Origin of the sequence: Dokdonella sp., from assembly GCF_019634815.1 — a bacterium.
Classification (GTDB): domain Bacteria; phylum Pseudomonadota; class Gammaproteobacteria; order Xanthomonadales; family Rhodanobacteraceae; genus Dokdonella_A.
Genome location: NZ_JAHCAP010000015.1, coordinates 1 through 82,472 on the forward strand (window position 1 = coordinate 1; position 82,472 = coordinate 82,472).

Annotated in this window: 68 protein-coding genes; 31 read left to right on the forward strand and 37 right to left on the reverse strand. The window is 66.2% G+C overall.

The features are described 5' to 3' along the window. Nucleotides 1–335: 335 nt before the first annotated feature. The 8 genes from KF759_RS08805 (at nt 336) to KF759_RS08840 (ending at nt 11,222) form a co-directional block, all read left to right on the forward strand. Complete coding sequence (locus tag KF759_RS08805; protein WP_291224621.1) at nt 336–1,970, forward strand: TldD/PmbA family protein; 1,635 nt, start codon at nt 336–338, stop codon at nt 1,968–1,970. A gap of 17 nt (nt 1,971–1,987) precedes the next feature. Next, nucleotides 1,988–3,322: a TldD/PmbA family protein gene (locus KF759_RS08810; RefSeq protein ID WP_291224623.1), complete on the forward strand. Its 1,335-nt coding sequence runs from the start codon at nt 1,988–1,990 to the stop codon at nt 3,320–3,322. 218 nt (nt 3,323–3,540) lie between these two features. Next, the gene (locus tag KF759_RS08815) at nt 3,541–4,128 is read left to right on the forward strand and encodes a DUF4159 domain-containing protein (RefSeq protein ID WP_291224742.1); all 588 of its coding nucleotides are present in this window, start codon (nt 3,541–3,543) and stop codon (nt 4,126–4,128) included. A gap of 82 nt (nt 4,129–4,210) precedes the next feature. Next, a complete protein-coding gene (locus tag KF759_RS08820) occupies nt 4,211–5,209 on the forward strand; it encodes a MoxR family ATPase (RefSeq protein WP_291224625.1) in 999 nt (332 codons plus the stop codon). A gap of 70 nt (nt 5,210–5,279) precedes the next feature. Next, a complete protein-coding gene (locus KF759_RS08825; protein ID WP_291224627.1) occupies nt 5,280–6,170 on the forward strand; it encodes a DUF58 domain-containing protein in 891 nt (296 codons plus the stop codon). Then, on the forward strand, nt 6,167–7,345 hold the full coding sequence (locus KF759_RS08830; RefSeq protein ID WP_291224629.1) for a BatA domain-containing protein: 1,179 nt from the start codon (nt 6,167–6,169) through the stop codon (nt 7,343–7,345). Before KF759_RS08825 ends, KF759_RS08830 begins: the two co-directional genes overlap by 4 nt. After that, nucleotides 7,342–9,507 (forward strand): DUF4175 family protein, encoded by a 2,166-nt coding sequence (locus KF759_RS08835; RefSeq protein ID WP_291224631.1) that lies wholly within the window; start codon nt 7,342–7,344, stop codon nt 9,505–9,507. The genes KF759_RS08830 and KF759_RS08835 overlap by 4 nt, the downstream gene beginning before the upstream one ends. Continuing rightward, a complete protein-coding gene (locus KF759_RS08840) occupies nt 9,504–11,222 on the forward strand; it encodes a hypothetical protein (RefSeq protein WP_291224633.1) in 1,719 nt (572 codons plus the stop codon). Before KF759_RS08835 ends, KF759_RS08840 begins: the two co-directional genes overlap by 4 nt. 30 nt (nt 11,223–11,252) lie before the next feature. On the opposite strand, the gene KF759_RS08845 is transcribed toward KF759_RS08840, so the two are convergent. Continuing rightward, nucleotides 11,253–11,690 (reverse strand): hypothetical protein, encoded by a 438-nt coding sequence (locus KF759_RS08845; RefSeq protein ID WP_291224634.1) that lies wholly within the window; start codon nt 11,688–11,690, stop codon nt 11,253–11,255. A gap of 283 nt (nt 11,691–11,973) precedes the next feature. Here KF759_RS08845 and KF759_RS08850 point away from each other — a divergent pair, with 283 nt between their 5' ends. Continuing rightward, nucleotides 11,974–13,668, forward strand: a complete 1,695-nt coding sequence (locus KF759_RS08850; RefSeq protein ID WP_291224636.1) for a diguanylate cyclase — start codon at nt 11,974–11,976, stop codon at nt 13,666–13,668. 12 nt (nt 13,669–13,680) lie between these two features. Here the strand turns inward: KF759_RS08850 and KF759_RS08855 are convergent, their stop codons facing one another. Continuing rightward, nucleotides 13,681–16,101, reverse strand: coding sequence for an acyl-CoA dehydrogenase (locus KF759_RS08855; RefSeq protein ID WP_291224638.1), 2,421 nt, complete (start codon nt 16,099–16,101; stop codon nt 13,681–13,683). 151 nt (nt 16,102–16,252) lie between these two features. Here KF759_RS08855 and KF759_RS08860 point away from each other — a divergent pair, with 151 nt between their 5' ends. After that, entirely contained in the window at nt 16,253–17,041 is a 789-nt protein-coding gene (locus tag KF759_RS08860; RefSeq protein WP_291224640.1) for an AMP nucleosidase, read from the forward strand. 355 nt (nt 17,042–17,396) lie between these two features. Here KF759_RS08860 and KF759_RS08865 read toward each other — a convergent pair whose 3' ends face one another. The 7 genes from KF759_RS08865 to KF759_RS08895 form a co-directional block, all read right to left on the reverse strand. Further along, nucleotides 17,397–18,077: a hypothetical protein gene (locus KF759_RS08865; protein WP_291224642.1), complete on the reverse strand. Its 681-nt coding sequence runs from the start codon at nt 18,075–18,077 to the stop codon at nt 17,397–17,399. An 876-nt stretch (nt 18,078–18,953) separates the two neighbouring features. Then, on the reverse strand, nt 18,954–20,537 hold the full coding sequence (locus KF759_RS08870) for an FAD-dependent oxidoreductase (protein WP_291224644.1): 1,584 nt from the start codon (nt 20,535–20,537) through the stop codon (nt 18,954–18,956). 333 nt (nt 20,538–20,870) lie between these two features. Then, on the reverse strand, nt 20,871–21,992 hold the full coding sequence (rodA, locus tag KF759_RS08875; RefSeq protein ID WP_291224645.1) for a rod shape-determining protein RodA: 1,122 nt from the start codon (nt 21,990–21,992) through the stop codon (nt 20,871–20,873). Next, the gene (gene mrdA, locus KF759_RS08880) at nt 21,989–23,911 is read right to left on the reverse strand and encodes a penicillin-binding protein 2 (RefSeq protein ID WP_291224647.1); all 1,923 of its coding nucleotides are present in this window, start codon (nt 23,909–23,911) and stop codon (nt 21,989–21,991) included. Before mrdA ends, rodA begins: the two co-directional genes overlap by 4 nt. 2 nt (nt 23,912–23,913) lie before the next feature. Beyond that, nucleotides 23,914–24,402, reverse strand: coding sequence for a rod shape-determining protein MreD (gene mreD, locus KF759_RS08885; protein ID WP_291224649.1), 489 nt, complete (start codon nt 24,400–24,402; stop codon nt 23,914–23,916). Next, the gene (mreC, locus tag KF759_RS08890) at nt 24,399–25,397 is read right to left on the reverse strand and encodes a rod shape-determining protein MreC (protein ID WP_291224651.1); all 999 of its coding nucleotides are present in this window, start codon (nt 25,395–25,397) and stop codon (nt 24,399–24,401) included. The genes mreD and mreC overlap by 4 nt, the downstream gene beginning before the upstream one ends. 75 nt (nt 25,398–25,472) lie before the next feature. Continuing rightward, complete coding sequence (locus tag KF759_RS08895; RefSeq protein ID WP_291224653.1) at nt 25,473–26,519, reverse strand: rod shape-determining protein; 1,047 nt, start codon at nt 26,517–26,519, stop codon at nt 25,473–25,475. Nucleotides 26,520–26,797: 278 nt separating this feature from the next. Between KF759_RS08895 and KF759_RS08900 the strand changes: the two genes are divergently transcribed. Both KF759_RS08900 and KF759_RS08905 read left to right on the forward strand, forming a co-directional pair. Continuing rightward, the gene (locus KF759_RS08900; protein ID WP_291224655.1) at nt 26,798–27,739 is read left to right on the forward strand and encodes a carbohydrate kinase family protein; all 942 of its coding nucleotides are present in this window, start codon (nt 26,798–26,800) and stop codon (nt 27,737–27,739) included. A gap of 34 nt (nt 27,740–27,773) precedes the next feature. Then, nucleotides 27,774–28,199: a DUF192 domain-containing protein gene (locus KF759_RS08905; protein WP_291224657.1), complete on the forward strand. Its 426-nt coding sequence runs from the start codon at nt 27,774–27,776 to the stop codon at nt 28,197–28,199. Between the two features lie 233 nt (nt 28,200–28,432). On the opposite strand, the gene KF759_RS08910 is transcribed toward KF759_RS08905, so the two are convergent. From KF759_RS08910 to KF759_RS08920, 3 genes are all read right to left on the reverse strand, one after another. Further along, nucleotides 28,433–28,636, reverse strand: a complete 204-nt coding sequence (locus tag KF759_RS08910; RefSeq protein WP_291224659.1) for a rubredoxin — start codon at nt 28,634–28,636, stop codon at nt 28,433–28,435. Between the two features lie 251 nt (nt 28,637–28,887). Further along, the gene (locus KF759_RS08915) at nt 28,888–30,414 is read right to left on the reverse strand and encodes a hypothetical protein (RefSeq protein ID WP_291224661.1); all 1,527 of its coding nucleotides are present in this window, start codon (nt 30,412–30,414) and stop codon (nt 28,888–28,890) included. Nucleotides 30,415–30,513: 99 nt separating this feature from the next. Beyond that, nucleotides 30,514–31,941, reverse strand: a complete 1,428-nt coding sequence (locus KF759_RS08920) for a hypothetical protein (protein ID WP_291224663.1) — start codon at nt 31,939–31,941, stop codon at nt 30,514–30,516. Between the two features lie 260 nt (nt 31,942–32,201). On the opposite strand from KF759_RS08920, the gene KF759_RS08925 reads away from it, so the two are divergent. After that, complete coding sequence (locus tag KF759_RS08925; protein ID WP_291224665.1) at nt 32,202–33,146, forward strand: hypothetical protein; 945 nt, start codon at nt 32,202–32,204, stop codon at nt 33,144–33,146. A gap of 27 nt (nt 33,147–33,173) precedes the next feature. Here KF759_RS08925 and KF759_RS08930 read toward each other — a convergent pair whose 3' ends face one another. Further along, on the reverse strand, nt 33,174–34,763 hold the full coding sequence (locus KF759_RS08930) for a VCBS repeat-containing protein (protein WP_291224667.1): 1,590 nt from the start codon (nt 34,761–34,763) through the stop codon (nt 33,174–33,176). 204 nt (nt 34,764–34,967) lie between these two features. On the opposite strand from KF759_RS08930, the gene hemL reads away from it, so the two are divergent. Beyond that, a complete protein-coding gene (gene hemL, locus KF759_RS08935; protein WP_291224669.1) occupies nt 34,968–36,254 on the forward strand; it encodes a glutamate-1-semialdehyde 2,1-aminomutase in 1,287 nt (428 codons plus the stop codon). 141 nt (nt 36,255–36,395) lie between these two features. Then, the gene (locus KF759_RS08940; RefSeq protein ID WP_291224671.1) at nt 36,396–37,067 is read left to right on the forward strand and encodes a hypothetical protein; all 672 of its coding nucleotides are present in this window, start codon (nt 36,396–36,398) and stop codon (nt 37,065–37,067) included. A gap of 65 nt (nt 37,068–37,132) precedes the next feature. Here the strand turns inward: KF759_RS08940 and KF759_RS08945 are convergent, their stop codons facing one another. From KF759_RS08945 to KF759_RS08970, 5 genes are all read right to left on the reverse strand, one after another. Next, complete coding sequence (locus tag KF759_RS08945; RefSeq protein ID WP_291224673.1) at nt 37,133–37,966, reverse strand: NAD(P)-dependent oxidoreductase; 834 nt, start codon at nt 37,964–37,966, stop codon at nt 37,133–37,135. Between the two features lie 76 nt (nt 37,967–38,042). Further along, nucleotides 38,043–39,278 (reverse strand): acetylornithine/succinylornithine family transaminase, encoded by a 1,236-nt coding sequence (locus KF759_RS08950; RefSeq protein WP_291224675.1) that lies wholly within the window; start codon nt 39,276–39,278, stop codon nt 38,043–38,045. A gap of 261 nt (nt 39,279–39,539) precedes the next feature. Continuing rightward, nucleotides 39,540–41,336 (reverse strand): leucine-rich repeat domain-containing protein, encoded by a 1,797-nt coding sequence (locus tag KF759_RS08955; RefSeq protein WP_291224677.1) that lies wholly within the window; start codon nt 41,334–41,336, stop codon nt 39,540–39,542. Between the two features lie 330 nt (nt 41,337–41,666). Next, entirely contained in the window at nt 41,667–42,089 is a 423-nt protein-coding gene (locus KF759_RS08960; protein ID WP_291224744.1) for a VOC family protein, read from the reverse strand. A 324-nt stretch (nt 42,090–42,413) separates the two neighbouring features. Continuing rightward, entirely contained in the window at nt 42,414–42,701 is a 288-nt protein-coding gene (locus KF759_RS08970; protein ID WP_291224679.1) for a hypothetical protein, read from the reverse strand. 124 nt (nt 42,702–42,825) lie between these two features. On the opposite strand from KF759_RS08970, the gene KF759_RS08975 reads away from it, so the two are divergent. Continuing rightward, nucleotides 42,826–43,038: a hypothetical protein gene (locus tag KF759_RS08975; RefSeq protein ID WP_291224681.1), complete on the forward strand. Its 213-nt coding sequence runs from the start codon at nt 42,826–42,828 to the stop codon at nt 43,036–43,038. Between the two features lie 9 nt (nt 43,039–43,047). Here KF759_RS08975 and KF759_RS08980 read toward each other — a convergent pair whose 3' ends face one another. The 4 genes from KF759_RS08980 to KF759_RS08995 are packed head-to-tail and all read right to left on the reverse strand — an operon-like array spanning nt 43,048 to nt 46,285. Further along, nucleotides 43,048–43,638, reverse strand: a complete 591-nt coding sequence (locus KF759_RS08980; RefSeq protein WP_291224683.1) for an LON peptidase substrate-binding domain-containing protein — start codon at nt 43,636–43,638, stop codon at nt 43,048–43,050. A 40-nt stretch (nt 43,639–43,678) separates the two neighbouring features. Further along, nucleotides 43,679–45,121, reverse strand: coding sequence for a UDP-N-acetylmuramate:L-alanyl-gamma-D-glutamyl-meso-diaminopimelate ligase (gene mpl / locus KF759_RS08985; RefSeq protein ID WP_291224685.1), 1,443 nt, complete (start codon nt 45,119–45,121; stop codon nt 43,679–43,681). Between the two features lie 15 nt (nt 45,122–45,136). Continuing rightward, nucleotides 45,137–45,679 (reverse strand): hypothetical protein, encoded by a 543-nt coding sequence (locus tag KF759_RS08990; RefSeq protein ID WP_291224687.1) that lies wholly within the window; start codon nt 45,677–45,679, stop codon nt 45,137–45,139. A gap of 30 nt (nt 45,680–45,709) precedes the next feature. After that, entirely contained in the window at nt 45,710–46,285 is a 576-nt protein-coding gene (locus tag KF759_RS08995; protein ID WP_291224689.1) for an adenylate kinase, read from the reverse strand. Nucleotides 46,286–46,420: 135 nt separating this feature from the next. On the opposite strand from KF759_RS08995, the gene KF759_RS09000 reads away from it, so the two are divergent. Next, nucleotides 46,421–47,680: a 6-phosphofructokinase gene (locus KF759_RS09000; RefSeq protein WP_291224691.1), complete on the forward strand. Its 1,260-nt coding sequence runs from the start codon at nt 46,421–46,423 to the stop codon at nt 47,678–47,680. Nucleotides 47,681–47,714: 34 nt separating this feature from the next. Here KF759_RS09000 and KF759_RS09005 read toward each other — a convergent pair whose 3' ends face one another. The 3 genes from KF759_RS09005 to KF759_RS09015 all read right to left on the reverse strand — a co-directional run bounded on the left by KF759_RS09005 (nt 47,715) and on the right by KF759_RS09015 (nt 50,297). Beyond that, the gene (locus tag KF759_RS09005; RefSeq protein WP_291224693.1) at nt 47,715–48,344 is read right to left on the reverse strand and encodes a glutathione S-transferase family protein; all 630 of its coding nucleotides are present in this window, start codon (nt 48,342–48,344) and stop codon (nt 47,715–47,717) included. 144 nt (nt 48,345–48,488) lie between these two features. Further along, nucleotides 48,489–48,995, reverse strand: a complete 507-nt coding sequence (locus KF759_RS09010) for a DUF2165 domain-containing protein (RefSeq protein WP_291224695.1) — start codon at nt 48,993–48,995, stop codon at nt 48,489–48,491. Between the two features lie 60 nt (nt 48,996–49,055). Further along, entirely contained in the window at nt 49,056–50,297 is a 1,242-nt protein-coding gene (locus KF759_RS09015; protein WP_291224697.1) for a M23 family metallopeptidase, read from the reverse strand. Nucleotides 50,298–50,494: 197 nt separating this feature from the next. Here KF759_RS09015 and KF759_RS09020 point away from each other — a divergent pair, with 197 nt between their 5' ends. From KF759_RS09020 to KF759_RS09030, 3 genes are all read left to right on the forward strand, one after another. Next, entirely contained in the window at nt 50,495–52,546 is a 2,052-nt protein-coding gene (locus KF759_RS09020) for a sodium-translocating pyrophosphatase (RefSeq protein ID WP_291224699.1), read from the forward strand. A gap of 161 nt (nt 52,547–52,707) precedes the next feature. Further along, a complete protein-coding gene (locus tag KF759_RS09025) occupies nt 52,708–53,565 on the forward strand; it encodes a DUF4097 family beta strand repeat-containing protein (RefSeq protein WP_291224701.1) in 858 nt (285 codons plus the stop codon). A gap of 147 nt (nt 53,566–53,712) precedes the next feature. Then, the gene (locus tag KF759_RS09030) at nt 53,713–53,937 is read left to right on the forward strand and encodes a hypothetical protein (protein ID WP_291224703.1); all 225 of its coding nucleotides are present in this window, start codon (nt 53,713–53,715) and stop codon (nt 53,935–53,937) included. Here KF759_RS09030 and KF759_RS09035 read toward each other — a convergent pair. Further along, the gene (locus KF759_RS09035; RefSeq protein ID WP_291224705.1) at nt 53,919–55,667 is read right to left on the reverse strand and encodes a hypothetical protein; all 1,749 of its coding nucleotides are present in this window, start codon (nt 55,665–55,667) and stop codon (nt 53,919–53,921) included. The genes KF759_RS09030 and KF759_RS09035 overlap by 19 nt on opposite strands. Nucleotides 55,668–55,793: 126 nt before the next feature. Further along, the gene (locus tag KF759_RS09040; RefSeq protein ID WP_291224706.1) at nt 55,794–58,358 is read right to left on the reverse strand and encodes a TonB-dependent receptor; all 2,565 of its coding nucleotides are present in this window, start codon (nt 58,356–58,358) and stop codon (nt 55,794–55,796) included. A gap of 521 nt (nt 58,359–58,879) precedes the next feature. Between KF759_RS09040 and KF759_RS09045 the strand changes: the two genes are divergently transcribed. Next, nucleotides 58,880–59,206, forward strand: coding sequence for a hypothetical protein (locus tag KF759_RS09045; protein WP_291224707.1), 327 nt, complete (start codon nt 58,880–58,882; stop codon nt 59,204–59,206). Nucleotides 59,207–59,258: 52 nt separating this feature from the next. On the opposite strand, the gene KF759_RS09050 is transcribed toward KF759_RS09045, so the two are convergent. Further along, nucleotides 59,259–59,726 (reverse strand): OsmC family protein, encoded by a 468-nt coding sequence (locus KF759_RS09050; RefSeq protein WP_291224708.1) that lies wholly within the window; start codon nt 59,724–59,726, stop codon nt 59,259–59,261. Between the two features lie 121 nt (nt 59,727–59,847). Between KF759_RS09050 and KF759_RS09055 the strand changes: the two genes are divergently transcribed. After that, a complete protein-coding gene (locus KF759_RS09055) occupies nt 59,848–61,035 on the forward strand; it encodes a phosphoglycerate kinase (RefSeq protein ID WP_291224709.1) in 1,188 nt (395 codons plus the stop codon). Nucleotides 61,036–61,040: 5 nt separating this feature from the next. Then, nucleotides 61,041–61,673: an HAD hydrolase-like protein gene (locus KF759_RS09060; protein ID WP_345777430.1), complete on the forward strand. Its 633-nt coding sequence runs from the start codon at nt 61,041–61,043 to the stop codon at nt 61,671–61,673. 28 nt (nt 61,674–61,701) lie between these two features. Here KF759_RS09060 and KF759_RS09065 read toward each other — a convergent pair whose 3' ends face one another. The 3 genes from KF759_RS09065 to KF759_RS09075 all read right to left on the reverse strand — a co-directional run bounded on the left by KF759_RS09065 (nt 61,702) and on the right by KF759_RS09075 (nt 63,993). Beyond that, nucleotides 61,702–62,967: a carbohydrate-binding protein gene (locus KF759_RS09065; RefSeq protein ID WP_291224711.1), complete on the reverse strand. Its 1,266-nt coding sequence runs from the start codon at nt 62,965–62,967 to the stop codon at nt 61,702–61,704. Nucleotides 62,968–63,091: 124 nt separating this feature from the next. Further along, nucleotides 63,092–63,523, reverse strand: coding sequence for an organic hydroperoxide resistance protein (locus tag KF759_RS09070; RefSeq protein ID WP_291224712.1), 432 nt, complete (start codon nt 63,521–63,523; stop codon nt 63,092–63,094). Beyond that, complete coding sequence (locus KF759_RS09075; RefSeq protein WP_291224713.1) at nt 63,520–63,993, reverse strand: MarR family transcriptional regulator; 474 nt, start codon at nt 63,991–63,993, stop codon at nt 63,520–63,522. The genes KF759_RS09070 and KF759_RS09075 overlap by 4 nt, the downstream gene beginning before the upstream one ends. Nucleotides 63,994–64,276: 283 nt before the next feature. Between KF759_RS09075 and KF759_RS09080 the strand changes: the two genes are divergently transcribed. The 6 genes from KF759_RS09080 to KF759_RS09105 all read left to right on the forward strand — a co-directional run bounded on the left by KF759_RS09080 (nt 64,277) and on the right by KF759_RS09105 (nt 73,121). Then, on the forward strand, nt 64,277–66,106 hold the full coding sequence (locus KF759_RS09080; RefSeq protein WP_291224714.1) for an EAL domain-containing protein: 1,830 nt from the start codon (nt 64,277–64,279) through the stop codon (nt 66,104–66,106). A 72-nt stretch (nt 66,107–66,178) separates the two neighbouring features. Then, entirely contained in the window at nt 66,179–67,645 is a 1,467-nt protein-coding gene (gene pyk, locus KF759_RS09085; RefSeq protein WP_291224716.1) for a pyruvate kinase, read from the forward strand. Nucleotides 67,646–67,870: 225 nt separating this feature from the next. Beyond that, on the forward strand, nt 67,871–68,311 hold the full coding sequence (locus KF759_RS09090; RefSeq protein WP_291224718.1) for an energy transducer TonB: 441 nt from the start codon (nt 67,871–67,873) through the stop codon (nt 68,309–68,311). Between the two features lie 77 nt (nt 68,312–68,388). Beyond that, nucleotides 68,389–71,496: a serine/threonine-protein kinase gene (locus tag KF759_RS09095; protein WP_291224720.1), complete on the forward strand. Its 3,108-nt coding sequence runs from the start codon at nt 68,389–68,391 to the stop codon at nt 71,494–71,496. Nucleotides 71,497–71,637: 141 nt separating this feature from the next. Continuing rightward, the gene (locus KF759_RS09100) at nt 71,638–72,648 is read left to right on the forward strand and encodes a class I fructose-bisphosphate aldolase (RefSeq protein WP_291224722.1); all 1,011 of its coding nucleotides are present in this window, start codon (nt 71,638–71,640) and stop codon (nt 72,646–72,648) included. Between the two features lie 140 nt (nt 72,649–72,788). After that, nucleotides 72,789–73,121 carry a hypothetical protein gene (locus tag KF759_RS09105; RefSeq protein ID WP_291224724.1) on the forward strand — a complete coding sequence of 111 codons (333 nt, stop codon included), beginning with the start codon at nt 72,789–72,791 and terminating at the stop codon, nt 73,119–73,121. 90 nt (nt 73,122–73,211) lie between these two features. Here KF759_RS09105 and cysK read toward each other — a convergent pair whose 3' ends face one another. Beyond that, a complete protein-coding gene (cysK, locus tag KF759_RS09110; protein WP_291224726.1) occupies nt 73,212–74,189 on the reverse strand; it encodes a cysteine synthase A in 978 nt (325 codons plus the stop codon). A gap of 63 nt (nt 74,190–74,252) precedes the next feature. Then, entirely contained in the window at nt 74,253–75,746 is a 1,494-nt protein-coding gene (cysG, locus tag KF759_RS09115) for a siroheme synthase CysG (RefSeq protein ID WP_291224728.1), read from the reverse strand. 286 nt (nt 75,747–76,032) lie between these two features. On the opposite strand from cysG, the gene KF759_RS09120 reads away from it, so the two are divergent. Beyond that, a complete protein-coding gene (locus KF759_RS09120; RefSeq protein ID WP_291224730.1) occupies nt 76,033–77,037 on the forward strand; it encodes a LysR substrate-binding domain-containing protein in 1,005 nt (334 codons plus the stop codon). Between the two features lie 47 nt (nt 77,038–77,084). On the opposite strand, the gene KF759_RS09125 is transcribed toward KF759_RS09120, so the two are convergent. The 4 genes from KF759_RS09125 to KF759_RS09140 all read right to left on the reverse strand — a co-directional run bounded on the left by KF759_RS09125 (nt 77,085) and on the right by KF759_RS09140 (nt 81,967). Then, nucleotides 77,085–77,810 carry a phosphoadenylyl-sulfate reductase gene (locus KF759_RS09125; protein ID WP_291224732.1) on the reverse strand — a complete coding sequence of 242 codons (726 nt, stop codon included), beginning with the start codon at nt 77,808–77,810 and terminating at the stop codon, nt 77,085–77,087. Then, nucleotides 77,807–79,501 carry an assimilatory sulfite reductase (NADPH) hemoprotein subunit gene (gene cysI / locus KF759_RS09130; RefSeq protein ID WP_291224734.1) on the reverse strand — a complete coding sequence of 565 codons (1,695 nt, stop codon included), beginning with the start codon at nt 79,499–79,501 and terminating at the stop codon, nt 77,807–77,809. The genes KF759_RS09125 and cysI overlap by 4 nt, the downstream gene beginning before the upstream one ends. 1 nt (nt 79,502) lies before the next feature. Further along, nucleotides 79,503–81,314, reverse strand: coding sequence for an assimilatory sulfite reductase (NADPH) flavoprotein subunit (locus KF759_RS09135; protein WP_291224736.1), 1,812 nt, complete (start codon nt 81,312–81,314; stop codon nt 79,503–79,505). Between the two features lie 104 nt (nt 81,315–81,418). Further along, a complete protein-coding gene (locus tag KF759_RS09140; protein ID WP_291224738.1) occupies nt 81,419–81,967 on the reverse strand; it encodes an O-acetyl-ADP-ribose deacetylase in 549 nt (182 codons plus the stop codon). Between the two features lie 238 nt (nt 81,968–82,205). Between KF759_RS09140 and KF759_RS09145 the strand changes: the two genes are divergently transcribed. Continuing rightward, on the forward strand, nt 82,206–82,472 hold a 267-nt coding region (locus KF759_RS09145; protein ID WP_291224740.1), incomplete at its 3' end, for a MarR family transcriptional regulator.

Here is an 82,472-nt window from a genome sequence, read left to right on the forward strand (position 1 = left end):
GGGTCGGGATTCATCCCGACGCCTTGGGCGTTCGCTGTCGTGGGTCGGGATTCATCCCGACGCCTTGGGCGTTCGCTGTCGTGGGTCGGGATTCATCCCGACACCTCTTGTGCGGGAAGTGGAGTGTCGGGCTCAAGCCCGACCCACGGCTCACGTGCGTGGGTTTGGCGCGAGCAACCGTCCATGGTGCGCAGCCGCTCGGCATCCTGCCTCGCCCTCGCGCGCCCGGAGGGGCGCGCTCGACCATGTCCTTTGACACGTGTCAGGCCTTTGCGACTTGGCACAGGATGGTCCGCTGTTGAACCCCTCCCTCGCAGCCGACCCGGAGCAGACCGATGGACAGAAGAGATTTCCTCAAATTGACAGGTGCGGGCCTTGGCGGCCTCATGCTGCCGACCTTCGTCGGCCGCGCAATCGCAGCCGAAGAATTGCTCAGCACGCTGGATGTCGCCACCAAGAAGAAGCTGGCCGACGTCGCCCTGCAGGCGGCCAAGGCGGCGGGCGCCAAGTATTGCGATGTGCGTATTGGCCGCTACTTGCGCCAGTTCGTGATCACGCGCGAAGACAAGGTGCAGAACGTCGTCAATACCGAATCCACCGGTGTCGGCATTCGCGTCATCTCCAACGGCACCTGGGGTTTTGCCGCGACCAGTGAACTCAATGCCGACGCCGTGGCCAAAGCCGCGCGCCAGGCGGTGGCGATCGCCAAGGCGAATTCCAAGGTGCAACTCAAGCCGGTCGAACTGGCGCCGCTCAAGGGCGTTGGTGAGGTGAGCTGGGCCACGCCGATCGTCAAGAACGCGATGGCGGTACCGATCAAGGACAAGGTCGAACTGCTGCTCGGTGCCAATGCCGCCGCGGTCAAGGCCGGCGCCAACTTCGCCAGCTCGATGATGTTCGCGGTCAACGAGCAGAAATACTTCGCCTCGACCGATGGCTCCTACATCGACCAGGACGTGCATCGCATCTGGGCGCCGATGTCGGTCACCGCGATCGACAAGGAGAGCGGCAAGTTCCGTTCGCGCGACGGACTGTCCTCGCCTTGCGGCATGGGTTATGAGTACCTCGACGGCAAGCTCGAGGATCGCGTCACCCTGCCGTGTGGTGCCGTTGTGTACGGCAAGTCCTATGACATGCTCGGTGATGCCGAGCAGGCAGCCCGGCAGGCGCGCGAGAAACTCGTCGCGACGTCGGTCAAGCCGGGCAAGTACGATCTCGTGCTCGATCCGTCGAACATGTGGCTCACCATCCACGAATCGGTCGGCCACCCGACCGAGCTCGACCGCGTGCTCGGTTACGAAGCCAACTATGCCGGCACCAGTTTTGCCACGCTCGACAAGTGGAAGGAACATTTCCAGTACGGCAGCGACAAGGTCACCATCGTCGCCGACAAGACCCAGCCCGGATCGCTCGGCGCGGTGGGTTACGACGACGAGGGCGTCAAGACCGGCAAGTGGGACATCATCAAGGATGGCAAGCTGGTCAACTATCAGGTGATTCGCGATCAGGCGCACATCCTCGGCCTCAAGGCTTCGCAGGGCTGTTGCTACGCCGATTCGTGGTCGAGCGTGCAGTTCCAGCGCATGGCCAACATCTCGCTGCAGCCGGGCAAGGACAAGCTCAGCCCCGCGGAGATGGTCAAGAACGTCGAAAACGGCATCTACATCGTCGGCGCGGGTTCGTTCTCGATCGACCAGCAGCGCTACAACGCGCAGTTCGGCGGCCAGCTCTTCTACGAGATCAAGGACGGCAAGGTGACGCGCCCGATCGAGGACGTGGCTTACCAGATCCGCACGCCCGAATTCTGGAACTCCTGCGCTGCCGTGTGCGACCAGAGCGACTACCGCGTCGGTGGTTCGTTCTTCGACGGCAAGGGTCAGCCGAGTCAGGTTTCGGCAGTGTCGCATGGTTCGGCCACGGCGCGATTCAACGGCGTCAACGTCATCAACACCGCACGCAGCCTCGGCTGATCATCTGGAGATTTCACATGACCATCTACTCAGAACAGGAAGCCAAGGCAATTCTCGACAAGGCCATCAAGGCGTCCAAGGCCGATGGCTGCTCGGCAACCTTGTCCGGCTCCAATGCCGGCAACATCCGGTACGCGCTCAACGGCGTGTCCACCAGTGGTTCCGTGAGCGACTGCGACCTCGGTGTCGAGGTGTCGTTCGGCAAGCGTACCGGCACGGCCACGATCAACCACTTCGACGACGCCTCGATCGAGGCCGTGGTGCGTCGCGCCGAGGAGCTGGCCAGGCTCGCGCCGGAAAATCCCGAGTTCATGCCGCAAATCGACAAGCAGACCTACAAGGCCAGCAACACCTATTTCGAGAAAACCGCGGCGGTCACGCCCGAATATCGGGCCCGGGTTGCTGCTGCCTGCATCGAGCCATGCCGCAAGGACAAGCTGGTCGCAGCCGGCTATTTCGTCGACACCGCGAGTTTCGTCGCCACAGCCAACAGCAAGGGCAACTTCGGTTACCAGAAATCAACAGACATGGATTTCACCTGCACCGTGCGCACCGAAGACGGCAAGGGCTCGGGCTGGGTCGCACGCAATCTTTCCGATGTTTCGGCATTCGATCCCAAGAGCGACATCCAGACCGCGATCGACAAGGCCAAGGGCTCGGTCGATGCCAAGGCGCTCGAGCCCGGCAAGTACACCGTGATCATGGAGCCGGCCGCGACCGCGGGCCTGATCAGTTTCATGATGTTCGGCTTCGACGCGCGTCATGCCGACGAGGGCCGCAGCTTCCTGTCGAAGAAGGGGGGTGGCAACAAGCTCGGCGAGAAGCTGTTCGACGAACGCGTGACGATGTACGCCGATCCGTGGGATGCAAACGCCGCAGTGCTGCCGTGGGATCAGGAGGGCCTCGCCCGCGCGCGCACTTCGATCATCGACAAGGGCAAGGTCGAGTACCTGCACTATTCGCGCTATTGGGCACAAAAGCAGGGCAAGAAGGCGGTTGGCCAGCCCGGCAACCTGATCATGCTCGGCGGTGACAAATCGACGATGGACCTGGTCAAGGGCACCAAGAAGGGTGTGCTCGTCACCCGCACTTGGTACATCCGCATGGTCGATCCGCAGACGGTGCTGCTCACCGGCCTGACCCGCGATGGCACCTTCTACATCGAAGATGGCCAGATCAAGTATCCGATCAAGAATTTCCGCTTCAACGAATCACCCGCGATCATGCTCAACAACATCGAGGAGATGGGCAAGTCGGTGCGCGTGCAAGGCGATGAGTCACCCTTCATCATGATGGTTCCGCCGATGAAGATCCGCGACTTCACCTTCAGCTCGCTCTCCGACGCTGTCTAGCGGGAATCGGCAAGCGGGAATCGGGAAATCCGATTCCCGCATCCTGCCGTCTGCATCACTGCCCCTGACCTGGCATGACACGTTCGGAATTCCTTCGGCTGATGCTTGCCGGTACCGCCGGCGCGCTGCTTGCGCCGGCTGCGCGGGCGCAAACCGCGACCGCCATTGCGCAGTCCCATCCGGCTCCAGACTCTTTCGATTTCTGGTTCACCCGCCTGATGTACGAGTCGGGCGACTGGGATGTCGACCAGCGCATGCCGTCCAATCTCGTCGATGCCTTGATCCAGTACACGAACTTGCGTGTCGATCCCGTCGAGCGGGTGGTTCCGTTGGCCGATCCGCGCATGTTCGGCGCGCCCTTTTGTTACCTCGCCGGCCACAAGCTGGTCGAGTTCAATGCCGACGAACGACGCAACTTCGAAACCTATGTGCGCAGCGGGGGTTTCGTGTTCGTCGATGACTGCAATCACGACATTGACGGCTTGTTCGCCAAGTCTTTCGAGCGCGAGATGGCGGCGATATTCGGTGCCGCAGCGCTGCAGAAGTTGCCGGCCAAACATCCGCTGTACTCGAGCTTCTTTGAATTCGACGGTCCCCCCGCCACCGGCTTCGAGCTCAATGGCTGGGGCGACGATCTGGTTCACGACTACCTCAAGGGCATCAGCATCGACGGTCGTCTGGGTGTGCTCTACAGCAACAAGGACTACGGTTGCGAGTGGGACTACGACTGGCGCAACAAGCGCTTCCTCGCCCAGGACAACACGAAGTTCGCAGTCAACATCGTCATCTATGCGCTGACTGCCTGAGTACGCCGCGCAGCGTGACATCCTGCACGTGCCGGCGTGGCGGCCACGGCCGACAATCGGTGCTCCTGAACGGAGCTTGCGCATGAATGAGACCGCGATCACTTCCGAGCATGAGCTTGGCCAGAGCCTTGCCCGGCTGGGCGCGCTGCGCGAGGCGGTCGCACGCGCGGTCGTCGGCCAGCAGCAGGTTGTCGAGCAATTGCTCATCGGTCTGCTCGCTGGCGGCCACTGCCTGATCGAGGGTGTGCCGGGACTGGGCAAGACCTTGCTGGTGCGCTCGCTCGGTCAGGCGCTGGCGCTCGATTTCCGTCGCATCCAGTTCACGCCCGACCTCATGCCCAGCGACATCATCGGTACCGAGCTGCTGGAAGAGGATCACGGCACCGGCAAGCGCTATTTCAAGTTCCAGCAGGGCCCGGTGTTCACCCACCTGCTGCTTGCCGACGAACTCAATCGCACGCCGCCCAAGACGCAATCGGCCCTGCTCGAGGCCATGCAGGAGCGCACGGTGAGCTACGCCGGCACCACCCATGCGCTGCCGCGGCCGTTTTTCGTTCTGGCCACGCAGAATCCGCTGGAGCAGGCCGGCACCTATCCGCTGCCCGAGGCGCAGCTCGATCGCTTCCTGCTGCACGTCAAGGTCGACTATCCAGCCGAAGACGAGGAACGCGCGATCCTCGTGCAGACCACCGGTGCCGCGACCGCGCAAGTCGAGGCGGTGATGACGGGCGAGGAACTGCTCGCCCTGCAGGCGCTGGTACGCGAGGTGCATGTGAGCGAGGGTTTGCTCGGCTGGATCGTGCAGCTGGTGCGCGCGACGCGGCCCCGGGACAGCAACATCACCGCGGTGCGTGAATGGGTGCGTTGGGGCGCGGGTCCGCGTGCGGGTCAGTCCTTGATTCTCGCCGCCAAGGCGCGCGCCTTGCTGCATGGTCGGCTGGCGGCAACGCGGGAAGATATTTGCGCACTCGCCGCGCCGGTGTTGCGACATCGCCTGTTGCTCAGTTTCAGCGCCGAAGCCGAGCAAAAGAGCGGCGACGATGTGGTCGCGGCCCTGCTCACGGCCTTGCCTGCGCCGTGATCCGCCGCGTCGCCCGCAGGCGCATGCCCATGCCATCCGCACGCTGCGTGCAGCGCACGCCCGGGACGCCATGAGCGGCGGCTTCATCGAGCCGGAGCTGCGCGCGCGCCTGCGAGATCTGCGCATAGCCCCGCGGCGCGCTGCGGGGGGCGATGGCCTGGGCCAGCACAGCAGCCGCAGCCGCGGCGCCGGACTCGAGTTTGCCCAGTACCGCGCCTATGAGCCGGGTGACGAACCGCGCCGCATCGATTGGAAACTCTATGCGCGCTCGGATCGCTTTTTCGTGCGCGAAGCCGAACGTGACAGCCCGCTCGATCTGTGGCTCCTGCTCGACGCCACCGCCTCGATGCAGCAAGCCGATCAGGCACGCCCCGCCCTGCGCAAGTTCGATCGCGCCTGCACCTTCGCCGCGTGTCTGATTGAAATCGCCTTGCGGCAAGGCGATCGTTTTGCGCTCGCCACGCTGGGCCGGCAATCGCCGCTGTTGCTCCCTCCCGGGCGCGGCGCGCGCCAGCGCGACCGCATTGTGCTGGAGCTGTCGCGCTGCACCGCCGCTGGTGATTGGCCTGGTGCCGTTGCCGAAAACCTGATCGGTGCGCGCATCGCCGCACACGCACTGGTCATCGTGATCTCGGATTTCTTCGACCCGGCCGCGCTCGACCTGATGCGGCGCCTGGCTGGCGCCGGCCGCGAAGTGCGTGCACTGCAACTGCTTGCAGCCGACGAGCGTGATTTTCCGTTCAGCGGCGGACATCGCTTCATCGACCCGGAAGGCGGCCTTCAGCGTCGCGTCGATGCGGGCGCGGTCCGCAAGGACTACCTTGCGCGTTTCGCGGCCGCCCGCGCCGAACTTGCAACCGACTGCGCGGCGCTCGGCATCGTGTTCGCCACGCATGTGCTCGATGAAGCGCCCGAGCGCGCCCTGCGCAGCCTGCTCGTCGACGCCGGTGCGTCGCGATGATGCCGCTCTTGCTCGCGCCGCTCGGGCTGTTGGCGCTGCTGGCACTGGCGATTCCGCTGCTGCTGCATCTGGTGCGCCGCCTGCAGCTCACCGATACGCCGTTCGCCGCGCTGCGCTGGGTCAGCGAACGCCATCAACCGCAGCGGCGACTGCGGCTGGAGCGACCCTGGCTGCTGTTGCTGCGCGTGTTGTTGTTCGCGGCGCTGGCCTTGTTGCTGGCGCAGCCCGTGCTCGAGTCGCGGCAGGGCGATGCGGGCGCAGATTGGGTCGTGGTGGCGCCCGGCGCCGATCTCGGCGCGGCGCGCGCGCACGTCGGCGACGGCGCGCAGTGGCATTGGCTTGCGCCGGGATTCCCCGCGCTCACGGACACGCCGACATCGTTGGTGACGCCGACGTCGAGTCTGCTGCGTGAACTCGATGCGCGCGCGCCGGCTTCGGCACGCCTGCGCATCGTCGTGCCGGCACGGCTCGGCGGACTCGATGGCGAGCGCCTGCGCCTGCGCCATGCGTTTGATTGGATCGTGGTGCCCGGACAGTCGCCAGCGGTGGCACCCGCCAATCCAGTCAGCCACGACTTGGTGGTGCGCCATGATCGAGCGCATGACGGCGCAGTCGACTATCTGCGCGCGGCGGTCGCCGCATGGAACGTGCGCGCACCCGGATGCTGCACGCTCGACGTGCAGCCACTGACACAGCCCTTGCCTGCGGATGCCCGTTGGCTGATCTGGCTTGCGCCCGAGCTGCCGACGGCGATTCGTGCCTGGGTCGAGCGCGGCGGTGTCGCGCTGGTCACGCAGGGCGTGCAGGACGATGTCGCGGCGCAGGTGCTTTGGCGTGACGCCGATGGCGCAGCGCTTGCGCGCGAACGCAGTGTCGGCAGCGGACGCCTGATCCTCGTGCCCACGGTGTTCGACCCCGCGCACCTGCCGCTGTTGCTCGATGGCGACTTTCCCGAGCGCCTGTATTCGACCCTGCGTGGTCCGCAACCTGCGCCGACCCACGCCGCGGCTACCGCTGTCGAAGCCGTGGCCGACAGCACGCCTGCGCCGACGGGCGCGCGCGCCTTCGGTCAGTCGTTGCGCGCGCTTGATCCGTGGCTGGCGCTGCTGATCAGTGCCTTGCTGCTTGCCGAACGCTGGCTGGCAACACGCCGCCGCGGTGCGGGGGACCCATGAAGCCCGCGGCCGATCGGTTGGGATTCTGGATTGCGGCGGCGCGCCGACGCGAGATCGCCAGCCTCTTGCTGGTCATCCTGCCACCCATGCTCGCCGCGCTCGTGGTGATCTGGCGCATCGTCGGCCCGCGTGCGGCCGTGATCGCAGCCGCGCTTTCATTTGCGCTGCTGGTTTGCTTGCTCTGGCGCGCCGTTCGCCGTGACCTGCGGACGGCGATCACGCGCCGGCTCGATGCACAGGCGCCGCAACTGGAGGACAGCTCCGGGCTGCTGTGGCGAGCGCAAACCGAACCGGGAACGCTGGCCGACCTGCAACGCGCACGCCTGCTGGCGCGGCTCGATGGGCTCGCGGTCGAAGTGCGTGCGCCGTGGCCGCGCGCGCGCATGCTTGCGAGTGCGGCGGTGTCTCTGGCCCTGTTCGCGCTGGCAGCGGTTTGGCCGCAAGCAGTCGGTCAGCGCGAGGCACGTGTGGCCGGCGTGATCGCGGGCAGCACGACATCGACACGCATCGAAGCGGCGCGGGTGGAGATCGAGCCGCCGGCCTACACGAAGTTGCCTGCGCGCAGCGAGGCTGCGCTTGACTTCGAGGTGGCGCAGGATTCACGTCTGGTTTGGGACCTGCGTCTGACGCCGGTGCCTGGGTCGGTGCGGTTGGCTTTCCACGATGGCAGTCACCTGCAATTGCGGCGGCAAGCCGATCACTGGCAGGGCGCGCGCACACTCGCCGCATCGAGTCTGTACCGGATCGAAGTCGAGGGTGCGCCGCCGCTCGCCGATGAACTCCATCGCATCGACGTGCGCGCAGATCGCGCGCCTTCGATCCGCGTGATCGCACCCGGGCATACCTTGACGGTGCACGCCGACCAGCAGAAGGATTGGCCATTGGAATTTGCAGTCGACGACGACTTCGGCATCGCCAAGGCCGAGCTGTTTCTGACCCGTGCGAGCGGCAGCGGCGAGGCGATCGCCTTCGATGAAAGCAGCCTCGTGCTGCAAGCCGAAGCGGGACCGACGGTGACGGCTGCCGACGCCGGGCAGGGGCGCGGCGCAAGCCTGCGCTACCGTCATCTCGTGGATTTGTCCGCGCTGGGTTTTGCCAGCGACAGCGAACTCATTGCCCGACTCGTCGTCAGCGACAACCGCGAGCCGAGTCCCAATGTTGCACGCAGCGCGAGCCTGATCCTGCGCTGGCCGGCACCTGCGGCGACCGCGGGTGCGGGCGTCGAGGGCATCGCCCAGCAGACCTTGCCCGCGTATTTCCGCAGCCAGCGCCAGATCATCATCGACACGCAGGCGTTGATCGCGCAAAAGCCGGACTTGGCTGCGCAAGCCTTCCTGCAGCGTTCGGATGCAATCGGCGTCGATCAGAAGATCCTGCGCCTGCGCTATGGCCAGTTTCTCGGCGAGGAATCGGAAGGTCACGCCGAAGCTGCCGTCGAGGGCGGCCAGGCAGCGCCCGACTCGCAGCTCGGCGCGTTGGCTGGCTTGCATGGCGCCGAAGAACACGCGCCGGCGGGCAGCGGGCGTGCCGGTGCTGCCGCTGCGGTCGAAGCCGAGTTTGGACATGTTCACGACATCGCCGAGGCGTCGACCCTGCTCGACCCGCAAACGCGTGCCACGCTCAAGGCTGCGCTCGACCAGATGTGGCAAGCGGAACTGCATCTGCGCCAAGGCGAGCCGGCGCAGGCACTGCCGTTCGAGGAACGTGCGCTCGAGTTCATCAAGCAGGCGCAGCAAGCCACGCGCATCTATCTCGCGCGCGTCGGTCTGGAATTGCCCGTGCCTGACGAAAAACGGCGCCTCTCCGGCGAGCGCGGCGATCTGTCCGATCGCAGCGCGGTGCAGCCCGTCCGCGATGGCGGCGGGGATGCACTGGCTGCGCTGTGGCGCGCGCTCGGCAACGGCGATGCGCCTGACTGGGCGGCCGCGCGCACTGCCTTGCGGGCACGCACGGATGCCGGCCCGCGACAGCTCGATGCGCTGGCCGCGCTCGATCGCGCAGAGCGTGATGCGAGCTGCAGTCCCTGCAGGACGCGTCTGCGTGCAGCGCTGTGGGCTCTGCTGCCACAACCGGCCGCGCACGTGCTGCCGCGTGTTGCTCCGGCGGCCGAGGCTGCGGCGTATCTCGATGCCGTGCAGGCCGCGCGCGGAGAGCGGCGATGAGTGCGCACGGCCTGAGCATCCTCCTGCTTGCGCTCGCCGGTGTGCTCGGCTGCCTGCGCGTCTGGCGCGCAGGCACGGCGCATCGATCTTGGCTGTGTGCCTTGCAGCTTGCGCTCGCGGCTGCGCTCTATTTCTGCCTGTGGCCGCCGAGCGGCAGCGAGCAGTTCACGCAGGGTGAACTGGTGGTGCTTGCACCCGGCGCGAGCGCGCAGCAGATTGCCGCGGCACGTGGCACGCTCGTCGCCTTGCCCGGTGTGGAGGCGCCCCGTGCGATCGAGCGCGTCCCGGATCTGGCCGCCGCATTGCGCGAACACGCAGATGCGCAGCGCCTGCGCGTAATCGGTGGTGGCCTGCCCGCGCGCGACCTCGATGCCGCACGCGGCCGGCTCGTCGCTTTCGATGCGGCGCCCTTGCCCCCCGGCATCGTCGAACTCGATGTGCCGCCGCGGATTGCCGCCGGCACGCAGTGGCAGTTGCAGGGGCGTGCCGAGGGTCTTGCCGCGGGACGCGTGGAGCTGCGCGATCCGGCGGGACAGGTGAGCGCGGCGGTCGAGCCTGATGCGCAGGGTCGCTTCACGCTCGGTGCCACGGCCAAGGATGCCGGCGCGGCGGTGTACGAACTGCGCGCGCTCGATGCAAAGGGCGCGCTGGTCGAGCGGCTCGACCTGCCGATCGTGGCCGAAGCCGGTAGCGCGCTGCGCATCCTGCTGCTGGCGGGCGCGCCGGATGCGCAGCTCAAGTATCTGCGTCGATGGGCGCAGGATGCGGGATTGGTCCTCGCCAGCCGAATCGGCCTGAGCACGGGCGTGGTGATGCGCGAAGGCACGCCGCAGATCGATGCCGCGACCCTGGCCGCGACCGATCTGGTGGTGATCGACGAGCGCGCCTGGTGGACGCTCGATGCGTCGCACAAGCAGGCGCTGCGCAGTGCAGTGGACGCTGGCCTGGGACTGCTGTTGCGTGTGACCGGCGAACTGCCGGACGCCGTCGCCCGGGATTGGCGCGCGCTTGGCTTCAGCCTGGAGGCGCAGCCCGCGGCTGGCCCGGTGTCGCTCGATCAGGCTGCGGGCTTGCACGATTCGCGTCTTGAATTCACGCCGCTGCCGCTGACACTCGCCGGCGCAGACACCGCGCCCTTGCTGCGTGCCGACGACGGCACCGTGCTGGCAGTGTGGCGCGGCGAGGGTCGCGGTCGTGTCGGCGTGATGCGCGTGGTCGATGACTGGCGCCTCGCACTGGCCGGTCATCGTCTCGCCCACGCAAGCCTGTGGAGCCGGATCGTCGCCCGGCTTGCCCGCGCGCGCGCCGCCGCCGATCCCCAATTGCCGCGCTCGGCTCGCGTCGGCGAGCGGGCCGTGATCTGCGCCGCACAGGCGGGCGATGTCATCGCACCGGAACCTGCAGGCATGGCGCGGATCGCCCTCGATGTCTCGACCAGCGATGGCTGTGCCGGATGGTGGCCGGCACAGGCGGGTTGGCATGCCTTGCTGCGCGGTTCACGGCGTTGGCCTGTTCATGTGCAGGCCGCCGATGCCGCGCCAGCGCTTGCGCAGGCGCAGCGCACACGGGCAACCCGCGCCTTGCTCGGCGTGGCTGCAGATGCGGGCGCGCTGGCAACACGTGCGCAGCCTTGGCCGCGCTGGCCCTTCCTGTTCCTGGTCATCGGCCTTGCGAGCCTGCTGTGGTGGTTGGAGCGACGCCTGCGCGAGGCTTGAGGCGATGTTGCCTGGATGATCCGTGCTGCCTCAGCCGCAACCGCGCATTTGATCACGCAGCCCCGTGCGTTCGGCCTGGGCGTCGGCATCATCGCGGCGCTGGCGCAGACGCGCATCGACCCCGTCCAGTTGCTCGCGCAGGAACGCGCAGGCCTCTTGTGGCGTGGCCTGATGACACGGATCGCTGACCTGCACGTAGTAGCCCGCACCGGCGACGCTGGATGCGGGTCGATGTGGAATGTTGGCTGCGCCCGGGCCGCGTGAGGCGAGACCATCGCGACCCCCGTAGACCTCGGCGAGGCTGCGGTTGTAGTCACTGGCGACCGTGTAGGGCACCCAGTTGACGCGGCCGACCCCATTGGCGCCGAGGTAGCGACTGCCATCGCCAGCGCGGCAAATTGTCAATTTTGGTGTCGGCGCTGGCGGCGGTGGTGGCGCCTGCGCCACGCCCGCTTGGGTGTTGGTCACGACAGGAATGTCAGGTTTGGCCGCTGCATCAGCCACGCTCGGGACAGATGCACGTTCGGTTGGCAGATGCAGACGGGTTTGTCGTTGTCGTGGCGGACAGGGGCTGTCCTGAAATGCCAGACCCGCGGCACTTTCGCATCGAAAGACCTCGCCTGCGTGCGCGCCGGTGGCGAAAACCAGCACGGCAAGGAACAAGGCGGTGCGGTTTGGTGCCTTCATGCTGCGAACCTGCTGGCATGGGACTTGCTCAACCAGTCGCAAGTATCCGTCGGGAATCAAGTCCTTGTACACGCTTCATGATTTCGCGTTCAGCAACGGCCAGCGCAAGATCCGGTCGGCCGTGCTTGCCGCGGTCGCTCTGCTGCTGGTGCTGGGCCTGCTGGTGACAAGCTGGGTGCGGGCTGCCGCGGTACCCATTCTGGTCGAGCGCTACACCGCCGACATCGATCCCGATCAGCTGGCGAGTCTGCTGCACGGTGATTTCGACACTACGCTCAAGATCGAGCCCGATGCGGCGATGGTGAGTTCGCAGCGCGGCACCAGTTGGTACCGCGTGCGTTTGGTCAATGACTGGGTCTCGCCGCGCCAACCCGCACTGATGATTTCGGCAGCCAACGCGATCACCGTGCATGCCTACTCGCCGCCCGACTACATCGGCGCGGAGTACGGTCTGCACGACAGTAAGAGCGCGTGGCGACGCATCCGCCATGCGCTGGTGGTGCCTCTGGGCCTGGGCTGGCGCGCGACGACGCCGGTCTATCTGCGAGTGGATTCCTCGGTGTCGGCCGTGCACGCATTCAGCGTCAACGACCTGCATCACGCGCAGGAGCTCGAACTCGATCAGGCGCACTTCGACGTGATCTGGCCGGTCGCCCAGTTCACGCTGCTGCTGGCCGCACTGCTGACCCTGCGACCGCTCGGTGATCGACTTCTGTGGCCCTATCTCGGCCAGACCCTGGGATTGACCGTGCTGCTTGCGCTGCAGGCTGGCATCGGATTCGCCTATTGGCCCACCAGCCTGCTCGATCCATTGGGCGTGCGCGCAAACGGGTTCATGGCTTCACTCGTGATGGTGTTCGCGATCGTGTTCGCGCGCACCTTCCTCGACCTGCCGCGACGGGCGCCGCGACTGGCACAGGCGGGAAGCGTTGCCATCGGCCTGCTGCTGGTCTTTGCCTTGTTGTGCGCGCTGCCGCCGATCTTTCCCGACGGTTTGCTGCTGCGCTGTCTCGGTGCGCTGGCGCTGGTCATCAGCCTGCTGGTGTGGGGAAGTGGCTGGTTCGCCGGCTGGCGCGGCCAGCGCGGGGCGGGCGGCTTCATCATCGCCTGGGCGCCGACCTTCCTGGTGATGCTGTTCAATGCCGCGCACCTGATCCTGGAAGCGCCGCGCCCGGCGCAGCTGATCGCGGCCCAGCCGGTGGTGCTGACGATTGCGTCGTTGGGATTGCTGTACGTACTGGCGACGCGCATGACGCGCTGCCGTTTCGATCCGCAATGCGCGGTGGAAATGCGGGAGCGCGATTTGCTCACCGGGGCCCTCAATCGCAGTGCCACGGTGGCCGCCCTGCGTGGCGCTTTCGTGGGCGCGCGCTACGCCAAGCGATCGCTGTCGGTGATCGTGGTCGAGCCTGATTCCCGCCTGCTGACGCTCGCGGCGGCGCAGGGGCGCAGTGCCACGGACATGTGCCTGCATTCGCTGATGGGATGCCTGGGCGAGGAACTGCGCGATGCCGACAGTGTTGGTCGTGTCGGCGACGAACGCCTGCTCGCGGTGCTGCCGGGCGCGAGCGAGGCCCAGGCGCGCGCGCTGGCCGCGCGCGTGGCCGCGCGTGCGACCAGCTGCAGCCTGCATTGGGGCGGAATGCAGCAGCGCTTGGCCGCGGTGTTCGGCGTGGCCACGCTCGCCCAGGAGATGCTCACGCCTGATGAGCTGCTCGCGCACGCCGATACGGCGCTGCAGGCGGCGCAAACCGCCTGAGACCGGGCCGCCTCAATGCAGGCTCTTGTAGACCTGCGGATCAAAGGCATCGACGGCGATCACCTCGTCGCGCGCATCGCGCGCCTCGTTCAGCAGATCGTATTCCTCGCCGCTGATCACGCCGGCCTCGACGCCGAGGTCGTCGAGCATGTAACCGGGCGCGCGATCAAGCACGCCGGCGCGTACCGCATCGCGCAGTTTGGTTTCAATCGGCAGCGCGCGCACCGCCTTGGCGAGCGCCGCTTCAAGCGCACCCAGGCCCGGTTCCTCGGGTGGCGGCACGAACACGTCGGCGGTGAGCGCCTGGCGTGCTTCGCGGTCTTCGAGGATGTCGCGGGCAACCGCGCTGCCGAGCCGGTCCGAGGGCGGGCGGAAGCGCGCGCCGAGCGGGAAGATCACCAGCCTGAGCAAGGCCGCAACCCAGCGCACCGGCAGGTTGTCGATCACGCCCACCAAGGCTTCCTGCACACGGTACAGCGCCAGTTCGGTCGACCAGCGCACCAGCACGAAATTGGAGTGGGTCTTGCCCTCATCGTGATAGCGCTTGAGAGTGCAGCTGGCCAGATACAGCCAGGCCAGCGCATCGGCGAGGCGGCCCGAGAGTTTTTCGCGCCGCTTGAGCGAGCCGCCGAGCGTGCCCATCGCGGTGTCGGAGAGGATCGTGAAGGCAGCGCAAAAGCGCGACAGATGCTGGTAGTAGCGGCCGGTATCCTCGGCATCCGGCTTGCCGGCCAGTCGTGAACCACTCCATGCCAACAATTTGGCGCGCACGATGCGCGTGCAGTAGAGATTGACGTGGCCGAAGATCGCGCGGTCGAAGGCGGCGAGGTCATTGTGCGCGACCGCATCGATTTCCTTCTGCACGAAGGGGTGGCAGCGGATCGCGCCCTGACCGTAGATCATCATGCTGCGAGTGAGGATGTTCGCGCCTTCCACGGTGATGCCGATCGGCACCGCGTCCCAGGCACGCGCGAGCGTATTGCGCGGACCGCGCTGGATCGCCGAACCGGCGCGGATGTCCATCGCGTCGCTGACCACCTGACGCATCGAGTCGGTGAGATAGGCCTTGCAGATGTTGCCGAGCACCGCGGGCTTTTCGCCCGCATCGAGCGCGCCGCAGGTGAGCGTGCGCGCGGCGGTCATCAGATAGGTGAGCCCGGCGATCCGCGCGAGCGGTTCCTCGATGCCCTCGAAACGGCCGATCGGCGTGTCGAACTGTTCGCGCACCGTGGCATACGCACCGCAGATGCGAGTGCACATCTGCGCCGCACCGATCGACAGCGCCGGCAGCGAGATCGATCGGCCCGCGGCGAGCGATTCCATCAGCATGCGCCAGCCGTTGCCGATTTGCGCGCGGCCACCGATCACCGCCTCGTCGAGCGGCACGAACACGTCCTTGCCGACGATCGGACCGTTCATGAAGGGCACGCCCATCGGGTCGTGGCGCAGACCGATCTCGACGCCCCGCGTCATGCGCGGGATCAAGGCGCAGGTAATGCCGCGATCCTCGACTTCGCCAATCAGCTTGTTCGGATCCTTGAGCCGGAACGCGAGACCGATCAGGCTCGCCACCGGAGCCAGCGTGATGTAGCGCTTCTTCCAGTTCAGACGCAGGCCGAGTACTTCGACACCATCGACCATGCGTTTTTCGACGATGCCTTCCGACTGCGTTGCCGCCGCATCCGAGCCTGCCTCGGGGCCGGTCAGCGCGAAGCAAGGGACTTCTTCGCCACGCGCAAGCCGCGGCAGCAGGCGTTGCTTCTGCTCGTCGGTGCCGTAATGCACCAGCAGTTCACCCGGGCCGAGCGAATTGGGCACCATCACGGTGACGGCCGCGGTGATCGAGCGCGTCGACAGGCAGGTGACCACGCGCGAGTGGCCGATCGCGGAAAAACCCAGGCCGCCGTATTCCTTGGGAATCACCATGCCCAGGAAGCGTTGTTCCTTGATGTACTGCCAGATCGCCGTTGGCAGGTCGCGTTGCTGGTAGACCTCCCAATCATCCAGGCGCCGACACAGTTCCTGCGTCGGGCCATCGAGGAACGCCTGCTCGTCCTCGCGCAGCGGCGCGGGCTTGAAGGCGAGCAGTTTGTTCCAGTCGGGCATGCCGCTGAACAAGTCGCCATCCCACCACACGCTGCCTGCCTCGAGTGCGATGCGCTCGGTCGCACCCAGCCGCGGCAGCACCTTGCCGAACACCGGCATGATGAAGCGCGACAGCAGGTGACGCCTCAGCGGCGGCAAGCCGAACAGCGCCGCCAGCACGATCGCGGCGATCAGGCAGGCGGAATACAGGCTCGGGTGGGTGATGCCGTCCAGGCGCCAGCCGATCAGCACGATGCCGATGGCGCACACCCAGGCAAGGAAGCCGAGGCCGCGAAAGGCGAGGATGCAAAACGCGACGAGGGCAAGGAGCAGGACGATCCAGATCATGTCGCCACCTCCGATGGATGCGGTGATTATGCCTGCAGCATTGCGGCCTGAGGGTGAATGCGAGCGCACTCGCGATTCGTCGTGTGCGCCGCGTGATGCCTTGATGCACGCTGCATTGCGCGCAGGCGCGGGAAGCTGCGAACATCAGAAAATGAAAAACAAGAACGAGATCGTCGAGAACTGGCTGCCGCGCTACACCGGCACGGCGCTGGCGGGTTTTGGCCGCCACATCCTGCTCACCAACTTCGGCCACTACGTCGATCTGTTCGCGCAATGGCACGGGGTCGAGGTGCAGGGCCGTGACCGGCCGATGCCCAATGCCACCGCCGATGGCATCACCATGATCAACTTCGGCATGGGCAGTCCCAACGCAGCGACGATGATGGACCTGCTCACCGCGATCGAACCGCAGGCGGCGCTGTTTCTCGGCAAATGCGGCGGGCTCAAGAAGAAGAACCAGCTCGGCGACCTGATCCTGCCGATTGCGGCGATCCGCGGTGAAGGCACGTCCAATGACTATCTACTGCCGGAAGTGCCGGCATTGCCCGCATTCCAGTTGCAGCGTGCGGTTTCGACGATGATCCGCGACCTCGGCCACGACTACTGGACCGGCACCGTCTTCACCACCAACCGCCGCGTGTGGGAGCACGATGTCGACTTCAAGGACTATCTGCGCAAGACGCGCTGCATGGCGATCGACATGGAAACCGCAACGGTATTCGCCGCCGGTTTCGCCAATTCGATTCCGACCGGTGCCTTGTTGCTGGTGTCCGATCAGCCGATGATCCCCGAAGGCGTCAAGACCGAAGCCAGCGACCGCCAGATCACCGCGAATTTCGTCGACGCGCACATCCGGATCGGCATCGAGGCGCTCAAGCTGGTGCGCCGCAACGGTCGCAGCGTCAAGCATCTGCGCTTCGAGGATGATGCCGAGGGGTGAGGGTTTGCGCGCTCACGCGCGGTGGGCGTTTCGGCGGGCGCCGAACTCACCGGCTTGTCCCGGCCTTTGCGATTGCACGCCTTCCCGTTTGCGTCGATGCGGATTCATTCCGCATCCCTGCGGGCCGGTGACACGCCTGCGCGCCAAGGCAAACGCCCAAACCAAATGCCAGGGCCCAAGTCCGATCCGGGGTCACGCTGCAGTGGCTGCTCCCCCTTTCGGTCTGGTCTGCGATGCGGCATGAGCAGACCCGGTCGATTGCGGTCGTTCGCACTCGAAGATCGCCGGGTCCGTCCTGCCGGTCGGCTCGAGAAGGCGAAAAGCCCTCTGCATTCGGCCGCTCCCATCCCGGCTTTCAGCGCAAGGTCAGCACGTAGACGGGCATGTTTCCGGTCGACTGCAGGGTGTTGCCAAAATTGCAGGCACGCATCTCCACCGCATCCGTGGCAGTAACCCGCAGTGCCTGGATCATCATGTTGGATGGCATCGATGCGCCCGATTGCAGGTTGAAGAACACCATGTCGTTGACTTGCGCCCCCGGGATTGAGGTGGTGAAGGTCATGCACGAATTCGCCGAAACGTTCAGTGATATCGCGCCGTTGCTGTAGCCGCCTGCGATCTTGCTGCGGGTAATGCTGTCGCTGGCAATCTCGGACGTGCCGACGGCGCCGTTGGCTATGGCGGCGGCGTTCACTGCGTTCGCGGCAAACTTCGACGACGTGATTGCGCCATCGGCAATCTTCGAGTTGCTCACCGCGCTTGTGGCGATCTTCGAATTGGTGACCGCACTGGTTGCGAGCGACGGGTTCGGGTAGTTTCCCGCGAGGGCGCCGCCAGCGGGACCACTGATGCCGCCGCTGAGCGTGAACTGCGACACCGGCGCGGTGGCAACGGCCTGCCGGGGAAGCATCGGCGTGCCCTCGACGCTGACCTCCAGGTAAAGCTGGTCACCCGAGAACGCACCGGGAAAGGCGAGTGACACGCTGAACAGGCCGTCGGTGACCGGGTAATCGGCTTCATTGATCGTGGCGCCCACCTGATTGCCGCCGCTTGCTGCGTCAAACAAGCGGAATGACAGATCAAAGGCTCCGTTTGCGGGCGCTCCGCTTTGTTCGAGTCGGCCCTGGTAGACAAAGTCGGGGATCTGCGGGGCTGCGAATGCGATCGCGCTGCAGGCAAGCAAGGACACGCCAAGAACAGTGCGCAACATGCCTGCGCGGATACTGGAAATCTTCATCACTTGCACTCCTCGAATCCATCGTTGAAAACAGAATCGCGCGGACCCGCGCTTATGCCGGCCTGGAAGCCGGAAACCAATGTGTAAGGACCGCCGCTGGCGTGTCCGATCACCGGCTCGCCCAGCGTGGCCTCGAGCCGGCGGCAGCCGCCCGCGGATGCACTGCGGCCACCTCCGGAAGAAATCGCTTGCGCCGTGACCTGCATGCTCCCGGCTTGTGCGGCACTCCATCCCACGACCACCGCGATTGCAGCGGCCGCGCCAATTCCAGATATCCAGCTCATCTTGTCTGCCTCTCGATGCTCGCTTGGGCGTTGCTACGGGGGTCCGGGACTTGCCCGGACGTCATTCAATGGAACAATCGGAAAACGGCACGCATTCCCGCCATGCTTTTACAAACCTGAACAACGAATTCAGGGAAGAGGCTGTTCCGAGCTTGCTGAAGGGGAATTCAAGTGGATCGCCGTGCAGCGCGCCAAGGCAAATCCGTTGCGCCATCACGAAGGTCATTGGCGGCGGCCGTCTTCCCCTGTTTCAATGCTGCATGTCGGCAGGCCGTGGCCATCGAGCGTCGAACGTTGCAGTTTCGGTTATCCCTGCAGCGCAGGCTTGACGACGTCCCAGTCAGCCGCCCGCCCACGCGGGCCGAGCGAGCCGAGCGGGCGTGCGTTGCAACTACGCTGCCGCAACGCGCTTGCCCAACAACGCCTGTGCGGCCCATTCCCCGGTTTCGACGCCACCTTCCATGAAGCCCTGATTGTCGAACGCGCAGTGCTCGCCGGCGAAATGCAGATTGCCGACGGCTTCGCCGATCGCGCCGCGGATCGTCGTCCACTGCCCCGGCGCAAGGCAGGCGTAGCTGCCTTTCGTCCACGCATGCGTAGGCCAGTGCATGCGCGCCTCGCGCGCGCGGCCGCGCGCGGCGGTGATGCCGGGCCAGATCGCTTCGAGCTGTGAAGCCGCCGCATCAGCCTGATCCTTGGGCGTGCCGCTGCCGATCTCGATGCCGTGGCGGCCGCCGACGAAATTGGTCAGGATGCCCGCGTTCCCCGCTTGCATGCGGCTGGTTTCCCAAGTCGTCTGCAAGGGTAGATCCGAATAGCTGCTGCCGCCGTTCGCGTGACGCGTGCGCCAAACGCGTTCTTCGAAGCCGATCATGAGTTTCGCGTTGGTGCCATAGCGCAGTTCCGCGATTGCGCGGCGCTTTGCCGCAGGCAGGTCCACATCGAGATGCACCTCGCGCAACAGCGTGAACGGCAAAGCGAGCACGACGCGGCGCGCGCGGCGCTCGATGGATGCCGCGCCGCGACGGAAAGACAACACGTAGTTGCCGCTGGCGTCCTGATGCAGCGATTCGAGCACGGTACCCGTGGTGATTGCATCCCCCAGCCGGTCCGCCAGTGCGTGCGGGATGCGATCGTTGCCGCCGCGCACATGAAAGCGCTCGTCGCTCGCGCCGAAGATGCGGAAGGCGTCGGTGCCAGGATCGATGAAGGTCAAGAAATTCAGCGCCGACTGTTCGCTGCATTCCAGACCCATTTCGGTGGTGTAGGCGACCTCGATCAATTCACGCAACCAACCCGATGCGCCGTTGCGATCGAGCCACTGCGTCATCGACTCGCGATCCAGCGCTTGCGCGCCGCCGGGCGTCGAATGGGTGATCTGCCCATCCGGCAAGCTCGCCGCATCGCGGGCGATCGCCTGCGCCAGCGGCGCGAATTCACGCAGGATCTCGTGCTCGGAATGGCGGCGCCCGGCACAAAACCAGATATCGCCGTAGGCCGTGGTCGGATCCTGCGCGAGATCGTCGAGCGCCAGTCCCAACTCGCCCGCCAAGGCGCGAATGCGCGTGTGTCCGGAGTCGATCAACTCGCCGCCGAGCTCGCACACCTGGTCATCCGCAAAATGCTTGCGCAGCGAAAACATGCGTCCGCCAACGCGATCCTGTGCCTCGTACAGCGCAACCCCGATGCCGGCCTGGCGCAAGCGCCACGCGCAGGTCAGGCCCGCGATGCCGGCGCCGACGATGACCACATCCGCATCGCGCTCTGAACGCCGCAACATGGCTGGGGCGCAGGCGGCCAGTGCCAGTCCTGCCGAGGCCGCGAGCGAATTGCGCAGAAAGCGCCGGCGCGCGTCATCCACGCGCAGGCTGCGCTCGCGCGCAATCGCTTCATCCAATGGCTCGCCACTGCGCGCGCACTGCGCCGCAATGGCAGCGCCACGACGCAGCAAGTCCACCAGTGCCGTGCGTGCCATATGCCCTCCCCAGGTCGTTTGGTGACGCCAGTATGCATCAGGGCCTGACGTCCGACCGTCCGTTCGCTTTCGTATTGGTGCGGACGTCGGGGACTGGCCTGACCTGCGCGCCAACCGTCAAAGCCAGAACGCCATGTCACGCAAGCGGGCCCCCTTGCCTGCCGGATCCGCAAGGGGCAGGCAAGGCAGTCAAGCCTGTTCCGGACCGGAGCGGCTTCAGGAAATCATCAATCCGGCGCTGTCCTGAAAGGCGCCGATTTCAGGGATCGTGTCCGCGAAGTGCCGGCAAACGCCAAGGGAATGGGCGACCTCAATCGTGCGCAGGGGCGCGCGTCAGCGCGTCGCCAAGGTCCGCCGATGCGCGTGAATCGACATCAGGACGCCGAAGCCCGCGAGCAGCGACACCGCCGAGGTGCCGCCATAGCTCACCAGCGGCAGCGGTACCCCGACCACCGGCAGGATGCCGGTGATCATGCCGCCATTGACCATCACGTAGACAAACAGCGCCATGCTGATCGAACCGGCGAGCAGGCGCGAATAGGTGTCGCGTGCGTTGGTGGCGATCCACAGACAGCGCGCGATGATGAAAACGTACAGCGCGAGCAGCAGCAGCACGCCGACCAGACCCCATTCTTCGGCGAACACCGAAAAGATGAAATCGGTGGTGTGCTCAGGCAGGAACTCCAGGCGCGATTGCGTGCCGTGATGCCAGCCCTTGCCCCACACGCCGCCCGAGCCAACGGCGATCTTCGACTGGATGATGTGCCAACCGTTGCCGAGTGGATCGGCTTCAGGATCGAGCAGGGTCAGCACGCGGTTCTTCTGGTAGTCGTGCAGAAACGGCCAGCCAATCGGTATCGCCACGGCGAATGCGCCCAGCAGCAGGCCAATGCGCCACCACGCCAGCCCCGAAAGGAAAATGCCGAAGGCGCCGCTGGCGGCAACCAGCAGCGCCGTGCCCAGATCGGGTTGCTTGGCGATCAGGGCTGCCGGCAGCACGATCAGCGCGCCGGCGATGCCGAGCGTGACCCAGCCCGGCGGCAAGGGGCGGCCGTTGAGATACCAGGCAATCATCATCGGCATCGTCAGCTTGAGCAGTTCCGATGGCTGGAATCGCACGAAGCGCAAGTCGAGCCAGCGGTTGGCGCCGCGGCCTTCGCCATGCATGACCACGATCACCAGCAGCACCAGACTCGCCGCATACAGCCACGGCGTCCAGTTGCGCAACACCGACGGCGGGATCCGCGAGATCATCAGCATCAGCACCAGTCCGAGCACGAAGCGCAGGCCTTGGGCGAGCACGAAATCAGGATCGAGATCGCTGGCGCTGAAGAGGGTGCCCAGGCCAATCCCCATGAGCAGCAACAAGGCGCCGAGCAGGGGGAGGTCCAGACGCGGCTTGCGCCACATCGTTCCCAGCCGGTAGCGCATCTGGGCAAGCAGCGTTCCGATCATGGCTGCTCGCCGCTGGCTGTGGCGAGGCTGCCGATGTGCTGCCGCTGTTGATCTCCCGGCAGCCAGGCGTCGAGCATCTTGCGCGCGATCGGCGCGGCGTCGCTGGCGCCGCTGCGACCGGCTTCGAGAGCGACCACCACGGCGATGCGTGGCGCATCGGCCGGCGTGAAGCATTCGAACAGCACCTGATGGCGCTCGATCGGGCTGGCGCTGATGCTGGTCCAGGTTTCATCGGTGCGCGAATAGCGTTCGGCGGTGCCGGTCTTGCCGGCGATGTCGTAGGGAAAACCAATGCCCATCGCGCGCGCGGTGCCGGCACGGACCACTTCGATCATGCCCCGCTGGACCGCGAGCCAATCTTCGGGTTTGCCGATCACGCTGGCCTGCTCGGGCGCGAGCGGCAGAACCACCGGCGCTTCGTCGCTGGCCGATTGCACCGCGCGCAGCAGGTGCGGCGTGTGCGGCACGCCGCGTGCGGCGAGCGTGCTCACGGCATTGGCCAGTTGCAGCGGCGTCACCACCCAGTAGCCCTGGCCGATGCCGGCGATCACCGTCTCGCCCGGATACCAGGGCTGGTTGAAGCGGGCGCGCTTCCACTGACGCGACGGCAGCACGCCGCTGCCTTCGCCGAGCAGATCGATCCCGGTCGGCTGGCCAAAGCCGAAGCGGCCGAGATAGTCGCTGAAGCGGTCGATGCCCATGTCGAGCGAGACCGAATAGAAATAGGTGTTGACCGAGCGCGCGATCGCCTGGACGAGATCGACGCGACCGAATCCGCCGCGCACGTCGTCACGGTAGGCGCGCGACTGGCCGGGGATGAAGAATTCACCCGTCGACAGCACGGTGTCTTCGGGTTTGCGCAGGCCCAGTTCGAGTCCGGCCAGACCAACGAACGGCTTCATCGTCGAGCCGGGCGTGTAGGTGCCGCGCAACAGGCGATTGAGCAGCGGCTTGTGCTCGGCTTCGAGCAGACCGCGGTAGTCGACGCTGGAAATGCCGTTGACGAACAGATTGGGATCAAAGCTCGGCACGCTGACCATTGCCAGCACCTCGCCCGAGCGCGGATCGATCGCGACCGCGGCGCCGGCACGGCCCTCGAATGCCGCCTCGGTGACTTCCTGCAAGTGGGCGTCGATCGAAAGGTAGAGGTTGTCGCCCGGCACCGGCGCAAGGCGGTCTGGCAACACGCGCAGCGGGCGATGGTCGGCGTTGACCTCGATCTTTTCGTAGCCGACATGGCCGTGCAGGCGCTTTTCATAGCTGCGCTCGATGCCGGTCTTGCCGATGTGGGTGGTGCCGGCGTACTCGCCCGCATCCAGCGCAGTCAGGTCATTCTCGTCGATTCGGCCCACATAGCCGACGGTGTGCGCGAACTCGGCACCCAGCGGATAGGAGCGCGTGAGATACGGCACCACCTCGACGCCGGGGAACGCCCAACGATTGATCGAGAACCGGGCAATTTCCTCTTCCGACAACTTGAGCCGCAGCGGTATGCCTTCGTAGGAGCGCTTGCGTTTGCGCTGTGCGTTGAAGCGCGTGATGTCGTCATCGCTGATCGGCAGCACTTCGCCCAGTCGCGTCACCGTCGCCTGCACATCGCCGGCCTGCTCGGGAGTGACCTCGAGGCGGAATGCGGCGATGTTCTCGGCCAGCAACACGCCGTTGCGGTCGTAGATCAGACCGCGACCGGGTGGCAGCGGGCGGGTGACGATGCGGTTGGCGTCCGAGCGCGCATTGAGTTCGGCATGCTGGCGCACCTGTAGAATCCAGAAGCGCACGCCCAGACCGATCAGGCACAGCACGATGATCGCCATTCCCGCGAGCGCGCGGCGGGTGAACAACGCCGCTTCGCGGTGAGCATCACCGATCGGCTTGTGTCCGTGGGCGGCGCGCTTGATGCGCTGGCGCAGCGAGTTCATCGTCATTCACGCGCGCGCTGGCGCAGGCGCAGGTTGTCGAGCAGCACGGACAGCAGTGGCCAAGCCAAGGTGCCGATTGCGGGGGCGATCCAGAAACTCGCCGGCGGCATCGCCTCGCCCGAAAAACCGCGGATCATCAAGGTGACGATGCGGTCATTGACGAGCAGGGCGAGCACGGCCAGTGCCTGCTGGCCAAGCGGAAAAAAACGCAAGCGTGAGCGAAAACGCAGCACGATGAAGGACAGCACGGTCAATCGCATTGCCTGCTCGCCCAGCAACTCGCCGGCGAGCAGGTCGCCACCCAGACCGAGCACGAAAGCCAGGCCCAATCCCATGCGCTCGGGCGCATCGAGTGACCAGTAGATCACCATCAGGCCGAGCCAGTAGGGTTTGAACGGCTCGAGCGCGCCCGGCAGCGGCATCAACTGCAAGACGAAGGCAAGCAGCAGGCTGCCGCTGAACAACCATGTCTGTTGGCGGATGCGGTTCACGGCTGCTCCGCTGCGACTGCGGCCGTGGGGGTGGCCGCCGGCGGTCGTGTCGTCGGCTCGGTCGCTCGGTCCGCCACGGGTTCGCCGGCGTCAGTCGTCGGGTCAGCCGCCGCAGGCGCGGCAGCCGGTGACTCACGCGGCGGGCCGTAGGGTTGCGGTTGCTCTTGCAACAGCAGCACCTCGCCACTGCGATCGAGCGCTGCAGTCGGACGCGCGGTCGCGGCAATGAACAGGCCCTTGCTGTCTGTGCTGACTTCACCTATCACGCCGACCGGGAAGCCCGCGGGAAAGCGCCCACCCAGGCCCGAGGTCAACAGTCGGTCGCCGCTGCGCAAGTCGGCGCTGCGCGGCACGTCGCGCAGTTCAAGCCGATCACTCGCACCACTGCCGTACGCGATCGCCCGCAGGCCGGTGCGTTCGACCACCACCGGGATCGCATGCGTGGGATCGGTGATCAGCATGGCCACCGAGGTATTGGGCAAGACCTCGACGAGCTGCCCCATGATGCCGTGCGCATCGATCAGCGGCTGGCCGACCCTGGCACCCTGGTTGGTGCCGACATCGAGCACGACGCGATGGCGGAACGGATCGAGATCGACATCGATGAGGCGCGCGAACTGCACCGAGAGGCCCAGATGCTGCTGCGCATCGAGAAGGTCCTTGAGGCGTGCGTTCTGCGCGAGCAGGGCATCGAGTCGATTCAGGCGCGTCTGCGCGAGCAGCAACTGCTGGCGCAACTCGCGGTTCTCGTTGCTCAGCTGCTGCTGGCTCACCACCGCGTCGCGGGTCGCGCGGGCGACGCTCGCGGGCAGCGCGGCAAGGCGGTAGATCGGCTCCACCAGCATGCTGGCGCGGGTTCGCAGCGACTGCAGGTAATCGCCGCGATGGTCGATCACCATCACCGTGATCGCGGCCGCGAGGTAGAGGATCAGCCGCAGCGTGCTGGCGCCGCCCTCGGCGAACAGGGTGGCGGTGTTGTCACGTGCGATGGGCATGGGTGCCGGGAGTCGGAATGCGAAGCAGCGCGGTCATCGAGGGCCGCGTGCGCCAACACGCTGCCCCATCGTGCGTCACTCCGAAGCGAAGAAGTCGCTGCCGTGCTGGTCGACCAGTTCGAGCGCACGACCGCCGCCTCGCGCGACGCAGGTCAGCGGATCGTCGGCGACATGCACGTGCAGGCCGGTTTCCTTGGAGATCAGGCGATCCAGATCGCGCAGCAGGGCGCCACCGCCGGTGAGCACGATGCCGCGTTCGGCGACGTCCGAGCACAGTTCGGGTGGCGTCTGTTCGAGCGCGCTGCGCACCGCGCTGACGATGCCCGACAGTGGTTCGTGCAGTGCTTCGAGGATCTCGTTGGAGTTGACGGTGAACATGCGCGGCACGCCTTCGGCGAGGTTGCGGCCGGAGACTTCGATCTCGCGGACTTCCGACTGCGGAAAGGCGCAACCGACTTCGAGCTTGATCTTCTCGGCGGTGGATTCGCCGATCAGGGTGCCGTGGTTGCGGCGCACGTAGTTGATGATCGCCTCGTCGAAGCGGTCACCGCCGATGCGCACCGATTGCGAATAGACCACGCCGTTGAGCGAGATCACCGCGACCTCGGAGGTGCCGCCGCCGATGTCGAGCACCATCGAGCCGCGTGCCTCGTGCACCGGGATGCCGGCACCGATCGCCGCCGCCATCGGCTCCTCGATCAGGTACACGTCGCGCGCGCCGGCGCTTTCGGCCGATTCCTTGATCGCGCGGCGCTCGACCTGGGTCGAGCCGCAGGGCACGCACACCAGCACGCGCGGGCTCGGGCGGAACATGCGCGCGCGATGGACCTTCTTGATGAACTGCTTGAGCATTTCCTCGGTCATCGTGAAGTCGGCGATCACGCCGTCCTTCATCGGCCGGATGGTGACGATGTTGCCGGGCGTGCGACCGAGCATGCGCTTGGCGTCGGCACCGACCGCGGCGACCGAACGTGGACCGCCCGGGCCGCGATCCTGACGGATCGCCACCACCGAGGGTTCGTTGAGGACGATGCCCTGGTCACGCACGTAGATGAGCGTGTTGGCAGTGCCCAGATCGATCGACAGATCGTTGGAAAACAGACCGCGGAGACCTTTGAACATGACGCGGCGCGAGCCTTTTGTGAATGCGGGGAAAAGCGGGCAATTCTAGTGGCTGGGACGGCCACGGACAAGAACGAAGAGGTTAAAAAAGCCTTGTTTGACGCACATTTGCGCGCATCGCTTGCGCATTTGGTGAACTCGCGCAGGGTTTCGTGCCGTGACGGGGCGGGTGCCGCTCCGCCGGGCGAGGCTGCGATGACGTGCGCGACTCGGTTAAGCTTGATCCTTTGTGCGTCCCGCGAGGGGCGTTTCGATCACCCGGTGCGGGAAGGATTTCGATGTCTGCCTTGATCTGCGGTTCGCTCGCCTACGACACCATCATGGTCTTCCAGGACCAGTTCAAGAACCACATCCTGCCCGACAAGGTGCACATCCTCAATGTCTCGTTCCTGGTGCCGCGCATGCGCCGCGAGTTCGGTGGCTGCGCCGGCAACATCGCCTACAACCTCAAGCTGCTGGGCGCCGATCCGATCCCGATGGCGACCGTGGGCCAGGACTTCGGGCCCTACCGCGAGTGGTTCCAGTCGATGGGCATCCGCCTGGACCAGGTGCGTGAACTGCCCGAGCTGTTCACCGCGCAGGCGTTCATGACCACCGACCTGGACAACAACCAGATCACCGCCTTCCATCCGGGCGCGATGCTGCGCAGCCACGAGAACCACGTGCGCGACGTCGAGGGCGTTACCTTCGGCATCGTTGCGCCCGATGGCCGCGAAGCGATGCTGCAGAATGCGCGCGAATTCGTCGAGCTGGGCGTGCCCTTCATCTTCGATCCAGGCCAGGCGATGCCGCTGTTCAATGGTGAGGAATTCCGCCATTTCATCGAAGGTGCGACCTATGTCGTGGTCAACGATTACGAGTCCAACCTGCTGCAGGAACGCACCGGCTGGGATGCGGCCACGATTGCTTCCAAGACCACGGCCTACATCATCACCAAGGGGCCCAATGGCTCGCTGATCCACCTCAAGGATGGCGCGCAGATGATGATTCCGCCTGCCCATGAACAGCGCATCGTCGATCCGACCGGTTGCGGCGATGCCTATCGCGCCGGCCTCATTTTCGGGATCATGCACGGCTATGACCTGCCCACCTGCGGCCGCATGGCCTCGCTGATGGGCGCGCTCAAGGTCGAGCACCCTGGTACGCAGAACCAGAGCTTCGACTACGCGCATTTCGCCGCCCAGTTCCGTCAGGAATTCGGTTACGCGCTCAAGGCCTGAAGCACTCCCACCGCCATCGTCCGGAGATCCAGCCATGCACAAGACCTCGCTTGCCCTGCTCGTCCTTGCCGTCAGCATCTCCGCCTGTGGCGCCAAGGGTCCCGGCGTCGAACTCGCCGGCCAGCATTTCTCGGTCGAGATCGCCGACACCGACGCCGCGCGTGAGCACGGTCTGATGGATCGCACGCAGATGCCCGCCGATCACGGCATGCTGTTCATCTTTGATGACGACGCGCCGCGCGCGTTCTGGATGAAGAACACCAGGATTCCGCTCGACATGCTGTTTTTCGACGCCGACCGGCGTCTGATCAGCGTGCAGCACGACGCGCAGCCATGCACCGCCGATCCATGCCCGCCGTATTCCAGCGGCGCGCCGGCGCGCTACGTGCTCGAGCTCAATGGCGGCAAGGCGCGTGCACTGGGCGTGTCTCCGGGCGACGTACTCACGATCCAGCGCTGATCGAATCCTGCCGCTCGCGCATCGACATCGAGCGCGAACGGCAGGCCGCAGCGGTAGGGTACGAGCGGCGCGCCGTCGGCGGCGCTGCCGGGGTCTTCAACAGGTACGAAAATGCGCATGGCGTGCTCCTTGGTGGACACGCCACCATCCCAACACGCGCGCATGACGACGTCCGGCGCCGATGCGGGCGAACTGCGGCACGCAAGTGGCAGCGTGCGGGCAATTTCCTCAATTCAGACCTGCACCATCTCGAAATCGGACTTGGTCACGCCGCAGTCGGGGCAGGTCCAGGTCTCGGGCACGTCGTCCCAGCGCGTGCCCGGCGCGATGCCGTCATCGGGCCAGCCCTGGGCTTCGTCGTAGATGAAGCCGCAGACCACGCACATGAAGGTGCGCAGGGGCGTGTCGACGGGCGCAGCAAGGGGGGACTGGGACATTTCCGGGGCTTCGGGCAAACGCGCAGCGGGCATTATCGAGGCTTGCCCGCCGGCGGGAAAGCGCGGCGGACCGGCGAGCCCATGCGGCGACGCCCATACCGCGGACAGTGCCGCGCAGATCAGGCGTCCATCGGCATTCCGGCTCGACACCTGCGAGGCGCCCGCGTAGCCGTCGCCGGGCCTGATGGACTTCGCCCCTACGCGATGTCTGGGACGATCCGCCCGCCCGTCTGACCAGGCGGTGCGGTGTTTCAGTTCGCGGGATCGAAGCCGTCGGCAAACAGGCGGTCGCACTCGAACATATCCGTCGATGCCAGGTTCTGCGGTCGGCGTCCACCCACCAGCAGGGGGCGTCCCTGCAACCATCCGCCGCCGCTCAATCCCCGCGTGGCCGGCAGTGCGGGAAAGGCGCGCCAGGTATTGGTTGTCGCGTTCCAGGCGATGGCCGACCCGGTCACGTCGCGCGGCAGGGCCCCGCCACCGACATAGCCACCCACCAGCAACACGCCCTGCGGGGTGTCGATCGTGGCCGGGGCGACGCGCCCGATGGGCAGATCGGGAATGGGTGCATCATCCCAGAGGTTCTGGACTGGATCGTAACGGTAGGTCTTGGCGCTGCCGATGGTGGTGTCGTCAAATCCGCCCACGCCATACACATGGCCATTGCGCGCGAAGCCGGCGAGGTGGGCAATGGGGCTCGGGTAAGGTGCGCGCGTCGACCAGGTGTTGCTGCCGATGTCATAGGCTTCGGTGACGTCGGTCACCGTACTGCTGAGTGTCATGCCACCAAACTTGTAGATGTGGCCATCCAGGATGGCGAGGCCAAAGCCACGCGCCGGGATGCTGAACGGCGCCATCGTTTCGTAGACATTGGTCTGCGGCGTGTAGCGGTACATCGTTGCCGAGATGACGCCGGCGCCGCTGGATTCCTGACCGCCGAGGATGAAGATGTGGCTTCCGTCGTTGACTGCGCCTGCCCAGTACCGCGCTACCGGCATATCCCCGATCTGGATCCATTGCTGGCCATCGAACTTGTAGGAGGCAGCGGTCACGCCCGATGTCGTCCATCCACCGAAGCTGTACAGCACGCCATTCATCACCGTGGTGGCCTGGCTCTCGATCGCGATCGGGTAGGGATGCTCATGCCTGCGCCAGGGCGAACTGCCCGGCACCGGTTTGCCGCAGACGATCGAATCGACCCACCAGCCGGGCCGGCTCAATGAATTGTCCGCAGCAATGCGCCAGCGCAGCTTCACCTCCTGACCGATGGCGCTCGCCGGCAGCTGCACCGTCGTCGTCACATACCCGCCACTGTTGCCGGTCCAGGCCTGGCGTCCCGCGATCGGGCTGCCGTAGCTCGTCGAGACCGTCGAGTTGTAGCCGCCTTCGAGGAAGCTGCCACCCGCGGTGAGGATGTCGGAGAATGGGCCGCCGCCGATCGAGATTTCCAGCACGCCGCCATCATTGCCCGCCTCGGTGTCGAAGGCATGGCGGAAACTGATGATGGCATTGCTGCCGTTGACGCTGCCGGAGGGGGATTGCAGGTAACTGTCGCCGACCGCCGCGGGCATCGGTGCAAACGCCGCGTTCGCCGGCGTATCGGCCTGGCTTGCCACGGTAGACCAGGCGACGCCTGCACCATCGACCGTGGTCTGCCAGCCGCCCGGCAAGGCCGGCACGTTGATGTCTTCGAAGAATTCGGGACAAAGCTGCGCAAAGGCAGCCGATGACGCGAACGCAAGACTCGCGGCAAACCACCTCAGGTACGCAGGCCTCATGGGCACCCCCTATTGAGTTGCGTGCACGATAGCGTGGCGGCGCGGGCGGCGACAACCAACCGCTGGCTTGCCGCGCCGATGGATGCCCGATCGCGGGCCTCAAGGGATCTGGAAGCCGTCGTCGAAGATCGCGTCGAACTGCAGCTTCATCACGCCAAAGCGCGCGCGCGTGGCCGAGGATTTCTTCGACAAGCCGCCAATCAGGATGCCGCCCGAGCCGAGCGCGATGCGGTAACCATCGTTGCGGTAATCGTTGCGATTGTTCGGGTCTGCGGTCGCGAATCCGCCATAGCTCTTGCCGCCAATGCCGAAGCTCGCATCCATCCAGCCGTCGGCAAGGAAGCGCGCGCAGACGACGTAGCTTTCCGGGCTGCCGGCGACATAACCGTTCACGGCGGCGAATCCGGTGATCAGGAAGTCGCCGCTGGCCCGAACCAGGATGTCCTCGATCGCGCCCACGTCACCGGTGGTGCGATGGAATACGGTCGTGCCGGTGCCAGGCGCAGTTCCGCCATTGGCGGCGAAGCGGCTGACGAGGAAACTGCCGGTCGTGCCGTCCAGGGCCGCGCCACCGGCAATGATGACGCCGCTACGGTCGAGGGCGAGGGCGTGAAACGAACTGTTGAAAGCCAGCTGCAGGCGTCCGTCGCTGCCGAACGCGGGATCGCGTACACCGTTGGGCAGCAGCCGGGCGAGGGCGGCGTATTGCCCGGTCAGGGAATTGGATGCCAGCGCATCACCGGCCAGCACGATCTTGCCGTCGGGTTGCAGCGCGATCGCGCGCGCCGTATCACTATTGAGGCCGGACGGGCCGCCCAGATCGAATGCAACCTGGGCCACGCCGCCCGCACCGAAGCTGCCATCGCCAGTCCTGTCCAGGTTCATGCGCAGCACCATCATGTCCAGGTTGCCCAGCAAGCCGAGCGTGCTGCCCGCGATCAGCAATTTGCCATCGGGCTGCTGCAACAGACGGTTCGCATGGGTGCTGCCATTGAGCAGGATCGTGTTCCAGCCCTGTGGACTGCCCAATCCGGGCACGAGTGCCGTTCCGCCGGTGTTGAGGATGGCCAGCAACAACTGGTTGGAATCATCGCCGACGAGCGCGATGTTGCCGTCCGCGAGCACGATCATGTCATTGAGCCAGAAGCCGGCCGGGGTCTGGAACAGATCGAGGCGGACATAGCCGCCCACGCCGCCGGGCCCGCCCGGTCCGAAGCTCGTGTCGAAACTGCCATCGGCGTTCAGCCGGGCAACGCAGAACTGGCGGGCGCCGGTGCCGGTCAGGCAGGTACCGGCCATGAGGATTCGGCCATTGCCCAGCACGCGCAGGATCCGGCCGGAATCGCCGCTGCCATTGCTCACATCAAAGGCGCGGTAGCCGCCATTGCCAAAGCCCGGGTCGTAGTAACCATCGGCGGCATCGACCTGATTCGAGGCGGTCGTCAGCACCGCGAACATGACAAGGACGAAGAGTGTGCGCAAGAAATCTCCAATCGACGCGGTGGCCGTCATGACGGTCTGACTCATCGGTGTACCCCTTGTTGGGAATCGTGCTGGCTGCGTGATGGGCGCGGACAGGGATCGCCCCTACTCGACGCATTTCATGTCAGCCAATTCGGAACGGTCAAGCGTTTTCATGATTTCGCCACCCGGTCGGCGCGGGCGCCTGTCGGGTGAGCGTGAACTGTGGCAGCATGCCCCGCGCATCACGCATCACGCATGGCGCGGAATCGGGGACCGACGATGTCCGACGGTTTGCAATCCTTCCTGTTGCGATCGCAAGGCACATGAACCCGCCTCGCGATGGCGCACCGCCGGCGGCATCCCTTGCGGCCAAACGCAACTCGCTGGCCGAGTGGAAGCAGTTGATGCTGCGCTATCCACTGACGTCCCCTGCGGCCCTGGTATCCCCGCTGCTGGCCGCGCTCGTGGCCAACGCGATGACCGCGCAATTGCTCATCAGCGGGCACATGACACCGTTCGAGCTGGTGGTGCTGGTGGCCCTCGAAGCGCTGCTGCTGACGGGCATGGCCTGGCTGCAGACCGTGGGCCTGCCGCGTGAGGCGATTGAGACGAATCCGATGCCGATGCGCCAGCGGCTGGGCGTGCTCGGTTTCGGCCTGTTCTGGCTGGCCGGCGTCTACTCGATCGTGTTCATCGCGATGGTGCCCTCGGGCGAGGAAATCCTGCGCGCCGCGCGCGATCCGGTGGGGTTTCTTTCCGGTTCCAACCTGAAATGGCCGCTGCTGGTCACCGCGGTCGGCGCCATGTTCGATTCGATGCGGGATGCAGCCCACCTGCGCCGTCATGGCGGCACCCTCGTGAGCACGCCGGGTTTGCACGGCGTCGCGCGCTGGCTGACCCTGATCCTCGGCGGCATTCCGTTCTTCGTGCCTTTCGCGGCACTCGTGTTCGGGCTGATCCATCTGGGCAAGAGCGCCTACGCGTTCTTGATCCGCCGGTATGGCGCACCGGGCGAGCGCACGCAGATCCTCCTGATGTTCATGATTCCGCTGGCGGCTTGGCTGGTCTTCAATGGCGTCGCTTGGGTCGGCGCCTGGCTGGAGCCCTGGATCAAGGGCGTTGGCTGGTGGGCCTTGTGCTACGTCTGCGCGAAATTCGTCGCCGAGCTGTTCTTCATCTGCATTCCGCTGATCGCCGCCAAGGCGCATGCCGAAGAAGCTCGGGCGCTGGCCCAGTCATCCTCCGCGCAGGTCGGCGAGCGCGACTGAGCAGGCGACCGGCGCTGCGCAGCCAGCTCATTCGAAGCCATCGTCGAAGATGCGATCGCCGCCATTCGCAGCAGCCGCGACGCCGGCACGCAGGTAGCTGCCGCGCCCGGTCGGCCACAACGTGCGCGCGCTGTGCGTGCCGGGCAGATCGAATGCAACGACACCGGCATGAGCTGTATTGACGAGGATTTCCAGATCGGCATCGTCATCGATGTTGGCGAGCGTCGGTGCGGCGAGGCCACCGCTCCAGCCGCCACCGCGTGCCACCGGAAGATCCACCGCGAAAAGCTGCGTGCCGATGGCGGACAGCACGAACAGCTTGCCGGGTTCGGCGCGGCTTTTTTCGCCCCAGCTCGTGAACAGCACTTCGGCCTGGCCGTCGTTGTCGAGGTCGGCGACCACGGGCTCGGAAGCGAAATGAATCCCGGCGCCGGGTATCACGAACGGCCATTGTCCGTGCTCGCTCTTGTCCAGCCACCACGCGTGCAGCTTGCCGTCGTAGCTGGGCAGCAGGAACTCGCTCGTGCCATCGCCATCGAGATCGGCCACGACCGCGTTGGCGGCGATGTTCTCGATCACGTTGTAGTCCTGCGACAGCGGCGCGCCACTGGCAGCTTGCAGTGGAATCACGCTCCAGTCATGGCCGTTCCCGCTCCAGCGCGTGCGGTCGCCGCGCAACAGCCACAGGTCGTAGTAGAGATCGGTGTAGGGATCGGTATCGCAGTTGTAGACATTGCCCGGTTGCACGAGGACGTTCGCGCCGAACAGTCGTGCGATGGCTGGCGCCGAGGAAGCGAAGTTCGGACGCCGCTCGCTGGCGCACATCGTCCAGCCGCGCAGGTCGGCCGCTTCATCGACATTGACGCCGACTTCGGCCCAGGTCTTGTTGCCACCGCCGCTGCTGGTGCCGAACATCGAATGCGCGCGAATCTGGTTGCCGTCGCGGTCGAGTGCAGTCACGTAGTGGGTGTCGTTGGGTGCGTAGATTTCCGGCCCGTCCACGCCATCGAGATCGGCGATGGCGAGGTTTTCGTTGTACATGCCCGCGCCGTAACCGGGTTCACCGTTGCGGCGTGCGGGCCAGCCTGCGCGCACGCTGCCGTTGGCAGCCAGCACGTTGACCTGACGCGTGGAGATCGATGCGGCAGAACCGACGATGACCTGCAGTTGGCCGTTGCCATCGAGATCGGCGAGCGCGAGCGAACGCACCTCGCCGCTGGTGAACGCCGTCACCGGCCAGCCGCTGCGCACGCTGCCATCGAGATTGTAGGCGGTCACCTGTCCGCCGCTGCGACCGACCACGAGCGCGAGCTGACCATTGCCGGCCAGGTCGCCCAGCGCAACGCCGGGCCATGCGCGCCCATCACTGGCCGCGCGCCATTTCAGGCTGCCGGTCGCGCCATCGAGCAGGACGAGGTCATAGCTCGCCGCTGCGACCGCCATCTGGCCATCGACTGCGACGGCCAACGGCGAGCTGTACCACCCGGTCTGGCACCACGAAGTGAAGCAGCCGCCATAAGCCCATTTGAGCTGCGGCGCCGCCAGTTGCGCGCAAACCAGGCTCGGCGCGGACAACAGCGCGCACAGCAGCATGGGCGAACCAAGACGAGCAGGCATCGGCGTCTCCGGTAGTTGCGGGTGCAATTGTCGCCGTTCATGACGGCGCAGGGTGCTGCGTCGACGCTAAACTGTGAATTGGGCCCGGCATTGCATCACGTGTCGACTCCGCGCCATGCCCAGCGCGCGCGGGACGTGTCTGCCCATGTGGCACGTGCGGCCGCAGCGCCGGCTCCGACTCCTCCTTCTGCCATCGATCCAGTCATGACCACCAACCACGAATTGTTCCAGCGTTGCCTCGCGCACATCCCCGGTGGCGTCAACTCGCCGGTGCGCGCCTTCAAATCGGTCGGCGGCGAGCCCTTCTTCACCCAGCGCGCCGACGGACCTTATCTTTGGGACGTCGAGGGCAAGCGCTACATCGACTACGTCGGCTCGTGGGGGCCGATGATCGTCGGTCACAACCATCCGCAGGTGCGTGCCGCGGTCGAGCGCGCGATCGGCAACGGCCTGTCCTTCGGCACGCCCAGTCCGGACGAGGCCCGCATGGCCGAAACCATCGCGCGCCTGGTGCCCTCGATGGAAGTCGTGCGCATGGTCAACTCGGGTACCGAGGCGACGATGTCGGCGATCCGCCTTGCGCGTGGTGCGACCGGCCGCGACAAGATCGTCAAGTTCGAAGGCTGCTACCACGGCCATGCCGACAGTTTTCTCGTCAAGGCCGGCTCGGGCGCGCTCACCTTCGGCGTACCGACCTCGCCGGGCGTGCCCAAGGCGCTGGCCGATCTCACGCTGACCTTGCCCTACAACGATCTCGCCGCCGCGCAGGCACTGTTCGCGCAGCAGGGCGACGACATCGCGTGTCTCATCATCGAGCCGGTTGCGGGCAACATGAACTGCATCGCGCCGCTGCCCGGCTTTCTCGAAGGTCTGCGCGCACTGTGCACGAAGCACGGTGCACTGCTGATCTTCGATGAAGTCATGACCGGATTTCGCGTCGCGCTCGGCGGCGCGCAGGCGCATTACGGCATCACACCCGACCTCACTACCTTCGGCAAGATCATCGGCGGTGGCATGCCGGTGGGTGCCTATGGCGGACGTCGTGACCTGATGCAGCAGATCGCGCCGACCGGACCGGTCTATCAGGCCGGCACGCTCAGCGGCAATCCGGTGGCGATGGCCGCGGGGCTGGCGATGCTCGAACTGGTGCAAACCCCGGGTTTCCACGATGAACTTGCGCGGCGCACGCGCCTGCTCTGCGATGGACTGCAGGCGCTCGCCGATGAAGTCGGCTTGGCCTTCAGCACCAATCGCGTCGGCGGCATGTTCGGAATCTTCTTCGCGCGCGGTCCGGTCACCAGCTATGCGCAGGCGACCGCCGCCGACGTTGCGCGCTTCAATCGCTTCTTCCACGCGATGCTCGATGCCGGCGTGTATCTCGCGCCCAGTGCCTTCGAGGCGGGTTTCGTTTCCATCGCGCATGACGAGGCGGTGATCGCCGCGACGCTCGAGGCCGCGCGCAGCGCATTTCGGATCGCGCTTTCGCCCTGAGTCGTCAACCGCGCCCTTCGGCGCGGCACGTGCGCACGCTGGCGAGTGCACACGGATCTTTCGCCTGCATTCAGTCCTGCATTTTCGGCAGGACTAGCATGGGTGTACCGCATGAGCGGTAATCAATTCAGGGATGTCATCATGAAGACCACCTTGCTCTCGCTGGCGGTCAGCCTTGCGCTGGCCCTGCCGGCTGCCGCGAGTTTCGCGGCTGAGATGCCTGCTGCGGCAACGCCTGCCGCGCAATCAGCCACCACGACCACCAAGGCTGCCGCCACTGCGCCCGAACTACACAAGGCGATGCGCGCGCTCTGGCATGGCCACATCGTCCATACCCGCGCCTACGCGCAAGCGGTGAAGGCCGGCAACGCCGCTGCAGCCACGCGCGCGGCCGATGAAACCGTCGCCAATGCCAAGGAGATCGCGCATGCGGTCGCCGGCTTCTACGGCGAGGATGCGGGCAAGGGCATGCTCGATCTGCTCGCCGGACACTGGCAAGGCGTGAAGGACCTCACGGACGCTCGGCATGCCGGCAATGATGTGGCGGCCGACAAGGCGATGAACGAGCTCGACGAAAACGCGGGCGCAGTCGCCAAGTTCCTCTCGGGCGCCAATCCGAACCTGCCCTATGACGCCGTCAACGGCCTCATGCTCGCGCATATCGGCTATCACGCCGGACAGATCCAGCAGATCATGAAGGGCGACAAGGCTGGCGAAGCCAAGACCTGGAAGGACATGCAGGCGCACATGGACATGTTCGCCGATGCGCTGTCCGACGGCATCGCCAAGCAGTTCCCCGACAAGGCCAAGTAGGCAGCGTTGCCGGCGCTGTCAGCTTGATGCCACGAAGGCCGGGCCTTGGCCCGGCCTTCGCGCGTTCAGCGGCCAGGCTTGCTGTCGAGGAACAGATCGGGCAGCAGCTCTTGCGACGGATCCACGGCATAAGGCGTGAAGTCGCTGACGCCCGATCCTTGCAGGACTTCCTCATCGATGAAGAAATTCCCGGCCAGGCCGCGTGCGGGCTTCACCAGGATGGCGTGCGCGGCATCAGCGAGGATTTGCGGCTTGCGGCAGCGATTCACATCGATGCCGGGAATCATCTTGAGCGCATCGGTGGCGATGATCGTGCGCGGCCACAAGGCATTGACCGCGACACCGCGCTGCCCGAATTCGCCGGCAAGGCCAAGCGTGACGAAACTCATGCCCATCTTGGCCAGCGTGTAGCCGACATGCGGTGCCCACCAGTGTGGCGCGAGCGATGGCGGTGGTGCGAGGGTGAGGATATGCGGGTTCGCCGATTCGAGCAGATGCGGCAGGCAGGCTTGCGCGCAGAGGAAACTGCCGCGCGCATTGACCTGCTGCATGAGATCGAAGCGCTTCATCGGCGTGTCGAGCGCGCCGCGCAGCCAGATCGCGCTGGCGTTGTTGACGAGGATGTCGATGCCGCCGAAGCGCGCCACGGTCGCCGCGACCGCAGCCTGCACGTTGTCTTCGTCGCGGATGTCGCACTTGATTGCAAGCGCCCGGCCGCCGGCGGCTTCGACCGCCGCCGCCGCGGTGTGGATCGTGCCCGGAAGTTTCGGATTGGGCACGTCGGATTTCGCCGCGATGGCGATGTTGGCGCCGTCACGCGCGGCGCGCAGCGCGATCGCCAGGCCAATCCCGCGCGAAGCGCCGGTGATGAACAGTGTTTTTCCGGACAGTGTCGTCATGTGCGACTCGCGTGCATTCCAATCGGTCTGCCAGTGTAGTCCCCATGCGTGGGTTTGCGACGCGTGGAGTCGGCATTCAGGCCTGCTGTGCGCGGGCGGCGCGATAGGCAACCAGCGCCGCACGCAGGCGCGTGAGCCCCTCGGCGACATCGACATCGCCGATGTTGATCGGTGGCACGAAGCGCAGCACGTCGGGCCCGGCCTGCAGGATCAGCAGGCCCTGCGCAGCCGCATGATCGAGGATTGCTGCGGCCTGCCCCTTGTGGCCTTCGGCCAGCAGCGCGCCGAGCATGAGGCCGCGACCGCGCACGAGTTCGAACAGGTTCAGATCGCTGCCGATGGCTTCCAGGCCCGCGCGCAGTGCCTGTGACTGCCGCGCCACGTTGTCCAGCAGGTCGGGCGATGCGAGCTTGCGCAAGGCCACGCGCGCGACTGCACTGGCCAGCGGATTGCCGCCGAAGGTGGTGCCGTGCGCGCCGAACTGCATGACCTGCGCGACCTTCGCGCCGGCCAGCAGCGCGCCGATCGGAAAACCGCCTCCCAGCGCCTTGGCCAGCGTCACGATGTCGGGCACGATGCCATCCTGTGCATGCGCAAACAGCGTGCCGGCACGACCCATGCCGCACTGGATTTCATCGAGCACGAGCAGCGCATCATGCCGATCGCACAGTGCGCGCACACGCGCCAGATAGCCCGGCGCCGCAGGCAACACGCCGCCTTCGCCCTGCACGGGCTCGAGCATCACCGCGGCGACGTCGCCCTTGTCCATTGCCGCAGCCAGTGCTGCCGCGTCATTGAACGGCACATGGCGAAAGCCTGCCGGCAGCGGCTCATAGCCGGCCTGATACTTGGGCTGCGCGGTCGCGGTCACCGTTGCCAGCGTGCGGCCATGGAACGAGCCTTCGCAGCTCACGATCACGCGCCGTTCGGGCGCACGGCCTTGTGATGCGGCCCACTTGCGCACGAGCTTGATCGCCGCCTCGTTGGCTTCGGCGCCCGAGTTGCACAGGAAGGCACGCTCGGCAAAGCCGGAAGCCTCGACCAGCTCGGCGGCAAGATGCAGGGGCGGCTCGCTGTAGAACGCATTGCTCACATGCCAGAGCTTGTGCATCTGCTCGGTGAGCGCAGCGACGAGGTCGGGATCGCAATGGCCCAGCGCATTGACTGCAATGCCGGCGCCGAAGTCGACGTATTCGCGCCCTTGCGTATCCCACACGCGGCAGCCCAGGCCACGTTCGAGCACGAGTGCGCGTGGCCGGTAGACCGGCAGCCAGTAGCGCTCGCCCAGGGCGAGCAGATCGGAAGTCTTCATCGTGTCCTGGTGATGTTGGGTGATTCACGCGCGCGGGCGGCCAGTCACGATCCACCCGCAGCCTGACTGTACATGGGCGCAGCGTGCGGCCGCTTGCAGCTTACGGGTTTTCTCACGCGCACCAGCTTGCCGGCAATGACCCCGAGCCGTCTGGCTCGGGGTGCCGGATGAGGGCGCTTGCGCCCCGGTGCCAGTCGGGGGCGACGCCTCCGTCGCGGATACCGGGGATACTTCGGACTGCGACCCCGGGTCTTCGCAGGGCTATGGGTTCGGCGACTCGAACGAGTCGGCGAAGATGAAATCCCACACCGCGACGAAGTTGGCGATCACCGTGCAATCGGCGATCACCGGGGCGGTGGTGTAGGTATTGCCCACCAGCGTGCCGCCGCAGCTGCCGCCGATGCTGCCGATCACATGATCCATGTCGTCGGGGACGACATCGATGCTGACGACACCGCCTGTGGCCACCCCGCGCGAAGGGCCGATGCTGCCGCCCGGGGTGGCTGAGGTGCTCACCCGATAACCCGGCGTGCAGCCATCCGACCAGGTACCGCCGGTGGCCGCGTTCCACGCGGCATCGGTGGGCGACGGAGTGTGCAGGAAGTTGCTGCACAGGGCCGACTGGCCAGGCTCGAGGCCAGGTGGCGCGGCGGGTGGCGTGCCGCTGAGCTCGTTGCCATCCACCCGGAAGTACTGCAACGAGGTCAATCCGCTGAGGTCGGGAATGCTGCCGCTGAGCTGGTTGTAGCCCACCCAGAAGACCTGCAACGAGGTCAATCCGCCGAGGTCGGGGATGCTGCCGCTGAGCTGGTTGTTGCTCACCCAGAAGGTCTGCAACGAGGTCAATCCGCCGAGGCTGGGGATGCCGCCCGTGAGTTGGTTACCGTACGCACTGAAGGACACCAGCGAGGTCAATCCGCCGAGGTCGGGAATGCTGCCGCTGAGCTGATTGTCGTCCACCCGGAAGGACTGCAACGAGGTCAATCCGCCGAGGTTGGGGATGCTGCCGCTGAGCTGGTTGTTGCTCACCCAGAAGTACTGCAACGAGCTCAATCCGCCGAGATCGGGGATGCTGCCGCTGAGCTGGTTGTAGCCCACCCAGAAGTATTGCAACGAGGTCAATCCGCCGAGGTTGGGGATGCTGCCGCTGAGCTGGTTGTAGCCCACCCAGAAGTATTGCAACGAGGTCAATCCGCCGAGGTCGGGGATGCTGCCGCTGAGCTGATTGTCGCTCACCGAGAAGGACTGCAGCGAGGTCAATCCGCTGAGGTCGGGAATGCTGCCGCTGAGCTGGTTGCCGACTGCATCGAACGTCGTCAGCGAGGTCAATCCGCTGAGGTCGGGAATGCTGCCGCTGAGCTGGTTGCCGCCTGCATCGAACGTCGTCAGCGAGGTCAATCCGCCGAGGTCGGGGATGCTGCCGCTGAGCTGATTGTCGCTCACCGAGAAGGACTGCAACGAGGTCAATCCATCGAGGCTGGGGATGCTGCCGTCGAGCTGGTTGTTGCTCACATCGAACCACGTCAGCGAGGTCAATCCATCGAGGCTGGGGATGCTGCCGCTGAGCTCGTTGCCGTCCACACGGAATGTCGCCAACGAGGTCAATCCGCCGAGGCTGGGAATGCTGCCGCTGAGCTGATTGCTGCTCACCGAGAAGGATTGCAGCGAGGTCAATCCGCCGAGGTCGGGGATGCTGCCGCTGAGCTGATTGTTGCTCACCCAGAAGTATTGCAACGAGGTCAATCCGCCGAGGCTGGGAATGCTGCCGCTGAGCTGGTTGTAGCTCACGTCGAACCACGTCAGCGAAGTCAAACCGCCGAGGTCGGGGATGCTGCCGCCGAGATTGTTCTGCTGCAAACAGAGTTCTGTCACATGCGCGTTGCCGTCATCGCAGACAATGCCGTACCAGGCGTTCTCGCAGGGGTCGCCGACCGTCCAGTTCGTGTGGGTGGTCCAGGCGGCACCATTGGTGCCGTTGTAGAGGTCCATCAGTACCTGCCGCTCGGTGGCCGGTACAGCCGCCTGCGTGGATACGGAAAGGCCGAGCAGGGAAAACATCGCCAGGGCGGGCGGAAAAAACAGCGCTGAGGAGGGGTTTCACGAACGCATCTCCTTGTACGTGTCCAATGAGTAGTCCTGCCCCGGACTGCGGGCCCGCCGAGTCTGGCAGCTTGCGGCAGGGAAAATCGGGATCGCAGTCGCATGTGTCGTGATTTTCCATGCCGCAGCTTGCCTGCGCCCATGCCGGCTGCCGGCTGCACCCGGAAGGCAAGGTCGCAATGTCCGCGATCGAATACGCCGCTGCCAGAGGTGAAAACGGCTGCCGGAACGTCGATCCCGTCCGGTGCTTCCTTGTCCCGCGCTGCACGCGGCATGCAAGGTGCGCGATCACCACACGCCGGTGTTGGGCATCGAGGCCCAGGGTTCGGCGGGTGGCAGGCGCGCACCCTTCTGCAAGAGTTCGATCGAGATCAGGTCCGGTGAACGCACGAAGGCCATGTGGCCGTCGCGTGGCGGGCGGTTGATCGTCACGCCCAGCGCAGCCAGATGTGCGCAGCTTGCGTAGATGTCCTCGACCTCGAAGGCGAGGTGGCCGAAGTTGCGCGCGCTGCCGTAGTCCTCGTCCGAACCCCAGTTGTGGGTGAGTTCGATCTCGGCCTGCGGCGAGCCTTCGGCGGCGAGGAAGACGAGCGTGAACTTGCCCGCTTCGTTGTCCATGCGGCGCACTTCATGCAGGCCAAGACCCTGGCAGAAGAACTTCAGCGCTGCGTCCAGATCGTGGACGCGGATCATCGTGTGCAGATAACGCATGGCGTAGCCTGGCAGCGGCGCGGAATGCCGATTTTCGCGCCGCGTTCGTGCCTGCGCCAGTACGGCGCAAGGCGGCGCAGCGGTCGCCGGCCGGCGTGCGCCGAAGTCGGGGTATTCGCGCCCATGCGTATCCCCCGCGCGACAGCCCGGGCCGCGTTCGAGCACGAGTGCACGTGGCCGGTAGACCGGCAGCCAGTAGCGTTCACCCAAGGTCAGCAGCCCAGTGGTGCTCATCGACGCACTCGAGCGCAGGCAAGGGATTCAGTTGAAGCAGGGAAGGGGAGCGAATTCGGGTGCGACCATCGGCAAAAGGCAGTCCCGCCCTCAGCGTCGCCGGCGCGCGCGCTCCATCCGCGCCATGTTGCGATCGTACTTGGCGCGTTGCGCGGGTGTGCACGATTCCAGCCACGCGCTGTTGCACGGATCGCAGTAGAACATGCGCTCGCCGCGCGTCCAGGCGAACACGGTGCGATCACTGTGCAGGGTGTTCGCCCCGCAGCGCGCGCAGCGAAACATCTTCTCCTTGGGCGCCTTGGGAATGACCAGGCGCAGCACGATCTGCGCGAGGATCACGGCGATGATCGCGGCGACTAACCAACCCAGTGGAGACATCGGTGGCTTCCTCCTGCAGCTGATGCGAGTGATGGCTGCGCGATCCGTGATCGCGATGATCCGCGACAGGTGGGGCGTCGCGCGCATATCATGACAGCGTAGCGATCAGCCTGGAGCAGCGCCCATGGGCGAGGGAGAGAGGGCCGGGAATGCCGTCCGTCCGCAGCTGCGGGTGATCGATGGCGGGCGTCACCGGCTCGAACAGGAGTTGCTCGGGGAAGCGATTTGGGGCAATCACGACGATCGCTATCGGGCGCGCGTCGAGCGCTTGAAGCCGGCTGGCTTGCTGACGCCGGTGCCTGCCGTCGAGTCGACCAAGCTGCCGGATCCGGCTTGAAGCACGGTTTCACTCGCTCTGGATGCGCGACAACAGGCGCGTGAGCGCAGCGAGCCGCGCGATCGGCTCGTCCAGTTGCAAGAGATGCTGTCGCTCGGTTGCGGGCAAGGGCAGGTGTTCGGTCAATCGCCAGCCCACCCAGCACGCATCATCGAGCAAGGCGCGTTCATAGGCGTCGGCAAAGCCGCCGATGCGCTCGAGCAGTCGTTCGAGGATCGTCGCCAACAGCGCGTATTCGGGGGGCAGCGGCTGCGCGATGTCCTTCGTGCACAGCGCGACCTCGCCATGCAGCAAGCCGTTGTCGCGCACGCGTGTGTGCATCACGCGGAAGCGTGCACCGCCCTGCACGCGGATGCCGAGCAGACCATCGGGCAAGGTGTGGAAATCGATGATGCGGGCGAGCGTGCCGACTGCCGCGGGCACGGCGGGCGCGCCGACTTCCTGACCCGCGAGGATCAGGCACACACCGAAGGCGCGGTCTTCGCGCGTGCACTCGCGCACGAGGTCGAGATAGCGTGGTTCGAAAATGCGCAGATCGAACAGGGCGCCGGGAAGCAGCACGCTGGCGAGCGGAAACAGCGCCAGGTCGAACGTATTCACGCGGCGGCAACGACGCTGCGGTGGGCGCGCGTGTCATGCATCAGCGGCCGCCCGGTTCGAGTGCCGCGGCGAAGCGCCGCGGCGCGTTCTCGAAGCCCCCGTTGGACATGAACACGACATGGTCACCCTTGCGGGCCTGTTGCAGCAGCGCCGTGATCAGCGCATCGACGCTCGCCACCGCCGCGCCGCGACCAGCGAGCGCGGTGACGATGCCGCTGGCATCCCACGCGAGCTCGGGCCGTGCCAGCAACACCACCGCATCGGCGTCGCGCAACGACGGTGCGAGTTCGGCGGCATGCGCGCCCATGCGCATCGAATTGGAGCGGGGTTCCATGCCGACCAGAATCCGCGCCGCGCCGACCTTCGCACGCAGGCCGGCGAGCGTGGTGGCGATTGCAGTCGGGTGGTGGGCGAAGTCGTCGTAGACGCGGATGCCGTGGATGTCGGTGATGAGCTCCATGCGTCGCGCGACGTTGTTGAAGGTGCTCAAGGCCGCGATCGAATCGACGGCAGGCACGCCGGCAGCGTGCGCGGCCGCGATCGCGGCGAGTGCGTTCATCACGTTGTGGCGACCATTGAGTTGCCACTGTGCCTGGCCAAGTTCCTGCCCGTGGTGACTGACGATGAAGCGCGAGCCATCGGCACTCACCAGTTGCGCGCGCCAGTCGCCCGCTTCGATGCCGAAGGTTTCCAGGTGACTCCAGCAACCCATCGCGAGGACTTCGGCCAGGCGCGGATCCTCGGCGTTGACGATCAGGCGTCCATTGCCCGGCACGATGCGCACGAGGTGGTGGAACTGGCGCTGGATCGCGGCGATGTCGGGGAAGATGTCGGCGTGGTCGTATTCGAGGTTGTTGAGGATCGCGATCGACGGGTGGTAATGGACGAACTTGCTGCGCTTGTCGAAGAACGCGGTGTCGTATTCGTCGGCTTCGATGACGAAATCCGTCGCAGGCTGCTCCGCAGTTCCGTCCCTGGAGCGCTCCCCGGCGGGCGTCCCTGCCTCCCCCTCATCCGCGCGATGGCGGCTTCGACCCAGTCGTGCCGACACGCCGAAATTGGCGGGCACGCCACCGACGAGGAAGCCCGGTTCGCGCCCGGCCGCTTCGAGTATCCACGCCAGCATCGAGGTGGTGGTGGTCTTGCCGTGGGTGCCGGCCACCGCGAGCACGCGGCGATGGCGCAGCAGCGTGTCGCCGAGCCATTGCGGGCCGGACACATAGGGCAGGCGCGCATCGAGCAGGTGCTCGATCGCCGGATTGCCGCGCGAGAGCGCATTGCCGACGATCACCAGGTCCGGTGCGGGCTGCAGGTGCTCGGCGCGATAGCCCTGCGACAGGCGGATGCCGAGGTGTTCGAGCTGGCTCGACATCGGCGGATACACGTTCGCATCCGAGCCTTCCACTTCGTGTCCGAGTTCGCGCGCGAGCGCGGCGATGCCGCCCATGAAGGTGCCGCAGATGCCGAGTATGTGCAGGCGCATGAGGTAGGTTCCTTGTCAGCCCGGGCCGAAGACGATTTGCTCGATCGCCCACCAGGCGACGATCCACGCGACCACCAGAGTCAGCGCGAAGCCGGAACTCATGTCGGCGGCATGGCGCACGATGTGGGCGATCGCCGCGACCTGCCACAGGAACACGCCGAACAACAACCAGGCCATCAGCATCTGCGCAGTCGTTGCCGGTGTCGTCGCCGGCGGCATGCCGCCCACCAGCAGTACGAAGCCCTGCACCAGCGTGAAAGCCATGCTGGTGGCGACGATCGCGGTGGCGGTCTGCACGTAGCGGTTGCGCAGATCGCGCAATGCCAGCGCCACCCAGCACAGGCCGAGTATCACCAGCGAGGACAGCAGCGAGCGTGCCAGCGCGTTGCCGTCTCCGGCCAGCGTGTTGCCGAGCAGCACATCGAGCGCGGTGCTCGCCAGCAGCAGCACGATCAGCAGGCGCGGCGACCAAGGCAGATCTTGCGGGCCACCACGCAGCAGGCACAGGCCAAGCACGCGGGCGGGCAGGGTGGTCGGGGCGGGGTCGGGCCGGTTCATCGCGGGCCGCAGCGCAGGCCGGGGTGCCGATCAGGCGGCAGTGGTCTTGGGCAAGGCGTCCAGCACGCGGCGCGAAATATCCTCGAGTTCGCCCACGCCATCGACGCAGCGCAGCTTGCCGATCTGTTCGAAATGGCGCGCGACCGGTTCGGTCTGTTCGCTGTACACGCGCAGGCGCTCGCGCACGGTTTCGGGCGTATCGTCGCGGCGTCCTTCCTTGGCAGCGCGGCCGGCGATGCGCTCGACGATGAGTTCGCTGGGTACATCCAGCTTGACCGCGACATCGAGCGGCTGGCCCAGGCGCGCGAGCAGTGCCTCCAGCGCCGCGCACTGGGCGAGGTTGCGCGGGTAACCGTCGAGGATGAAGCCGCGTGCGGCGTCGGCTTGGTTCAAACGCTCTTCGAGCATGCCCAGCACGATGTCATCGGACACCAGCTGGCCCGCTTCCATCACCGCCTTGGCCTTGAGCCCGAGCGGCGTGCCGGCCTTGACCGCGGCGCGCAGCAGGTCGCCGGTGGAGATGTGGGGAACCTGAAGCTGCTGCTTGAGGCGTTCGGCCTGTGTGCCCTTGCCCGAACCGGGTGCACCAAGAAGAACCAGTCGCATGTTGATCCGTGAACGCCACTGGGCGTTGCATACTAGGGGAAGGGCCGCGCCGGCTGGCAGCGGTGACAGGCTTCAACGCTAGCGGCTGCCCGGAAACGTGTCAAACCACCATCAAACCGCGAAGGACCACCCGCAATGAGCCAGGGCCGACTTCTGTACGCGCAGTCGGGCGGCGTCACCGCCGTCATCAACACCACCGCCGCTGCGGTGATCGCCACCGCGCGTTCGCGCAAGCTGCCCGTGCTGGCGGCGCGCAACGGCATCATCGGTGCGCTGCGCGAGGACCTGATCGACACCACTCGCGAGAGCGCCGCCGCGATCCGCGCGCTGCGCCACACGCCCGGCGGCGCGTTCGGTTCCTGCCGTTACAAGCTCAAGTCGATCGAGCAGAACCGCGCGCAGTACGAGCGCCTGATCGCGGTGTTCAAGGCGCACGACATCCGCACCTTCCTCTACAACGGCGGCAACGATTCGGCCGATACCGCGCTCAAGATCTCGCAGGTCGGCCGCGAACTGGGCTACCCGGTCAATGTGATCGGCGTGCCCAAGACCGTCGACAACGATCTTGCTGTAACCGACTGCTGCCCGGGTTTCGGTTCGGTGGCCAAGTACACCGCGGTGTCGGTCGCCGAGGCCAGTCTCGATGTCGAGTCGATGTGCGCGTCCTCGACCAAGGTGTTCATCGTCGAGGTCATGGGGCGGCACGCGGGCTGGATTGCCGCGTCCGCGGGCATGGCTGCACGCAAGGCCGGTGATCCGCCGCAGCTGATCCTGTTTCCGGAAATCGCCTTCGACGAGGAGGCTTTCCTCGACCGCGTCAAGGCGACCGTCGCCAAGGTCGGCTATTGCACCGTGGTCGCTTCGGAAGGCCTGAAGAACGCGGCCGGTCAGTTCCTCGCCGAAGCCGGTACCCGCGATGCGTTTGGCCACAGCCAGCTCGGCGGTGTCGCCCCGGTGCTCGCGCAACGGGTCAAGCAGCAGCTCGGCTTCAAGGTTCACTGGGCACTGCCCGATTACCTGCAACGCTCGGCGCGTCATCTGGCCTCGAAGACCGACGTCGAGCACGCCTGGGCGGTGGGCAAGGCCGCGGTCGAATACGCGCTCGCAGGCAAGCATGCGGTGATGCCGGTGATCGTGCGCACCTCGGATGCGCCGTATCGCTGGAAGATCGAGCCGGCGCCGCTGGCGAAGATCGCCAACCACGAAAAGAAGCTGCCGAAGAACTACATCACTCGCGACGGCTACGGCATCACCGTCGCCGCGCGTCGCTACCTGGAGCCGCTGATCCGCGGCGAGGATGCGCCGCCCTACCTGCGCGATGGCCTGCCCGATTACGTGCGTCTGAAGAACGCGCCGGTGCGGCGCAAGCTGCCGGCGTATTCGATCAGCGATTGAGCAGCGCCGCAGGGCTCCGGCGAGGCCAGGCGTTTCACGGCCACTCAGTCAGTCCCTCCAGTTCGTACAGCCGCTTCCAGCTCGGTCGCGCCTTGAGCGCGCTTGCCAGCGCGGCCAGATGCGGCCAGCTCGTCGCCGGGCGCGGCATGTTGCGCGACCAGCGCATCAGCATGAGCGCATAGAAATCGACCAGCCCGTGCTGTTCGCCGAGCAGGTGCGGGCCATGTTGGGCCAGATGTGCGTCGATATGGCTCCAGCATTTCTCGATGCCGATGCGCGCGGCGTGCTTGATCGTCTCGGCGGCTTCGGGCAGGTGATCGCCGGGGAAGAACCATTGGCGGAACAATGGCTGCAGGGTATTGGCGAGATAGAACATCCACTGCAGGTAATCGGCGCGCTGCGGGCTGCCCGCGAGCGGCGCAAGGCGCGCATCGGGATGGCGTTCGGCCAGCAGCATCGCCAGCGCCGCGGCTTCGCCGTGCGGCTTGCCATCCACGACGAGCGTCGGCACCACGCCCAGCGGATTGAGCGCGAGGTAGCGCGCTCCGTGTTGTTCGTCCTTGTCGAAGTCGACGCGTTCGAGCGTGTAGGGTGAGCCGATCTCGAGCAGGGCCAGATGCACGACGAGATTGGCCGAACCGGGCGAGAAGTAGAGCGTGTACATGGCAGGTTCCGTGTAGGGCGGGGTCATGGACGGCCAGGCGATCGCGATGCGACGGTCATCCTGCCACGCCGGCGTCGCGCCCGCAGCAGGGACGATCGCTGTGCGGCGATTTCCGCGAATCGCCCGCGCTCAACGCGATGTTACTCAAGGCGGCGCGACGAATTCGTCGTCGCGCAGGCTGACGAAGATCAAGACACACAGGATCAGCATGAAGCAGCGGAACGCGCTTTCGCTGCCATTCCACTGGCTCGACATCCACATGCCGAACCATTCACCACCGATCGACATGAAACCGACCTGCCAGACGACGAAACCGAGGGTGAGGCCGCCGATTGCCCAGGCCTTGGCATGCTGGAAGCGTGTTGCCGCAGCGTGACGTTGGCGCCACATGCGCCAGGCGCCGAACCAGCAAAGCCCCGCGGTGATCGCCTCGCCGGCGATGATCGCGGCGTAGGCGAGATGCTGCAGCGCCGGCTGCTCGATCGCGCGCCAGCGGATCGTGCTGTCGGCGAAGATCGTGTCCATCGCCAGCACATGCTGGACGAAGGCGAGATTGCTGCCGTAATCGCTGAGATTGCCGAACGCGACCAGACTCGCATACAGCGCCACCGCGGCAACGCACGTACATTTGGACCAGCGCAGGATCAGCATCGGCATGCTCCGCAGCGACTCACCGCCGATTCCAAGGTTCCGGCGCGCGGTGGGCGAGTCTCAATGATTGGGGTAGAGGATAGGGAAGGCCCAGCCCGCCGGACCGCTCACCGTGACATCGGCATTGAGCACGGAATAGCTGGCCGGCATCAGCGAGAATTTCGGTGAGGGCGCCTGCGTGCTCAGGTCGCTGAACAGATTGCCGCCGTCTTCCATGTCATTGGCCTGGCCGGTGAGTTCATAGCGTTCGAACACGTAGGGCAAGCCTTCGGAATACAAGGGATCGGGATTGCTCGAAACATGGAAATGCAGATGCGGCTCGCTGGTGTTGCCGCTGTTGCCCAGCCGCGCGATCAGCTGGCCGCGCTGCACCGGCTGGCCGACGCGCACGCGCAGGCTGCCCGGTTGCAGATGTGCATAGAACGCGAAATGCCCGCCGCCGATGTCCTGCATGATGTAGTTGCCGCCGGCCATCTCGACGGTCGGATTGGGTGGATTGCGCGGTGGCGTGCTCTCGGGCATGCCGTCGCGGATGCCGGCGATGACGCCGTCCGCGACCGCGATGATCTCCTCGCCCCAGGCCAGATAGCTCGCGTTGCGGTCGAGCGGACCGATTGCGCGGCGCGCCTGGTCGTCGACCTTGACCCAGTCGATCGCGTAGCGCTCGGGGGCGCTGAACTGGCCGACGATCACCGAGCCATCGGCCCTGCGGCCGGGGATCAGCGTGCGCCGGTGCGTGCCGAAATCGTTGGCCGAATCGCCCGCGACCCAACCGGTGCCGCGAAACGGCAAGCCGACCATCACCGGCGCGGCGCGTGAAATCGCCGACTCGGTCGTGGCGGTGCTGCGAGTGCTTGCGCCAGCGCTGCAGGCGGTGCTGTCGACTTCGTGCTGCAGGCGCGCGGGCAGCGGCAGGTTGTTGTCGAAGGCGAGAAAGAAGTAGACCACCGCGCCGCCGCCGGCGGGCAGGTCGACCGGATGAATCCGCGTCTGGCCCGCGGCTGGATTGGGGAGGGGCTGCATCTGCGCGTCGTAGACCAGCGTGTTGGGCGCAATCGAGCTGCCCTGGTAACGACGCAGTGCTTCACCATCGCCGAATGCGCGCACATCGACGATGCGCGCGCACGCGCCGCTGAAATTGCGCACTGCCAGTTCGTAGACCAGCACGCGGCCATTGGGGGTGGGCAGCGGCGAAGGGATGTGGTGGATCTCGGCAGTGAGCGTGCCGGCCTCGGCAAACCCGGCGGTGAGGGCCAGCAGGCAGGCCAGGAACGAGCGGGGATCTGGACGAATCGGCGTCATGGGGCGAGACCGTGGCGATGGGTGAAATGAGACATGCCAGCAAACGCGCACGTTCGCAAGGACGAGGATCATCGCCGCTCATTGGCGCCGCCTCAAGTCGCATCGGCGCTACCTGAACGCAGGCCAGACGGTATACTTGCCGCGTTTTGCCCCAACTTTTGCCGTATTTCCACGTCCTTGATACCGAGGGGAAGTCGATGTCGTTCAGTCAACACGGTTTGTGGATCGCGCTGGCCTGTGCCGTGCTCGCGATCGTTTATGGCGCCTGGTCGATCCGCTGGATCCTGGCCAAGCCGGCCGGCAATGAGCGCATGCAGGAGATCGCCGCGGCGATCCAGGAAGGCGCGCGTGCCTATCTCAATCGCCAGTACCGCACGATCGCCATCGTCGGCGTGGTGCTGCTGGTGATCATCGGATTCGCGCTCGACTGGCAGACGGCGATCGGCTTTGCGATCGGCGCGGTGCTCTCGGGTCTGACCGGCTACATCGGCATGAACATCTCGGTGCGTGCCAACGTGCGCACGGCCGAGGCCGCGCGCGGCGGCATTCCCGCGGCGCTCGCGGTCGCCTTCCGCGGCGGCGCGATCACCGGCATGCTGGTGGTGGGCCTGGCCCTGCTCGGCGTTGCCGGCTACTACGTCGGCTTGCTCAAGTTCGGCAGCACGCCCGATCAGGCGCTGCATGCCTTGGTCGGCCTGGCCTTCGGCTCTTCGCTGATCTCGATCTTCGCGCGTCTGGGCGGCGGCATCTTCACCAAGGGCGCCGACGTCGGCGCCGACCTCGTCGGCAAGGTCGAGGCGGGCATTCCCGAGGACGATCCGCGCAACCCGGCGGTGATCGCCGACAACGTCGGTGACAACGTCGGCGACTGCGCCGGCATGGCCGCCGACCTGTTCGAAACCTACGCGGTGACCCTGGTCGCGACGATGCTGCTCGGCGGCGTGATGGCGACCCAGGCCGGCCCCAACGGCGTGCTCTATCCGCTGGTGATCGGCGGCGTGTCGATCATCGCCTCGATCATCGGCACCTTCTTCGTCAAGCATTCCGGCGGCAAGATCATGAACGCGCTGTACAAGGGCGTGATCGTTTCCGGCGTGCTTGCGCTGCTGGCCTTCATCCCGGTCACCCAGGAGCTCATGGCCGGCAGTCAGTACGGCGTGTGGAACGTGTTCGGCTGCGCCGTGATCGGCCTCGTCCTGACTGGCGCGATGGTCATCATCACCGAGTACTACACCGCGACCGAATACGGCCCGGTGCGGCATGTCGCCAAGGCTTCGACCACGGGCCATGCCACCAACATCATTGCCGGCATCGGCATCTCGATGAAGTCGACCGCCTGGCCGGTGCTGGCCGTGTGCGCGGCGATCTGGGGCGCCTACTACCTCGCCGAGCTGTATGGCATTGCCATCGCCGCGACCGCGATGCTGTCGATGACCGGCATGATCGTCGCGCTCGACGCCTACGGTCCGATCACCGACAACGCCGGTGGCATCGCCGAGATGGCCGAGCTGCCCAAGGAAGTGCGCGCGGTCACCGATCCGCTCGATGCGGTGGGCAACACCACCAAGGCAGTGACCAAGGGCTACGCGATCGGTTCGGCGGGTCTGGCCGCGCTGGTGCTGTTCGCCGACTACACCCACAAGCTCGGCGTCGAGCACCCGGGCCAGGTCTTCACCTTCGACATCTCCAACCACTACGTGATCATCGGCCTGCTCATCGGCGGCCTGATCCCCTACCTGTTCGGTGCGATGGCGATGGAAGCGGTCGGCCGCGCCGCCGGTGCGGTGGTCGAGGAAGTGCGCCGCCAGTTCCGCGAGATCAAGGGCATCATGGACGGCAGCGGCAAGCCGCAGTACGACAAGGCGGTCGACCTGCTGACCAAGGCCGCGATCAAGGAAATGATGATTCCCTCGCTGCTGCCGGTGCTGGTGCCGATCATCGTCGCCTTCGGTTTCCGTTGGCTCGGTGGTCCGCTCGCTGGCGTGCAGGCGCTCGGCGGCATGCTCATCGGCACCATCGTCACCGGCCTGTTCGTGGCGATCTCGATGACCACCGGCGGCGGTGCCTGGGACAACGCCAAGAAGTACATCGAAGACGGAAACTTCGGCGGCAAGGGCTCGGATGCGCACAAGGCCGCGGTCACCGGCGACACCGTGGGCGATCCCTACAAGGACACCGCCGGCCCGGCCGTGAACCCGCTGATCAAGATCATCAACATCGTCGCCCTGCTGCTGGTGCCGCTGTTGTAGTCGAAGATCACATTGGATCCAAGCAAGAGCCCGGCGCAAGCCGGGCTTTTGCTTTCATGCGGCATGCTCGAATTGTCGGCTCCGCGCTCGCGAGGCGACTCTTCTTAAACCTTTCCACGCCCGCTTGCGTCTCATGGACGTTCCCTCAACGGAGTTGCGCCATGTACCGTGTCCTTGCCATCGCCGCGCTGCTCGCGGCGCTCGTTTCCGGTCGCGCCCTTGCCGATGACTGCAAGTTCAGCGAGCAGCGCGACTTCGACGTCGATGCGGCGTCCCTCAAGACCCTCGCACTCGACCTGGGCGCCAGTGATGCGACGATCGAAGGAGTCGCCGGGCTCACGAAGGTCGAAGTGCGTGGGCGCATCTGTGCATCGAGCAAGGAAGGACTTGCGCCATTCCAGGTCGAGCACAAGCGCGAGGGCGATCGCCTCATCGTTACCGCGCGCCATGAGAGCAGCGCGGTCAATATCAGCATTGGCGGGGTCCGTTACGCAGGGCTCAAGCTCGCCGTGCGCATGCCCAGGGACCTCGCGCTGAAGGTCGATGCCGCAGCGGGTGATGTCGATGTCAGCAGCGTGGCGAGCCTGGATTTCAAGTCGTCCGCGGGTGATCTCAAGCTCAACGACATTGCCGGCGCCGTCGTCCTCGATCTGGCTGCCGGCGATGTCGAGGGGGGCGGTCTGGGCTCGCTCGAAGTCAAGCGCGCCGCAGCGGGCGACATCAAGCTGCATGACGTGCATGGCGATGCACGCCTGGCGGGAATCAGTGCCGGTGACCTGCACCTGGACAAGGTCGGCGGCTCGGTCGAGATCGGCAACATCGATACCGGCGACGTCCGCCTCGGTCAGATCGCGCATGACGTGCGGGTCCAATCGCTGGGTACGGGCGATCTGGACGTTGACGGGGTCGGTGGCGACCTGGTGGTGCGCTCGCATGGTCTGGGCGACATCACGCACCGCAACGTGCGCGGCAAGGTCGAGGTCCCGCGCGATTCGATGGGTGAGGACTCCGACGATTGAGCGGCGCAGGAACCCGCCAGCGCGCACCGGGCGCTGGCGCGGTGCTCGCGCACGGGCGCTGCGGCGTGCGAGCCATTGCGCTTTGAGGCCCGCGCCCTTGTAACGGCGCGTTTCCCCCACTGGAAACCTGTCATCGCCATGCTGCGCATGAGTGACTTCGATCTCGCCGGCAAGCGCCTGCTGATCCGCGAGGATCTGAACGTGCCGATCGGCAGCCGCGACGGCTCCCGCAAGGTCGCATCTGCGGCCGGTGTTGCGATGTGGGAGCCGGTTGTGGGAGCGGGTGCACCGACGAAGGTTTTCCGTGTCGGTTCGCGGTTCGCCCCGCTCCCACAAGCTCCATTAACAGACGCTCAGCGGGCGATGCCGTAGGTCCAGCCGGCAGTCCAGTCGTCGTTGCGGTCACGGAAGGCGCCGATGTAGGGTGCCGGCGCAAAGAAAGCGTCGTCGGTGACCAATCGGCCATCGTGCAGCGGCGAGCCGGGCGCCGGCAGGAAGCCGACGAGCTGCGGATTGCCGCTGCCATTGCCGGCCCCGCTGTCGAACAGGGCCTTGGCCGCCCCGGGAACGCCGTTGCTGCCGTCGGCGACTGGCGTGGTGCAATTGAGCCAGGTATGGTCGAGGCTGAGATTGGGGCCGCCGACCAAGGCGGCGGTGGCGGCGTTGGCGACCATGAGGCAGGCCTTGCCGGTCTTGTTGAAGTCGCTGACGAGCAGGTTGCTGAGGTGGCCGCCGGTGCCTTCCTTGAGGTGCACGCCGTTGCCACCCCCGCTGCCGTTGCCGATCAGGGTCACGTTCGACCAGCGCGGAATCGTGCGTGGCGAGGCATCGTGATTGTCGGCCTGATTGGATGACTCGAAGCCATTGTCGTCGCCGAGGCCGAGCGAGGCGTTGGCCCACTTCGAAAATGCGAACTGGACCTTGCCGTTCCAGCCCTCGTCCCAATCGAAGCCGTCGTCACCGACTTCGTAGGAAATCAGGTACTTCGCGTTCACGGTGCCACCGAACCACTCGAAACCGTCGTCTTTGCCGCGGTAGGACTGCAGGTGTTCGAGTACGGTGCCGTCACCGACTGCCTGGAAGGTGAACGAATTGACTTCGCGGCCCTCGGTGAAGACATATCCGGCATAGCGGGCCTGGACGTAGCGCAGACTGCCTGAGCTGTCGTGCGGGTTGCTGCCGCCATAGCGCAGGGCTGGATTGAACTCGCTGCGGCAGTCGAACGGCGCCGCGGCGCATTTGTTGTTTGGGGCGTTGCCCGACAGCACGATGCCACCCCAATCTCCGGGCGCAGGCGTCTGCCCGAGCTGCCCGTCGCGCGGACTGGTGAAAATGATGGGTGCGTTGGGCGTGCCGTTGGCGACCAGCTTCGAGCCCGGATTCACGTAGAGATAGTCGGCGCTGTCGCCACTGCCGGTTACGAGGGTGCCTGGCTCGATGGTTACGGTCGCGCTGGCGGTGTTGTCACCGCCCACGGTAACCAGGCCTTCCAGTTGCCAGGTGGTGTCATTGGTGAGGGTCAGGTCGGAGGTGATGGTGCCGCTCAGCACGCAACTGCGCGGCAGGCTGCCGGGGCGGGTGCCGGTTGGACAGGTGGTGAAAGCCCGGGTATAGGCACATCCCACCTTGTCTTGCGTCACCAGGTTCTGCAGCGGGTTGGCCGTCCAGGTCATCGGCTGCAGCCCGCTGCCTGCGGCGGGCGTCACCTTCACTGTCGCTGCGCTGCAGCTGTGGAATTCGACATCGACGGTGCCGAACGCGCGCTGGGTGGGGGTTTCGTTGCCGGCGCCATTGAAGGTGCCGCCCGTGAAAGCGTACAGCTCGGCGCTGCGGGTGAACTCGAATTCACCGAACGTGGGCGACGCGGTCACCCAGATCGGATTGCCTTGGCTGTCGTAGAGGTAGCCCGACACGTACAGGGTCTTGTTGCCATTGGAAGCCGACAGCACGTCGAATACCCAACCACGCGCCGAAGCGGGGTGGCTGAGGTCGGCCCAGCCGCCATCAAAGGCATCGGACAGGGTCAGCGCCGCGTGGGCCTGGCCCACCGCGAGCGCGCCAAGGAGCGCGCCCGTCAGAATCTGCTTGTTGATGAACTTCATCGGAAATTTCCTCGGTTGAACGAAGGGAGCGGTGGGCGCACATGGCGCCGTGGTCGCCGTCCGTCAGCGTAGGGACGGCATGTGACAGCACGGTCGCAGGTGCCTTGCAGGCGTGTGGCAGCGGCCTCACGAGTCTTTGCCGGGCCGCCATTCGAAGCTGAGCTGGAACTCGCGGCCCTTGCGGTACTGCCGCGTTGGCAGACTGCCTTGCGTGAACCTCACCTCGGGGTCGAGCAGGTTGCGCAGCCGCAGCGACCAGCGCCAGTTGGGCGCGAACTGGTGGCGCATCTGGAAGTCCAGCGCGTTGAAAGCTTCCTCGTAGATGTCCGGCTGGCCCTGCACGCCGACTTCGGAGATGCGCCGGCCGGCACGGTTGAACATCAGTTGGGCATCGAAGCGGCCCTCCGGCGGTTCGTAGCCGATCTGCACGTTCACCACATGGGGCGACTGGCCCTGCATCGACCGCGAGAGATTGGTCTGGTAGCTGGCGCTCCGCGGATCGAGTTCCACCCGGGAGCGGATGCGTGCGTAGTTGAATCCCAGACGGAAAGGCGACCAGGGCTGGCCGAAGAAGTCCAGTCTCTTGTAGATGTCGAGCTCGACACCGTAGTTGTGCGCGCTCGCGGCATTGGCAAAGCTCAGCAACGGGGTGGAGCCGGGCAATCGCAAGCGCTCGATCGGGTCCTTGAATCGTTTGTCGAACGCGCCAATGGACAGGCTGTCGGCGTCGGAGAAGTAATACTCCCAGCGCAGGTCGAGGTTACGGATGCGCGTGCCGACCAGGTCGGGATTGCCGATCGTATCGATGTCGAGCTCGGGATCGGTGTAGGGTGCGCGTGACAGCTCACGAAAATCCGGACGCGCCAGGGTTTGGCTCAAACCCAGGCGCAGCTGCGCGTTGGCGCTGTGCATCCAGGTGAAGGCCGCAGCCGGCAGCCAGGCGGCGGAATGGTCGCCAGCCACCACCGGCGGAGAATTCGAGTTGATGATGCTGTAGGTGACGACCTGCTGGTCGTTGCGCTCGCGGCGCGCGCCGAGGGAGAAGCGGAACTGGTCGTGGAACGTGTACTCGGCATTGAGGTAGAGCGAATCCAGGGTTTGCTCCGCTCGATAGTTGTCGGTGGCGCGGGTCACCTCGCGCAGTACGAAACCGTCGGGGCGGATGTTGTCCGGCGCCAGAATCTGGTCGATCGGCAAATGCCAGAACTCGGGATTGGCTGCCAGGTCCGAATTGGGTGCCAACTGGAAAGTGAAGGTGCGAATCGAGGATTCGCGTTCGCGCGTGCTGCGGCCGAGTCCGCCGGCGAAGTTCAGGCTCGAGCCATCCTTGAAATTGAAGGGCAGCAGCGCCTTGAACTGCAGGTTGTCCAGATCGTCATCGAGTTCGCCCCAGGTCTGCGAGTTGGAATCGGAGCGGTGCGAGAACTCCAGTGCGTCGCCGGCATGATCAAAGCGCCAGCGCCGGGTGTTGGGTTCGTCACGGCCGGCCCTGGCGCGTGTGTACTGCCAATCCAGCTCCAGATATTTGGCGAAGGGCAGCACGTGATGGCCGCCCAACTGGTGGGCGAGCAACTGGTTTTCGGTCCACTTCTGTTCGCCGAAGCGCGATGGAACGCTGTCGGCAACACCATCGGTGAGCTTGGCTCGGTCCATCGTCTGGCGCAGCAGCAGGCTGGTCAGCGCGATCCGGTGATCCATGCCGATATCCAGGCCCACGTTGGTGAAGAAGCTGGCGTCGATCTCGCGGCTGGTTGCGTCCACTACCTGTGCGGCGATCGGGTCGAGGCCGTGGTCGCTGGCGGCATAGGTGTCGCGTTGCTCGTGCACGGTGTCCCAGGATTGGGCGTAGCGCGTGGCGCCGATGATGCCCAGTCGCATGTTGTCGCCGAGCTCGAAGCCATTGCCGATGCCGACCGAATAGCCACTGTCCGGGCCGATACGCCGGTCCTCGATGCCGTAGCCTGCCGCTGCCACGCCGTGGCCATAGGCCTGCAGCTGGATCGGGGTTGCGCCGGTCGGGTTGGCTGGCGACTGCGGGCGCAGGAAGCGCCCGCCGGAAATCGCCGCTTCCAGATCGCCCGGCAGCGCGCGCTTGCCATCGTCACGCCCCGTCCAGTCGCGGCTGCCTCCGGCATATCCAATGCCGTCATCGAAGGTCGTGCCTTCGTGGTATCCCAGCGAGCCCTTGGCACGAAAATGGAAGGCGTAGGGGACCTCGCGCGTGCGCAGCACCACGCTCCCGCCGGCAAATTCGCCGGGCAGGCCGGGACCGTAGGACTTCTGCACGATGACGCCATCGAGCAGCTCGGTGGGAAACAGGTCCAGTGGCACCACCCGGCGCGTGTAATCCGGGCTGGGAATCGGCGCGCCGTTCAGCAGCACATTGGTGTAGCGCTCGCCCAGGCCGCGGACATGGACGTACTTGCCGTCCACCACGGTCAAGCCGGTCACGCGCTTGAGCGTGCCAGCCACATCCGAGTCGCCGGTGCGCGCGATCTGCTCGGCGCCCAGTGCCTCCGTCACCGTCGCGGCGCTGCGCCGCTCATCGAGATACAGTGCGTCATTGCCCGCCTTGGAGCTGCCCTGCACGGTCACACCGGAGAGCTCGGTGGTGTCCGCAGGCGAGAGGGCCGGCACCGCAGTCGTCGTCTGATCGATCGCTGGCGTGGCAGATTGCGTGGCAACGGCCACGGGTGGCGACTGCGCCCACGTCTCCGACCCGTGGGCCAAAGCGCAGGCGATGGCGAAACTCAAGCTGGCAACAGGCAAACTGATCGGGCGCACGGCATCGACTTTCGAGAGTGGGGGTCCCTTGCGGGAATCCGCATATCGTCGGCATGGCCGATGACGGGCATGCGACAGGTCGGTGACAGCTCGATGATCGCCGCGGGTCGGCGCGCTCCGGCGGGTCCGCGAAAAAGGGAAGGGGCGCAAGACCGCTGTCGCTGGCCGGCTTGGCAGGTGGCCGAAGGCCCCTTTTCGGCATGTCGTCGGTCGGCCGCTCGAAGACTCTTGCCCGCAGCGCTGCCTGCGCAGCGCCGGGACGCGCTGCACGCGAATCGACCACGCAAGCAACCGGTTCGCCGCAGTCGAGTCCGGGCGTGTACCGGACTCGACGGGCTGAAAAAGTCCAGCACGGACTTGTTCAGCATCCTGCTAAACCCATTTGCGCCACGCTGCGCCTCACCTGCGTTGCCCAAGGAGAGTGCCCCATGTCCCATGTCCTGCCTGCCCTGCTGATCGCTGCCGGCGACATCGCCCTGAGCGGCCTGCGCGGCGATGTCGCCATCGATGAGGTCAGTACGGGCGACGTGGTGCTTGAAAACATCGGCGGCAGCGTCGCCGTCAAGCGACTGGAAACCGGCGACCTGCACCTGCGACACGTCGCCAGAGATGTGCGAGTCGAGTCGATGGACACTGGTGACCTGCAGGTCGAGGATGGCGGCGGAGACCTCACCGCGCGCTCGCATGGTCTGGGCGGCACCGCGCACCGCAACGTGCGCGGCAAGGTGCAGATGCCGGGCGACGAAGACGACTGAACCTGTGCAGGCCAGCGGCGCCCGATCGCAGCCGCGATCGGGCAAGGCGCATTCAGTCGCACGCCTCGATGCGGATGCGCGTGGTCACCGAATTGGCGATGAAACAGCGCTCATGCGCGGCTTCGTGCAGTTCGTCGATTTGCGCGACACTCGGTTGCGTCGCGCCACCGAACGCGATGCGCGGTCGGAGCACGACGTCGGTGATCGCCTGCCGGCCGGGCGCGATGCGGCCCAGCGTGCCGACGGCTTGGTCTTCGTAGGCGTCGACGACCCAGCCGCGCTCGGCGGCGAGCGAAAGGAACCACAGCATGTGGCAGCTCGCGAGCGCGGCGATGAAGGCTTCCTCGGGATCGACTGCTGTCGGGTCTGACCAAGGCGCTGGCACCACGGATGGTGAAGGCGAAGCAGCGATCACCGCGCCGCCGTCGAAGCGCCACTGATGCCGGCGCGAGTAAAGACCGCGGCGGAATTCCGCTGCGGCCTCGCGTTGCCACGCAACGGTTGCGCGATGTTCACTCATGATGTTCCTCGATTCGCGATTCCCGATTTTCAGCGCGACCCTGCCGTGCGGGCAAGCCGGCCATTGCGTCGCGCCCGCGTCGCCGTTGTAATGGCATGTTTCCAACCCTGGAAACTGCGCCATGGCCATTGTTCGCATGACCGATCTCGATCTCGCCGGCAAGCGCGTGCTGATCCGCGAGGATCTCAACGTGCCGATCGAACACGCTGCCGACGGCAGTGCCCACATCACCTCGGAAACACGCATCCTCGCCGCGCTGCCGACGATCCGGCTCGCGCTGGAGAAAGGCGCCGCGGTGATGGTGACTTCGCACCTGGGGCGCCCGAAGGAAGGCGTCTGGACTGCCGAAGATTCGCTCGCGCCGGTGGCGCAGCGCCTGGCGCAACTGCTAGGGCGTGAGGTACCGCTCGTGCGCGACTGGCTCGATGGTGTTGCCGTGGCGCCGGGTCAGCTCGTGCTGCTCGAGAACTGCCGCATGAACGTCGGCGAAGGCAAGGATGACGAGACGCTGGCGAAGAAGTACGCCGCGCTGTGCGATGTGTTCGTGATGGATGCCTTCGGCACTGCACATCGCGCGCAGGCCTCCACCCACGGCGCGATCCGTTTTGCCAAGGTCGCAGCGGGCGGGCCGCTGCTGATGGCCGAGATCGATGCGCTGGCCAAGGCGCTCGAACAGCCGGCGCGACCACTGCTCGCGATCGTCGCCGGCTCCAAGGTCTCGACCAAGCTCAGCCTGCTCGAGAACCTCGTCGACAAGGTCGACCAGCTCATCGTCGGTGGCGGCATCGCCAACACTTTCATCGCCGCGATGGGGCACAAGGTCGGCAAGTCGCTGTTCGAGGCCGACCTGCTCGATACCGCCAGGAAGATCATCGCCGACGCCAAGGCGCGCGGCGCCGAAGTGCCGATACCCACCGACGTGATCGTGGCGCCGGCGTTTGCCGCCGACGCGCCGGCGACGATCAAGGCGGTGGCCGAGGTTGGCGACGAGGACATGATCCTCGACATCGGCCCGCAGACCAGCGCGCGCTATGCCGCGCTGATCGCCAAGGCCGGCACGGTGGTGTGGAACGGCCCGGTCGGCGTGTTCGAGTTCGATGCCTTCGGCAACGGCACGCGCAGCCTGGCGCAGGCCATCGCGGCAGCGCGCGCGTTCTCGATCGCCGGCGGCGGCGACACGCTCGCGGCAATCGAGAAATACGGCGTCGCCGATCGCGTGTCCTACATTTCCACCGGTGGCGGCGCCTTCCTGGAATTCCTCGAAGGCAAGGTGCTGCCCGCGGTCGCCGCGCTCGAGGCGCGCGCTTGAGGCTGGTGCTGCTGGATCTCGACGGTACGCTGATCGACTCCGAGCAGGGCATCACTGCCTCGATCGAACATGCCCTGCGCACGCTCGGCGCGCCGATCCCGCCGCGCGAAGCGCTGCGCGAATGGATCGGCCCGCCGCTGCGCGCGAGTTTTCCGCAGCTGCTCGGTGCCGACCCGGCGCGCACCGAGCAGGCGGTCGCGCTCTATCGCGAACGCTTCGATGCGGTGGGCTGGCGCGAACATGCGGTGTATGCGGGGATCGCCGAGGTGGTCATGCAGATCGCGGCGCAAGGCGCGCAGCTCGCGGTGGTGACGACCAAGGTGGCGCCGCATGCGCAGCGCATCGTCGACCACCTGCCATTCGGCACCTGTTTCCAAGCGACCTACTCGCCTGCGCAGGGCAGCGCGCACAGCGAAAAGGCCACGATGATCGCGCAGGCGCTCAGGGATTTTTCCTGCGCGGCGCACGATGCCGTGATGATCGGCGATCGCCGCTTCGACATCGAGGGTGCGCACGCCAACCACGTGCGCGCGATCGGCGTGAGCTGGGGTTTCGGCAGCATCGCGGAATTGCGCGCGGCGCAGGCCGATGTGATCGCCGACGAGCCGGCGCAATTGCCGGCGCTGCTGGCGCCTTGATGCCAAGGTGCGGACGCGCAGCGCGCCGCTACGGCAGATGCTGCAGGAAGCGCAAGGTGTACTGCAGCGGCTGGGTGCCTCCGACCGAATTGCAGATCGGCGAGGCATTGGCGGTCGGGCTGGCGCAGGGCGTGTCGCGGTCGAACGACCAGTAGTGCACGCCGGCGAGGCCGTTGTCTCGCGCATAGGCCATCACCGTATCGACATCGGCATCGGTAAAGGTCTCGCTGACCACGTCGTTGAGGCCGATCATCGGCGTCAGTTCGATCTTGTCGATCGGCACGTTGAAGCTGTGCATGAGATTGACCGCCGCCTGGATTGCGGAGGCACCCATGTCGCAGCGGCCATCGACCACCACGCATACGCCACTGCCGGTCGCGCCGTAGTCCATCACCATGAGGTTGATCGTGTAGTTTTCCAGGCTCGATGCCTGGATCGCCTGCACGGTGGCGGCGCCCAGGCTGTTGAGTCCGCCGTAACTGCCATCGGAAGCGGCCAGCGTCGCCAGCGTGAAGGAGAAGCGCAGTTGCGGATGAGTGGCCTGCGCCGCGGCCGCGACCGCAACCAGTGACTGGATCTGCGTCGGCGTCTGGCCGCCCTCGATGTCGAAGTCGATGCCACGCAGGTTGGCACTGGCGTAGCGCGCGATGAAGGCTTCGAACTGCTGTGGATCGCTGCAGGTGAACGCACCCGCAGCGCCACCGGTGGCAATGATGTAATCGACACCTGCGGCGACGAAGCTCGGAATATTGGCGTCGGCGAACGCCTGCCCTGCAACCCCGCCCCAGTTCTCGTTGCCGCACTGGCCGGTGGCGAAGGCCAGCGTCACCGTCTGCAGCCCCGGCGTGTGCTGCGGAATCAGGCCACCGCTGCCGACCAGCGGCAAGGCGCTGCCCAGTACCGCGCTGCGCATGTGGTTGGTATTCCAGTCCATGTTGATCGTGACGTCCTTGTAGGGACTGAACACGAACCCTTCGGCAATGCCTTCGAAGCCGTTGCGGAAGATCGGGTCGGGTGGCTCGTTGCCGGGATCGCCGCCATCGCCTTCGCAGGCTTCCACCGCGGTCCACGGCTGGCCCGATCCGGGTGCGCCATTGTGGGATGCCGGCTCATCACCCTGCGTCCACCAGCTGGCGCGGTAGTTGGTCGCATTCTGACTGGCGACATCACCACCGTTGTATGCGGTCGATGCGTTCCAGGCGGCTGCGCATTCGGGCGCGGCGTGGGCGTGGCAGACCGGGATGCAGGCAAGCGCCAGCAATGCGGCAGGACGAATCACGGCAGGCAGGCTCATGTCGGTCGATCCGATGGTGGCGCCGCGCGAGTGCGACGGCGCGCATCATGGGGTCGACTTTCGCGGCTGTCCAAGCCCGCATCGGCATAACGTGACGGACTGCCGCTTTCCGTCGTGGTGGCGCTCAGGCGAGCTTGATCGTCACATCGACATTGCCGCGCGTGGCATGCGAGTACGGGCAGATGTCACGGTGCGCGGTATCGACGATCTCCTGCGCGAGCGCGCGTTCGACACCGGGCAGGTGCACTTCGAGCTGGACCGCAATGCCGAACCCGGTGGGTTCGCGCGGGCCGATGCCGACATGGGCGACCACATGGGTATCGGCCGGAACGTCGACCTTCTTCTGGCCGGCGACCAGGCGCACCGCGCCTTCGAAGCAGGCGGCATAGCCCGCTGCGAACAGTTGTTCCGGGTTGGTGGCTGCGCCGCCCGGGCCGCCCATCTCCCTGGGTACCTTGAGGTCGGCCTTGAGCACGCCATCGCTGCTCTGGATATGGCCGTTGCGACCGCCCTTGGCGGTTGCGGTTGCGGTATAGAGGATCTTGCTGAGTTTCATGGGCTATCTCCTTCAGGGTGGCTCGCAAGCGAGCCGGTCAAGCGGGTGAGGCTGCCGCGCAGCGCGGTCAGGTTCTGTGCGGACAGGCCACTGTGGCGGATCAGGCAGGCGGGAATCTGCAGCGCACCTGCGTGCAAGGCGCGGCCTGCTTGCGTGATGCGGATCTCGACCACGCGCGCATCGCTGCGCCGGCGCCGGCGCGTGACCAGCCCCGCCGCCTGCATGCGCTTGAGCAGGGGCGTGAGCGTGCCCGAATCGAGTTGCAGGCGCTGGCCCAGCTCGCGCACGTTACAGGCATCGACTTCCCACAACACCAGCAGCACGAGGTATTGCGGATAGGTCAGGCCCAGGGGTTCGAGCAGGGGTCTGTAGGCGGTCGTCATCGCCCGCGAGGCGGCATACAGCGCGAAACACAGCTGTTCCTCCAGATGCAGCGATGGGGCCGCAGGCTTGCCAGTGGTCCTGTCCACCCGATCGATTGTATGCAAATGAATTGTGCGCAAACTTAATCGTTCGGAAACATTTGGCGATGAAGATCAGGGTCTGCGGTGGCGGCGTTTGTCAACGCAAACGCAACCCATTACGCTGGGGCGGGTCGGTCACGAAACCGATGGAGGAAGCGATGGGGATCATGCAGCGGAGCGCGCGCGCCCGCACTTCGAGCTGACGCGGCGCTTGCCGGTGGCGCAAGGTAGCGGACGGCGCTTCTCGAATCTGCGGCCGGACAAGGTCCTGGCACTGCAGAAGGGCCGCTTGCGTCAGATCATCTGGCTGGTGATCGCGGCGCTTCTGGTGTTCTGCGTGACCAATTTCACGCGCGGCACCACGATCAACCTCGCTTTCGATCTGGGCCTGATCGTGATGCTGCTGCTGGCGCATCGCTGGAACCAGCAGGGCCGGCTTGAGTTGGCGGCCGCCTGGATGATCGTGACCCTGCTGGTCGGCTTGTGCGGCTTGATGGCCGTCGACCAGGGCCTGTACGACGAGGTTCCGCTGGCATTCCCGGCCCTGCTGGTTTTCGCCGGCATGTTCGGCTCGCGCAAGTTGCTGGTGATGCTGATGGTGGTGATGCTGGCCGTGCTGGCGGCTTTGTATGCCCTGCACGAGGCGGGGATCCTGCTCAGCGTGCCGCGTCCGCTCAATTGGCGACGGCCGCTGGCAATGATCCTGATCATCGTCTTCAGCGGTTTCTTCGTGTGGCTGCTCGCGGGGGACCTGCTGCGCAACATGGTGCGACTGGAAGCGGAAAAGCTTGCCTTGCAAGCCTCGCGCGAACGCATCGCCCTGATGGCCCGGCACGACAGTCTCACCGGGCTGCCCAATCGCAGTCTGGCGATGGAGCAGTTGCAGTACCTGCTGGGCAAGCCGCGCCGCGGCCAGGACATGATCGCGGTGATGTTCCTCGATCTGGACAACTTCAAGACCATCAATGATTCACTCAGCCATTCGGCAGGCGATGAATTGCTGTGCAAGGTTGGTGAAGCGCTGAGCCTGGCCGTGCGCGGCAGCGACATGGCGGCGCGCATGTCGGGTGACGAATTCCTGATCGTGCTCGGTGACCTCGAGAATGAGGATGCGGCGGCGGATACGGCGACGCGGATCTTGCAGGCACTGAGCCAGCCGTTCGTGCTCGACGGCGTCGAGGTGCCGATCACGGCCTCGCTCGGCATCGCGCTGGCACCGCGCGATGGCAACGAGCCGGCGGTTCTGCTCAAGCATGCTGATCTGGCGATGTACCAAGCCAAGGATGCCGGCCGCAACGCGTTTCGCTTTTTCGATGCCAGCGTGAATCAAGGCATACTCGAGCATCTGCAAATCGCCTCGGGCCTGCATGCGGCGCTCGCCCATGACGAGCTCGAGGTCCACTACCAACCCAAGTTCGATTTGGGCAGCGGGCGCGTGGTCGGAGCCGAAGCGCTGCTGCGCTGGCCGCGGCCCGATGCCGCGCCGGTGTCGGTGCACCGCATCATCGAAGTGGCTGAGCGCAGCGGCCTGATTCACGAAGTCGGTGCCTGGGTGCTGCGCCAGGCCTGCGATGCCGCCCGCGAATGGCGCCGCGCCGGGCTCGGTGAGCTGGCGGTGTCGGTCAATGTGTCGCCTCTGCAGTTCCGTCGTGGCGACCTCGAAGCCACGATCCGCGAGGCGCTCGCCGCGAGCGCACTCGAACCCGGCAACCTCGAACTCGAAATGACCGAGTCGACCTTTGCCGACACCCCCGACCTGATTGGCGTGTTGCGGCGTCTGGGCGAACTTGGCGTGCGCATCACGATCGACGATTTCGGAACCGGCTATTCCAACCTTGCCTACCTGCAACGATTCGCCGTGCATTCGCTCAAGATCGACCAGTCGTTCGTGCGCAATCTGGGCAGCAGTGCGCAGGATGAGGGGCTGGTGCGGGCGATCATCGAGATGTCCCATTGCCTGGGTATGCAGGCGACCGCCGAGGGCATCGAGGATGCACAGTCGCTGGCGCGGCTGCGCGACTTCGGCTGTGAATTCGGTCAAGGCTTCCTGTGGGCGCCGGCCTTGCCGATCGATCAATTCATCGCCTTCGTGCGTGAGCGCCACGCGGCTGCCGGGTGAGCGCGACCGACCTTCGGCGCGGGCCTGCTCGCGTATGATCGTTATACCGATCACTCACGCACGGGACGACAGGTGGAAGAACAATTGCGGCGCACCAAGATCATCGCCACGCTCGGGCCGGCCACGGATGCGCCGGGTGCGCTGCTCAAGGTACTCGCCGAAGGCGTCAACGTCGTGCGGCTCAATCTCTCGCATGGCAGCGGCGATGATCATCGCGCGCGGGCGCAGGCGGTGCGTGCGGCGGCGCGTGAGCTCAAGATCGAAGTCGGCATCCTGGCCGACCTGCAGGGTCCGAAGATCCGCATCGAACGCTTTGCCGACGGTCCGATCGAACTGGCGTCGGGCGCGCCGTTTGCGCTCGACTGCCGCGCCGATGCGCCACCGGGTGATGCCACGCGCGTGGGGGTGTCTTACCTCGACCTCTGGCGTGACGTGAAACCCGGCGATGTGCTGTTGCTCGACGATGGCCTGGTGTCGCTGGAAGTGGTCGAGGTCGGCAAGGCGCGCGTGGACTGCGTGGTGCTTGCCGGTGGACGATTGTCCGATCGCAAGGGCATCAACCGTCTTGGCGGTGGTCTCACCGTGGCAGCGTTGTCAGAGAAGGATCGCAACGACATCCGCCTTGCCGCCGAGCTGGGGGTGGACTTTCTCGCCGTGTCCTTCGTCAAGACCGCGCAGGACATCGAAACCGCACGCGACCTCCTGCGGCAGGCCGGTGGTGAGGCCGCGCTGGTGGCCAAGATCGAGCGCGCCGAGGCGATCGACAACCTTGCCGAAATCGTGGAAATCTCCGATGCGGTGATGGTCGCGCGCGGCGATCTGGGCGTGGAAATCGGTGATGCCGAGTTGCCCGGTCTGCAGAAGAAGATCATCCGCGATGCCCTGCGCGGCAGCCGCATCGTCATCACCGCGACGCAGATGATGCAGTCGATGGTCGAGTCGCCGATTCCCACGCGCGCCGAAGTACTCGATGTCGCCAATGCCGTGATCGACGGAACCGATGCGGTGATGCTGTCGCAGGAGACCGCGGCCGGAAAGCATCCGGCGCTCGCGGTCGCGGCGATGCGGCGCGTGTGCCTTGGTGCCGAACGCCAGTTCCAGCCGGTCGAAAACCTTGCCCCGGGCATGCACCGGCTCGATCGAGCCGATCAGGCAATCGCCCTTGCCGCGATGTTCCTGGCCGGACAGATCAGCGTGCGCGCGATCGTCGCGCTGACCGAAAGCGGCGCAACCGCACAATGGCTGTCACGCTTCCGATCGACCGTGCCGATCTACGCATTGTCGCGCAATGCCGCCGCAAGGCGCCGCATGCTGCTCTATCGCGACGTGTATCCGGTTGATTTCGACGCGCGCGACGCCGGGCCGACGCAGGCAGTGCGCGAGGCGCTTGCGCATCTGTTTGCGCTGGGTCGTCTGGGCGTGGGGGATCGCGTGCTGGTGACCACGGGGGACCACACCGGGCAGTTGGGTGGCACCAACACGCTCAAGCTCTTGCAGCTCGGCGCCAATGGCGTGGTCGAGGGCCTGAGCGGCTTGTAGCGCCGGATGTCGGGCGCGATGGCGGGGGCACCTCGACTGCACTCGCCTCGGCCTTGCGCCATGCATCGCAGCGGATGGTCGAAATCGCGCCTGGGCCGACGCGATAGCGACGCAGGTGATGCCGGCGCCATCCTGAATCGCGGCACTGGTTTCGCGGCGCCCGGGCGGGCATTGGCCTAGAATGGGCGCCATGCTCGTCCGAGCAAGCCTTCGAGGAGTCCGCCCATGAAGCATCTGGCGTTTGCCGTTCTTGCATTCGGACTCATTGCCGGCGCGCGCGCCCAGTCGATTGATGCGCCCAAGGTCGTCGTGCCCGACAAGCTGGCCGACTACTGGGTGCTCATCAACAGTTCGGTCGAGGCCGATGTACCCAACATCGCCAAGAACATTCACGCGCCGGGTTGCGCGGCGGTTTCGTTCGTGGTCGACAAGAACGGCAGCACCAGCCAGATCAAGGTGCAGCGCGTGGTGCCCGCGGGGGATTTGGGCCGCATCGCCGAAAGCATGGCCAGGCACATGCGCTTCGAGCCGAGCGTGGCCAATTCCGGGCGCAGCCGCGTATTCAGTTGGCTGATTTTTCCATTCAATTCGCCCGCTGACGCCACCGCGCGCAGCGACATGATGAAGCCCTGCGCGATCGACAAGCTCGGCTGGGACGACCGATGAGGTGAACGCGCAACAGGGGGCGCCAGCATGAACAGGGGCCGGTCGGCCGACTGCATGGACGGACGCGGGGGCGGGTGATGGATTACCGCGTCTGCAGCCAATGCGGCAGCCTTGCCAGTGGCAGCGAAGCCAAGTGCCTGCACTGCGGCGGGGTTGTGCAATATTCCGATGCAAGCGTGTTCATCGGCCGCAGCTTCGGCAAGTTCGAGCTGGTCGACGTGATCGGCCGCGGTGGCATGGGCGTGGTGCTCAAGGGGCGCCACGTCACGCTCGGCCACCCCGTCGCGGTCAAGGTGTTGCTCCCCGGCCTGGGCGATCCGACTTTCGGTGAGCGCTTCCTGCGCGAGGCCAAGCTGCTGGCCGAAGTACGCCATCCCAACATCGTCGAGGTGCACGACTTCGACATCGCTCCCGGTGGCGTGCCGTACTACGTGATGGAGTACCTGCACGGCGAGACGCTTGCCGCCGAGCTCAACCGTTCGCCGCAGGGCATCGGTTGGCAGCGCGCGATGATGATCACGCGCGGTGTCGCCGATGCGCTCACTGCGGCGCACGAACACAATGTCGTGCATCGCGATCTCAAGCCCGAGAACGTGTTCATCACGCGGACCGGCTCGCTCGAACGCATCAAACTGCTCGATTTCGGCATTGCGCGGCCGCTCGATGAGACCGATACCTCGGGCTCGCTCACACAGACCGGGCATGTGATTGGCACCCCGCGCTATTTCGCGCCCGAGCAGTTCTACGGTTATCCCGTCAGCGCGGCGACCGACCAGTACGCATTGGCACTGGTAGTGGCCGAGATGCTCAGCGGCCGCCCGCTGCGTGACGCGCATTCGCTGGGCGAAGTCACGCTCGATGGCATCGGTCGCGTCACTGAAAAGCTGGTCACGCGCCTGCCGGCGGGAACTGCGCCCGCTGCGATCGATGCGCTTTCCCGTGCCTTGGCCACCGATTCGACGCGCCGATTTGCCAGTGTCGCGGAATTCGCGATCGCACTTGGCGCGATGCCCACGCAACAGGCGACGATGCCCGTGCCCACGCGTCGATCCGTGCCCGCGCCAGTCGAGCCGGCCACGCGTCTGAGCCGAACCCGCAGCGGCACCTGGCACGAGAGCCTGAGCCGCAGGCTCAGCACGGTCTGGCAGGCGGTCAGTGCCAACGTGCCCCTGGCGGTACGCAAGAAGCGCCCGCTCGGCCTGGCTGCGCTTGCCGCCGGCGGCCTGCTCGTCGCCGTGATCGCCTGGGGTCTGCTGCGCTCGCCACCTGCGGACACCACCGCTGCGGACAGCACGCCTGCAGTTCCAGTCGCGCCGGGTTCCAGCACTGATTCCGATGCTCTGCCGGAACCGGCAACCCGAATCGTGCAGTGGTTGCGCGCGCGCTCAAGCTCGAGTGTGCCGATCGATGCGCGCGGCATCCTCATGCGTGTCAACGACATCGTCGTGCTTACTGCGGCCAATGGCTGGTACCTGCATCGGGTGCGCGGCGAAGGCGTGACCAGTCGTGTCGATTTGCCGGCCGGCCGACGTCTGCTCGGCGCACTTGATGGTGCCCGTCTGGCTGCGCTCGAGGGGAATATCGTGTTGTCGATCGACCCGATCGAAGGCGGCAGCCAGAAACTGGCAACGCTGCCAGCCGAAATCGATCGCGATGCACGCCTGTGGCTTGCGCCGGATGCACATACGCTGGTGGTCGCGCAGGGCAGCGATCTGGGCGTCTATCGGATCGACGGCGACAGCCTGCGCAGCGTCGGCCGCCTGCCCGCCGATGGCGACGCCGCTGCGGTGGCGCTCTCGCGCAACTGGATCGCGGTCGCCACCCGTGGCGCGGCGCGCATGCATGTCTACCGCACGAGCGATGCGGTGCAGGTGCTCGATCAGCCGCTCGACGCCGGGCAGGTGCGTGATCTGCGCGTACTCGACGTGCCGGCGCGGGTGGCGGTGGCAAGCAACGGCCCGGAAGTCCACGTGTTCGCGCTCGACGAGAGTGCGCCGCGGCGGTCGTTCTCGCTGCAGGGTGGCGCGCAGTCCCTGGCCTGGGTGCCCGACTACCCGAGCCTGCTCGTCGCCGGAGACAGCGGCCTGTCGCTGTGGCGTGATCCGGCTTTCGTCGATGAACGGCATGCCGATGCCAAGCTCGAGCGCGGCACCGCCTTCGTCGACGGACAGGGCCTGCTGCTGCTCGATTCGATCAGCCACACCCTGCGTCAATTCGACTATGGCACCTTGCCGATCGCTGTCGAGCACGTGATCGGCAAGAGCGAGGCCTGGGCCGTACACGTCGATGCGGTGACCCATGCGGTCTATGTCGGCGCGCGTGATGGTTCGATCCATGCGCTGGTCGACGGCAAGGTCAGCCACCATCCCCTGCATGCCGACGGCGTGACGGCGCTGGTCGGCGATGCCGGCCATCTCGCCAGCGCATCCGATGATCGCACCCTGGCGATTTGGCGCCTGCCCGACATGACCGTGCAGTGGCGGTCGCGCGGCCATGATTTTCTCGTAAACCAGTTGCAGGTGCAGGGCAATGCGTTGTGGTCGAGTTCCTCGGACGGCACGCTCAAGCGCTGGCATTGGCCCACGCTCGAGGCCGAAGAGACGATCGATCTGCGTGCCATCACCGGTCGTCGCCTGAATCTGCATGCCTTCCACATCGATGCCAATGCGACGCATGCGCTGATTGGCACCTGGAACAACACCGTGGTGGCGCTGGAACGCGCGCCCGGCAAGGACTGGACCGACACCCTGTTCACGGTCGAGAGCAGCGGCGGCTATCACGTCGTGGCGCTCCCCGGCGTGGCTCTGCAGCTGGTGCAGGGTACGGCGCCGGCACGCATGTACGCCTATGACGAAAAAACGCACCAGCTCCATGACCTGCCCGATTTTGGCGCCGACTTTTATGCCCTGGTCGCCGATGGCAGCGGCAGCGCCGCCTATGCGCTGGGCACCGGTGCCATCGCGCGCTATCAGTTGATGCGTGACCCCGAAGGCGCGCCGCGCTGGGCGGCCTCGATGGCAATGCGCAGTGATCTGCGCCAGATCGGCGCCGCCGATTACGATGTTTCGCGCCACTTCCTGTGGTTGGCCGACAGCGATGGACGCCTGCTTGGCATTGATACCGAGGCAGCACGGCTGCCGCCGCCGGTGATTGGCTCGGCCGTCGTGCGCCCGGCAGGGCATTGAAACCCCGGCGCCACGGGCCAGCAGCCCGCGTTCCGGCGCGCTGCCGATCCATCCCGAGTCCTCGGCAAGCGCGGCCGCATCTGGCCTATAATCGTCGGTTGTTTCGGCGCCTTGTGCGCCCATTTTCCCACGGAGTCCTTGATGAGCATCGAAGAGCTTGAAAGCATCGCCCAGGCGATGGTGGCACCGGGCAAGGGCATCATTGCAATCGACGAATCGACCGCGACGATCAAGAAGCGCTTCGACTCGGTCAACGTGCCCAATACCGAGGAAAACCGCCGTGCCTACCGCGAGATGCTGCTGACTGCGCCCAAGTTGGGCGAGCACATCTCCGGCGCGATCCTCTACGACGAAACCATTCGTCAGGCCACCAAGGCCGGCGTGCCGTTCACCAAGGTCATGCTCGATGCCGGCATCCTGCCCGGCATCAAGGTCGATCTGGGCGCCAAGCCGCTGGCCGGTTTTCCGGGCGAATTGGTCACCGAAGGCCTCGATGGCCTGCGTGAGCGGCTGGCCGAATATGCCAAGCTCGGCGCCCGATTCGCCAAGTGGCGTGCGGTCATCACCATTGGTGAAGACACACCCAGCGGCACCTGCATCGAAGCCAATTCGCATGCGCTCGCGCGCTATGCCGCGCTGTGCCAGGAAGCGGGCATCGTGCCGATGGTCGAGCCCGAAGTGCTGATGGACGGCGATCACGACATCGACGTCTGCTACGAAGTCACCGAAGCCACGCTGCGCTCGCTGTTCGGCGCGCTCTACGAGCAGAATGTCCTGCTCGAGGGCACGATCCTCAAGGCCAGCATGGTCGTCTCGGGCAAGGACTGCCCCGATCAGGCCGATGTCGAGGAAGTTGCCGAGGCGACAATCCGATGCCTCAAGGCGGCGGTGCCGGCCTCGCTGCCGGGCATCGTGTTCCTCTCTGGCGGCCAGAGCGACGAGCAGGCCACCGCGCATCTCAACGCGATGAACCAGATGGGTCCGCATCCGTGGCCGCTGTCGTTTTCCTACGGTCGCGCGATGCAGTCGGCGGCACTCAAACTGTGGGCCAAGGACATGCAGGCCAACTTCGCCGATGCGCAGAAGACCGTGTTCGCGCGTGCGCGCGACAACGGCCTCGCCGCACTGGGGCAGTGGAAGAAGTCGGCCTGATTCAGGCGATCCGCAAGGATCTCATCGGCAAGATGAAGACGGGCGCCGCGGCGCCCGTTTTCATTGCGGCTTGGGCGCAGCGCGTTCGGCAAAGCCCGCTATCATCGAGTCGGTAATGTGCTGATTCCGGGAGATCGGCAATGAGCGGCAAGTACATCGCACGACCGATGTTTCTGATCCTGCTGGCCTGCCCACTGCTCGCTGCAGGCGAGACGGGTGGCAAAAGTGCAGCGCAGTGCGTCCAGGCCGCGCAGGAAGCGCTGCGAAACGCGCATCAAGCGCTGGGTGCGCCCATCGGCAACGATGATCCGACGCTCGAGCGGATCGTCGAGACAGCCAAGGGCGATCTTCGCAAGCTCGTCTGGGGTGATCCGCAGGTGCGAGTGACGACCAGCGTGGCCTCGGGCCGGATCAGGATCTGGGCCAGTTGCGCCGGCGAGGAACTGCGCAGCGAGTGGACCCCGCAAGATTGAGCGAACGCCGCGGTGCGGTTCGCTGAAACCAATGGCCCGACGCAGCATCGGGCCATCAAGTCGTGATCGTGCGTGGCGCAGCCCTTGGTCTCAGGCCGCGTTCTTCTTCGGTGCATCGAGCGAGGCGAGCCACTCGTCGTCCGAACCTTCATTGACGCCTTCGAACAGGAAGGTCGACAGATACCGCTCGCCGGTATCCGGCAGCATCGCCAGCAGCACCGAGCCTTGCGGCGCGGTTTGCGCGACCTTGAGCGCGGCGGCCAGCGTCGCACCCGAGGACAGGCCGACGAAGATGCCTTCCTCGGCCGACAGGCGGCGCGCAGTGTCGCGAGCGGTCACTTCATCGACCGGCTCGATCGCGTGCGCAACCGTGCGCGAGAGCACGCCGGGCAGGAAGTCCGGCGTCCAGCCCTGGATCTTGTGCGGATTCCACGTCTGGCCGGACAGCAGTGCCGCATTGAGCGGTTCGGTGGCGATGATCTTGACGTCGGGTCGCGCCGCGCGCAGCACTTCGCCCACGCCCGTGAGGGTGCCGCCGGTGCCCCAGCCGGAGACGAAGTAATCGAGTCTGCGGCCGGCAAAGTCACGCAGGATCTCGGCCGCGGTGGTACTGCGGTGATAGGCCGGATTGGCTTCGTTCTCGAACTGGCGCGCGAGAAACCAGCCGTACCTTTTCGCCAGTTCCTCGGCGCGCTTGACCATGCCCACACCCCGCTCGGCGGCGGTGGTGAGGATCACCTTGCCGCCGTAGGCGCGAATCGCCTTGCGCCGCTCCTGCGAGAAGGTCTCGGTCATTACCGCGACGAAGTGATAGCCGCGCGCGGCGCAGATCATCGCCAGCGCGACGCCGGTGTTGCCCGAGGTCGCTTCGATCACGGTGTCACCGGGCTTGAGCAGGCCCTTGCGCTCGGCGTCGAGGATCACGCCGATGCCGAGACGATCCTTGACCGAGCCACCTGGATTGAAGGCCTCGACCTTGACGTACAGGTCGATGCCCTTGGGGGCCAGGCGATTGAGTTTGACGATCGGGGTATTGCCGATGGTGTCGAGGATGCTGTTGTAGATCATGACCATGTCCTGTGGGTTGCGACGGGAATTGCGCGAAAGCGAGGTGAAGGCATCGATGCGGCCTCAGGCGGCCCGACATCGCATTCGGTCGCGGATCTCTGCGGCAGCGCTCGGTTGCGTCCGCTGCGGCAGGCTGGCCATCGCCTCGTGCGCGGCGAGATCGTCGACGCCCAGCGGCGGTGCGCCGAACCAGTGCAGGCGAGTTGCCAGCGCAGCGACCTCGCCCAGGATCAGCAAGGCCGGCGAGCGCACGGCATGCCGATGTGCCTGCTCGGGCAACTGCGCCAGCGTGCCGACGATCACGCGCTGCTGCGCGCGCGAACCGTTTTCTATCAATGCGAACGGCGTGTCGGCGCCGCGACCATGCGCGAGCAGACGATCGCGCAGCGATTCCAGTTCGCCCACGCCCATGTAGACCGCAAGAGTCTGCCGTTCCTGCGCGAGTGCAGCCCAGTCGAGGGTGTCGAGCGAGGACTGGCAATGTGCGGTGACCAGGCGCAACGACTGTGCGTGATCGCGGTGCGTGAGCGGCACGCCGGCGTAGGCGGCACAGGCCACCGCGGCGGTGATTCCGGGCACCACTTCGAACGCAATGTCGTGCTCGCGCAGGAATTCCAGTTCCTCGCCGCCGCGACCGAACACGAAGGGATCGCCACCCTTGAGCCGCACCACGCGACGACCGGCGTGCGCATGTTCGAGCATGAGCGCATGAATCCCGGCTTGCGTGGTGTGATGGCGGCCGGCTTCCTTGCCGACCTCGATGCGGTGTGCGTCGCGACGCGCGAGTTCGAGCACTTCGCGGCTGACCAGCCGGTCGTGCAGGATCACGTCGGCTTGATTGAGTGCACGCAGTGCCTTGAGCGTGAGCAAGCCCGGATCGCCCGGGCCGGCGCCGACCAGCACTACCGAACCCAGAATCGGCGCGGGCCTGTCCGCCAGCGCGGCCTCGAACGCCGCCTCGGCCAAGGCGGTTTGTCCGCGCCGCAGCAGCGAGGCAACCGGGCCGTTGAACAGGCGTTCGTAGAACGCGCGCCTTGCGGCCGGCGCGGCGTGTCGTGCGCGAATGCGCTGGCGAAAGCGCGCGGCGAGTGCGGCCAGCGGCCCGAGTGCGTGGTCGAGCGTGGCTTCGAGCCGCTCGCGCAGCAGGCGCGCGAACATCGGTGCCGCACCGCCAGAGGAAATCGCAATCGCGAGCGGTGCGCGATCGATCACCGCCGGTACGTGGAAGCTGGACAGTCCTGCATCATCGACCACATTGACGAACAGTCGGCGGTCGGCCGCCGCGGCCGCGACGCGGCGGTTGATCGCCGGGTCACTGGTGGCGGCGACGACCAGCCACGCCGTCTCGAGCCAGGCCTCGCTGAACAGTCCCGCGCGATGCGCGATGCGGCCTGCAGCCAGCGCTGCGGCAAGCCCGGTGCCAAGTTCGGGAGCGCCGACCGTGACCCGCGCCCCGGCCTTGAGCAGGGCCTCGACCTTGCGCTCGGCCACCAGACCGCCGCCGACCACGAGGACGGGGCGGAGCTGCAGGTCGGCAAACAAGGGGAACAGCGGCATTGGCTCGGCCAGCACGGAAAAGGAGATGCCCTGACCCTACGCCGGTGCCAGGCAGCGGACAAATGAACAGCGCTTTTTGCCTTATGCCGCCCCGGCATGATGGATTCATGGGCGTATAGACGGCCAAACAAGGATTGGATATTCTGTCGTGACGCATGGCCGCGGGCCGCTGCGCCAACCAGGGGGACGTGATGAAACAGTTCGACAAATGCCAGTTCATGTGTTGTGCCACCACGCATGCCTTCATCACGCCTTCCCGATTGCGACCGCCTGCGAGCCGATCCCCATGAATCTGACCCAACTGCGTTACCTCGCCGCCATTGCCGATTCCGGCCTCAACATCACGCTCGCCGCCGAACGCGTGCATGCCACCCAACCCGGCATCAGCAAGCAACTCAAGCAACTCGAGGATGAGCTCGGCTTCCAGCTGTTCGCCCGCAAGGGCAAGAGCCTCGAATCGATCACCCCGGCCGGCCGGCAGGTGATTTCGCGGGCACGGACCATCCTCGCCGAAGCAGCCAATATCCGCGCGCTCGCCGCCAATCTGCGCAATGAGGAACATGGCGAGCTGCGCATCGCCACCACCCACACCCAGGCACGCTTTGCCCTGCCTGCACCGATTGCCGCGCTCAAGCGCCGCTATCCACACGTGAGCGTGCACCTGCAGCCGGGCGACGACAGCGAAATCCTCGAAGTCCTCGCGAATGGCCACGCGGATCTCGCCGTGGTCAGCAGCGCCGGGGCCGCGCCGGCCAAAGGCTTCGCCCTGCCGGCCTATCGTTGGGAGCGCGTCGTGCTGGTGCCGCGCAACCATCCGCTGGCTGCCCTGCAGCGCGCGCCGACACTGGAAGAATTGGCGGCCTATCCGCTGGTGAGCTACGAATCCTCGCTCAAGCCCGAATCCTCTTTGCGGCGCGCCTTCATCGAAGCCGGCCTCGAGCCGCGACTGGCCTTCACCGCGCGCGACGCCGATCTCATCAAGACCTATGTGCGCGCCGGCCTGGGCGTGGGCATCCTCGCCGAGATGGCTTTGCTGCCCGAGGATGCAGGCGATCTGCGCGCCTTGTCCGCCGATGACCTGTTTCCAACCTGCACCACCTGGATCGTGCTGCGCCGTGATCGCGTGCTGCGTGACTTCGCACTCGAATTCATCGCCCGGTTCGCGCCGCAGATCGACCGCCGCGACGTGCGCCGGGCCTTCGATCACGATGCCTACGATGGCGAGTGGCCGCTGGCGCCACATTGGCGCGAAGTGCAGCCGCCCAGGTTGCGGGAGGTTCACGCGGCTTGATGCGTCGGACGACGCGGGTGCAAGCACTCGCGCCGCCGGGCTTGTGGTCAGATTTCCAGATGCAGGCCGCATTCGCGTTTGAGGCCGAAGAAGCGCGTCTCCTCGGCCTTCATGCCCGGCTCCCAGCGCTGCGTGGTATGCACATCGCCGATCGACACGTAGCCGGCGTCCCACAGCGGGTGGTAAGGCAGCTGGTGGCGTGCCAGATACATGCCAATGTCGCGATCGCTCCAATCGGCGAGCGGATGCAGCTTCCAGCGACCGTTGCGCAGTTCGACGAAGGGCGTATTCGCCCGGCTTTCCGACTGCGCGCGGCGCAGGCCCGATAGCCAGGTCTGTGCGCCCAGTTCTTCGAGCGCGCGCTGCATCGGTTCGACTTTGCTCAGGCGGTTGTAGCGCTCGATGCCGTCCAGGCCCTGTTCCCACAGCCGGCCATGACGCGCTTCCATCCACGCGGCGCCCAGCGCGGGGCGATAGACCTTGAGATTGAGGCTCAAGCGCTCGACCAATGCGTCGGCGAAGCGATAGGTTTCCGGGAACAGGTAGCCGGTGTCGATGAGGATGACTGCAATGCGCGGAGCCTGCCGCGTGACCAGATGCAGCATTGCTGCAGCCTGCGCGCCGAAACTCGTCGACAGCACGTGCTCGCCCGGTAGTTCGCGCAAGGCCCAGGCCACGCGCTGGGCGGCGTCCTGGTTGGCGAGCCAGGCGTTGAGGTCGGCAAGGCTGCCCGGATCGTTGGCAGCGTCGGCGAAAACCGGCAGCGCGTTCATGCGATCGCTCCGATCGGTATGCGCCGCGTGGGTTCGTCGGGCAGCACGCCGGCACGCAGCAGGAAGTCGCCAAAGCCTTCAGCCTCGTTGCGCTCGGCGGCGTACCGCGCGAACAGCGGATCGAGCGCGGCAAGGATGTCCGCTTCGACGATGTTCTCGCGGTAGGGGCGATTCATGCGCTGGCCGCGGAAATCCGCACCCAGGCGCAGGTCGTAGCGGCCAGGCGCGCGTCCGACGAGGGCGATCTCGCCCAGATACGGCCGCGAGCAGCCATTGGGGCAGCCCGACAGGCGCAACAGGATCGGCGCATCGCGCAGTCCATGCTGTTCGAGCAGGCCTTCGAGTTTTTGCAGGATCGTCGGCAGGTAGCGTTCGCTCTCGGCCATTGCCAGGCCGCAGGTCGGCAGCGCCACGCAGGACGTGGCGTGACGTCGAATCCCGCTTTGCCGCTGGTAGTCCTCGAAGCCGTGTGCCGCGACGATCGCATCGATGCGCGCACGATCGGCCGCATCGACATTGGCGATGATGACGTTCTGGTTGCAGGTCATGCGGAAGTCGCCGCGATGTACCTTGGCCAGTTCGCGCATGCCGCTGAGCAGGCGGCGCTCGCCGCGATCGAGCAGGCGGCCCGATTCGATCTTGAGCGTGAGATGCCAGCGGCCATCCTCGCCCTGAATCCAGCCATGGCGATCGCCGTTGTGATCGAAATGGAACGCGCGCGCCGGTTGCAGTGCGAAGCCAAGGCGCTTTTCCAGCTCGGCCTTGAACACATCGGTGCCGCGATCATCGAGCGTGTACTTGAGTCGTGCGTGCTTGCGCACCGCGCGATCGCCCCAGTCACGCTGGATGCAGATCACTTGCTCGGCGGTCGCGCGCAACTGCTCGGCGGTCACGAAGCCGATCACTTCGGCCAGCCGCGGATAGGTTGCCGGATCACCATGGCTGGCGCCCATGCCGCCGCCGACCGCGATGTTGAAACCGACCAGTTGGCCTTGCTCGGCGATCGCGATCAGGCCCAGATCCTGGGCGAACACGTCTATGTCATTGAGCGGTGGAATGGCCAGGCCGATCTTGAACTTGCGCGGCAGATAGGTCTTGCCGTAGAGCGGCTCGACCGGCGCTTCGCCGACCAGCTGCTCGCCGTCGAGCCAGATCTCGTGATACGCGGTGGTCTGCGGTGCGAGCTCGGCCGAGAGTTTGCTTGCCCATGCCAGCGCCTGGGCATGCAGCCCGGACTGCTCGGGCAGCGGTGTGGCCACCACGTTGCGCAACACGTCACCGCAGGCGGCGATCGTGCTGGCGAGCGCGTGGTTGATGGCCGCGATGGTCGGCTTGAGGTTGTGCTTGAGGAGGCCGTGCCACTGGAAGGTCTGGCGCGTGGTGATGCGCAGGCCGCTGCTGGCGTAGTCGCGCGCGAGCTGGTCGAACACCAGCCATTGCGCGGGCGTCACCACGCCGCCGGGCAGGCGCGCGCGCAGCATGAAGGCGTACAGCGGTTCGAGCTTCTGCTTGCGCCGCTCCTCGCGCAGATCGCGATCGTCCTGCTGATAGCTGCCATGGAACTTGAGCAGTCGGTTATCGTCTTCGCAGACGCTGCCGGTGGTCGGATCGGCGAGGCTTTCGACGATCGTGCCGCGCAGTTGACGACTGCGTTCCTTGATGTGTTCGACTTCGGAAACCTGCGGCGCCATGTCAGTACACATCCCGTGCGTAGCGACCCTGCGTGAGCAGCTCGCTGAGCCATTCCCGGGCGCGCTCGGCGCTGTAGCCGCCATGATTGACGGCGATGGCGATGAGCGCGTCGTTGACGTCGCGCGCCATCTGCGTGGCATCGCCGCAGACATACAACTGCGCGCCATCCTGCAGCCACGCCCAGATCGCCTTGCCTTGTTCGCGCAGGCGATCCTGCACGTAGACCTTGCGCGCCGCATCGCGCGAAAACGCCAGATCGAGTCGGTGCAGGCTGCCGTCGTGCAGGGCTTCGCGCCATTCGGTCTGGTAGAGAAAATCCTCGCGCAGATGGCGGTTGCCGAACACGAGCCAGTTGCGACCGCTCGCGCCGCTGGCACGCCGCTCCTGCAGGAAGCCGCGATACGGCGCGACGCCGGTGCCGGGGCCGATCATGATGATGTCGCGCGAGGCGTCCGCAGGCAGGCGGAAGCGCTCGTTGGCTTCGATGAAGACGGAGACGCTGGCGTCCTCCTCGACGTCGGCAAGATGCCGCGATGCGGCGCCGTGATGGCGGCTGCCGAAAGCCTCGTAGTCGACGACGGCAACGGTGAGATGCGCTTCATCGCCCACCACGCTGCGACTGGAGGCGATCGAATACAGACGCGGCATCAACGGACGCAGCGCCGCCACCAAGCCTTCGGCATCCCACTTCGCGGGGTAGGCGCGCAGCAGGTCGAGGACTTGGTGGCTGGCCAGCAACTGGGCTAGGGGGGGTGCTTGGTCCGCTGCGAGCAGATGGTTGAGGTCTGAATCGCCCGAGAGGGTCGCGTGCGCGGCGACAAACGGACGCGCGAGCCGCGTGAGCTCGCGCTTGCTGGCCAGCCATTGGGTCAACGGCAGCGTCTGGCCGCCGTGCTGGACCGGTTGATCGCCGTCCAGCTTGAGGGTGGAAAGCACGGCCTCGACGAGTCGGGGTGAATTGCGTGGCCATACGCCGAGCGCATCGCCGGGTTCGTAGTGCAGGCCCGAGCCTTCGAGCGAGAGTTCGACATGGCGCACGTCGCGCGCACTGCTGCGCGCGACGATGCGCTGGTTGGCGAGCACGGGTGCCGCGAACGGTCGTTCGCGCGAATGCGTGGCCGACGCGGCATGCGGGCGCAGTGGCGTGACCGTGGCCAAGGGCGCGGCCTGACGTTGTGCCTCGCGCGTGGCTGCGAGGGCGCGCGTCGCCCAAGGCTCGGCAGCGGCCTCGAAATCGACATCGGCGTCGACGTGTTCGGCCAGGCGTGTTGCGCCCAGAGCGGCCAGACGCGCATCGAGTTCGCGACCGATGGCGCAGTATTTCGGATAACTCGAATCGCCGAGCGCGAGCACGGTGTAGCGCAGCTCCGGCAGCTTGGGCGCGCGCTTGCCGGCAATGAATTCGACGAAGCCGCGGGCGTCGTCGGGCGGTTCGCCTTCGCCCTGGGTGCTGATGACCACGGCGAGCAGGCGCTCCTGGGCCAGCTCACGCAGCGGATAAGCGCCCGCGCGCAGCAGGCGCACCGCAAGGCCGGCCGCCTCGGCATCGCGTGCGAGTCGCTCGGCGACGCGTTTGGCATTGCCGGTCTGGCTGCCGTAGACGATGGTGAGTCGCGGCACGGCCGCAGCTTCGGCTGGCGTTGATGCCGGTGCGCGTGCCGCGCCGCTGCCCACGCCGGCCAGTGCCGCGGTATAGCCCGACAGCCAGTAGAGGCCGGCCTGGTCGAGGCCGTCGAGCAGGCGTGCGAGCAGCGCGGCCTTGTCCTCGTCGAGGATCGGCGACGGCAATCGCAAGGGTTCGACGGCAGACATGCAAGGCTCCAAGCGTGGACGTCCAGACGTCCATCGGATGGATGCTAGGCGAGGCCCCGGCGGCCGAGAAAAGGATGGCTCGGCATGTACTTATGCCGGCGCGGTCAGTCCGCTCCCTCGGGGCCGGTGGCAAGCGCGCTGCGGTAGCGCTGGGCCATGGCCGCATCGTGGCAGCAGAACAGCACACGCCGGCCTGGGGCGCCGGGTCGGGCCAGCCAGTTGTGCGCCGCGGCGACCGCGATCGGCACCGCACGCTGCGGTGGAAAGCGGAACACCCCGCAACTGATCGCGGGGAAGGCGATCGAGCCGATGCCATGGGTGTGGGCCAGCGCGAACGCATTGCGGTAACAGGCGGCGAGCAGCTCGTCCTCGCCCTCGTAGCCGCCGTCCCAGACCGGCCCGACCGTGTGGATGACCCAGCGTGCGGGCAGCGCAAAACCGGGCGTCAGCCGCGCCTCGCTGGTCGGGCAGCGCACGCCGGGTTTGACCTGTGGCAGGGCGCGGCAGGCCGCCAGAAGCTGCGGTCCCGCAGCCCGATGGATCGCGCCATCGACACCGCCGCCGCCGAGCAGGGTCTCGTTGGCTGCATTGACGATCGCATCCACCGCGAGCGCGGTGATGTCGGCTTCGATGACCTCGATCGGGCTGGACATGTCGGGCCCCGCAGGAATGGCACCGTGAGCTTGGCGCGCGCAGTTGCGGTCGGCAAGCGCAAGGGCGATGTCAACCATTGGCGGCAGATGACGTCTTTGACGCGGGCGTGCAGTCACGGTCGACGCGCGGACGGCAGGGCCGGCGCCCGCGTCCAAGCTGAACGCCGTTTGACGCAGTGCAATAAAGTAAACCGGAGAGTATTGATGGATTGTTGCCTAGGCCATAATATTCGCGGCCATGATGGTCAAGGTCACCGACAGCAGTTTCGCCTATCTGATGCAGGACACGATGCGCCAGATGCGCACCGTGTTCGATCGGCGGGCGACGCGTTTTGCGCTCACGCGCGCGCAGTGGCGTGCGCTCAAGACGATCCGGCGCAGCGAAGGCCTGAGCCAGAGCGAACTCGCCGAACTGCTCGACATGGAGCCGATTCCGGTCGGCCGGGTGATCGACCGGCTCGAGAAGACCGGCTACATCGAGCGCCGCGCCGACCCTGCCGACCGT

Coding starts and splice junctions, on each gene's coding strand:
- KF759_RS08990 (WP_291224687.1), bottom strand. CDS start 45,679: ATGAACCGGCCCGACCCCGCCCCGACCACCCTGCCCGCCCGCGTGCTT.
- KF759_RS09065 (WP_291224711.1), bottom strand. CDS start 62,967: ATGAGCCTGCCTGCCGTGATTCGTCCTGCCGCATTGCTGGCGCTTGCC.
- KF759_RS08940 (WP_291224671.1), top strand. CDS start 36,396: ATGAAGACCACCTTGCTCTCGCTGGCGGTCAGCCTTGCGCTGGCCCTG.
- KF759_RS09105 (WP_291224724.1), top strand. CDS start 72,789: ATGAGCGGCAAGTACATCGCACGACCGATGTTTCTGATCCTGCTGGCC.
- mrdA (WP_291224647.1), bottom strand. CDS start 23,911: ATGAACTCGCTGCGCCAGCGCATCAAGCGCGCCGCCCACGGACACAAG.
- KF759_RS09030 (WP_291224703.1), top strand. CDS start 53,713: ATGAGTGACTTCGATCTCGCCGGCAAGCGCCTGCTGATCCGCGAGGAT.
- KF759_RS08975 (WP_291224681.1), top strand. CDS start 42,826: ATGGGCGAGGGAGAGAGGGCCGGGAATGCCGTCCGTCCGCAGCTGCGG.
- KF759_RS09010 (WP_291224695.1), bottom strand. CDS start 48,995: ATGCTGATCCTGCGCTGGTCCAAATGTACGTGCGTTGCCGCGGTGGCG.
- KF759_RS09120 (WP_291224730.1), top strand. CDS start 76,033: ATGAATCTGACCCAACTGCGTTACCTCGCCGCCATTGCCGATTCCGGC.
- KF759_RS08830 (WP_291224629.1), top strand. CDS start 6,167: ATGATGCCGCTCTTGCTCGCGCCGCTCGGGCTGTTGGCGCTGCTGGCA.
- rodA (WP_291224645.1), bottom strand. CDS start 21,992: ATGATCGGAACGCTGCTTGCCCAGATGCGCTACCGGCTGGGAACGATG.
- KF759_RS08970 (WP_291224679.1), bottom strand. CDS start 42,701: ATGTCTCCACTGGGTTGGTTAGTCGCCGCGATCATCGCCGTGATCCTC.
- KF759_RS09090 (WP_291224718.1), top strand. CDS start 67,871: ATGAAGCATCTGGCGTTTGCCGTTCTTGCATTCGGACTCATTGCCGGC.
- KF759_RS09100 (WP_291224722.1), top strand. CDS start 71,638: ATGAGCATCGAAGAGCTTGAAAGCATCGCCCAGGCGATGGTGGCACCG.
- KF759_RS08925 (WP_291224665.1), top strand. CDS start 32,202: ATGAACCCGCCTCGCGATGGCGCACCGCCGGCGGCATCCCTTGCGGCC.
- KF759_RS08900 (WP_291224655.1), top strand. CDS start 26,798: ATGTCTGCCTTGATCTGCGGTTCGCTCGCCTACGACACCATCATGGTC.
- KF759_RS08810 (WP_291224623.1), top strand. CDS start 1,988: ATGACCATCTACTCAGAACAGGAAGCCAAGGCAATTCTCGACAAGGCC.
- cysG (WP_291224728.1), bottom strand. CDS start 75,746: ATGCCGCTGTTCCCCTTGTTTGCCGACCTGCAGCTCCGCCCCGTCCTC.
- KF759_RS08945 (WP_291224673.1), bottom strand. CDS start 37,966: ATGACGACACTGTCCGGAAAAACACTGTTCATCACCGGCGCTTCGCGC.
- KF759_RS08855 (WP_291224638.1), bottom strand. CDS start 16,101: ATGATCTGGATCGTCCTGCTCCTTGCCCTCGTCGCGTTTTGCATCCTC.
- KF759_RS09035 (WP_291224705.1), bottom strand. CDS start 55,667: ATGAAGTTCATCAACAAGCAGATTCTGACGGGCGCGCTCCTTGGCGCG.
- KF759_RS08915 (WP_291224661.1), bottom strand. CDS start 30,414: ATGAGGCCTGCGTACCTGAGGTGGTTTGCCGCGAGTCTTGCGTTCGCG.
- KF759_RS08995 (WP_291224689.1), bottom strand. CDS start 46,285: ATGCGACTGGTTCTTCTTGGTGCACCCGGTTCGGGCAAGGGCACACAG.
- KF759_RS09135 (WP_291224736.1), bottom strand. CDS start 81,314: ATGTCTGCCGTCGAACCCTTGCGATTGCCGTCGCCGATCCTCGACGAG.
- KF759_RS09015 (WP_291224697.1), bottom strand. CDS start 50,297: ATGACGCCGATTCGTCCAGATCCCCGCTCGTTCCTGGCCTGCCTGCTG.
- cysI (WP_291224734.1), bottom strand. CDS start 79,501: ATGGCGCCGCAGGTTTCCGAAGTCGAACACATCAAGGAACGCAGTCGT.
- KF759_RS09045 (WP_291224707.1), top strand. CDS start 58,880: ATGTCCCATGTCCTGCCTGCCCTGCTGATCGCTGCCGGCGACATCGCC.
- KF759_RS08805 (WP_291224621.1), top strand. CDS start 336: ATGGACAGAAGAGATTTCCTCAAATTGACAGGTGCGGGCCTTGGCGGC.
- mreC (WP_291224651.1), bottom strand. CDS start 25,397: ATGCCCATCGCACGTGACAACACCGCCACCCTGTTCGCCGAGGGCGGC.
- KF759_RS08840 (WP_291224633.1), top strand. CDS start 9,504: ATGAGTGCGCACGGCCTGAGCATCCTCCTGCTTGCGCTCGCCGGTGTG.
- cysK (WP_291224726.1), bottom strand. CDS start 74,189: ATGATCTACAACAGCATCCTCGACACCATCGGCAATACCCCGATCGTC.
- KF759_RS08870 (WP_291224644.1), bottom strand. CDS start 20,537: ATGGCACGCACGGCACTGGTGGACTTGCTGCGTCGTGGCGCTGCCATT.
- KF759_RS09140 (WP_291224738.1), bottom strand. CDS start 81,967: ATGTCCAGCCCGATCGAGGTCATCGAAGCCGACATCACCGCGCTCGCG.
- KF759_RS09025 (WP_291224701.1), top strand. CDS start 52,708: ATGTACCGTGTCCTTGCCATCGCCGCGCTGCTCGCGGCGCTCGTTTCC.
- KF759_RS08860 (WP_291224640.1), top strand. CDS start 16,253: ATGAAAAACAAGAACGAGATCGTCGAGAACTGGCTGCCGCGCTACACC.
- KF759_RS08820 (WP_291224625.1), top strand. CDS start 4,211: ATGAATGAGACCGCGATCACTTCCGAGCATGAGCTTGGCCAGAGCCTT.
- KF759_RS08950 (WP_291224675.1), bottom strand. CDS start 39,278: ATGAAGACTTCCGATCTGCTCGCCCTGGGCGAGCGCTACTGGCTGCCG.
- KF759_RS08895 (WP_291224653.1), bottom strand. CDS start 26,519: ATGTTCAAAGGTCTCCGCGGTCTGTTTTCCAACGATCTGTCGATCGAT.
- KF759_RS09000 (WP_291224691.1), top strand. CDS start 46,421: ATGAGCCAGGGCCGACTTCTGTACGCGCAGTCGGGCGGCGTCACCGCC.
- hemL (WP_291224669.1), top strand. CDS start 34,968: ATGACCACCAACCACGAATTGTTCCAGCGTTGCCTCGCGCACATCCCC.
- KF759_RS09020 (WP_291224699.1), top strand. CDS start 50,495: ATGTCGTTCAGTCAACACGGTTTGTGGATCGCGCTGGCCTGTGCCGTG.
- KF759_RS09070 (WP_291224712.1), bottom strand. CDS start 63,523: ATGAAACTCAGCAAGATCCTCTATACCGCAACCGCAACCGCCAAGGGC.
- KF759_RS09050 (WP_291224708.1), bottom strand. CDS start 59,726: ATGAGTGAACATCGCGCAACCGTTGCGTGGCAACGCGAGGCCGCAGCG.
- KF759_RS08835 (WP_291224631.1), top strand. CDS start 7,342: ATGAAGCCCGCGGCCGATCGGTTGGGATTCTGGATTGCGGCGGCGCGC.
- KF759_RS08930 (WP_291224667.1), bottom strand. CDS start 34,763: ATGCCTGCTCGTCTTGGTTCGCCCATGCTGCTGTGCGCGCTGTTGTCC.
- KF759_RS08955 (WP_291224677.1), bottom strand. CDS start 41,336: ATGTTTTCCCTGCTCGGCCTTTCCGTATCCACGCAGGCGGCTGTACCG.
- KF759_RS08905 (WP_291224657.1), top strand. CDS start 27,774: ATGCACAAGACCTCGCTTGCCCTGCTCGTCCTTGCCGTCAGCATCTCC.
- KF759_RS09095 (WP_291224720.1), top strand. CDS start 68,389: ATGGATTACCGCGTCTGCAGCCAATGCGGCAGCCTTGCCAGTGGCAGC.
- KF759_RS09005 (WP_291224693.1), bottom strand. CDS start 48,344: ATGTACACGCTCTACTTCTCGCCCGGTTCGGCCAATCTCGTCGTGCAT.
- KF759_RS08815 (WP_291224742.1), top strand. CDS start 3,541: ATGTACGAGTCGGGCGACTGGGATGTCGACCAGCGCATGCCGTCCAAT.
- KF759_RS09125 (WP_291224732.1), bottom strand. CDS start 77,810: ATGAACGCGCTGCCGGTTTTCGCCGACGCTGCCAACGATCCGGGCAGC.
- KF759_RS08910 (WP_291224659.1), bottom strand. CDS start 28,636: ATGTCCCAGTCCCCCCTTGCTGCGCCCGTCGACACGCCCCTGCGCACC.
- mpl (WP_291224685.1), bottom strand. CDS start 45,121: ATGCGCCTGCACATACTCGGCATCTGCGGCACCTTCATGGGCGGCATC.
- KF759_RS08825 (WP_291224627.1), top strand. CDS start 5,280: ATGAGCGGCGGCTTCATCGAGCCGGAGCTGCGCGCGCGCCTGCGAGAT.
- KF759_RS08920 (WP_291224663.1), bottom strand. CDS start 31,941: ATGAGTCAGACCGTCATGACGGCCACCGCGTCGATTGGAGATTTCTTG.
- KF759_RS09055 (WP_291224709.1), top strand. CDS start 59,848: ATGGCCATTGTTCGCATGACCGATCTCGATCTCGCCGGCAAGCGCGTG.
- KF759_RS08960 (WP_291224744.1), bottom strand. CDS start 42,089: ATGCGTTATCTGCACACGATGATCCGCGTCCACGATCTGGACGCAGCG.